The following is a 115,343-nucleotide window of genomic DNA, read 5'->3' as shown; positions in this document are numbered from 1 at the left end:
CAAGTAAAGAGTTTAATGTGGTTTTATCAAAACGTACATTAACTGATAACCTTGACGCTTTAGAAAGCGCGATTCGCGATATTATTACAAAAGTTGATGAAGAAACAGAATTGTTAAAATCGGATAGTTTAGCACGGGGAACCTTGGTGGAGCCTAAGCATGCAAGTGCATCGGTTAGAACAGGGCATAACAATCATCGCTACTGGCAAGTAACATTAGATACTTTAAAGTCTGATTCAACGAAAGTTTCCGAGGTTGAATACTGGGGGATTAGGGGGAATCATGTTACGGACTTTGTGTCCGCAACTCAGCAGTACCCATGGATGCCTTCAAGCATTTCTGATGAAGAGTTACCGTTCTAAAAGTTCCAACAAGTTGCTTTAACGGACAAAAAATAGCTTTTGCTCGTTCCTCGCTATTTTAGCCAACAATTTTGTTGCCGCTTAGCCAGGTGTTAGCTTTTTAATTCAAATTACATACAAGGGAATATAATGGATATAGATAAAATTATAGCTAGGCAGTCTGCCTATTATGAGCGGGACGCAAAGGAGTGGGCAAATTCGAGTTATGCCAGTATGTACCCTGAGATGTCGGATTTGTTGAATTTAGGCTTACCTAAACATAATCGCTATGGCGTTTGTAACTTAAGAGGCGGTATTGGCAAGTCTACCTTGACCTTTAATCTTGCATATGATGCCGAATGTGTACTCGCTGTTGATACTTGCCCTCAAGGAAATTCTACAAGCTTTTTTACCCAGGGCCGACGAGCGACAGGCACAACGATATATGATGCCTTACTCCCATACCTTTTGCCTAGAATGGCATTCCCTTCTAATATCGCTCAAGACGTGGAGTCTAAAAATTCATATTTCCAAGGTAGAGGAGCTTACTTCGTTCCTTCTTCACCCAATCTGTATGAATTTCCATCTATCATGGAATCAGCTTTATCCCAAGCAAGAGGGATTCCTGGTGAAGCTGATCGAGCGGTTTCTCAAATTTTAAACTCATTTCGAGATTTACTAGATAGAGAAACAAAGAAAATTGGCACTGATAGAGTACTTATCGATACATCTCCATTTTTTTCTGGTGCAACTCACTTGTCTTGGCATGCTGTTGATTCACTAATTGTTCCAGTACGAACAGATCAGCAATCAGTAGACTCCCTTTCTCTGCTAATTTCATTGCTCAAAGATACAAGCCGGTCATTTTTAAGAAGTCAGGAAGGTCTTAGCCTCCATAGTCCAAAAATACAAATGGTGGTTGTTACACATTGCGGTTGGTCTACTAGTCCAGGAGCCCGGAATGAACCTAATAATCAGACAAAAATATACTTAGAAAAGGTTAAGCAGGTGATCCAATCAAACATAGATTGCTTCACCACCGAAGACCCAGACAACCACATTGTTCCACTTGATGATTTCTTAGGTTCAGGTCGAATCGCTTCAGCAAAGCAAATTCCAATAAAGTGCCTTAATCCTCAGCAAAGCTTCATGATTGGAGATCAGCGGGTCACAGTTAATAGTTCAATCGAGAAGTGTCAGAAACAGCTTTCATTTATTAGTCAAAACCTGTGGGAGCAGTAGGCGCTGACAATTCAAAGAATAGGATGCTTCACACCTATACTTGAGGCGTTATAGCCATTAGCCTCGTTCACAAATGGAAAGATGATGTTAGGCGAAAAATTACTCATTAAATTATGGGAAACACTAGTAAAAGATGGAGTTGGGTCTTTAGCGTCACCATGGCAAATAAAAAGGGAAGGTAAAGCACATGCTGAGGTTCGCCGTGATGAAATGCTTATGCTAGCGCAGGCTGAAGTGGAAGTTAAGAATATTAAACAAGGAAGAAAGCAACTATTACCCGATGGTAAATTGATAGAAGCTAACCAAGTTACTTCGGAAAATGGTGAAGTGGATTATTTAGGTAGGTTAGAGCCAACGCTCAATCTTGATGGTTTTACAAGTAAGATAGAAAGTCAAAAAAAATCCAACGAAATACAACAAGAAATCAACATCAACAAAACGATATGTTTAGCTGAGGAAGAGATTTTAAGATCTAAACAAGAACCTTTAGAGAAGGAGGTTGATTCCGATTGGCTGCATCGCTGGCGTGAAAACGCCAAAAATACAAGTAACGATGAGTTACGTCAGCTGTGGGCTAGAACGCTCGCAGGTGAAGTAAAATCCCCTGGGACATACTCATTAAGAACACTTGAATTTATTAAAAATCTTTCCCAAGAAGAAGCTACAGCAATCTCTAAGCTTGGCCAATTTGTTATTGGCAGGTCAATATTTAAAGTTCCAACCCTTGAGAAAGAAGGGATAAATTTTAGCTTTCTTCTACAGATGGATGACTTGGGTATTGTCAACGGTGTTCAGGGTGGCCAGGTGAGCGGTTTAGAATTAAGTATACCAAGCAGGGAACAGAATAAATACTCTAACGAATTAATTAATAGGAATCGAATTTTGTTAGTTGAAGCTGACGACGCTAACAAAAAGCTATCTTTAGGTTGCTATCAAATATCTAAAATTGGAGCTGAGGTTCTTTCGTTGGGAGACTTTAGTGCAAGCGAAATTTATATGAGGGAGCTAGGAGAGCAGATTAAAAGAAAAGGCTTTGAGGTGAAAATCGCTCTATGGGTGCAAACTCATGCCGACTATGGGCAGTACTTCAATGCTGAAGAAATATAAAGGCTATAGCAAACGCATGTTGCCGGACTGGTTTTCCTGCGCCCCAAACCAGCCGCAAATGCAGACGTTATAGCTTCCTATGTATCGCGAAACCGAAGAAAGAATCAATGAAGGCCTTAGCCCGCCTTCAAGGATTCTATTGGGTCTTCTTGCCGGCTTAATGGGGAGAATGATGATCCTGACAGCTCCCCCGACTAAAACGCAGATGTTTTTTTACCTATTCGGTGGATTCTGTTTGGCTACTGCACTTACTTGTATATTTAAAGGTAGAGTCCGTCAATTTTTCGGAAGCTTAATCGGCTCCGTACTAATCATTGCATCCGTTTGGTATTTGTCATCACAGATCTTTGGAGATGGCCCCTTGTTTAGTGCTCGGTCAGATCAATCGATTTTTAATGCTATAATGTTTACCGTGTTTTTTGGGATTCCTGGGTTAACGTATGTGGCGAAAGCCAAATTTGGTCTTGGCAAAAGGCTCTAACAAAGCCAAGCACTGGAATAAGCTGCCTGAATTCGCGCTAGAATAACTATGCAAAAACTAGCTATTACAACACTAATTATAGGCCTTGGAGGCTGCTCTACCGCCTCGACAAAGGAACCGGAGTGTTATTCGCAGAATTCACACTGGAAGTATTCGTCCGCTCTGTTCTCTGAAGAAGCTGAGAAATGGCCTGAAGTAGAGCCCTATGTATCTCAAAAGGTATTAGCTAGCGTAGCACGAGGTCTAGAAGAAAAGGCGAATGCTATTCTTACTGAGTATAAAAGCTATAAGCTTGGCAATATGAGTGAGTCAGAACAAGCCGCTGTTTTCCCAGAGTTACTCGAAATTACCAAGAGGTACATCGAAGTAAACGAGAGATTAAAAAAATACGAACACTCATATTTGGTTTCCCGCGATACTGTTATTGTTTCAGCTTTCACAAAGGCGGAAAGAGAAGTGAATTCCTTGGCAAGGTCTGGAAAAACGTGCCTTAATAAGGCTGCATATATTCAAGAGGTTAGAAATCGAGCATTTCAGCATATCCGGGAAAATGCTAACAATCAAAGGCAAGGCGACATAAAAAGCACGCCTGTTTTAAACGTTAGAGGCACAAAAAAGCATGAAACATAAAGAGACATCAGATTCTGAGGGAGAATCATATAAACGCCCCTTACTTTTGATGCTTGTGATAAATTTATATTTTTGGTGGAAGCTCTTCGATTATATAGACTTATATATTTGGTCAATCAGTAATGCTACTTTTCTCCAACTTGCAGCCTTAAGCATAAATATACCTATTTACTTAGCTGGCCTGCTTTATATTTTTAAAATCAAGGTAAACCCCCAAATACTTTGGAAGGCCTGGGTGGTTATAGCCATAGCAGATGAAGCCAGAATGAGCATTTTCAATTTTAGCGGCATTAGTGACTTTCTCAATTTCACTGTACCAGTGATACCTATCTATATAATCGGCGTAATGTATGCGTTTTTTTCTAAGGTAATTTGGGATGATAGGAGCGATGAAGCCACAGAAAACAACTAACAAGTCAATGTCGCCTCTCGGCTGGATCTGGGCAGTACGTGCTCCGGCCCACTATTGGGGTGTCACACACCATGAGATATATCGCACGTATATTAAGATATGCACAACCAATAGCTATGAAAGGACTTCAGGAAAGCAACGCTTTTTTTAGTGCAATATAGGTACCTCTCCAAAACATGACTCGAAATATAGCGATTATTACATTAGCGGCGTTCTTTGCCTTTGCCATTCACAATATGAAGGCGAAGCCTTTTGGCTGGTGGCCTCTTCATGATTTCTCCTCTGACATTCAAATAAGCCTGACCTCTACCTGGAAGTCTGAAGATATATTGGTGGACTCAGAAAACTTGCTAACTTCTGGAATTTTCGCTGGAAACAGTTCGCCGATTGATGCTTGCTTTGTTTTTGCATTACTAAGTACAGGGATATCAGTATTCTATTGGGATATGTATCTTCTTGTGCCTATATAGATTAAATAGATGTGCAACAATTCGCTGTTGGTGGTCTAATCTGCTTAAACAGGTCTTTTTACTGAATCAAGCAAAAACGCTCAGACTGCCGCTTGATCAACCAAAATCAAAACGGCAGCCATACTCAATATCAGCCTTAGTGCCCTACTGAGCCTAAGGATTGATTACCAATCACCCAAGTGATGACCAAGAATATGCTTAGATTTAGCAATGATATGCTCACTATGCCCAACAATCAGCGGATCTGGGCGGCGTACAACATGCTCATCTTTATCTGGGTAAGGCAGGCTGTTCAAGAAGTGCATCATGCAGGCTAGGCGTGCGCGCTTTTTGTCATTGGATTTCACAATAGTCCATGGCGCATCGGCGGTATCTGTGTAGAAGAACATCGCCTCTTTCGCTTCGGCATACTCATCCCATTTACTTAAAGAAGCCTTATCGATTGGCGATAGCTTCCACTGTTTTAGCGGATCATTACCACGGCTTTCAAAACGGCGGCGCTGCTCATCTTGGCCTACAGAGAACCAGTACTTGAATAGGCGAATACCACTGCGCACCATCATGCGCTCTAGCTCAGGAGTCTGACGCATAAATTCCAGGTATTCTTCTGGAGTACAAAATTCCATTACGCGCTCTACACCGGCACGGTTATACCAAGAGCGGTCGAACAGTACCATTTCACCACGCGTTGGTAAGTGCTTTATGTAACGCTGAAAGTACCACTGCCCGGCTTCGTTTTCAGTGGGCTTTTCAAGAGCAACGACTCGCGCACCACGAGGGTTTAGGTGCTCGGTAAAACGCTTAATGGCGCCACCCTTACCCGCAGCATCACGACCTTCAAAAATCATTACGATTTTTTGGCCAGATTCTTTTACCCACTTTTGAACCTTTAACAGCTCTATCTGAAGCTGACGCTTTTTGCGATCGTAATCTTGGCGCTTTAGTTTGGTTTTGTAGGGGTACTCACCACTGAGAAATAGCTTTCGAATCGCTTCAGGGTCTTTGCGTACCTCAGCCAAGTGATGTAAATGATCCACTGAATCCTCACCTTCCACCATGGCGCTGGCCGCTTCGCCAGCTAAGGTTTCCAATGTCTCCTCATTCACAGCGCTAAAATCGACCTCGGCCAATTCGCTGGTATCCGGTAGGCTAGTGTTCACTGTATCGTCTTTCACGGGTTTCTCTCCTAGTTTTAAATGCTTCCACTTGGCTGAGCTGAGTTTTTAGCAGGCCTATTTGCTAGTTTCATTAGAAACCAAGGCCAACAGAAGCTCAATTAGTTTATATGTTCAGTATTACACTTATATACCATAGGAAAGAACGCAATTTGCTGATCTAAAACAAGTAAAGAATGGCCTTGTTATCTGGGCTGATAAAAACGCTCAAAAGTACTATTTTTAGCTTAAAAACTGCCGTTTTGAGTAACAAATCTACACCGGTAATTCATACCCATAATTCATGCCATTATTAGAGATTTGCCATACCTTCGTCCCAGCTAATAACTGGCTGATAGCCAAGCTCAGAGCGTGCCTTATCGTCTTTCAAAGTACAGTTGCGAGACATCACCATGACGGTGTAGTTATTCAGTGGCGGCTCGCCACCTAGATTGAGCCAGCGCCAGCTATTTTCGCAGATTGCCCCCAAAGCACTGGCCAACCAGAGCGGAAGATTTCTATTGCCAAGCTGCAACTGCTTACTGGCCGCCATACCTTCGATTATATCCCGTAAGCTATGATCACCATCATCCAATACAAAGTAGGCCTCACCGCCCTCGCCTTTGTGTAGTGCCAGTTTGACGGCATGAATCAGGTTATCGATATGGGTTGATGAGGTCATCGCTTGGCCGTGGTTTATCCATACCCAAGCATTTTGCTTGGCCATTTTTTCAATGGCAGGCAATAAGGTTTGATCTCCGGGGCCCCAGATAAATCTTGGCCGTAGCACCAAGCAAGGCATCTGGGCGCTATTAGCCGCCATAACTCGCTGCTCGGCTTGAGCCTTGCTAGCACAATAGGGGTATGGCGAATCCGGGGCGAGCGGGTAGCTTTCATCAGCATGATGCAAATCTTGACCATGAACCAAGCCCGCCTCAGTGCCAATATGAATAAAGCGCTTTACTCCGGCTTGCTTGGCCGCCGCGAGCATATTTTCGGTGCCGATTACATTGGCCTTGTGCCAAGCGTCTTTTGGCCCCCACTGCTCTACATAGGCCGCGCTGTGAATCACAGTGTCGCAGCCGGCAATATGCTCGGCATTTATCGATTCCAGATCACAGCGTTTGGAGGTTCCCCCTAGGGATTTTATAAGTTGGTCGCTCTCGGCCCTGCGAGACATGGCGACGACTTCATGGCCTTCTTTTACCAGCATTTGCAAGGCAGCCTTGCCTACAAAGCCAGAAGCTCCAGTAAGGAAAATTTTCATGGTATTGCCTATTCGTTATTGTTGTTTTATTAGGGCCTTTAACACTGATTCGATCGTCACTGCGAACTAATGTTAACAGGCCCTAGCAAACCATACTTTATTCTGAAGCTACTAAGCTGCCATAGTGAACTTACAGTTATTTACAGAGAAATTTGAAGGCCTTGGATTATTCGCTAGCTTCTTACAGAACATCAATATGATTCACTAACAGTTGTAAACTGCGACGGCCACGAAACTCATTGACGTCCAATTTGTACGATAGGTGTAAGCGCTCGGCTCGGTAGTTCGGCCACTTATCGGTATCAACATTAAAAGCGATGGCATCAATAAGCTGCTGACTGCCCTCTTCAAGGCTGACCGTAAATTTCAGATGTCGATCGCCCACTATTCTTTGATTAACCAGATAAAACTCGCCATCGAAACTAGGCTCTGGGAAGTTTTGCCCCCAAGGGCCAGCACTTTGCAGCATCTCTGCCATCGGCATGGAAAGCTCATTGGCCGCTAAGGCACCATCGCTATTAATCTTGGCCTGCAGGTCATCATTGCTGAGCTGCTCGCGCACCACTTCATCAAAGGCGATTTGGAATTCTGCAAAGCGATTTTTCGCTAGGCTCATGCCAGCGGCCATGGCATGACCGCCAAATTTATTCAGTAGGCCTGGGTTGCGCGCCGCTACTGAATCTAGGGCATCTCGTATATGTAAGCCTTGAATGGAACGGGCTGAGCCCTTAATGGTGCCGGCATCACTGTCTTCATCAGCAAAAATGATCACCGGGCGATGGTATTTATCTTTGATGCGCGAGGCCAAAATACCAATAACCCCTTGATGCCAATCGGCTTGGTACAAAGTGAGCCCCCAGGGCATATTGGCTTCATCTAAAGCCAATTGCGATAAGGTCGCCATGGCCTGTTTTTGCATGGATTGCTCGATGCTTTTGCGATCACGATTTAAGTCATCTAGCTGGGTAGCCAGCTCGGCCGCTAAGCCTTCATGGGGTGCCAGCAAACAATCGATACCGAGGCTCATATCATCAAGACGGCCAGCGGCATTTAAGCGCGGCCCCAATACAAAACCTAAATCGACCGAGCTGATTTTATTGGCGGGCCGACCGGCGACATTTAACAACGCTTGGATTCCCGGCCGCGAATGGCCAGCGCGGATACGCGCTAAGCCCTGCTGCACAAGGATTCGATTGGGATGATCTAAAGTCACCACATCGGCAATCGTGCCCAATGCTACCAAATCCAATAAGCTGGCTAAATTGGGCTCTGCTATTGCCAGCTCTGCAAACCAGCCTTGCGATCGTAACCTGGCCCGTAGAGCCAACATGACATAAAAGATCACCCCCACACCCGCCAAGTTTTTACTGGGAAATTCGCAGCCTGGTTGATTCGGGTTCACTATCGCTACCGCATCGGGCAGCTCCTCGCCTGGCAGGTGGTGATCAGTAACCAGCACTTCCATGCCGAGCTCCTGCGCCCGAGCAACGCCTTGCACACTAGAGATACCGTTATCTACCGTCACCAGTAAATCAGGTTTATCGGGTGCATTCGCCGCTACTTCTACAATTTCTGGGGTTAGGCCATAACCGTATTCAAAACGATTGGGCACTAGGAAATCGACCTGTTGTAGCCCCATGGACTGCAAAGCCAATGTGGCCACGCTGGTGCTGGTGGCGCCATCGGCATCGAAATCGCCAACAATCAAAACCTTTTGCTGCTGTCGCAAAGCAAGCTCTAAGCGATCAACCGCTTGGGCCATGCCCTTGAGCAAATCAGGTGAAGGAAGCTTAGCCAGCTGCAGCTCAAGCTCTGCCAGTTGCGCAATCCCCCGGCTGGCGTAGATACGCTGTAATAAAGGGGGTAATTCTGACTGCTGTAATTCAGCACTCGGGTCTGATTGGCGTTGGTGAATAACGGTGTTCATTAATAAAAGATGGCCTTGGATCTGTGCACTTAGCAATGGCTTGCTAAGTACGCTGTTGGAATATCCTGAGTATAACTGCCTTGACCCGCAAACAGCGAACCATTAAATTAGCCCGCATTAACCGAACCATCATTCAACTTTAATAAGTGAGCAAATAATGTCCAAATCCATTCTACGTATGCCTGCCAGTAGCGCCGGCGGCGAAAGCAGCCCCATTGACCCAAGCAAGCTCATTAGCGGTCAGCCCATGCAAGAAACCCATAATATGTTCACTAACCAAGCCGAGAATTTCTTCTGTGGCGTGTGGCGCTCAGATGCAGGGAAATGGAATATTGAATACAGCGAGGATGAGTTTTGCTACATGATCAGCGGTGAGGCCATCATCTGTAGCGAAGATGGGCAAACCGAAACGGTAAAAGCCGGCGATGCCTTTACCATACCCGCTGGCTTTAAGGGCACATGGGAGAGTATTGGGCACGCTTAAAAGTTTTACGCTATTTACGAAGAAAGCGAATAATCAATTTTAGATTGTAAAGTGTTTTGAGCTTCGCCCTATGGATTGGAGTGGGCTCAAAATGACTGCGACAAAATTAATTATCAGAATGAAAAATCGAAGGGGAAATAAAAATGGTGCGACGCTTAGTTTTCCTATCCTAGCCGGTAAACCGGTGTGATCAGCTTCCTGCCCATCTCCTTAGTGCAAATCGACTTTAACACTTCCTTGCTTCGATTTGACCTAAACGCCGCCAGTTTCCTTACAAACTTGTCAACCAAAACCAAATAGTTAATTAACTAATTTACATTTCGATTGTGAACTCAGTATAGATGGCAAAATAAAAATAAACAGTGCTGTTTTTGAAAAATCACTAGAACTGGTTAGCAGTTTCGATTTTTTCGGACTGTATTTATTAGACTGAATTTTTGTCGCCACCCAATATGAAACATAGGTTAACGGATAACGAAATAAAGTCTAGTGAGAGCGCCATGAAATACGTTTATCTTCCGGCAAGAAAAATAAACCTTCACCACCAAAGCGGTAGCTTTTATTTTTTGTTTACCTAATTTAGTTTTATTTTGATCAATAAACCGGCAGGAAAAATCTAAAACAAACACTAAAAACTCGAATTTCAAAAACAAAAAAACCGCTTGCTGTTTTAGCCAAGCGGTTTTTATAAGCGATCTATTTGTTAACTTACCAAATATAAACGCGCTCTTCAGGTGGCAAGTACATACCATCACCCGGTTTCACATCGAAAGCTTCATAGAAAGCATCGATATTAGGCATCACACCGTTTACACGATATAAAGCTGGTGAGTGAGGATCGGTTTTAAGCTGCTTGCTTAAATACTCATCACGCGCCTTGCTACGCCAGGCTTGAGTCCAACCTAGGAACACACGCTGCTCACCCGTAAAGCCGTCGATTACTGGTGAAGGCTTGCCGTTTAGGGTTGCCTTATAAGCTTTATAGGCAATGCTCAAACCACCAAGGTCACCAATGTTCTCACCAATGGTTAGCTCGCCATTTACATGCTCGCCTGGTAAGGGCTCAAACTTATTGTATTGATCGATAAGCTTTTTAGTGCGCTCTTTAAACTTGGCCAGATCTTCATCAGTCCACCAGTTACGCAGATAGCCATCACCATCGTAACGTGAACCCTGATCGTCAAAGCCGTGACCAATTTCGTGGCCAATAACACCACCAATCGCACCGTAGTTAACCGCATCATCCGCTTCTAGATTAAAGAACGGCGGCTGCAAAATGGCAGCAGGGAATACGATTTCGTTAAGAATTGGGTTGAAGTAAGCATTAACCGTTTGTGGGCTCATACCCCAACGCTCGCGGTCAACAGGCTTGCCCAACTGATCGATCATGAAGTCGTGCTCAAACTGACGAGCGCGCTGCATATTACCCACTAGATCATCAGCTTTAAGCTCTAATGCGCTGTAGTCACGCCACTTGTCCGGATAACCAATCTTAGTGCGGAATTTGCTGAGCTTATCTTTTGCAGCAACCTTGGTCTCATCACCCATCCATTCCAGCTTATCGATGGAATCGCCATAAGCTGCGATCAAGTTGTTTACCAGCTTCTTCATGCGAGCTTTGGCTTCTGGCGGGAAGTGACGCGCTACGTATTCCTGACCTAAGAGCTCACCTAGATTGTTGTTAAGGGCGCTTACAGCACGCTTCCAACGAGCACTTGGCTCTTTTACGCCATATAGATGCGCGCTGCGGAAATCGAAACGGGCATCAAATAATGGCTTATGCATTTCTGAGCCGTAGCTGTCCATTAGATGAAGTTTGAAATACAGCTTCCAGGTTTCTAGATCTGTGTCATTAATGATCTTTGGAAGCGCCTGCAAATAACTTGGCTGATAAACGATGTATTCTTTCTGACCAGCAACACCGGCCGCCTTTAAGAAGCCCTGCCAAGCGTCAGCACCAATGTCAGACATCCAGCCATTGATTTCTTCATTGCTTATACGGTTGTAGGTCTTTTCGCTATCGCGGTTTTCAACCTTGGTCCAGTGGTGTTCAGCCATGGCTTTTTCTAAAGCGTACACTTTAGCGGTATCGCCTTTTAAGCCGGCCAAATCAGTTAACGCTTGCAAGTATTCCTGATACTTAGCCTGGGTCTTCTTAGCTTTTTCGGTATCGTCAAAGTAGTAATCGCGGTCCGGTAAGCCTAGACCATCTTGAACGAGATACACCACATTGGTATTTGGATCTTTTTTATCGGCGTATACCCAAAAGGCGGCTGGCGCACGATCGATCATAATGCCAACGCGGGCGAAGTATTCCACCACATCTTTTTTGCTTTGCAGCTTATCGATGGCGGCAAACTCAGCTTCTAAGGGCTTCATGCCCAGCTCGTTCACCAAACTTTCATTCATATAGCTGTTATACAAGTTGCCAATTTGCTGACCTGAGGCCGAGCCGGCTTTTTGCGAGACTTCTTCAATAATCTCACGAATTTGCTTTTTGCTGTTTTCAGCCAATACGTTAAAGGTGCCCCAGCGGGACTTATCATCCGGGATCTGGTGAGTATCTAACCAATGACCATTAGTGTGGCGGAACATATCATCAGCCGCCTTCACACTTTTATCCATACCGGTGGTATCAATACCGGAGTTCATAATGACTTGTTGAGCACTTTGTTCGGCATCAGCCTTGGCTACTTTGTCACCACCCGTTTGGGGGCCGCTACAGGCGCTTACCGCTAGGGCAACAGCGCATACCAGTAATTTTTGTTTCATCTTCCTCTCCTGTTCGGATTTTAACCAATAGTATTGGCACTTATGTTCTTCGGCGCGTGAATTGCGGCGCCTGTATTGCTATAGTGCGGCCTCTCCATTAGACGATAGAAATTGCCAAATGCGTTCAACCATTATTCTGATCAGTGGGCCATCGGGCTCAGGTAAATCCAGCCTTAGCGAAGCCTTAGCCGCCTCACTCAGTGAAAGCCAAGGGCCTGATTGTGTAAATATCATCCACGAAGATAACTATTATCGGGATCAGAACGATAAAGCCTTCGCCGAGCGCTGTGAACAGAATTACGATCACCCGAGCGCCTTTGAGCATGAGTTGCTATTACAGCAATTGCAGCAACTGCAAGCTGGGCATAGCGTTGATATGCCGGTTTATGACTTTAGCCAACATACCCGCAGCGACCAAGTAAAAACCCTTAAGCCCTGCCCCATCATCATTGTGGAAGGCATCTTGTTGCTGTCACAAGAGAAATTACGCAACTTTTCAGATCTTAATATCTACGTCGATACGCCCATGGATATCTGCTTAATAAGACGTTTAGAACGGGATATCCAGCAACGCGGCCGGGATATGGAATCTGTACTGAGCCAATATCAGGCCACCGTGCGCCCTATGGCCGAAGCTTATATTCTGCCCTCCCGTCAGCAAGCGGATGTGGTATTATCTGGCACCGCAGAGCCGGGACGCAGCCTGGCATTACTTCGTGATCACCTATCCCATAATGTGAACACGCAGGCATAGAGCCGCAAGGCTTATACAAATACAACAATACCGCCAAGGAGCGTCCTTTGACTTCTTTGATACCTCTAGTGGGCATGCTGTGTCTGCTGGCCGTTGCTTTTGCATTTTCGAAAAACCGCAGCTCAGTAAGCTGGCGCACGGTTGGTGCCGCCTTTATGCTGCAAGTATCTCTAGGCGCCTTGGTTCTTTATGTGCCTTTTGGCCAAACCATGTTGGCCAGCCTCTCGGAAACTGTTTCCAGCGTTTTAAACTACGCCCAAGATGGCATTAAGTTTTTATTCGGTGACATTGGCCGCATGAAGATGGGCTTTATCTTCGCCTTCCATGTTCTGCCGGTGGTGATTTTCTTCTCTGCTTTGGTTGCCGTTCTTTACCACTGGGGTGTAATGATCTGGGTAATTCGGGTTATCGGTGGCGGCCTACGTAAGCTCTTAGGCACCAGCCGCACAGAATCCATGGTAGCCGCTGCGAATATTTTTATCGGCCAGGCCGAAGCCCCACTTACCATCAAACCTTATATTCCTACCCTTAGCCGCTCACAGTTATTTGCAGTGATGGTAGGTGGTACCGCTACCGTTGCCGGTTCGGTATTGGCCGGCTACGTTGGGCTAGGTGTTGAGCTTAAGTATTTGCTTGCGGCCAGCTTTATGGCAGCGCCAGGCGCCCTACTGATGGCTAAAATTCTAGAGCCTGAAACCGAAGAGCTGGATGCCGCCAGCGAAGAAGGCGAAATCTATAAAGAAGAATACGTCAATGTGATCGACGCCGCCGCAAGCGGTACCTCACAAGGTCTGATACTAGCGGCCAATATTGGCGCTATGTTGATCGCCTTTATCGCTCTGATTGCAATGCTAAACGGTATCCTAGGGGCTGTAGGTGGCTGGATTGGTTTAGAGCATTTATCTCTTGAATGGATTTTGGGTCATGTCTTCCGCATTGTAGCGGTTCTAATGGGCGTGCCTTGGGAAGAATCCATTACCGCTGGCAGCTTAATTGGTCAGAAGCTGGTACTTAATGAGTTTATCGCTTACGCCAACTTTGCCGAGATCAAAGATCAGCTAAGCCCATACAGCCAAGCCGTTATTACCTTTGCACTATGCGGTTTTGCTAACTTCTCTTCGATTGGTATCTTACTAGGTGGCTTTGGCACCATTGCTCCAGAACGTCGCAAAGATGTTGCCAAACTCGGCCTGAAAGCTGTAATCGGTGGCTTTATGGCCAACCTGATGAGTGCTTGTATTGCTGGATTCTTCTTGTCTTTTACCTTAGTTAGCTAAGCGCTAAATTCAGTAGCCAGTCTATTCTGGGGGCTTTAATTGCGAGCCCCCAGAGTTTTATTCTTTTAAACCTTTCTTCCTGCGTCTTCCCAATAAGGATCTTTCAAGCGTTTCTTAAATATCTTGCCGCTATCTTCCCTTGGCAAAGCATCATGAATATCCAGCTTGCGAGGCATTTTGAACCTTGCCAAATTACCCTCTAGCGCCTGCTGTAAATCATTTAGGCTCAATTCACTGTCAGCTTGTAACTGTACAGCAGCGACGATTTTTTCACCGAACTCTTCATCAGGTGCACCAAACACTGCGCAGTCCAATATTTCGGGCAGACGTAAAATTTCAGCTTCAATTTCACTCGGAAAGATATTGGCACCGCCCGAAATAATCATTTCTTTTTTGCGATCGCTGATAAACAAGAAACCCTCTTCGTCTAGGTAGCCCACATCACCAACTGTGGCAAAGCCTCCCAGTTCTTGATCGCTGAGATCGCCTTCGCTATTGGTGTAGCCAAAGCCTGATGCGAGCATGGAGTGGATATAGATGGTGCCGGTTTCACCTGCGGGCAATTCATTGAGCTCATCATCATAAATTTTAATGGCCGTACCTTCGCGGGCACGACCTACCGAGCCAGGTTTTTCTTGGGCTTCAGTCGAGCTGATTAAGGTCATAAAGCCCAGTTCGCTGGCACCATAACTTTCATTAAACACTGGGCCAAACCAATCGATCATCGCTTCCTTCACATCTACCGGGCAGGGCGAGCCGGTGGACACGGAATAACGCAAGCTGCTCACATCGTATTTGCTGCGCATTTCTTGGGGTAGTTTTAATAGGCGCACCATCATCGTGGGGACAATGTAAGCGTGGCTTATCTTGTGTTCTTCAACAGCCTTGAGGAAGGCCTCTGGATCAAACTGAGGCTCTATATAAATATCCACTTCCGGCGTGGCCAGTGCCGATAAACTCAAAGTATTGGGCGCACTGTGATACATGGGTGCTGCCATATAAAACTTATCGCCAGGTTGTAGGAACATAAAGCCCTGCCCCAGCATTTGGTACATCATATAGCGATCGGGGGCATCGGGGCTGGCTGGGCGAGTGATTCCCTTGGGTCGGCCAGTACTGCCGGAGGTATAAGCAAATAAGCCCCTTACTTTTTGAGGCTCCGTAGCGATTTCCTCGCTTTTGTCGATCGCCGATTCTAAAGACTGAGCGGTGGACTGCTTTTCACTACTGTCGAGATTGTATTTATCGGCAATGGATTTTGGCGTGCTGCAGGAAAAAACAGAGATCTTATCGCTTTGCTGATTAAAGACCTCATTGCCAGATAAAGCATCCAATAAATCCTGATGGGCGATTAAAACCTTAGACTGGGAATCTTCCAGGATATGGGCTATCTCGGCCGCAGAGCCGTGCCAGTTTAGCGCCACATAGCGAGCCCCAACATAGCGGCAGGCCTCGATAATCTGCAGATAGACCGGCTCATTGCGCATTAAAATAGCAATCGCATCATCTGGCTCAACGCCACTATCTTTCAGTACCGCTGCAATTTTTCTGGCACCACTGTGAAAACTGCTTTCATCAATTGCCTGATCGGCAAAGTAAATCGTAGATGACATACCGGCTCCTTATTGTTATTTCTCGACGGCCTAAGCCCTATGACTAGGCTCTCACTATTTGATGATATTGGCCATGGTGGAAGACGACATTCAGCTGGGGAATGAGGCTAGCTAAGGATGTACGGTTGCAAGATTTAGGGATCTACTTCTTAAAAGGGGTCAGGTCTGACTCCGGAAACGGTGCTACCAGCCTTAAGCTAAAAGAACTGCTGATAGCCATGGTAAGCAATAATGATCAATACACCGTAGCTCAGCGCATTAAACTGAAGTACATGACGTATCAAGGCAGCACGTTCCTCTAAAACTTCCGCCACCTTTGAGGTTTTTAAGGTTCGATATTCAATATAAATAGTGGCCGCGTAAGCCAAAACGAAATCAAGAATTAGAGAGGACCACCACACAAAGTTCATAGTGGCCTCTGAGGGCTCGTAGAAAATTGCCCATATTACTGGATCGATTCGCAGCAAAAGAAAAACAGCTGGAATTATAAACACACCCGCCAGGGTGGAGTATAAGTTGAATTTAAAAACACATAGGACCAGTTGTTTGAAACCTACCTCAGGGGCCAACCGTTTTAAGTATGCAAGTTCAATCAAAAATACAAGGACAGCCCCAAACAAAAATGCATAGGCGTTCACCATGAAAATAATAGGAAGCCCGCCATTAGCCTCCGCGAGCTGAGGTAAAAATAACGCCGCTATCAAAACAGCAATAGGGGGCATTTTCAAAAATTGATTACCCCCTTGAGCCTTATTAAACACTAAGCCGCATTCCCACGCAGTTCTTTTACAGCTTGCTCCAGCTCAGCGGCTGTAGCTTGCTCTGGCTCGATGGCGTCTGCAGCAACAACTTCAACTTTGGACCAAAAACGTCTTGGTAGGGAAAGCATCGCTTGGCCGTTTTTATGACTGAAAAAGCTTCCCCATAGTCCTTTAAGGGCCATTGGCACTACTGGGACTGGATTGCGTTCTATGATGCGCTCGATGCCCGTTTTGAACTCATTAATCGCGCCGCTTTCGGTAAGCTTGCCTTCTGGGAAGATACACAATAGATCCCCGGCTTCTAGACCTTCAGATATTTCATCAAAAGCGCGCTCATAGGCCTCTTTATCAACATGCTGAGAAATAATAGGAATAGTACGGCCTGTTCTGAAAATAAAGTTTAATACCGGCAAATCATAGATGGGCTTAAACATGATAAAGCGAATCGGGCGACGCACTGCACCAGCCAACAGCAAGGCATCCATATAGCTCACGTGGTTACAAACAATGATCGCGCCATCTTTTTCGGGAATCTTATCCAGATCTTTGTGCTTAACACGGTACATGGTGTGGCTAAGAATCCATACCAAAAATCGCATGGTAAATTCAGGTACCTGATAGAAGATAAACAGTGCAATGCCGATGTTCATTAAAGCGATGGTAAGTAGGAAATACGGGATACTCAAATCAAGTACTGCTAGGAATAGAACTCCCATCAAGGCTGAGCCCACCATAAATAAAGCGTTCATAATATTATTTACGGAGATCATTTGAGCGCGTGTTTTTTCTTCCGAGCGGATTTGAATCACGGCATACAGCGGTACAATATAAAAGCCACCAAAAACACCAATCATCATCAGATCAAAGATAACTGGTAAACTGCCCGGCGCCATTAGAAATTGCCAAAAATCACCATTATCCAAGGCTACAAAGCCGGCTGCTGCAAAATAACTGTGAATACCGAATAGACTGATACCGGCAGCACCAAAAGGCACCAAACCCATTTCTACTTTCTGGCCAGACATTCTTTCGCACAATAAAGAACCCAGCGCAACGCCAACGGTAAACACACACAACAAAAAGGTAACGACGGTAGGGTCACAGCCCAAAACATCTTTGGTGAATACAGGTAACTGAGTTAAATACGCAGCACCTATAAACCAAAACCAAGAAATACCCAAGATCGATAAAAATACCGTGTGATTTGAGCGGGCCATTTTTACAACACGAAGTGTCTGGCTCAGGGGGTTCCAGTTAAACTTTAAGTCTGGGTTGGAAGCCGGCACTTTAGGAATAAACAGGCTGGTCATAAAACCAATGCCAGATACCGTTACCACAGCAATAGACACCCAAAGTGTGGCCTGCTCGCTGTTAGCTAAAACACCACCCAGCACAGTACCTAGTAAAATCGCACTAAAGGTACCCATTTCGATTTGGGCATTAGCACCTACCAGCTCGGTTTCATGCACGGCTTGGGGAAGAATGGCATATTTAACAGGGCCAAACATCGCCGATTGAAAACCCAACAAAAAGAGCACACTCATCATCGCTGGCACACTGTTTTGCCACATCGCCCATGCAGCAAACCCCATAATGACAACCTCAAAGGCCTTGATCCATTTTATTAAAGCGGCTTTATTAAACTTATCGGCCAACTGGCCAGCCGATGATGAAAACAGAAAGAACGGCAGAATAAACAAGCCGGCGGCAAGGTTACTCAAAACCGCCATTTGCTCGCTGTTTTGACCAATACTGAATACTAGTAAAACGATCAGCGCATTTTTAAAAACATTATCATTAAAAGCACCAAAGAACTGTGTCAGAAAGAGGGGCAAAAACCGTCTCTGACCGAGTAACTCAAACTGACTACTATGATGTGACATGCTAATTCCTTTTCAATAAATCTGATGAGCCACTAGGGGCACTCTTATAAGCCACAAGGGGGCTAGGCAGCTGGAAACTGTTTGCCCGTACCCGGACGACGAAGGCGCTGAAAGCTTTGAACTTCCCATGGGCGAATAGCTATCATCAAGCTACTGCCAAAACGCTCTTCGAGTGGTAAGTTTTTATCCTCTTCGGCGAGCTGGTTAAACTCGCGTGCCAAGCTTTCTATTTTGCGCTGCATAATGGCATTGGCGCTTGGGGATAACATAGCATTTTGGAACAACATTAGCTCGCCCGCGCCATCAAAGCTACTGGCGAAATAATCGCTTTGAATTTGCTGACGGAAGTACTGCTGAATTGGACCTTCAGGCAACCAGCGAAAGCCACGATCAACCAATAACTTAATGCGATTATTCGGCAGCAACTCAATTAAACGAAGACGATCTAGTTTGGCTAAGAGTTGCACACACTCTGCGCCACTGAGTTGATAGGTATGCACGATCTCGTGAAACTGCCATCTATTCAATGCACAAACCGCCACCAAAAGTAATTTGGGCTGGTCAACCAATTGCTGCTCCTGCTCTTGGCTTAGCTGGCTGATAGATTGCTGAGCCTGGGCCTTATTGGCCAGCTCGGCAACCGTCATCCCAAGTAGCTCGCAGAGACTATCGAGTCTTTGCAGGGAGATATTGGCTGAGGAAAACAAGCGCTTTACACTAGCTTCGCTCAACTCTAAGGCCTTAGCCACATGGGCATAGGTCTTACCTTGGGCCTTCAATTCTCGTTTCAGGCCGTCAACAATAGCTTGGGTCTGGGACATAAGCACCTCGATCAATAGGCAGATATTTGCTTTCGAACTGGGGCAATACTGGCCTTAAGGATTATATTTCGCAACTATTAAAGCCAAAAGTCTCGCAAATCTCAACACAAAGCATCAAATATTGATACCAAGCCGGATTTTCAAAATAATACAGGGAAATCTCCAAAGCTAGGATTAAGGATGTGCTGGTTATTTTTTAAACGACCCAGAAGTAAGAAGATGGGGCAGCTGAGTAGCTACCCCGAAATACGGTTTAGTGCTGCCAATTGAGAATGCCAATTAACAGTGGCAATTAAGAAGTATAGTTAAGGCTTTCCTGATCGTTAACCACATTGAAGCTACGAACAACTTCAGTTTTGTACTCTGGCTTTAGCACTGTTGAAACCGTCACAAACTCAGTGGCCGCCTTATCGTGATCCAGCACAACGCGCACATATCCGTTATAGCGATTGTCGGTGTAAATCACTTCAGGGTTATGCTCAGCTACCAAATTATCAAGCAGCTCTGCTCCCTCAATACCTAAACGCAGAAAGTCACCTGGCGAACTAATTCCAGTAGTACCAATTTCTACCCCCATGCGCTCACCCTTTTGATTAAAGAGCTGATTTTGCCAATAGGCATGGCTATCACCCGTGAGTACTAAAAGGTCTTTGGCGCCCGCAGCAGCACACAAATCATAAAAACGTTCACGAGCCGCCCCGTAGCCATCCCAAGTATCAAGATAAAACGGCAAGTCCAACTCACCTACGCGCCCCATCACTTTCCATTCTTCTGCAACCGCATCGCTTGGGTCCTTTTTGCTTAAACCTTTGATTAGGTCGTTAAAAAATGGATGTTTTAAACTGGGGACATGCGTACGAGCCATGGGAATTTGATTGGCAATAATGCGCCAGCGGCGTTTTTCAGACACAGAGTTACGCAGAGATTTATCGAGGAAAGACTCCATATCTTTTGAGAGCATGTTTCTCTCTGGGGCCGCAAGCACTTCCTGCATAAAACGATCACGATCTTGCGCCGTTTTAATTTTTGGTAAGTGCTCAGCATAATCAATTTGCAAGGCACGTCCGGTATGACGCGTTTCCAAAGTAATGATATCGGCCAGATCACCATAGCTGAAGTTACGCCAGTACTGGGCCCTACTCATACCGATGGAAGGCTCACGAATTGGCATCCATTCGTAATAAGCCTGTAGGGAAGCGCTGCGACGATTGGACCAATCACCCTCGGTTCCTGGCTGGTGGTTTTGCGCACCATTCATCCACGGGTTATTCGTCGTCTCATGATCATCCCAGATTGGAATTAACGGGTGAGCCGCGTGCATATGCTGTGAACCATGATCAGTTTTATATTGAGCATGCCGCTGACGATAATCTTCTAAGGAAACAATTTCATGCGCAGGCAGATGCACGCGCTCTATTTCTTTACCTACATTACCGCCCCAACCATCTTCAGCATATTCATAGATGTAATCGCCCAAGTGCAATACCAAATCAACTTGCTCATCTTTGGCAATGGCATCATAGGCATTGAAGTAACCAAACGGAAAGTTAGAGCAAGAAGCAACCGCCAAACCTAGCTTGCTAACATGCCCACTAGCCAGCGTTTTTGTACGACCAATCATTGAGCTACCAGCAGCGGTTTTAAAGCGATAGAAATAACGGTTGCCCGGTAGCAATTTATTCACCAGCACTTTAACCGTGAAGTCACGCTCGGCACTCGTCGTTTGATTGCCACTGGCAACAATATCATTGAAATCTATATCTTTGGCGACTTCCCAACTCACGTTTTCAAAATCTTTGTCCGTGCTCACTCGAGTCCAGATAACCAAGCTATTGTGATCCGGATCACCGCTGGCTACACCATGCTGGAAAGAGCTTGCCGCTGAGCGGCTTTTATTTTCAGTAGTACAACCCACTACCGAAAGAGCGGACGCTGCCGTTACACCGGCTAATAATTGGCGACGGGAGAGAGGGAATCGCATAACAAACAACCTAAATCAAATAAAAAAAGAGGCCCGAAGGCCTCATATAAGGGACTCTTAAAAATCCAGAGTAGCTGATAAAGAAATAGTGCGTGGTCCGCCTAACCAAGCAGCGTTCTCAGCGATGGTGCCAAGATATTGCTTGTCGAAAGCGTTGTTAACAAGCAGCTTCACATTAGCGCCTTTGGCGAAGCCTGCAACATTATCCAAGCGCGCACCCACATAAAGATCGGCTGTTGTATAGGCATCGGCCGTCCAGCTATTGCTCTGATTCACAAAGCGATCACCGGTGTATTTAGCTGAGATACCCGCATAAAACATATCGCTAGTCCAATCTACGCTCGCCGCAAATTGGCTTTCAGGAATACCGGCTACATCATTGCCAGGATCAATACCATTGCTAGCATCAACAGCCGCATCGCCAGACCCAAGATAAGTGGCATCGTTGTAGGTATAGGCTACAAACAGATTAAGCTGATCGTTCATCGCGTAATCTACTGATAACTCAAGACCACTCGCTTCAATACCACCGGCATTAAAGAAAGTGCCGTTAGTGCCAATGGCAAAGTCAGGGCCAGCGGTAGTGCTGTTATCCAAAAAGATGATGCGGTTTTCAAAATCGTTTTGGAAGTAAACCGCTGATGCGGTGATATCGCCAGAGCTGTAACGCAAACCAAGCTCCATGTTTTCTGAAGTCTCTGGTTCTAGGCCATCGATATCAGCTGCTGGGCGCTCTAATACTAGGTCGTTCAGCGCTCGGAAGTTTTCAGCGTAACCGGCGAATATTTCTAAACCATCGATATCGGTTTCCCAAACTAAGCCACCTGATAGCAATACATCGGAATCAGAATCTATCTTCGCGTTTAAGCTCGAGTCGAAGTGATCTTCACGTTCAACCTCAACAAAAAATTGCTTCACACCTAGGGTAAAGGTAACAGGACCGGTACTTAAACTATTTTGTAAATACCACTTGGTAGTGGTTTGTGGGTAAGTACGGCTGTACTGCACAAAGTATGGCTGCGGGTTATAAACAAAGCCCACACGGGTATCGACACTATGCCAGTCACGATACTCATCGCGCTCTTGGTCTTCGTACCAAACACCGGCACGAATCTCGTTATCCATTCCAGCAAGCTGCATGTCCCAAGTAAGGTCCACAGCCAGACCACTGCGTGATTTTTTATAATGCGTGTTACGGAATGACATCACAGGGATGGCACCATCGGCATAGCAAGAAGGATCGTATTGTGCAGATGCTGTGGCAGCAGGGACGCCATACCAGTTATTAACCGTGTAACTCGGCGTACAGTTTGGATCTGGGCTCAGTGCATTACCATCAGCATCTACAAAGTAAATACGATCACTGGTGTCTATGCCAGCCTGTGCCGCCGTCGTACCGCCAAGAAATTCAGTATTACCACCTTGATCATCCGTAGCATTGATCAAATAAGGCGGCAACCAATCACCACGACCGGCATTCTTATGATGGTACAAGGACGTTACAATGTTTAAATCTTCGCTGATTTCACTATCGAATTTTACATAGCCCAATAGGTTCTCACGATTCGTTGACCAACCACGGCGATACAACTGATCTTCAAATGGTACGCCTGACCATGGGCCGGTCAAACCATCTTCATAAGGCAATTGATTGAACTGCGCCTCAGAGTAGATACGCTGATAGTTATCTTCATGAATTTCATCATAAGAGATGTATGCACTGATCTCTGTATTAGCAACATTAGAAACCAGTTTGGCGGCAGCGTGCTCACGCTCATTTTCAGCCGTTTCCGTAACCCAGTCCGTCGCCTCTTGCTTAGCAAAGGAAATCCACGCATAGGTATCTTCACCCATTAAACCGGTATCGAAGCGCACCGCTACACGTCGAGCGTCTTGCTCACCTACTGAGCCCTCAATACGGATACGTTGTTCTTCAAGAGGAGCATCGGTAAGGTAATTTAGTGTACCACCCAAGGCTTCGTGAGAGCGTGATGCAATATCAGCCGTACCTTGAGATACTTCAACACCGCTTAAATTCATAGGATCGACAAAACGGTTAGCCTTTGCGCCACCGCCGTAGTTTGAACCACCGTTAGGAATACCATCGATGGTAGTACCTACTTGCTGCTCAGATAAGTTGGTGGTGAAACCACGAATAGTAATAGCTGTTGACCAATCGTCAAAGCCGTACACATCACCTTCGTTTACGGTAACCCCAGGTAGATTATCAATTACTGAGTTAACACTAGTAATGCTGGATTGTTGCTGCTGCATTCCCTCTGAAACCAGGTTATTACTGTAAACCTGCTTTTCTAAAACGATAACTTCTTCGATGCTGTCACTCGCTACGGCGCTGCCTGCGGCTGCTGAAATAGCAGCGGCCAAGGCACAATGTAAAAACATCGGCAAACGCGGCTTGCCCGTGGTAGTAAAACGCATTGCTGAATCCTCTATATTGTCACTTTTAATTGAAATGGGCGCTTCATCCCCCCAAAAATATTTTTATTGAACACCTATTCAATAAAAATCTGAGGAAAATTTAAACCTGGGGGATGACAATTGGATGACAAAAAGATGAAGCTTTTATCGCGCCCAGAGAAAGTGAGCGATAGGGCTAGTTTTGAGTCTACTTACAACTAAAAAAGCTGGAAACATAGCCTCGATGCTCTTAAAAGATGGTTTTCACTTTGGCTAGGGCAAAGCCTTGGCTAGCAGATCTTTAGCGATTGCTGGGCTTGGATCTACCGCGGCCAATACCGAGCGCAGCCAGTAGCCATCGATTAGTACAGCCAAGGTGCTGGCGACCTCAAGGCTCGTTCGACGATCATATAGCTGCGATAAATCATAACGAAGATTGGACAATAAGCGGCGTTCATAAACTTTTTGTAAGCGAAACAAGGCTTCACTGAACGGCACTTGAGCCCAGAACGATAACCAAGCATTTACGACATAAACATCGCTTTGCTCAGCGCTGAAAATAACTTCTACGGTTGCATTGATACGGTCCAGCGCTTGATCGCAACGACTACGGCGAGCCACCATTTGCTGTTGCAGATCACACATCAGATGCCACATGGTGGCTTGAAGGAGTTCATCTTTGCCACCAAAGTAATGGGAAATAATGCCTACCGAAAGCCCAGCTTCGCTGGCAATTTTACTGATGGTGGTGTCAGCATAACCATGCTCACCAACAATTTTAATTGTCGCCTCTATCAATTGCCGGCGACGTAGTTTTTCCATTCCAACTTTGGGCACAATCTATATCCTAGGCCGAACCTATCGATAGGCTACTGAGTTTTTTGCGAGTGGCTACGCCTAAAAAGCACAGCATAAGTAACAAGTGACACAAAAGCAGGCTAACATAAAAGCTATGATGGCCCCAATGCTGCATGCAATAACCCGCCAGTATAGGGCCGATAATGGAACCAAGGCCATTGCATAGCAGCATCAAAGCGCTAGCGGTAATAGGCGAGCTGTGTTGCACTTTATCCTGCGCCAAAGCCACTGCCAAGGAATACACGGGTAGACATGAAGCCCCCAGCATCAGCGAAGGTAGCAGCAAGTTTATAAAATTATTCGTCCCGGTTGCCGTTCTCGTCACCCAAACACAGCTAATAACAGCGAGCACACCAACACAAGATAGCATCAACAGTAAGCGACTAGACTCCCAGTAACGTGCGGCCAAGGTGAGAGCCAACTGCATTAATAAGGCGCCGATGACAAAGGCCAAAATCATTTTGGACGTGGTATAACTGTTCGAAAAGAATTGCTCCCCAAATGCCGGCCCCATGCCAAACAATACCCCAATCATAAGTCCCGAAATAAGCGAAACGAAATAGGGTTTTGGGTCCAAACTAAGCAAACCGACGAAATTTATCTCGGCAGAAGATTCAAATAATTTTTGAGATTTAGATCTATAGGCCTGTACTGGCTTCCAAAAAAACCAAGGAACAAAAGCCAGCACAGCCAAACAAGCAGCAACGTAAAAGAAGTGGCTGTAAAAACCGCTATTAAACAGCAAAGGTAACTGTCCGCAGCCTACGCCAATATACCAAACCGCCATATAGTAAGAGAAATACCGCCCCCGACTATTACTGCAGCTGCGTGAGTTGATATAGCTTTCGACAGTAACATAGATGCTGGCGATACATAGCCCACAAAAAAACTGTAGTAAGGCCACTGCAGTCGCCAAATGTACGGACCCTAACAGGCTGATTGCCAGAGTGAAGAAGAAAGCCGCAACGCCTAAGTAAGCCTGATGGCTAAATTTTTTGAGTAAGGAAGGACCATACCAACTGCCCACTAAAAAGCCGCTGTAATAACAGGCCATAATAATGCCTGTTAACAGTGAAGATTGACTCAAGAGCGAGGTGCGATAGCTAACACTCGTTTCTAACAAGCCGTTTCCCGCGAGCAATAGCAGCGTAGCAAGAAGCAAGATTACGATATCTTTGCGCAGTGAAATCGAAAAGACCGCAGCTGGAAGACTTATCATGGGTAGGCAAAGCCCGTTAGGAAAATACCTACCCTATAATAAGCATTAGTATGTCAGTTTGATGAAAGCTCTAACGCTTCTTATTTGGCCTAGACTTGTTCGGCTTTCTAGTTGAATTCGTAGAGCCCGATGGTTTCTTAGCCGCAGGGCGCTCACCAGAATCTGAACGTTTCTGTCCGCCACTCTTACCTGGCCCTGCAGAACGTTTATCCCACTGACCACCACGAGCTTTTTGATATTGTCCGCGGCCTTGCCCTGCTCGCTGCCCACCGCGACCACGCACTGGCTGATTACGTGAGGGAATCAAGTGCTCTGGCCCATCACCAATAACATCTTCGCGCCCCATTTCTCGGGCCGCCTCGCGCAGTAAATCCCAGTTTTTAGAATCGTGATAACGCAACAAAGCCTTTTGCAATCGACGCTGCTTGTAATCTTTGGGTACGTAAAGCTTGCGTCCTTTGTAGCTGAGCTTTTTCAGCGGATCGCGCTCGGCATAATACATCGCTGTCGCCAAAGCCATTGGCGATGGGTAGAAGGTTTGCACCTGATCGACACGGAACTTGTTACGCTTTAACCAAAGCGACAAGTTCAACATATCTTCATCTTCGCAGCCTGGGTGTGCAGCAATGAAGTAAGGGATTAAATACTGCTTTTTGCCTGCCTCTTTCGAATATTTATCGAACATTTTCTTAAAGGCATCATAGGTACCGATACCAGGCTTCATCATTTGATTGAGCGGCCCGTCTTCGGTGTGTTCTGGCGCAATTTTTAAGTAGCCCCCAACATGATGAGTCACCAGCTCTTTCACGTATTCAGGATCTTCAACCGCCAAGTCATAACGCAACCCCGAGGCAATCGCGACTTTTTTAATACCTGGTATTGCCCGCGCCTTGCGATAAAGCTCGGTGGTCTGCTTATGGGAGGTTTTTAAGTTTTTACAAATGCCGGGGAATACACAAGATAAGCGGCGGCAGCTGGCTTGAATCTCATCACTTTTACAGTTTAAGTGATACATATTGGCGGTTGGGCCACCCAAATCAGAGATTTGTCCGGTAAAGCCTGGCACCTTATCGCGAATATCTTCGAGCTCACGCACTACAGATTCTTGCGATCGGCTTTGAATAACTCGGCCTTCATGCTCGGTAATAGAACAGAAGCTACAGCCGCCAAAGCAGCCACGCATAATATTTACCGAGGTTTTAATCATCTCGTAGGCTGGGATATTGGCATCGCCATAAACTGGATGCGGCCTGCGCTGAAAGAACAAGCCAAATACCGCATCCATTTCTTCTGTACTTAATGGAATCGGCGGCGGGTTTACCCATAACTCTTGCTTGCCGTGACGCTGCACCAGTACCCTTGCATTGTGTGGGTTAGCTTCTTGGTGAAGTACTCTTGAAGCATGGGCGTATAGCGCTGAATCCGATTTTACTTTTTCAAAAGAAGGTAAACGGATATAGGAAGGCTTATCGCTTTCTCGAGCTTCGGCCTGTAAGGGCATAGGGATAATACGAATAGGCTCAGCGGCCGCTTCAGCTTTCTGTTCTGGAGCTGGCTGTTTATCGACAGCACAGCCACTCGGCTCTTCATAATCGTACGGGCTTTTGCCGTAAGCTTCGGCCAAGCTTTCAATATTCTTTGGCCAATCAATTCGAGTGGAATCAATTTCTAGCCAGCCCTGTGGCAGCTGTTTACGCATAACCACCGTGCCACGCACATCATCCAGCTCCGCGACGGGCTCACCCGCAGCTAGGCGGTGTGCCACCTCGGCCAATGCTCGCTCGGCGTTTCCGTACAATAGAATATCGCCCGCGGCATCAAAGATAACCGAACGGCGAACTTCATCACTCCAGTAATCATACTGCGCGATACGACGTAAACTGGCTTCGATACCACCAAGTACCAAAGGCACATCGTTATAGGCTTCTTTGCAGCGCTGGCTATATACAATCACCGCTCGATCTGGGCGCTTATCAGGCTCCGCATCGGCGGTATAAGCATCATCATTGCGAACCTTCAAATCAGCCGTATAACGGTTGATCATAGAGTCCATATTGCCGCCAGTAATACCAAAAAACAGATTGGGCTTACCTAAGGCTTTAAAAGGCTCGGCCGAGGTCCAATCAGGCTGAGAAATGATCCCTACGCGAAAGCCCTGAGCTTCTAAGAAGCGGCCAATAACGGCCATCCCAAAGCTTGGGTGATCGACATAGGCATCACCAGTCACAATGATAATATCGCAGCTGTCCCAGCCCAGTTGGTCCATCTCTTCGCGGGACATAGGCAAATAAGGCGCCGTGCCGTAGCACTCGGCCCAGTACTTGGGATAAGAAAAGAGATCTGGTGCGGCAATAGGACCAGGAGTATTGCTGGAAATAGGTACAGTCATTGTGAGGATATATCAGGCTAGTTGAGGCCTATTGTCCCAAAAAATGGGCTCCGGGCAAAGCCTAGTGGCATAAGCGGCTAGTTTTTGTATGAGTCGAAAAAGGAAGGGGCTCAGATACAGTAGTCTGAGGCCTTATTTTGGCTTGGTTTAAACTGAGATGAGTCACTAACAAGAGAACCCTGACTAGCGCTAAGCTGGATAAGCTGCCCAGCTTGTTTCTGTAATACATCTGGGGACATTGGCCGAGCATAAAAATAGCCTTGGGCCTGGGAGCAACCAGATTCCAGCAACAAATTAAACTGCTCACGAGCCTCTACCCCCTCGGCGACCACGTCGAGATGAAGCTGGCTGGCCATGGCGACTATCGCACTGCATAGCGCCGCATCTGCGGGGTTTTCAGCAACCTCTTGAACAAAGCTCCGATCGATTTTAACCCCATCAACAGAGAAACGACGTAAGTAGCCCAGAGAAGAGTAGCCAGTGCCAAAATCATCGATCCAGACCTTCACTCCCAGTCGGCGAATTGCGGCCAGATCACACCCTACCTTCTCTTCTTGGCTAGCAATGGTCGTTTCTGTGACTTCCATCTGTAACAGTTTAGGGTCTAGCTGATAGCGATTTATGCTATCGCGGAGATCAGCGACAACATCGCGCAGCTGAAACTCGGCCGCTGAAATATTAAGGGCAACTGGCAGATGACCCAAATCACTCCCCTGCCACTCATCAAGCTGACGGCAAACCTCATGGGTTACCCAGCGGCCAATTTGAGCAATCAAGGTGGTTTGCTCGGCAACTTCTAAAAAGTAGTCAGGCCCGATAAGTCCACGTTGTGGATGCTGCCATCTTAGTAAGGCTTCACTGCCCACCATTTGGCGGCGCTGGACATCGAACTTGGGCTGATAAAACAAACGTAGTTCTTGGTTTTCAATAGCTCGCTGAAGCTCTACTTCGACATTCAAGCGCTTGATGGCAGAGATGCTCATAAACTCAGCAAAAAACTGAAAGTTGTTGGGTCCCGAAGACTTCGCTTGGTACATCGCCATTTCAGCATTTTTTAACAGCAGGGCAGGTGTTTTACCATCTTCAGGGCAAAGACAAATGCCAGTACTCGCACCCAGATGCAAAACATGATCACCGTTGTGGAACGGTTCTAACATTACCGCCTGAATTCGCTGGGCTAAAACAATCGCATCATGACCGCCATCGATTTGCGGTAGGATGATACCGAACTCATCACCACTAAAACGCGCCAAATACGCCAGCTCATCTTCGCCACAGTCATGATAAAAACCCGTAATAACTTGCCGAAGACGCCCCGCTACCTCGAGTAAAATTTCATCACCAACCTCATGCCCTAAAGAATCATTAACACGCTTAAATTGGTCCAGGTCGATGAATAACAGAGCAAACGGATGCCCACTTTGTTTATTGCGATCAAGCTGCTCTGCTAACCACTTAAAAAACTGATGTCGATTTGCCAAGCCCGTTAAGCTATCTCGATAACTCAAACGAATTAAGCGGCGCTGTTGCTCATGCAGTTGCTCACCAATGCTTTGCAATGACGCGGCCATGCCCCGCAGAGGATCTTTGCTATTGAGCTTGAGGGTCGAGTAATAATCACCTTCAGCCAAGGTATTGGCATAGCGATTAAGCGTCGCCAAGGAAGCGTTTTCGCTACGGGATAGAACCCAAGAAAAGTACGCTACTGCGGCCAAACATAAAGCAAACATCAATAAGAACACCCACCAATCCATGCCCAGTTCTGGCAACACAATTAACTCTGCGGAATGCTGCTCAAGTTGATTCATTGACAGCAACAAAGCGATAGCTTGGGGCTCAGTGCTAGATTGCTTTAGAGCTTGAAACAATAAGCCCTGATCGCCATCAGTCAGAACTGATTCGCTAAGTGGCCCCGAAAAACCATTCACAAACGCACCATCTAATTGCTCATGCAGCGGCCGTCCAGCAAGGATTTTTGGCAGTACCACCGTGTAGTCATTTGTGACAAGAAATGCTTTACTCACAGCCCTACCGTCCTGCAATTGGATCAGCAGCTCATTCAGACGAGAAGTATCTGTAGCTTGCGAGAGAATATTGTTTTTAAAACGCTCGCTACTTGAATCTAGTAGCGCAGAACTGATCTTAATTAATTGTCGTAGACTCTCAATTTCATTGAGCTGGGTCTGCTGTGCCAAGGCTGCGGCACTACTTAGCTGATGGTTATCACGGTGGGAGTTAAATGCGTTATTGCTTAATAGAGTCAACAGCAAAGCCAGGCATAAAATAACACTGCCTAGGGTAAGCGAAAAAACTGCTGTAGATCGCTTGTGCAATGGCTCAGCCAAAGTAACTCCAATAAACTACGGGTCACCACTTATAATTAACTGTATGCGCCATGGGCGTTTGTGGTGATCGATTAACTTTTTGTTTTTCTATTTTTAAGGGGGCACGATCACAAAGCCGGCCCGCCATTTCATTCATCAAAACTGCGGCCCGTAGAGTAACACATTTAGCGGCATTAACTAGGCCTGCCAAAGCTTGCATTTAGCACTTAAGTGCTTATTGATAAAAGATAACAAGCCGTGAACAATCAGCCTTAAAAATGATCAACTCAAAATTATCGGAATGCCCGCTATGCAAGGTCTCATAGTGCAGGCCATAGCCAAATGCTTTGGGGCAAAGTATCCTAAGCATCTCTATATCGATCAAAGCAATGCTGTACTATGAATGACCCCCGCTACTATGCTGCCATTGACTTAGGCTCCAATAGCTTCCACATGATTATCGCCCAGGAATTAGAAGGTAGCCTGACGGTAATAGATCGTGTGAAGGAGATGGTTCAAATCGCCCGAGGCATCAGCAGTGATGGGGAGTTAGCCGAAGATGCTAAGCAAAGAGCCTTGGACTGTCTAGCCTGCTTTCGTGAACGTTTAGCAGAGTTTCCAGCATCCAGCGTGCGCGCCGTTGGCACCAAAGCATTGCGCAGTGCCGATAACAGTGAGTTTCTGAAAATAGCGCAAGATGCACTAGGTCATCCCATTGAAACTGTCTCAGGCTATGAAGAAGCACGCCTGGTCTACCAAGGTGTTAGTCACTCGATTCCTCAGCAACAGGGCCAAAGCTTAGTCGTTGATATTGGTGGTGGCAGTACTGAATTTATTATTGGTTACCAACAAACCCCGTTATTACTCGAAAGCCTGAGCTTAGGCTGTGTAACCTTTAGTCAAAAACACTTTATAGACGGCTGTAGCCCGCAAGCTATGCGCAATGCCTATCTCGCCGCCTGCTCCGAACTCGAAGTAATCACGAGTAACTACCGACAGTGTGGTTGGGACGTATGTTTCGGCGCCTCAGGCACAGTTAAAGCTGTCGCAAACTATCTTGATGGTAATAACGCCTATATCGATCGCGCTAGTCTCGATCAGCTCTTTATCGATGTAGGCAATGACGGTATTAGCAGTGAAGGAGAGCTTGCCAAACTACGTCGAGAAGTTTTACCAGCTGGTATCGCCATTTTAAAGGCAATTTTTGACCAACTCGACATCGACAGCATGCATGTTTCTGATGCAGCCCTCAAAGAGGGGCTTATTTACGATATCGTTGGCCGACTGAGTGAAAAGGATATTCGTGACCAAACTATTGGCAAAATGAGCAAACAATATCGCGTTGATGTTGCCCAGGCTGAACGAGTGAGTCGCTTTGCCCAGGGCTTACTGCAGGAGCTTGAGCTAGAGGAGGAATACCATAAGCTCATTAAACCACATAAGCTATTGCACTGGGCCGCCATGGTGCATGAAATCGGCTTAACCATTGCACATAACGATTATCATCTTCACGGTCACTATATACTTCGCCATAGCGATATGGCTGGGTTTAGCCGCTTAGAACAACATTGGCTGGCACAGCTGCTACTCCTTCATCGTAAAAAGCTCCCACAGACGCTGGCAAATAATTTACCTAAAAACCTAGGTGCCTGCGTGTTATGCCTTCGACTAGCCATATTGCTTCACAGAAAACGTCAGGATTTAAGTCTTGCGGTCCATTTACAGCAAGATGGCAATACTATTAAGCTGAAAGTCGAAAACTTGGATCAACATCCACTGACGCAAAAAAATCTAAAACAAGAGCAAGAGCAAATTAGGGCACTTGGACTGAATCTGGAACTACTAAGCTAAAACTAGCTGCTAAACAAAGAACCCTGACGCCTTTTGCCTTAGATGCCCTAGCTGTCTTGATTGTGAAATAGCACACACTTTAATCTTGTATCCACAAGCATGACATGACACTATTCGGGCCTGCTCAAATAATCACCATGCCTAAAGGGCCATATACGGATCAATAGCATAATGGTAAGGGATTTATGGCCATTGCTGGTCGCAATACTCATCGCCATTTTGGCTACTATGCAACCGTTTGGCAAAGTACCCTCTACACAAAGCTACCCCATTACAACACCCTTTGAAGAGCTTGATCTGAGCAATTGGGATTATCGCGCTATTAAGTTAGATCAACACTGGCAATGGTATCCGAATCAACTCTTGCAGCCAGGAACTAGGCTCAAGGGAGCCCCCCAAAAACAAGTTCAATTACCACATTATTTCTCTGGGCAGCAGCTTTTACTCGGAAATCGTCAAAACATCGGTAGCTATCGACTGCGTCTGAAACTGCCTGAAAATCACCATCAGCAAAGCCTCAGCCTTAGCCTCGGCAATGTATGCAACAGTGCAAGCGTGTTTTTTTATCCGCTCGGCAGCTCAGCAGATGAAATAAAGCCGTTGTTAAACGTTGGAGAGGTTGCTGCCACAGCCCAGAATCACCGAGCAGAATTGGGGCGTTTTTATACCTTCTTGCCACTGCAAGAAGACAGCAGAAACTATGAACTACTTGTCCATATCGCTGGGCACAACAGCCCAAATCCTGGGCTCTGCCAAGCTCCTATAATTGCACAAAGCAAATCCATTCAGCGGTTAGAGCAGTTACAGCATATTAGCCAGGGCTTTATCGTAGCGATCATTTTAAGCTTTGGCCTCTATGCCATTGGTACTTCAATTGCTGGTAGTCGCAACCGCTCCTATCTTTGGATTGGCAGTGCGGCGGTACTCATTGCCTTGGCGAAAGCGAGCTTGGGTAACTTTTTTTATCTAAACCCAGAAAAGGCTATTGATAGCAATTATCGATTTAGTGTTGGCCTTTTATATAGCGCTATCACACTTGGTGGTGCTTTAGCGCTAGGTTTCATTCACCACAGTTTTAAAGTCCATTTCTTTACACACCGCTTTATTGCCGGCAATTTATTGATCGCAATTGTTTGTAGCCTGCCCTTCTATTTGCTGCCCGCCGAGTATAGCCGTGAGTTGATTATATTTTTGGTGGTATATGCTGCCGTCCAATATTTACTCGTACTGTATTTATTACGACAAGTACTGCGCAGTCGCCTAATGTATGCTCGCCGCGTAACTTTGTACATCAGCCCACTGCTCGTCGCCATTCCGATCGAATTTGCCGAATATCTCGGTTTTATTGAAGAGAGCCGAATGCTAATTGCTGCTCTTGTCTTCCTAGTTGTGGCCCAAGGTTTAAACCAGAGCCAGAAACTTGCCAGAGCCAGTAGACTCGCCTCAAGGCTTTCCCAGGGCCTGAGCGACGCCGTACAAAAGCGTACCGCTGACATGCACCTAAAAAACCAAGAGCTTTTACGCACGCAGCAAGAGCTTACCAAAGTAAATCAGGAATTAAGGGCTTTATCAGTTACTGATGGTTTAACCTCTGTATTTAACCGTATGTATTTTGACCGTCAGTTTATTGCTGAATGGCAACGTTCCCGTCGAGACCAGAAAAACCTGTGTCTGATGCTCATCGATGTCGACCATTTCAAGCAGATCAATGATGAATATGGCCATTCAGCGGGTGACAAAATTTTGCGCCAAATCGCCAGACTTTTACAAGAACACTTCAAGCGAGGCAGCGATATTGTCTGTCGCTACGGTGGCGAAGAGTTTATTGTCATACTCAGTGATAGCAGCACAACACAAGCCGGAGTTTTAGCTGAGCAATTTAGGCAAAAAGTTGAACAAGAGACCATTAATTATCAGGACGCTGAGCTTTCCATAACCATTAGCTTAGGTGTATGCGGACTTACTCCAGGCCCAGACCATCAGCCGCTAGATCTATTGAATGCTACCGACCAAGCTCTCTACAAAGCCAAGCGTGAAGGTCGTAACTGTGTTCGGCTTGCAAGCCCTCCTACTCCCAATAAGAGCTCTAAAGATCAATAAAACCCTACTGCTAAAAAGCTCTTTTGAAAAGAAGCAAAGTAAACAGCGGTACATAATTGAGTCACATGATGCTCCTCAGCTGTGCAATTAGCTAATTAAAACCGACTCCCCTCTTCAGAACCCTAGGGCACCTCTGAATAATACAGATTAGCTCAGGCTTCACGTCAATGTCGTGATCGAGGCGCTTCTTTGAAGGCAGGCCGGTCGCCTGTCGAAAAGGAGCAACGAAGAGTACGAGATTGACGTGAAGCCCCAAAGGGCGGACCCTGAAGCGCTCATCTACGTTGTTGCGCTCCTTGCCAAGGGCTACGGCCATTGCCGGCGAAGCGCGCCTAGTAGCTAAGCGCTTCAGGGCTCCGCTGAGCAAAACCTGCATTATTCAGAGGTGCCCTAGTTTTTAATCCATAGTTAGGGCAAAATTCCAAAATCTGTATTCACTATCAATAGGAAGCTAAAGCCATGGCAAAGCTGATTATTCTCTTAGCCCTTATTTTCTTGGCTTGGTACCTGCGTAACCGTTTTATAAGCACCCCTAAAGCGGATCGAAAAAGGCTGATTACTGGCTGGCTATTATGGCTTACCGTAGCCATAGTCGTCGGCATGGCATTAACGGGCAGGCTGCACTGGATTGGCGGCTTAATGGCATTAAGTGTACCTTTTATACGCCAGTTTGCGCTTTGGTTTATGCAACGCAAACTCAATGAAATGGACGCTAAGAACAGCAGCCAGGAAGTATCCAGTGAAAGTGAGATGGATCGCCAAAAAGCCTTGCAAATTCTCAATCTTGGCGAGCAACCCAGTCGTGAAGAGATCGTTCAGGCGCACCGCAAAATGATGCAAAAAAACCACCCTGATCAAGGTGGCAGCGACTATCTGGCCGCTATGCTAAATCAAGCCAAAGACTTATTAATTCAAGAGCTCAATGATGGTGAATGATGAGCCCTGGTGGGTATACATCATTGAGTGCCAAGACGGCAGTCTCTACACTGGCATTACCAACCATTTGCTGCGCCGCTGGCAACAACATAATAGCGGCAAGGGCGCAAAGTTCTTTCGCAGCCGCAGCCCTTCACAGCTAGCGTGGATAGAGTACCCTCACGACAAGAGCAGTGCTGCGAAGAGAGAGTATGCTATCAAGCAACTGAGCCGGAAGGAGAAGCTCAAGCTAATTGCACAGTAGTTATCAATTTGACCGTAACAGCCTACATTCAACGGGCGGCGCTAAAAAGCCTTAGATCTTTTCATCCTCATCAATGCTAAGCATCGCACTCAAACTACTTGAGCGAAACTCGCGAATGTACAATACAAAGATCACCACCGACACCGACAATACCATTAACCTAGCATCGATAAACCAAGCCATACTAGCCAAGGCAAAGTAGTAGGAACGCAGGCCATAGTTAAAACTATGCCCCGCTTGATCTAAGACCTTGGCGGTGTATTTGGCATAGCGCTTAGAAACATCTTCATTGTCTTCACTATATTGCGGCGCGGCGCCTAACAATACTGATACAAAGCCAAACTGACGCAGCGACCAAGTAAATGTGAAAAAGGCATAGATAAATATACCAATCAATATGACGAACTTAAGCTCTAACTCTTGAGTGGTCGAAGGGGAGGTAAACGGCAATAACTCTAAGGTCAATTGAACTTTATCAGCCGCCGCAAGAGCCGTCACCAAACCCGCCAACACCAGTAAGGTAGTGGACGCAAAAAAGCTCACATTTCGTTCGATATTCGCCAACAGCGCCGCATCTGCCACTCGTTGTTCACGCCTAAGAAAATGTTCCATCCAATCTACGCGATAGCGATGTAATACAGATGCCAAACAATCTGTGGTTTTAGCTTTACGCTTTGCGAAGCGCGTGTAAGCAAACCAGCACCCTAATAACCAAACTAGAGCCAGCGCATCGACGAGCTGAATGAAGGCGAGCATTTCCATAATTTATTCAGTACTTCCGCGTTTCTCATTTAAACTTAGTGGACTAGAGCTATGGTAGCATATAAAGCCGCTTTCTTAAGCTGGGCAACTTCAGTGGTATTAACTAACGCAGCGACAAGATGAATCAGAGCAATAGCACGAAACGAAAAACATGCCAGAGCTGCCACCGCCCTGCTTCTAACTGCATTTGTGATTTGGCCCATAAGATAGACAATCATGTCAAAGTCCATCTACTCCAGCACCCTAAGGAAGCCAAGCACCCCAAGGGTAGTGCCATTTTGTTACAGCTTAGCTTAGAGAATATCGAAACTTGGCAGGGGGAGCGTTTCCCGGACCTGGAAACAGAGTTAAGCAATGAAAGCTATTATGACCTATTGCTCTATCCTGAGCTTGAAAACCCAAGTCAAAAAGGAAGTGGCAAATCGTCGAGTCGAAAACCAGAGCAGACAACACGACTATGGGTTCTCGATGGCACTTGGAAAAAAGCCTACAAGATTCTGCAATTAAACCCTGTGTTGCAAAAACTCCCCAAAGTCAGCCCAAGTGACTTTGAGAAATCACAATATAAGATACGCAAAGCCCCCAAGAAAGGTCAGCTTTCAACCCTCGAAGCTTGCTGTCATACTTTAGCAGAGATGGAAAACACCGAAGAAAAATACAGCTTACTACTGGATTCCTTTGTGGAATTTAATCGACGCTGGCAGAATTTTTCAAACTCCTAGCTATCCGCCTCACGCCAACAAGTGGTGATTGCAGCCGCCATCCAAACGGAATACCTGCTTTGCACTAGCGATAGCCTCACTGCGATGAGCAACCGAAATCACCGTCTGACCAGAAGCACAAAGCGATTCATAAATCCGTTTTTCATTATTGATATCTAAGTGGCTACTGGCCTCATCCAAAAACAGAATATTAGGCTTTCGGTATAAAGCTCTTGCTAGCAGCACTCTTTGCAACTGGCCTCCTGACAAACTGCTTCCCATATCACCTACTAGGGAGTTGTAGCCCATCACCATGGACTGAATATCTTCATCGATGCAAGCCATGGAACAGCAGTTTTGCAAATGTTCAAAATCAATCTGAGCATCGAAGAAAGCCACATTATCAGCTATGGTGCCAGCCATTAAAGTATCGTTTTGCATAACAGCCGCAAGTTGCTGACGATATTGATGTAGGCCTAATTCTCTGATGTCGACACCCTGAAACAGAACTGCGCCTTCTGTGGGTTGTAATAAGCCGAGCATAATTTTTAACAGAGTTGTCTTTCCACTGCCCGATGGTCCGGTAATAGCAAGTGAATCGCCTGGCATGATCTTCAAATTAACATCACTAAAAGTAGCCGAATATTGCCCTGGATAGGTGAACGAAAGGCCTCTTAGCTCTAGTAGGGGTACATTGCTAGCTACCTTTTTAGCCATGCCATGCCCTTCCCTATAAGCCTCTTGCTGCTCCAAGGCTATATCCGAAACCCGATCAAGGTGCAGCCTTAGTAAGCGAAACTGAATGACTTGCTCGGTTAGGCCCATCAAGCGCTCAAGCAATAGACGTTTATACGCTATAAATGAGATTAGCACCCCTATGCTGATAACATTTCCGATTACTGCCATAACCCCAAGGTAAACCACTAGTAGATTACCGATACCAAATAGTAGCTTCTCAAAAGATTCATAGAGTATGCTTAAATGACCGATTGATATTTCGGCATTGATCTTATCGGCGTAACGCCCTTGCCAGTTTTGCAGTCGTTTATTTTCGGCACCAAATAAGCGAATAGCTTGCATACCTCGTACAGTTTCCAAGAAGCAGCTATCTTCTTTTGCCGTACACTCTATCAAGCTTTCATTGGCTTGTTTAAACCGACTATACAAGGCAAAACGAAACAGGAAATACGCTAAGGCAATTGCCAAAACGCAAAATGTTAGTTTTGGGGAATAGATAAACATCAAAGCCAAAACCAGAACTGACATTGCACCATCTACGATGGTTTCTACGACCCCTTGAGTAATTCGTTCTCGAATAAAGCCCAGAGAAGAAAAACGAGAGACGATATCTCCAACATGACGAGCTTCAAAGAAGCTCATTGATAGCCTGCTTAAATGACGAAATAGATTACTCCCCATAAACAAGCTTAAGAGACTGGAAAGCCGCAATAAAAGAAAGGATCGACATATCGATGCGACTGTAGAAAACAAAGTGATCAAACAAAAACCGATAAACACTACCAACATCAGAGATTTATCGGCTAACAGCAAAATCTCATCCATGACAATTTGCATATAATAGGGCATGGCCAGTGCGCAGAGCTGAAGCACCACAGAAAGCAATAGCATTAACACAAGTTGGCTAGGAAGGCCCTGAATACCAGACCATAACTGCTTTAAACGCAATGGGTTGCGAATATCTTTAAGCTCAAACCCTTCGTTGGGGCTAAGTTCTAAAGCGATACCGGTGAAATGCTGGGAAAACTGAGCCAAATCCATCGTGAGCCGCCCCTTAGCGGGGTCGACAATAACCACCTTTTTATTGGAGGAAGAGACGCTCTCTAACACAACAAAGTGATTCATATCCCAGTGTAAGACACAAGGTGTTTGCAATTGGCCAATCTCTTGTAACTCGCATTGCAAAGCACGACTCCCTAGATGTTTTTCTTCTGCGGCGTCCATAAGTTGCTGCAAATTACACCCTTGCAGGCCACCGCTCATACATCCCCTGAGATTTACTACGCTCGACTTATAACCGTAAAAAGACAAAATCATGGCGAGGCAAGCTAAGCCGCATTCAGCGACTTCAGACTGAAGAATAATGGGTACCTTTTTTGAAAATCCGAAATCCAGTAGTTCTGCTGTAGAGCCCATTTCACTATCTCCCTCACTTACAATCTATCAATGGCTTCGCTTAGACTTCCAAATAGCCAGGCCAATATCGATTTTCGCTGTTGAATCACATCTGCACTTAGCAACATCCCCTGTCGCAAACCATACTCCTTGCCTTGATATTGAATTGTCTGCGAATCAATACTTACCCAAGCACGGTAAACAGCCGCCTGCGGGCTAAGCTCCAGCCTTACCTCGCCAGGGTGACTTAAGCTTTGATCAAGCTTGAGCAACTTACCTTTCAAAGTACCAAACTGCTGATAAGGAAATGCTTCCATACGAATATTCACCGCCTGCCCCTCAGCGATCAGTCCAGAACTGTTCGCGGGTAACAGTAAAACCGCCTGCCAACTGGAGTCCTGGGGAAGAATATCAACCACCGAGACCGCCGGATTTGCCAGCTCTCCTTTACGGAGTAGCAAACTAGAAACCCTCCCAGCACCCTTCGCCACAAGATAAGACTGCTTTTCGGAGCTGATATCCTGAAGCTTTAAGCTTAATTGACTCCTTTGCTGCTCTATGGCAAGCAATTTAGATTCGAGATCATGCCCTAAACTCTTTAATGATTTTTCGATCTTAATTTTTTCTCGGCGCTTAAGGGTTGCTTGATAAGCAAGATGTGCCACCTGACTTTTTTCTGAGACAACTTTTTCGTGCACCAAGTCGACATCCTGCGCCCTGATATAAAACTTCTTCGAGAGTAACTTACTTCGAGCCAGTTGTTTTTCAGCTATCACTAACTTAGTTTTTGCAAGCGATTCTTGCTTATTAAGTAGTTCCGACTCATCATTTAGACTTTTGATTTCCAACTGTAAGGCACTAAGCTCTGTCTTTGTGCTTTCTTTATAGAGATTCTCTTCCTCTGACAATCGAGAAAGATCACTTTGAATACTCGATATGGCCGCCTCAACTTTTGACACACCAGAACCGTCGGTAATTCTGTTACGAGTAATACGAGCAAGCTTCTGCCCCTTCTCCACTAGCTGCCCTTCTGAAACAAAAACCTCCTCGATAATCGAGGGCTTATCTACAGTGTGCCGAGTAATCGCCTGAGATGAAACAATATAACCTTGCGCAAAATTCTTTTTTGAATACTCCGCGACCGACAGGAAAACTAATGCGATCAAAAAGAAACTTAGGAAAATAGAAATCCAGAAAAGCAGTCCTTTCGAGTGGGTCAACAGCACTCGGCCTTCAAGCCTATGGGTTTGTTGATTTATGGCTTCTTGTCTGAACACAGCTTAATTCCATGCTAGTTATCGGATAGATGAATGATAGATAGCTGTGTAATGGTGAGAGAATCAGACAAACAGAGTAAATCTATGAGCGGTAATTAAGGCAAACGATGATAAATCGTAGCAAGACAACTTATGGCTTATTTAATAAATCGAGCAAAAAACTAGATTACAAACGTCGCAAGATAGGAATCACCAATGCAAAGGAAGAAGCGGCCATTAACAAAATATAGGTATCAACATGAAAACACTTAGCAATAGCACTCTACATTTAATCTCCGGCGGGTATTTCAAAGATAGAAATTGGAATATAAGGCTAGATAAAGACGCAAACACCGACCCATCACTACCATTCGCTCAGTCGTTAAACAAACTTCAACTACTATAGGAGAGATACCGATGAAAACACTACAAAAATCTAACGTAAACCAGGTTTCGGGTGGACTCATTCCGATTGGAGTTGTAATTGTTGCGCACGTTGCCGCTAGAGTTGCAGCTCGATACGCAGCTAGAAAGATTGCTGCAGCAGCTGTTACCGGCGCTGCGGGTGGTGCTACAACCGCGATTTTGGAAGACTAAGGGGTTAGAAATGAAAGTTCTAAGTAAGAAACAGACACAACAAGCTTCTGGCGGTCTCTTATTTGTACCTGTAATCATTGCTATAGGGAAAGTAGTTACCTATTCAGCGGCTGGGGCAGCGGGTGCCGCTGCGGGGTACTACACTTACAAAGCAACTAAAAAAGCTTTGAAAAAGGCAGACTAGGCGACAGTGGCTGGAAACAGCCACTTTTAATTCGGTAGAAAAATATGAAATGCCCAAAATGTAACTATGATATGTCGTTATCCCAAAGATCCTCCATCCTAGTTGCACTTGCGTGTCAATGCCCGCACTGTGGGGAGTTAGCAAAACCAAAATGGATTGATAATAACAAAAAGTACATGCTATTAAACTTTGTGATATTCGTATCCCTATCGCTATTAGACTTCCATGAGTTAATCGGGAAAAGCGATGACGTTTGGATTTGCGGGTTATTCAGTTTCATAATAATCACGCCCTTGATCTCTCTACTTTCGCCACTTGTAGAAGACGATGATATTTAATACAGAGTTTTATTGGATAAAGTCCCTGCAGGCCATATTGCCTACTAAATTAATCATCATGATATCTGCTAATTAGACTTCTCAGAAATTACATTCAAAACCTAAGAAAAGAGATGAAATATGCAATTTACATAGAAGCACATTAAGCTTAAAGAGTTTTGGTCACACAAAACAAGGAAATATAAAAATGAAAACAGTATGCGCCCTTTCTTTGCTCCTACTCACGGTGGTGCAGCTTGATGCAGGAAAGCATCTAGAAGCGATAGGCTACTTGGGTATCTTCCTGGTTACTATCAGCTTCCCCTACTCATTTGAAGAGCTTCGCAGTACTGTAATTAGCTTTAGCAATCCACTTCCAGCAAAAGAAATTGATTTAAGCCAGACGCTTGTGGCATACGCGGGTACATTTCTGGTTTTAGTGAGTCTTATCGGCGATATCTCTAAAACTATCTAAACGAATAGCCCATACGAAATTTACACTGCACCTCGACAGCCTTGCCCTGATGGTAGGCGGGCTTAAAAGTCCACTCATCGACAGCGGCGGCGGTATGATTGAAAAACGCTGGGTGGGTAGATTTAACATCCTCTACATTCTTCACTCGACCATGAACGTCTACCACTAAGGACACAATGGATTCACCTTGCTGTCTAGCCATTAATCTTTGCGCTGGATAGATCGGAGATTTACCTGAGAGAAATACAGGCTGAGTATCTGTAGCTGGCTGACAGTTTTCGAGCTGCCTGCTCGGGAGATCTTGCTTGTTCTTATAGCCTTTGTTTCGTGGAACCACTTCACAGGCCGCCAAGCTAACAACAAGCGCCGATAAAACAACAGAAAGCGCTGGATAATTTTTAGACAGCATGTAGACATCCTTTTCAATAAACGTTGACTCTTAAAAAAACAGTAGCGGTGGGGCTCGTTCCCTTTAACAAGCTATTTAATCTATCGTCAAGCTTTCACCACTCACCGCCATATCAGCTCACCTTAGCGCATTGGGAGATAGAGTCAACACTAAGATCTTCTGCTTGAATGTTAATCTTTAAGCCGAAGCAAACTATTGCTACTGACTGCAATAACCCTACTAAAATAGATAAATCATACTCTAGGATCTCATTATGCGATTTAGCTCCGCAATACTCATTACCTCCCTCGCGCTTAGCGCCAATAGCTGGGCTGACAGCTTTGATAGCACGAAAAGCAAAATTGAAGCCGCCATGAAGGCCGACATTCGAACTGAAAAAGAAACTGCGCGTGATCGAAACCGTAAGCCCGTAGAGACTTTGGAATTTTTTGGTCTGCGCGACGATATGAAGATCGTTGAATTTATCCCTGGAGGCGGCTGGTACACTAAATTGCTGGTGCCAGTAGTAGCTGAAAAAGGCGAGTACCATGCGGCTCTAGGTACCAGTCGTATTAGTAAATCTCTAGCGGATAAAGCTGGCTTTGAGAAAATGAACATCGCGGAAAACGACGCTAAGTTTAGCCGTCAGCCAGGAGCTCGATTTTCAGATCTAGAGCTTAGTAAAATTGGCGTAAAGAACGCCGATATCGTTTTTACCTTCCGTAACTACCATAATTTGAGCGACGGTGGCCGTGCGGCTATGAACAAAGCCGCTTGGATGGCATTAAAACCGGGGGGCATTTACGCCGTTGTCGATCATACAGCACGCCATATGGAAGCGGGCAATAACAGCAATCGACGCCGTTTCGACCCAGTAAAAGCCATTAAGGAAATTCAGGCCCTAGGCTTTGAGTTCGTAGATTATAGTGACATTCACTACCGCGAAGATGACGAGCTTCGCTATGAGGTTGGCGCTAAATCCGTAACCGGCAATACCGATCGCTGGACACTAAAATTCCGCAAGCCTAAATAACCCCTCGCAATTAAAGTAGCGCCTCTTCTGTGAGGCGCTAACAACCCTATTTATTCTTCAACTACACTGCTTACCCAAATTGGTGAAGAGTAAGCCCTTTCCTGAATTAAAACTGGCTCATCATTCGCTTTATTCAAGCCCAGTGCAATCGCATCATATTGAGAATGACGCATTGTAGGCAACTCTAGCACCCTTATATAATAGAATGCTTTCTCCTTCGGATTAAACTCTGGATCTTTCCACTTGACAAAAAACTGCCGAGCTCCTTGCTCATGATTAAACCGCCCGGTTCTTAGATCAATATCCACCTTTGCTGCTGCGAGTCGGCCTTTCTTATCAAGCGCCCTATCTCCATGCCACGCGATATTAAATACCTTTTCCTGCAAGCTCCCCTGCTCGTCCAACCAGCCCTTTACTATTTGAACCCGATCCAGCCCGATAGATTGCTCATCTCGTTTTACTTGCACCAAAAAGTCCGGAGAACTCGAATCAGAATCGAGGAGGAGGTCTCCTCCCATCGGCACTGCTAAGCGATAGGCTTGTTTTAGCTCTGTCCCGTTAAGGTTTTTAATACTGGATAAATCACCACCTGCAAAAAATCGCAACTGAATACGCGTGCCTGTTGTTGCATAAACTTCTCGGCGTCGAAACGCATCAAAGATTGCTTGCCTACTATTCTCACTTGCCCAGACGGCCGCTAAACCTTGAGCAGACATAGACCATCCACTTACACGACCGTCTATTCGTGTATCGGCTTTATTCTCAGGTATGGAATCCCTTACCATTTTTCCGTGAAAATTATTTTCTTCGGTTGATGACAAGCCTGTATGAGTATCACTAGAACCAATAAAGCCAAACTTGAATGGGTTAGCACCATAACGCTGTTCCAGCTCTAGGCCTCGCTTTAAGGCGGGGCGGGCAAAACTGCCCGCCTTTGCCTTATAACTACTATCGTCGGCCCCCTGCTGAATAATAAAGTTGTAACGCTCGAAATCAGCGAACACATCATCAGGAGAGAGTACCGGATGAGTCTCTGAATCACCCTTGAACTGGGTCATTTCTATAACCGGTTCCCAACGTCGACGTTGATCGATGTAAAGCTTGTCCATTTCACGCCCATCAATGCGACGATCAGGAAACATAAAGCCATTAGATATATTTGGATTATGTGGAATCGCTATAAACTCGGACTCGCTCGCCTTACTTGTTTTATCCAGCCAATTCCAAAGATCTTCTGGATACTGGCTTTGATCTGAACCAAAAGGAAGATAACGTAAGGCTTCGCTGGCGCCATTGGGTGTTATGACGACTCTATGAAGGTTATTGCCACTTGGCGTTGATGACCACTCCCAGCCTATAATCGCACTAAATTTACCGGGCTGATTGTGCTTTTCAGCCGCATCCACGATCTGCTTCCACGCCGTTGTTTCAATGTGCTCAGTATCACCAAAGAAACCACTGGGCGGCTCATTATTCAGATCCGTTACTGGATCACCTTGTGGATTTTTAGGTGGTTTAGGCTGATTGTCTGATTCAATCTCATGGCCAGTTCCGGCAGAAATTTTATAGCGCAAAATACGGGTCAAGAGCCAACGTTTTACACTCGCCCAAAACCCTAATTCTTGATAGTGCTCATCGCTTTTATACGCTGTCTCGATCACACCCATAAACTCGGCATGATCTGCAACTACCATGAAATCTAAGGGGCGATTAATTTGCACCCTCGCCTTACTGTATGGATGAACCAGGGGCTCCCCTTGGGCCCAGCGAAAAGCCTCATCTGGACCAATGCTAAGATTACCACTTAAAAAAGAATCGAAAGATAACTTGGTATGGACATGGGTATCACCCCACAGCAACTGATCGGCTTCTTCAGATGCAAAAGCAGCTGGCATTAAGAAAGCTGCCGCTAAGCAGCAAGCAACACGTATATTCATGGCACAGCACCTCAATGTGGATGCTTAGAATATATACTAGTTATAACTAACTTTTCAAGTGAAGGCCTTTTACTTAAGAGATAACGCAAACAAAAACAAGGAACCCTATATATTCATCCTTGCTATATAGGGCTGGTATCAATCTCTCCTCTATTTACAAACCCATCTCAGCTTCTATCGCAGCCGACTCGGCACCACGCTGATAAATAAGCTCACCATTAAGAATCGTACGCTCTACTTTTGCTTTATGTATTTGCTGTGGTGGCAAGGTGAATAGGTTTTCTTGCATCACGATTAAATCGGCCTTTTTCCCAACTTCAATCGAACCCAACTCCTTCTCACGATTGATTTGGTAGGCCGCATCAATGGTATAGCCCCGTAACATTGCATCTAGGCTGAACGCTGACTCGGCTCGCGGCTGAGCTTGGTTAGGGCTATTACCCGGCAGGCTTCTTGTCATACCTGATTCAATTTGAGCCATTGCAACTAGGCCTGGTAAACCGCCACTTACTGGAAAGTCACTACCAAAGGTTACCTTACCGCCACTGCGATAAATATCAGCAAAGCTATATAAGCGTGAGGATCGATCTTTACCAAGCACCTTGGTGGAATGTGCACGCTCCATACCAAACCATAGTGGCGTCGTTTGTGCGACAACATCCAGTTGAGCAAAGCGCTTATGATCTTCAGGGCGAACCAGCTCTGTATGCGCTGTAGAAAAACGATTGCTACTATTAGGATTGCTTGTGCGAGCAAACTCAAAGGCATCCAATGCCTCCTTAATAGCTCTATCCCCTATGGAGTGAATATGGATATTAAATCCGGCCTTATCTACGGACAGCACCAAATCAGCCAAGCTTTTGCCTTCAAGTATCAAGCCGCCATAGTTACTTGTGTCATTTAGATAAGGTTCAATTTGAGCCGCCGTTTCGGCCTCTGTGGTTCCATCATTGTGGATCTTTAGAGTGTTCGGCCAAACCAAATCAGATTTATATCGCTTATAAAGTGATTGTAGATCAACAACGGCACTGCCTGCCTTGCCTGGATCCAATAAACTTAGCGAGGTCATCATGCGGGTTTTTAGCTGCCCTTCTTGCTCTAAGGACTGCAAAGCTTGATGCCCTGTTTCTGTCATACTGAGCATGCCTGCATCAAAAACCGTGGTATAACCCAGCATTGGAAACATCGGCATTAAGTCACTCAATTGTTTTTTTACATTTTCAGCCTTATAAACGCCAAGGGCTTCTACAAGAGGTTCTACAGCCTGGGTTTCCAATGCGTAACCCGTTGGTTCACCGTTTTCATCGCGCCGATAAAAATGTACGCCGGGTACAGGATCCTTCGAGTGCTTATCTACTCCTGCCAAGGCTAGAGCTTTTGAGTTGGCCCAGGCACTATGACCACCATCATCAAGAAAGACGATGGGCCTTTTATCATCTAGCTTATCCAATATTTCTTTGCGCGGACCTGCTTCTCCGAAACTATCCGCATAAAAGCCAAAGCCAAAAATAACAGGAGCGTCTGCATTTGCCTTTAGATATGCTTTAGTTTGCTCAATGTATGATTCAACGCTGGGTTTCTCTACATTAAAGACTAAGCCCGACGCCAACACAGATCCGAATACCGGGTGCGCATGAGTTTCGATTAATCCCGGTAACATCAGCTTACCGTTTAGATCGACTCGCTGTGCACCTTGATCCAGATAAGCTTTCTCACCTTGAAAATCGCCTACGTAGACAATGCGATCATCTTTAATAACAACAGATTTCGCCCAAGCCTGCTCCGGATTCATTGTGTAGATTTGGCCATTACTGTAAACAGTGGTGGCCGCAAATATTTGTGTACTAAAAAGACCGGCCGCTAGGCCGGTAAGAGCTTTACAACGCAAAACACTGCTCAGAGATTTTTTCAACTTCACCATCAGAATCACCTATTCGGAAACCGCCTTCTCAGAAAGCGGCTTCTTTCTTTGACTTATGTTATTTAATCGAAGGATTTACCAATCGTAAGAAAGCTCTAAGGCCCAAGTTCTAGGCATACCTTGCACCCGATTAAAGCTTCCAAGGTCATCAGAGCTACGGCTTAAGGTATAGGATTCATTAGTCAAATTATTAATCCGTAGAGCCGCCTTCCAATCTGCCGCTAGAGGTACCAGTTCGAAACGCATACCCAATAATGAATAGGCTTCAATGCCAAATAAGGCTCTGTCTAGATCGGTGCCGTAGGCAGCATCAGCATTAACATCATCTCGCCAACTGTAATTCACAGAACTGTTAAGTTCATAGTTTTCACCAAGATTAGTATGATGATCGAGCTGGATTCCTAAACTGTATTTAGGTGCAAAAGTGCGCTGCAAGCCTTGAAGTGGAACTTGCACACCGTCTGGATCTAAGCCTATGGTCGCGCTATCGGAAATGTTTGCATCCAGATAGTTAGCCTGCAAGGAAAGCTGCAAGCCCTCTATAGACTCTGGCAAATAGACAAATTCTAGTTCCACACCTTTATGTTCAGCATCTCCTAGATTGCCCAGTTTAGTGAGCACTTCACCCAATTGATCGCTAAACACTTGCGTAAAGCCTTGCACATCTTGGTAATCGTAGTAATACAAAGCGCCGTTGAAACGTAGGCGACGATCCAATAAATCTGTCTTCCAACCCAGCTCATAGGACCAAATAATTTCCTCATCGTAGGCGCTAAGCTCGGCTTCACTAAAGGCAAAGCCACCAAAGAAGCCGCCAGATTTAAAACCACGGGTCGCCTTAGCGTAAAACAAAAGATTGTCATCCGGCGTCCAATCCAATCCTATATGTCCAGAGAAGTGGCTGTCTAAGTCGGCTTTTTGATTAACATTATTCAACCAGAAGAAAGGAGCCAATACCCCGTCGCCATTGATATCGATACCACTGGCTTCCGATTCAAAGAATCGATAATTAATCAGATCTTTATCTTCCTTGGTGTAACGCAACGAGCCATGCAAATTCAAAGCTTCTGTGAATTGCCATTCCAGCTGGCCATAAGCCGCTAGCGATTGGGTTTCTTGTGTAAAGGCTCGATACCCTATTGCAGGAAAATCAGCTAACTGGCTAAGATCGGTATCACGTCGTGCCTGGATTTCTTCATCGCTGTAGTTTGTTCCGAATAACCAATAGAGCTCTTCAGAAAACTCTCCTTGCCAGCGAAACTCTTGTGACCAACCCTTTAACTCACTTTGGCTTAACTCATGAAACAAGGTGAGGTGGGAAGCGTCAAAGTCGTAATCTTGCTTAAAGTTATAATCCATCACTGTAGTAATGGACGTAAAACTCAGGGACTCACCCTCCCAATTCCAACGCATATTGGCACTACGCCAATCATTATCTAGAGCATTAATTGGATTAGATGTTGTCTTGAAGCCTTGAGAATCTTGCTCACTTGCCAACGGCCCGGTGCCGGAATCGAATACAAAATTCGACAAAACATTCGCTAAAGTAAAACACTGTTCATTAGCTTGACCACCTGCTGCGACACTAGGGCAGCGAGCCGAAGCATCGGCCAATAGGCTTGCCTGACCTTGCGCTAAATAGGTTTCGGATTTATCACGGCCGGCATCAAGCTTTAATAACATTTCGGTGTTTTCGTTTAGCTGCCAAGCTAGTTGAGCTCGAACAGCGCTAAAATCTTGATCGCCATACTCGTCATCAGCTTCTGTTACCAAGCTGTCCTGCCAGCCACCGCCTTGGCTCGTTACCGCCGCCACTCGTAGTGCAACCGAATCGCTTAGGTCAAAACCGCTAGCGGCTTCTATGCGACTTTTGTTCCAACGACCATAGCTTGCTCGTAGATAACCATTGCCTTCTTCGCCCACTTTTGCGGCTCTGGAGTTGACCCTAACAGCACCACCGCTAGTATTACGACCGTACAAGCCACCTTGCGGTCCTTTTAAAACCTCTACCTGCTCTATATCGAATAAACCAATGCCACCTAAGACATTGGAAAACATGTAGGCCTCATCGTAAAAAATGGCCGCTGTTGGTGTGTTGTTGGGGTTGAAGTCTGATAGGCCTACGCCTCGAATCACCCAAGTGGGTTGACCTGATCCTCGATCATCGAAAATTTCTGCGCCGGCTACGTTCTCGGCTAGCTCCTGCAAGCCAGTGTTACCCAATTTGGAAATCTGATCGCCATTAAATGCGCTAACAGCTACAGAAATATCTTGGCTACTCTGATCACGTTTTTGGGCAGTGACTACCACCTCTTCAAGCCCTGCAGAGCTTTGTGCTTTAACAGCGAGTGGTAAACAGGCAAGAGCAAAGCTGGCTAAACCTATTGCTTGGCGATTCATAGTCGACTCCGATGTTATTATATGAATGATTATTCACATTTATATTGCAACAAGGACAACACAGGCGTCAACCAAAGTGAATAATTATTCACCTAACCCTTTTGGGGTAATTGGCTAGGATACTGCTGACAACAGGGCGTAGCTGTGAAATCGGACATGCTGCTATACTGCGCGCTAAGCCATTGATATATAGATTATTATGAGCAATAGCCTGAAAAAGCAGCCCAGCCAAAAAAGGTCTCAAGAGCGGGTACAAAAAATACTAGTAAGCTGCAGCGATTTGCTTCGCAAGGAAGGCCTGCAAAGCCTAACCATGCCCAAATTGGCAAAAGCAGCCAGTGTATCGGTTGGCTCTCTGTATCAATACTTCGAGAATAAACAAGCCGTTTTGCAGGCCCTGTATGAAGACTACCTACTAACACTGCGGCGACTCATCAGTGATTTTTTACCTGAGTTGGAAGGCTATCAAGACTGGAAAGAAGGAATGGGGCAACTCCTGGAAAACCTGTTCGAGGCAGAGCAGGCTTCCGGGACAATGAGCGAGCTTAACCAGGCTATGCAGCTTTACCCCGAAATGGAGGCTTTGGACGAGCGCCACCAAAAAGAGGTGAGCGCCCTTTTAATTCAAGTACTCAAACACTACGACTTTCCTGGTAGTAAATCGCAGCTAGAGCAGCTGATGAACTTCACTTATGCAATTAATATTGGCACTTGGTCTTATCGCACACGCTTTAGTAGCCCCAAGCAACTTAAGCAGGCGAACCACTGGGAGAAAGTGGCCACCATCGCTGTTCTTGAAGACTATCTATTAAGCTTTGAGGGCTAACAATTAACTAGCCTCTTTGTAGTTTTTAAAAAGCCCCATTACCTCTTTGCCTCGGCGCAACCCGAGAATACGCATAGTGCACATCACCCCGCCCATGAGACCGCCGCCAACTCCAGCGGTCATAACATCGGCACCGGTCATATATAGATTATTGATGTCCGTTTCTGGGTGCATACAGGCCTTATCGAATCGCTCTACCCAGTGATCAACACCGTAAATCTCACCGGCGCTATTGTGTTGGTAAAACTGAGTAGAAAGCGGAGTAGATAGCTCGTAGTAATCCAAAGCTTCTCGAAGCTGAGGGCGCTGCTTAAATAGTTTTTCTAATAGCTCTTTAGCAAGCGCTTCTTTTTTAGCTTCATAATCATCACCACGTTGCTGCCACATGGTTCCCTGCCAAGGCTCGTAATCTTCGATATTGGCGATCGTTACAATTTCTACCGTGCTTTTGTCGGGAAAGCGCTCATCCCACTGCGGGTCTTTAGTGCTTGGAAAAGAGATATAAATCAATGGAAAATCGCTGTGCTCGCCTTTTCGAAAAGCGTCAACATTTCCCTCGTGGTCCCCATTAGGGTAAATCCATAGATTGGTAGTATCCAAGCCCAAGGCCTCTTTATTGCCTTTAAAACCTGCGTAAAGGCAGTAACTTGAACTCGAGTGATTTAATTTCTCTTCGCCTAACCATTGTTGCACATTGTGCTGCGCCCTACTGGCTTCTGGGTATAACTTACCGAGTGTTTTATGCAATCCGATATTGCTCACAACCACATCGGCGTAGAGTTCATCACCATTGGCCATCTTAACGCCGTAGGCTTTGTTATCTTTTACCAATACTTCTTCAACTTCGGCATAGGTGAAAACCTCACCCCCGCTGACTTGAATAGTTGGAATAATGGAACGAGCAATTTCACTGGCTCCGCCCACTGGGTAAGCGCCACCGGCAAGATAGTGTTTTGCGATAAGCGCGTGCATTAAAAATGCTGCATCGCGTGGCGTTTGACCGTAATCACCCCACTGACCAGTGAGCACGCTGATCAAGTCCTGATTGCTAGTTAGACCTTCTAAAACCTCACGCGTGGACTGAAAAAACTCCTTACGAACTAACAAGGGGCGAACGCGTTTGTATATGGCCGCCATCCACCGCGGCATGGCTTGGCCTGCAAAAAACTTAGGGGTCGAGCTGGACATATCTCGTATCAAAGCGACGTAATTCTCAATCGCTTCACGTTCTTGGGGAAAGTGCTTTACGAGTTCTTCAACAAAGTTATCGCGACCGGCTACAAAATCATGAGCCTTATCAGCAATGATAATTCGATCATAGACAGGGTCCATCGCTGCCCACTTCAAGCGGCCATTGCTGAGCACATCAAACATGCGCTTCATGGTCGATGGCTTATGTACCTCGCCAATGTAGTGTACTCCCACATCCCATTCATAACCTTCACGTTCATAGGCATGGGTGTAACCACCGGCAGTATAGTGTTGCTCCAACACACAGACTTTTTTACCCAACAAAGACAATAAAGCAGCTGTCGTTAAGCCACCCATTCCTGAACCGACGACAATGACATCGTAATGTTCATCAGCACGCCCTGTGCGGTAACGTTTACCGGTCCGAACATTGACTTTCTTTGCTTTAGCCATAGCAGCTCTCTTCTTATTGTTGGTTTTAATCGCTAAATCAGCTTAATCAGATAACTGTGACAAGCGCTAGCTCCGCCCATCAGCAATATGCAACTTGTTGCATATCATTGTTTACTAGAGTATACGAGCGAGATCCGTTATGCAAACTTTTGCATAAGAGGTTTTCAGGCTACAATAGCGGCGCACTCACCCATTAAGATCACTAGATATTAGGCCCCAATGTCTTTAAAGCACGCCATACTCACCCTTTTGGAAACCGAAGACGGGACGGGATACGACCTACTCAAGCGCTTTGAGGACCACCTAGGATATTTTTGGAATGCGAGCCACCAGCAAATTTATGCTCAGCTTAAAACGATGCATAATGAGGCCCTTATCGACTACCAGCTAGAAGCCCAAGACGATAAGCCCGACAAGAAAATATACACCCTCACCGATTCAGGAAGACAGGCACTCTCAGAGTGGGTTCAACAACCTCTCAAACTAGGCAAAGTAAAAGACGCCCTTTTAGTTAAAATCTACGCGGGCCACCTAGCCGATAAAGAGCAGCTACTAGAAGAAATGTTGCACTACCGAGATAGCCACAAGCGAATGCTACAAACCTTTCTGGCCATTGAAAATGAATACCACAGTAGCAGTAAAAAGAAGCAGCATGAGTTAGCTATGCCCTACTTGACCTTACGCCGAGGCATCCTTGGTGAGAGGGCCTGTATTGAATGGGCTGAAGAGGTTATCAACTACCTACAAAAAACAAACAGCAGGGGCCAATAAATAACCCCCGCCATTGCTTTAGAACTTAGCTTCGTAGCGAAGGCCGAATGCCAACTCTCTCGAAGTAATATTATCGGCAGCGAGCAGTGTCTGATAATCCACAAAGCCAGATAAGCCATATTTGAACTGAGCCGCCAAACCGACACCCAGGTTAAAGTAATTACGATCTGGGATATCCGAGACAATCAGCATTTCACTGGTCGGATTCGCACTGTCGAAACGGAAAGGGTCATGCACAAAACTTGCGCGAATAATGCTGTTTTGATTTTTAAATTCACGATAGTAATTGCCGTTTACATTGGCAATCAATACCCCCCAGTCCAATAGGAATACCCGCGAGCCATGGAAGCCTAATCCAAAGGTGCTGGTAATATTAGCCTGACCACTGTATTGCAGCTCTAAGCCCGACTCACCACGCTCTGCAAAGCCATCAATACTGGTATCGCTGTAGCTGAAGCTACCATTGGGGCCAAATGTCCACGGCCCATCGTTATAGTCCCAACCAAAATCGATAGTGGCCAATAGCTGATCACCGCCGGTATTACCACTGCGTTGTAAATCTACCAAACCGGAAGTATCGCGATACTTAATATGGCGGGTAACATCAAAATCAGAATCTGCGTATGTAATACTGCTGTCGATATAATAATTTTTATCGCTATAGAAAGAGCTGTATGCCGAATAGAAGGTACTATTGCCCTCTAGTACACCACCGTCATTGGCATAGTCTAAATCACTGCGCGAATAACCTACCGCTACACCGGCTATCAATTTATCAGTAATTCGATAATCCATACCAGCCGTAATACCATTGATATCTAACTTAAAGCCGCTGTTATTTTTACTTGGATCTCGCTCACCGTAAGCAACATTACCGTTAATAAACAGGCCTAAACGTGAGTCACTATAAATTTCTGGTTCTTCATCGCCACTGGCTGCACCCCCTAGTAGATCTCGGCCTACCGCTGCAAACATATTCCCGCTCAAGCTGCCGCCATCTAATTGTAGATTTAGGCCACTAACATCAATAATCGCTCTGCCACCACGACGTAACTGTGTAAAGCGGTTACGTAAATTGCTCTGGTGCATGTTAGTGAATCTCGCGGCAGTAATAATAATCGCCTCAGCTTCTTCACCCGCAATTTGATCTAGAGCCAGCACAATATCTTCATCACTAAGATCTGGATCGCGTAGACTTTCGCAACGGTTTCTCAAGTTGGCCTGCCCAGCACTGAGGCCATTTTGCTGGCCCATTTCAGATAATCGCGGACACAACTCATCAAGCGCGCCCGCCACTGTACCTTGCTCAGTGTTTAGCCCACCGGTATCACTTAGCATGCGGGTGGTATCGGCATCCAACTCCTTGACTTCAGCAATGAAATCGACTCCCGCTTGCTTGCCATTACTATCAGTCGCAATGACTCGTAGTGGATGGGTACCTACAGCCAGTTCAGCTTTTGTAACCATTCCTGTTGCTATGACTTCGCCTTCTTGTAACCAACTGACATCATTGATTGGATTATCGGAAACAATCTTACCGGTCGCGTCCAATACCACTTCAACTAGGCCATCGCCATCAAAGTCGGTTACTGAGATATCATCCTTTGAAATATCTGGTGCGCCATCTTCATTAACATTGATAATTTTAATCTGGGAGTTCTCTAGACTACCTAAGGAGCCGCTGCCCGATGGGGAGCTTAGGCTTAAGGCAATATCTTCGGTAGCCTCGTTCAGAATATCTTGGTTAATCGACACAACGAAGATTTTGTCGCTGGTATCGCCCGCCGCCCAACTTAAGGTTCCAGAAGCTGCCGAATAATCACTGCCTGCAGTTGCACTACCATCTGCAGTGGAGTAATTCACGCTCACAGCACCGTTGGCACCACCACTGCGAATTACGGTGATGGTCACACTGCCAGCATCTTCATTAACTTCATACATCGCCTCACTAAAGCTGAATTCGCCTGCCGGCTCAATTTCATTTTCAGCAATGGTAAAGACAAAACTTGGATCAAAACCAAAACTTGCGCCACCGCTTAAATTACTAGCCAACGCAGAGAAGGTTTCATCGCCTTCAAATTCGTTATCATCCAACAGAGGAATACTGATCGACTTGCTACCAGACTCGCCAGCCGCCCAACTCACTGTGGTGTTAACACTCGTATAATCACTGCCTGCGGTTGCCGTGCCCGAGCTAGTAGCTGCTGACTTTATAAGCGGGCTGCTATCTACTGTGGCAAAATCAAAACTCAATGAAGACGATAGATCACCACTTCGGCTAAAACTTAAGCTAATCTCACCAGAATCTTCTGAAAAGCTTCGCTGGGGGCTTACACTAATCTGTGGTGGAGCTGCTACAACTGAATCATCATCAACGATTGTGATATTTTGGAAGCTATCGATACTGCTTAGTATCAAGCCAGCTTCTTGATTGAGAAAAATATCGAAAACTTCATCACTCTCTACGTCTGTATCGTTTACGACTCCGAAATTAACGGTAACCGTCGTAGGGTTCACTACCGTGTAACCTGTTCCGGGCTGAGCGCCTGAAATATCAAAAACAATAAACACCGTTTTTTCTTCAAAATCGTCACTGCTTGCCGGATTGGGTGTGCCTGATGTGGAAACCAGCTCTACCGAAGCAGTACTACTAGGCAAGGAGTCAATAGTTACCGTTGCCGTAACGGGACCTTCGGACTCTAGAACACTATTGTTGGCGTTGACACTAACTTCTGGCGTACTGCCGCCTCCGCCACCACCTAAGGGGGTCGGCGTGACGCCTTCAATATCCGCTCCTGGCCAGCCCGCATTGCCACTAATATAGTTAATAGTTACCAAGCTATTTCCGCTAAAAGCCATGGGAAGCATTACTGGCCTATTTCCATCAAAAGACAGGGTTCCCAGCGCATTATTAGCAAAGGCACTGTTTCCGATAGAGGTGACCGTACTAGGTATGTTTAGTCCAGCAAGATTATTATCCCGAAAAGCATCATCATCAATGGTCATTAAACCAGAGCTTAAAGAAAGAGCCGTCATCCCATTACCGCGAAACGCGCGTGAGAAGATGCCGGTAACACTGCTGGGTATAGCAACCGAAGATATGGAATTATCCCTAAAGGCATCTGAACCAATGGTGGTGACACTTGCAGGAATAGAAACCGAAGTAAGGTTATTACCCAAAAAAGCAGACGGGCTGATATAGGGAATTCCATTTGCTATGGTTACCGAAGTCAGCCCGCAGTTACTGAAGATTCCCTGCCCTAAAATAGACAAGCTGCCTGGTAAGCTAACCGAAGTTAGTGCGGTGTTATTTTGAAAAGCATTGTTGTCTATTCTGGTCAGTGTATTCGGCAGGGACAAAGAGCTAATAGAGTTGTTCGCAAATGCTGATGTTCCAATCCTAGTAACGCCAGATGGAATTGTCAGGCTGCTAATGCTATTGCCAGAAAAAAGCGATTGCGGGATGACGGTTAAAGTCGCTGGAATACTTACTGACGTTATATTGTTGCTGGCAAAGGCACCAATACCAATGGTGGTAGCAGAACTTGGAATATTGATAGCAGTAATACCGCTATTTAAAAAAGCGCTCTGCCCTATATCCGTAATGGTATTTGGAATGGTAACCGTATCGTTAATCCCCAAATTGGCAAAAGCTAAATTGGCAATTCTGGTAACAGGGGTCCCAGCGTTATCCGAAGGAACAACGAGTGGCATATTCGAACAACCACTACAGCCCGTTACTGTATCAGCCGGACCAAAGGTAAAAGTTTGCGCCATCAACTGACTTGAAAGTAAGCACAAAAATAATGCTGAACCAAGAGTGATAATTCGAGAAAACACATCCCCTCCATGAGCCTGTGCCGGCTAAGTTTTTAGTAATAATTTAGTTAATCGTGAAACTAACGACCCATAGCCACCATTACATACCGTTACCATTAACAATATGTTGCTGTGGAATTATTAAAAAACCATTTATACGACAGAAACTAAAACCACATCACAAGGGTAATGTGACAAGGTTCAAGGTGGAATTTTATTAGTATTGGCCGCTTACTTTTCTGGCCTGCTATTTTAAAAAAATAGCAGCTTGCTGGCCTATACCTAGAGTTGGTAGTTTTTAATCCGTAATGGACACTAGGAAAAATCGGAAACCGTTTTTTTACAATTCAGTTACAGCTAAACATCAAGCGTCATGAAGCTGACTGTTCAATGTCGCCAACAACTGATCCCTCTGCTGGCAATCTGTCTCGCCACTTTCAAGACTGTTAATAATCAACTGTAAACTCTGCTCCTGAGCAGCAAGTGTTTTCTGCAACCCCCGCACATCATTTAATTTGTTATGGAGCTGCTGAATCATTTTGTCTTTATCCCACTCGTCATGGTGGTGACACATTAACTTGAGCTCTTGTAGACTTAGGCCCAGCTTTTGCCCTACCTGGATTCTGTACAGAGTATCTAACTCAGTTTCCCCATACTTCCGGTAGCCGTTATCACCTCGGGGAACGTTTTTCAGTAAGCCTTCGGATTCGTAAAAACGAATAGTATGGGCCGCCACCCCCGAGATTTTCGCAAGTTCACCAATCTTCATAACGCAATACCACCTAGCCTCATATCACTTCTTTACTAAGCCAAGCCCAAAAGGGCATTGACCTTAAAGCTCACTTTAACCTTACACTAGCCGCCACTCAAGAGATAACTGAAGCAACTACTTAGCCAGCCAAATGACGCTAAGCACGATAAATTCATAAAGAGGTAAGTTATGCTTAAGCCGCTATTTCAGCCATTAAAACTCGCCAGCGGTGGCGAGCTGCCAAATCGCATTGTTAAGGCTTCCATGGAGGAGAGCTTGGCAACAGAGGATCAACTGCCCAGCGATGCTCTAATAGAGCTATACCGCCAATGGGGGCGAGGTGGTTGCGGGCTTTTGCTTACCGGCAATGTCATGGTCGATCATATGGCCATGACAGGCCCTGGCGGTGTTGCACTGGAAGCCAATACCGAACTGGGGAGATTTCAGGATTGGGCAGAAGCCGCCAAGGCCGGTGGCAGCAAGGTCTGGATGCAAATCAATCACCCTGGCCGCCAAGTATTTGCGGGCATGAAGGGTAAGGCGCTATCCGCCTCCGATATCCCCTTGGATTTGGGTAAAAACTCCAAGCTATTCGCTCAACCCAAGGCCATGAGCGAAGAAGAAATTCAGGATGTGATTCAGCGCTTTGCCGCCACTGCCAAAAATGCCGTCGCTGCGGGCTTTGACGGGGTACAAATTCACGCCGCCCATGGTTATTTAATCACTCAGTTTCTTTCGCCATTAAGCAATAAACGAAGCGATCAATGGGGCGGCTCACTTGAGAATCGAGCACGCTTACTTCTAGAAGTCGTAAAGGCGGTCCGGGCTGAACTACCGGCCGATGCAGCTGTAGGCATTAAGTTGAATTCCGCCGACTTCCAGCGTGGTGGTTTCCAACCTGAGGACGCAAAGCAAGTAGTCGCCATGCTCGACAATATGGGCGTAGATTTAATCGAACTATCTGGCGGCAGTTACGAAACCCCGGCCATGCAAGGTCGCACCTCGGATGAACGCACGCTGGCAAGAGAAGCCTATTTCCTGGAATTCGCCGAAGAAATCGCCCAATCGACAGATATCGCCATTATGACAACGGGTGGCGTTCGTCGCTTAGAAATTGCCGAAAAAGTTGTTAGCTCGGGCGTGGCAGCAGTAGGTATCGCCACTGCATTGGCCTATCATCCTAGCTTGCCCAATCATTGGCAAAACAACAGCATGCTTGATGCGATCGTACCGCCGATTGAAATGAAAAATAAAGATTTGGCTGCTTTTGCCACAATGGCAGTAGTTAAACGACAGATGCGACGTATGGGTAATGGCAAAAAGCCACTAGCAAAGCCTTCTCCATTGTTCTCGCTGATCAAGGAGCAATTTCGATCCAGCAAACTGCAGAAGCGCTACCGCGAACGATTTGCTAGCTAATTAAAGAAGATAGCCTTGAGCAGGTTTATAATAAAAAGCCTTGAGCAGGTCAAAATATGGGCCTGCTTACTAGCCCAGTTTTGCGACTTCCTCTGCGCTCAGAAAACGAAACTGGCCAGGGCTAAGATCTTTTATTAAATCTAAATCAGCAATGGATTCGCGATGCAAGCCAACAACACGATTTTTACTGGCTTTAAACATGCGCTTAATTTGGTGATAGCGCCCTTCAGATATACTCAACAGAACCTCTTTAGGCGCTACTTGTTTTAACTTAGCCGGTAGCGTTATGCTTTGCTCGCCCGGCAATAAAAAGCCTTTCGCAAACTTTTCCACTAGGCCATCGGCGAGCTCTGAATTAAGCTGCACTCGATAGGTTTTCACACAATGATGCTCGGGTGCTGTTAAACGATAATTCCACTCACCATCATCGGTAAGTAATAGTAAACCTGTAGTATCGATATCCAGGCGGCCGACAATTTGCAGTTTGCCTATATTAACTGCCTCAAACTCTGGCAGCTCGCCTACAAAATTGCCCGCCTTAATAAAATCCAAAACCGTAGAATGGGTTTTATCGGCCCTCGCACTTACTACCCCAGCAGGCTTATTTATCACAAAATAGCTAAAAGCTTTCGACTGCAGAGGCTGGCCATCCAAACTCACCGTATCCCCTTCTTCTAACAACTGGGCAACACTCTCGGCCAAGCGTCCAGACACATGGACACGAGCGGCCTTGATCAAGGCCAAGCACTCCTGACTGCTGATATTAGCGTTGTGTATTAGAAAACGGTCTAATCGCACTTAAAACAACCTGTATGTAAAGGGTATTGGTAGAATTGGCTTAACACTGGCGAGGCACAGCAAGCTGGCATTATAATGGCAGCTTGGAAAAATATAAGCTTCTATCGCTATATCATTAGCTATATCACTACTTGTATTACTACCTATATCACTATCAACAAGCACTCAAAGCAAAGCTATGCAATCAGACCCCAAGAAGCTAGTCTCAAAGAACAAGAACCTGGTTCATTCAGAAATGATGAAGGTAGTATCCCACGTCCAGCGAGAGCAAGGTGATTGGATACTGCATACCATAATGGTGGAAGGTCAGGACGTACCCTTTAAGTTTAAGCGTAAAGACAACTATCAAAACTTAAAAGGCGCAAGGGTTAACATGACCTATTACCCCGATCAAGAATCAGTAGCAGGAATGGCTTTTGAGATAATGAAAGTGGTACGGATAAAACGTGCGTAATTGTACTACGGTACAACTGCGATGTATCTCACCAACTCGCACTTCGGGAAACTCGCGAAGCATCCTCAACAGGAAACACGGTCGCCATGCAACCACCGACCTGCATCCATCTTTAACAAAATTCTTGGGATTTGACTTCAGCACCGCCGCTAATTCTTCTACGTTATACGCAAGTAGTCCATTTGTGTCAGCAATGAGGTCAATAATTACCTACCAATCGCCTTGATGTTTAAGGCGTAGTGAAAAACAAAAATAGGCCTCTGGCTCGGTAACCAGACCCCCTTTAGGGCGCTGAATACCGCAGCAATCGATATTCATTGAGCGAGAATTGGAACTGATTCAAGGCCTTAAACCAGAAGAAAACTAAGATGTTCACGGGCGTACTATCACTTCTTTCCTCCACAGTGATATGGTTAATGTCCACCCTGCCATCAACCAATTTATAAAAGGTTAGCCACATTGAACGAGGCATAGTTGCAAGCCAAGGCTATATCCATTAGGACGCATCAGAATTTTTATGGCTTTTATCTCACAGCACTACCAATCAAAGGTATAATCTTTGACTGGTTCGTTCATCAACTTATATTAACTCTAAGCGACTAACCCATGGCCAAACCTAGAAGTAAAACCGAGAAAAAAATCGACAACAATATTCGCCAAGCACTCACTGTTGCTTGCGATCATTTTTTGGAGGACATCCCAGGTTTTCAGTGGCTGACCCATCAAGTTAACTATACCAACTATCCGGCTAGTTTATTAATTACATGTGTGTTCGATACCATGGAGAACAGCAAAAATGCTGACATTGCATCAATCCAAAAACTCGTACTCACAAAACTTTTAAAAATTGGGGTAAAATTGAAATCCCCTGAACGCCAAATTATTTTTGACTCTGAAGAAGCCTGCACAATGGAGAATGCTGGACAATGGGCTGAGCGACTTGAAAAAACCAAAGGTAGGGCTCTACCTAAGAACCGCCCATAAAAAACAAAGCATAAATGCACACAGCTACGGTTTGATAAGTATACTCAACCGTATTTAATTTCACATACACCTTGATTCAATTAATCATAAACAGCATTCAAGGCCGCCGCTTTCAAGTCCATAGATTACCCACCCATAGCATTTAAACCTTCTATTTATGCTCTAACAATAGCGCCTGCCTAACTTGTTATTGCGATTTTTAAGATCGAGACTAGTTTCACCCCCTCTCTCTATGCACCTTGTAATTGAATAAAGTCTACCCCTAGTCAAAAGTAGTTTTTATTTATTATTAGCCAAAATCGATGTATTCATAGCAGACCTAATCAAACCGTCGGTTTTCACCAGCCCCACAATGATATATTGTATCCATAACATTTTTGAGCGAAACTGCCTGTCAATATAAGCCTTGCCAAGAAGGGCTCTGATGATTTTTAAACTCGGCTCAATAACTGAATGCTAGGGGTGATTTTTATGGTATAACATCTAACAGATGCCATTTCTGGGCCGTCTACTTAGCTCACTTTTAGTGCTACCTAAATATGACCAAAACTCTAACAAATAATAAAATTGTTGCCTAAATTATGCGTAAAACCATTCTGATTTTTATACTAATTTTTTCTTCTTCGGCTATTGCCAGTACTTCTACTGAGATTGACTCTGACATTTTCAGCGGTGTTTCGATGAGGAACTTAACCCCTGCTAAAACAGGTGGACGCATCGTGGATGTGGCCTTCCACCCTACGAATAGAAATATTCGATTGGTCGCTGCGGCTTCAGGTGGTATCTGGAAAACCGAAAATGCGGGCACTACCTGGAAATCCGTTTTCGATAATCAGGCCGTCTTTTCTATGGCAACGGTTATCTTTGACCCTAAAAACCCGAATATCGTTTGGGCCGGTTCCGGCGAGAATAATGCACAGCGCTCGGTTGGCATGGGAGATGGTGTTTACAAAAGCCATGATGGTGGAAATAGCTGGCAAAACGTGGGGCTGAAGACTTCAGAACACATTGGCAAGATCGTTATCCACCCAGAGAACAGCGACATCATTTATGTCGCTTCGCAGGGTGGTTTATGGAAAGCGGGTGGCGAAAGGGGTCTTTATAAAACCGTTGACGGCGGTAAAAACTGGCAGCGTATTTTGCACATCAGTGAAAATACGGGCATATCGGATGTCATTGTTGACCCAAGAAACCCAGACATCATTATCGCAACCTCTTATCAACGCCGTAGGCATTTTGGAATTTTAGTAGCGGGAGGCCCTGAGGGCGGTGCCTTTCGCTCTACCGATGGTGGTAATAGCTGGAACAAAATCAAAAGTGGCTTTCCGCAAGGAGATCTGGGCAGAATCGGACTCGCACGATCGCCTCAGCAACCCGATGTACTCTACTCCATCGTTGCTGGAACGGAAAAAACCAAGGGCATTTACCGTTCGAGCAATAATGGCTTGAATTGGAAAAAAATGAATGACTATATGGTTGTCGATGCCCAGTACTATATGGAAATATTTCCAGACCCTCACCAATTCGACAAGATTTACATCGTGGATGTATTTACAAAGGTTTCGGAGGATGGTGGTAAAACTCTAAAGCCTATAAATCAGCAAGCCATGCATGTCGATAACCATGAAGTAGAGTTTGATCCTAATGATCCAAACTACCTTCTCATTGCAGGCGACGGAGGCATTTATGAATCCTGGGATAAGGGTGAGCATTGGCGTTTTATCGATAATTTACCGCTGACGCAATTTTATCGCGTGGGCCTTGATAACGACTTTCCCTTCTACAATGTTTATGGCGGTACGCAAGACAACAATACACTGGGCGGCCCAAGTCAAACCCGCCACCGTAAAGGCATTAGAAACTCTGACTGGTTCATCACTAAAATGGGCGATGGTTTTCAGGTGCGAGTAGACCCAAGCAACCCGGATCTGCTTTACACTATGTCGCAATATGCCGGCATCGTTCGCTACGACAAAAAAAGCGGTGAGCAAAAGGATATCAAACCTATACCCAAAGCCGGTGAAGCCCCCTACCGCTGGGCCTGGGATGCGCCTTTGGTATTAAGCGCCCATGATAATAAAACCCTCTATTTTGCAGCGAATTATTTATTTAAGAGCGAAGACCAAGGTAATACCTGGAGCATTATCAGTGATGATTTGAGCCGTAAACTGGATCGCAATAGCATGAAAGTTATGGGGCAACACTGGGGTATTGATGCTATCTTTAAAAATGTTTGGACTGCCCCCTTTGGAACCGTTGTATCGCTCTCTGAGTCCCCACTGAAACAGGGATTGATCTATGCTGGAACCGATGACGGTCTGATTCAAGTTACCGAAGATGATGGTCAATCGTGGCGAAAAATTGAAAAAATTAAAAACGTCCCTAAACTCGCCTATCTAGCCGATTTAATGGCCTCACCCCATGACGAAAACACAGTATTTGCCGTATTTAACCATCACAAATATGGAGATTATCAACCCTATATTTTCAAAAGTAGCAACAAGGGAAAGAGCTGGACCAATATTGCTTCCAACCTTCCAAAAACCGACTTTGCTTGGACGGTAATTCAAGATCCGAAAGAGGAAAGCTTATTGTTTGCAGGCACCGAATACGGGTTGTATTTCAGTGTTAACGGTGGCAAGCAATGGACGCAAATGCGCTCGGGCTTACCTACCATTGCCATAAGAGATCTGGAAATTCAGCCGCGCGAAGACGACTTAGTTGCCGCCTCCTTCGGGCGAGGTTTTTATATCCTTGATGACATGTCTTTTCTACGATCAATATCTAAAAAGGCTCTTAATAAAGATAGCTTGTTGTTTCCAGTGAAAAACGCATGGACATATATCATCGACAACCCAGACGGTTATGCTTATGGTGCTAACTTTTTTAGCTCGCCCAACCCGGATTTTGGTGCCGCATTCACCTATTATATAAAAGATATTCCGGAAACAATATCTGCCAAAAGACAACAAGCTGAGCAACTAAAAAAGAAACAAGGCGAGGCTATTCCCTACCCAGATTGGCAAGATTTTGCGAGAGAGAAAAGAGAGGAAGCTGCCAAAGTGGTATTCGTTATCAAGGATGAGAACAATAAGCAAATCGCAACCATAAACAAACCTATGACTCGAGGGGTATCGAGAGTGACCTGGGACCTACGCCACGGCAGCAAGGGCGAGCGAGGGCCTTTGGTAGCGCCTGGACGCTACACCGTGTCCATGGCGAAAATCGTCGGAGGGAAGTGGCAAGATTTAGGGCAATCACAGAGCTTTGAAGTAAATAGGCTAAGCAATACCGTACTGCCAGCGAAGCAACCACAAGCTCTCTTGAATTTTCAGCTGCAAGTGATGACCCTGGATAAATCCATTAAGCAAGCTGAGGGCATCCTGTCATCCAATCTAAACACCCTGAAAGCAAATGCAGATCAACTGCTTAATCGCAGCACAAGTGCCGACATTATCAACAGCGCTGAAGATCTACGACAAGCTATGATGGATCTACAGATCCAACTACGAGGTAATCCTTTAATTGTTCAGAAAATGGAGCTGGCAGCACCCTCCATCAAGAGCAGAGTTTCTCGAATAAAATGGGATTTTCGCAATGCAAGCTCTGATGCAAGCAACACCCACAAGGAGAGCTTCGCGATTGCTCAGCGGGAGTTTGCTCAGTGGATCAAAGGCTATAATCACATCGCTCAGCAAATAGACACTTTGAATGTCTCCTTACACGACTTAGGTTTACAAGGCTTGAAAAGCCAGAAGTTGCCGTAAACTCGTAAGTCAAAGACGCTACTTAACCCCAGCTGCCGCTAACTCTGTTGGGCGCAGCTGGGCGATTTTATATAGCGCTTTCAATCTCAAAAGAAACCTGGCTATACATATAGGATCTAGCCGACAAGTTGCCTATTGTCATTGGGCAACTCGCCCAGCCCCCTACAAAACCGTTTTCCATTAAACCGCTAGCTTAAAACGCCGCCCTTCATAACCAACTAGAAACCGCCATTCCTCATACCATTCGCGTTCGATTGAGCAAATCGTGTTGTGGCGAGCGTCTCAAATTCCCACCCAGTAGGTTAGACAAACACCACCAATAAATGATACGTTATATCACCTCTATATTGGTAATGCTTAGCATCGCCAATTGATATATTTATTTAGGAGTAAAACGTGAACACCCCTTCAATGCAGAAAACCCTGTTGTATGTCGCTATCCTTTCAAGCAGTGCATTCGTTTCCCAGCAAAGCACAGCGCAAATCAACACAGTGCAGAATGAAGAAGCCACAACACAGAGCATTGAAAATATCGTCGTTATCGGCACACAAAGAGCCTATCGTGGTGAATTCACAGCGCTAGAAACCCCGCAAGCCGAACTAACCATTGATGCCCAGGTGCTAAGAGATGCCGGTGCGCTTGATCTCAACCAAGCTTTGGATCTTTCCAGCTCCGTTGCTCGCCAGAATAACTTCGGCGGCCTATGGAACAGTTTTGCTGTGCGTGGTTTTGTGGGTGATGAGAACCTGCCAAGCAATTATTTGGTGAATGGTTTCAATGCGGGACGAGGCTTTGGTGGCGCTCGTGATTTATCAGGCATTGAATCTGTCGAGGTACTGAAAGGCCCCCGCGCAGCACTGTTTGGTCGTGGCGAACCTGGCGGAACAGTCAACCTAGTCACCAAGCGCCCTACTTTTGAAAAACAAGGCGAGATAAGAGTTTCAGCCGGTAGCTACAATAGCTATCGCAGCGATATCGATTGGACCTCACCACTTTCGGAAGATCTTGCGGTACGCATTGTTGGCTTTTATGAAGATGCGGAAAGTTTTCGAGATACCATCGAGACCAAAAAGCAGGGCTTAAGCCCGTCGATCATTTATCGTTTCAATGATGCAAGCCAAGTTGTTTATGAGCTTGAATACAGTCACCAGGAGATACCCTTTGATCGCGGCGTTATCGCTATAGATGGCAAGCTTGGGCAGATTCCGGAAAGTCGCTTTCTTGGCGAACCCGGTGACGGGCCAATGGAAGCTGACGTGCTTGGCCATCAAATAGAGTTCCAACATGACTTTAACGATAATTGGAGCGCTTTAGTCGGTTTTAACTATCGCGATACTTCACTGGAAGGATTCGCCACCGAAAACGGCTTCGGGGCGCCCGATGAAAATGGCGATTTCGGTCGCTTCCGCCGCTATCGCGATTATGATGCAACATACCAAGTATTTCGCGCTGAAATCAGCGGCAGCCTACAAACTGGCGGGCTAGAACACCGTATTATCATGGGTGTTGATGCCGATGAATTTGAAAACGACCAGTTCTTCCTGCGTATTCGCAACCGCCAATCTGATCAATCCATCAATGTTTTTAACCCAGTCTATGGCGCCTATGAGCTGCCGCAGCCTCTGCCAAATACTGATCGCGTGGAAACCCAGGAATCTCTAGGTTTTTACATACAAGATCAGATCAGCTTAAGCGATAAACTGGATATTCGCTTAGGGGCACGCTTTGACGACTACGAGCAAACATTACACAATCGTCGATCGAACAGCCGCTCAAGCTACTCGGAAACTCAAGTGAGTCCGCAATTTGGCATTGTGTACAAAGCGACTGAAAACCTATCCCTTTATGCCGCTTATGGCGAGAACTTTCGCCCACTCTCAGGCGCTACAGACGACAATAATTTAGAGCCCAACCAATCAACATCCACTGAAGTAGGTGTAAACTTCACTATAAACAACGGCGCCCTTGAAGGTACTGTTGCGTTTTTTGATGTAGAACAATCTAACATTTCCACCGTAGATGCCGACTTCAATGCTACCGCTATCGGCAAAGCTGGCAGCCAAGGTGTAGAGTTCGATCTACACGGCTATATTAACGATAGTCTAAGCCTGTGGCTCTCTTACGCCTATGTAGATGCCGAAACAGAAAACGCCTTTAACGATCCAAACTTTGGTACCGAGGTGCCTGCAGGCGCTGATTTATTGAACATTCCCGAGCAACAACTAAGTCTACGCTTTGTTCAGAAAACCGAGTTGGCGGGCAAGCCATTGAGCCTAATCGGCGGCCTTCTGTATGTGGGTGAACGCAACGGATTCTTTAGCAAACAAGAATTTAAATTACCCAGTTATAGCACGGTACAAATCTCTGCCAACTATGAAGTTTCAGAGGCAATTGAGCTGCGCGCCGAAATTAATAATTTGTTTGACGAAGAGTATTACACCAACTCTTTTGCTGACGTTTGGGTTCAACCTGGCACACCTCGTAATGTACGTGTTGCCGCAGCATTCCGGTTTTAATCTTATGAAGTTAGAAGCCAACTCACTGTATATTGAACGCTCTGGTAAACAAGTATTGCAGGGCATAAGTTTTGCAGTCGATCAGGGGCAAGTATATGCCTTGCTAGGTGGTAATGGAGCGGGTAAGTCCACCACTCTACTTAGCTTTTTGGGCTTTCTTTTACCAGCAAACGGGCAAGCCCTGATTGACGGTAGCGAGGTCGGCGCCGATATCGGCGCCGCCCGTAAGAATATTGCGTACTTGCCAGAATCTGCATCACTGTATGAACATTTAAATGCCCATGAAAATATCGACTATTTTTTACAACTTGCCGGCAACACGGCCAGCCGAGAACACATTGATAGCGCGCTGGATCAAGTGGCATTAGCCCCAGAAGCCAGACCGAGAAAACTGAAAGATTACTCAAAAGGCATGCGCCAAAAAGTAGCAATCGCACTGGCGATATTGCGCGATACCGATATTTTGCTATTGGACGAGCCCACCTCGGGCCTCGATCCAAATGCGATTGACGAGTTTCACTATTTGGTTCGTCAGCTTGCTGACAAAGGTAAGACAATCCTAATGGTAACGCATGACGTATATGGCGCCTGCCAAGTGGCCGATAAGATTGGCTTGTTACACGGTGGCAGCCTAGTCGGCGAGTTTAGCGCTAACGATGGCGAAAGTATTGATACTGAAATCGTCCACAAGGCCTTCTCATCCAGCGCCACCTTAGCAGCTACTACATCTTCCTCTGTACCGGCGTAGAACCTATGAAACAAATATTACTCATTGCGGCCGGTGAGTGGCGGTATTGGCTTAGGTCAAGACTGGCTCTCGGCAGTGCCGTTATCTTTTTACTGCTGTTTACTGTGACCAGTGTACTCAGTAGCTTACACATTGAAGCCCAAAGCCACGCCCGAGGCGAGCATCAAACTGAGGCCGAAGACACCTTCTTAGCGCAACCTGACCGACATCCACATCGCATGGTGCACTATGGCCATTATCTGTTCCGTACTGCCGCCCCGCTCGCAAGTTTTGATCCGGGGCTAGATATGGTAACGGGCCAATCCATATTTCTTGAAGGGCACCGGCAGAACACGGTGATGTTTGCCGAATCGGCCGCCAGCGCTGATTTTGGTGGCCTCTCTTGGTTAAGCCCAGCCTTAGTTTATCAACTGTTTGCGCCCCTAATTATTATTTTGTTGGGTTATGGTTCTATTGCTCGTGAGCGCGAAGCTTCGGTACTTGCACCGCTAATGGCATTGGGAGTGAGTGGGCAGCAACTTGTTGCAGGTAAAGCACTAGCCCTACTCTCTTTTGTTTTGCTGCTGCTATGTCCGCTACTATTGAGCAGCTCGGTAGCGCTAAGCAAAGGTGAAAGCCTAAATGCTTTGCTGCTACTGACTGGATTCTATTTTATCTACCTAAGTTTATGGCTGGTTTTAACACTGCTTGCCTCTACCATTTTTATAAAACGTGCAAACGTATTACTAACACTTTTTGGGCTCTGGCTAGGTTTGAATTTAGTCTTGCCGTCACTGGCTGTTAACGCTATCAGCGGCACGGCGCCAACGGCTGGAAAGATAGAAAGCGATCTCACCATGCTGGCCGATTTACGCAAATTAGGCGACGGTCACAATGCCAATGATCCAGCCTTCACCAAGCTAAAAGCCGATTTGCTCGCAAAACATGGCGTAGAGAACGTAGCAGATCTACCGGTTAACTTTCGCGGCATAGTGGCCATGTATTCTGAGAAGAAACTAAGTCAAGTGCTGAATGAATATGCCAACAACCGCATGACCGCCGAGTTGCAGCAAGAACAAAACCTACAGCGCTATGGCTGGTTTAGCCCTGCCCTAGCCATCGCAGCGGCTTCAAGAGCCATCGCCGGTACTGATTTAAACCACTATCACCTGTTCCAAACACAAGCCGAAGAGGTGCGCTTTAATTTTGTGCAAGGTTTGAATCGTGCCCATGCCGAAGTGCTTTCATACCAAAATGATATTAATCGCAATGCCGATGCCGCGGCTTGGGCAAAGGCTAGGGTAGATGCCAGCAACTGGCAAGTATTGGAAGCCTATAAGTTTCAAACGGCAGCACTTTTAGAACGCTACAGCAACGCCTACCCAGCACTGCAAATGTTACTAATTTGGCTGATGCTTGTTACAGGCATTTTATTTTGGCGGGGCGGAAGTATAAAACCATGAGTATCGTCAACGCACTACAACGTGAAATTAAATTTATCAGTAAAGACCGTAGCATCTGGTTTTGGATGGCCATCGTAATTGGCCTATCAGCCTTATCGCTGGGCTTTGGTTTGGCTGAAGTCAATCATCAGCAGGCTACTATTGAAAAGCTGCTTATTGTTGATCAGGAAGATCGTAACGCACACCTTGAAAAACAAAAAAGCTGGGGCGGTGCAGCCTACTATAGCTTTCATTTAAGCTATGATGCCCCCTCGAATTTTGCCTATGCCGCGCTAGGTTTAAGGGATGTACAAGCTTGGAAGCATCGTATCAGAATGTTAGCCCTTGAGGGCCAAATCTATGAGCGAGATGTAGGCAACCCCAGTTTTGCACTCGTAGGTCGGTTCGATTTTGCTTTCCTTAGCGCTTTTATTATCCCGCTAATTTTAATCATACTGTTATACGATTTGAGAAGCAGCGAGCGAAGTGCAGGCCGCTATAACTTATTGGAAGCAACCGCAGCCCAAGCCAATAATTTGTGGCTATTGCGAGCAAGCTTACGTGGCGGGATGCTATATTTGTGTTTAGTTACGCCCCTAGTGTGTACGGCGATCATCGCGGGCACATCATTTGGCACACTTATATTCGCTTGCCTATTTCTGTTAGCTTACATTCTATTTTGGATGCTGCTCTGCCTTGTCGTTTCAGCCTGGCAAAAACCCGATGCCGTTCTGTTAACCGCCCTACTTAGCATTTGGATTAGCACCGCCGTTATCATACCGGCCGGTGCCCGCTTAGCCATCGATAAAGCAGTAGCGCTACCGGCAGGCTCAGATATCCTATTGCTACAACGTGAGGCCGTTAACGACGCCTGGGACCTGCCAAGGGAAACCACTATGCAAACCTTTTATGAAAAGTATCCAGAATGGGCTGAGTATCAAGCGGTAGAACAGCCCTTCGAGTGGCAGTGGTACTACGCCTTCCAACAAGTGGGCGATCAAAAGGCCGAAGCGCTTTCCAAAGCCTACCGAGACGGCCGCCTAAAACGCGATAAGCTCGCCAACTGGGCAGCACTACTGGCCCCACCGGCACTACTGGAAAGAGCATTGCAAAAACTGGCCAACACCGATATTAAAGCCAGCATTCGTTATGAAGATAGCGTACGGGATTATCACGCCGAACTAAGGGCTTTTTATTATCCAAAGTTCTTTGAGAATCAGACTTTTGATAAGGCTTTGTTGGAGGGGTTGCCTGAGTATAAGGCGGCTAAATGATAAAAATGCGGCTGACCAATGGAAGGTGAGCCGCTCTTTTTAGCTCTAGTGCAAATAAGCATAGCTAGATAACTGTTCACTTCGAATGACTTCACCTTAGGACCGTTAATTCTAAAATAGCTCGAAACCTCCTTACTTTCCTCCACTGCTCTATTTGTGATGTAATACAACTTAATCAACAAGGAGCGTTAGATGCGACACATAGTTCTTAGCAGCCTCACCCTTTCGACACTTTTTGCTTTATTCACACCTCTCCAAACGAGCGCCCAGGAAATCGCCTCTTACAGGCTTGATAAAGCCGAGATTATCGAGCAAGCCCAACCAAGGTACCCAAAGCTGGAGCTAGGCCGAGGCCTAGAGGGCTGGGTGGTTTATAGCGTGATTGTTGATGAAAAAGGTAACGTTATAGAACCGATTTTGATTGATTCATCTGGGCGCCGTAACTTCGAAAAAAATGGCAAGAGAGCCATTAAGAGGATGAAGTACAAACCAGCAATGCTGAACGGAGAACCTATTCAGAGCAGCGACAACAAAGTTAGGATTGAATTCAATATCCTTAGTAAAACCCTAAGAGCACACAAGGCTTTTATCGATCGCTATCGTGAAATACGCAGCGAAATCATGGAAGGCAAGTTAAACAATACCCTCCAATCTATAGAAAACTTACAGCCTCAAGCTAGAAACCGATATGAAATGGCATGGTTGGATCTATTAAAATCTAGCTACTACCAAAAAATGGACAATAAAATCGAATATCTTAAAGCGCTTAAACGAGCAGTCGGCTATGGCAATAGAAACCTGCCAGCAGATGTTTTCGCTGGGGGCCTAATCAGTTTATACAACGCACAAATCAGCAACAGTCTTATAGCTGATGCGATCGAGACTGCTGACCGGGCAAAGGAATTTTTGGAGGAAATGCCAAGGCTTTCCTCTATTCAAGATCATAGAGCCTCGCTTGAGGCCGCTCTCGCTTCACACCCGCTACTATCCACCAAAGGTCTTATCAAAGATGCTGAAACGCCATGGCGACACAAGCTATACCGTAAGACAATAGCTATTGAAGCAAATAGCGGCAAACTTAATAAAGTTGAATTTCGCTGTGCAAATAAGATTCGTAGCTTTGAGATCAAGCAGGAATACAGTAGCTATAAAATCCCATCTAGCTGGGAAGGCTGTACAGCCTTTGTTTACGGTGAGAATGGAAGTCATCTTACTTTCTTAGAGCAGTCCTAATTTAGGCAGAAATCAACACCTTGGTGCCATCGGCAATACCGGCACTGGTGGCCGTTTTCAAAAGGGTACGTCGATTGTTGTTTTTTTTATGGATTTCTCTATGCCGTTGATAGCTTGTATTTGGCAATCAAGCGGGCCTTTGTTGTTGAGTTCTGGCAGGCTTTGTAAGCGGGCGCGAAAAGAGCTGCCAGCTTTTAAGGTGTCTGGTTGATGGAAATGGAAGATATGGCGTGAACGGGGCTTGGAATCACGGTTATCACAGAAGCGGATTTCGATATTGGTGGTTTCGTATTGGAACGACCTTTACTGACGGTGACTTCTCTTACTGCTACGCCTAGGGCTGCGTGTAGGTTGATGCGTTTGAGATCTTGTACCTACCAACCGGCTGCCTCAAGTTTGGCATCGATTCCTAAGCGGGTTTGAGCTCCGCCTTTACCGGTAAGCGGCGGCGTCATCATTATCCCCTAAAACACTGTTCACGATGATACGCCATGAAATACTGATTACAGTCATTCAGCTTAATACTCATGTCCGAGTGAACACCTAACACTTGTGTATTTTCTAATTGCCTAGAAAGACGAATTCTACCCGACTCCTCAAAAGTGATGTAACCAAGGTCAAAGACTTTATCGAGGTTGGGTAGAAGTAGGACCCCATTGTATCGGTTCAGCCGCTCCTCATTATTGGACTCTCTCCAAGGCTTAATATGCGAGGCAAGCAAAAAACGAACATCACGATAGCCTGTAACGGCACACCCCCGCCATTGATCTATCAACTGACTACGAAATTTACCCTGTCCGACACGAGTATTTACCAAGGTCGCCTTGTCTGTATTCGAGATTCCGTCACTACTTAAGATTTCTTCAATATCTTCTTGAACGGACTGATTGGTCTGGCTATCGAGATATTCAGCGTATTGACGAAGAGCTGCACTGTACATCCCATTCCCTTTGGTGTTCTTTTCTAAGAAAACAGGAAGCTGCTGAATAGGTTCGATAAGAGCATAAAACTGGGCGGGCTCTCTTATCTCACTTAAACTTTCTTTAATAATGTTGCCGTCTAATGCCCAATTACTGATCGAGCTTTGTATGGCTCCCGAATAATTCTTTGCGGTTTTTTCAGATTTACCGATGCTTACCAGCCATTGATGAAAACTTAATGTCTTAGAACTACCCTGCAAAACAACACCACCATCCATATGTACACTAGTGGCTTACCGTAAGCCTATATTTGCAAATTTGAAGCTAACACTGGCTATCAACTAAAAAGCTCTTTTATTTACTGAAGTCAGTAAATGCAATCCCTATGTGTAATACCCATTGCTCACTCAACAATAAACTATAATGCCAATTTGTAACTAAATCACTATTTTTACCGAGGCTGCCGTAAAACGGCTTTAACAACCGCTGCTAATTTTTAGGCACAAAAAAACCCCCGCAAGCTTTCACTTGCGGGGGTTTCAGATTTGGTGGGCCTAGCGGGATCGAACCGCTGACCTCAACACTGCCAGTGTTGCGCTCTCCCAGCTGAGCTATCGCAACCCCCTCGGGGTTTGCGGGCACTTACCAAATTGACACTAAAGCCATCGTGAATAGGTTAATATTGAATAAAGTGTAACATACCTGTGAACCCACATCTCACTGACTTGAAAGAACTTATTTGCACTTTCTCTTGACCAATGTCTTGCCACTTTACAGAAACTCGTCTCTCGCTAGAGTGACATTACAGAAGCTCAATTCGTAGGAATCAACCTTTCTCCTACTCGAACCCAAACACATCTTTGTTGTTAGCTTAGCAATAACTGTATATATAGACAGTTGTTATTGACTTACATCGCCACTCAAGTATCATCGCTGGGAATAAATACGGAAAAAACTTCTAATCGAGCGCCCAGTATGAATAACGTACAAAAATTAGAAAAGTTATATAATCTTGTCGGTGAAGACCAGCTATCAGAACTTCTCGATATAACAAACAAAACTCTTAAGAATTGGCTAAAAGAAGAAGTCATCCCCAAGGAAAGTACCGTATCCGCCAAATTTGATCAAATTTTAAACAGTATTGCCAACCCACCGAAATCAACCTCCTCAGAGTTTACCTTTATTGACTTATTTGCGGGCATTGGAGGTATTCGGCGGGGATTCGAGTCAATTGGCGGGCAGTGCATTTTTACTTCTGAATGGGATAAATATTCACAAAAAACATATCGAGCTAATTATCCTGACCACCACCCTGTAGTTGGTGATATTACAAAAGTAGATTCTGCACTAATACCTGATCACGATGTGTTACTTGCAGGGTTTCCCTGCCAGCCCTTTTCACTTGCGGGGGTATCTAAAAAAAACTCCCTTGGTCGCGCTCATGGGTTTGAGTGCAATACACAAGGAACTCTTTTCTTTGACGTGGAACGAATTATCGAAGCCAAACGTCCAAAAGCATTTTTACTTGAGAATGTAAAAAATCTTGCCAGTCATGATAAGGGAAAAACATTCAAAATAATAACACAGACACTTGAAAAAAAGCTTGGTTACAAAATATTCCACAAAGTTATTGATGCTAATGGCTTTGTACCTCAAAACCGACAGCGAATTTTTATCGTCGGCTTTCGTGATGACGTTCCTTTTACTTGGGATTCTTTCCTGCACCCCGGAAAGGGGGCTGTTACGATGAAGGATATTTTACACCCTGAAAATGGAAGAGAGGGCGAAGAACAACCTTACACTGAAGGAAGTAAGGCTTCAGTTAAAAAGGACTTTATTATTAGCACTAAGCTATGGACTTACTTAAAAAACTATAAGAAAAAACATGAAGAAAAAGGAAATGGGTTTGGTTTTGGTATGGTAACTGGTACTGATACATGTAGGACGCTATCAGCCCGTTATCACAAAGATGGTTCAGAAGTTCTCATTTCGAGAGGTAGGAATAAAAATCCCAGAAGGCTCACTCCACGCGAGTGCGCTCGATTAATGGGGTACCCAGATGCACTTAAGATACCAGTTTCTAACACTCAGGCGTACCGGCAATTTGGGAATTCAGTTGTAGTGCCTGTGATTGATGAAATAGCTCGAATAATGCGCCCCCACATAATAAAACTGGTTGAAGATGACCAAGGGAAAATCATCGAGCAGGAAGATCTATGGAAGATAGCCTAAGTAAATAGAATGCTCAACTAAGGTGTTATCTCAATGCAATAGCTTAGAGCTGATAGCTCTGATGGTCTAAAGTTGAAAAGTTGACACCGATACGTTTATTAAATGGATTGGTAAATACATGTCTGATTTCGGCAAATTAAACGACTACATTATCGGAGCTTCCGTTAAACGATTAAGTGCGGTTGAATGCAACACTAGCCGCTCTAATCAGCACGAGCTCAACGGCACCAAGAAAATGAAAAGTTACCTTGGTGAAAAATCTGAATATATTGCCAATTTTATTCGCCTCGATGATAATCAAGACAAGATTGAATCATTACCGGGAAAGGTTACTTGGTACGATGCGAGAGAGAACCATCCTACAAGATCTGAATACAGACTCTACTACCAAAGTAATCCGGCACTGGAATTAGCGTCAGCGGGCGATCCTTTAGCAGTAATACTAAGAAAAGACCTAACGATAATTTTTGTCTCGGCGCCCAAAGATTCCCAATCAGAGCTGGAGCTATTTGACCTGTTTGGCGAGCAAATATCGACAACGTTTAAAACTTTTGATTTCAGCGATAAACAAGAAGCGATAAGCGTCACAAAACGCTTTATTCTTGAAGAAATCGGAATTGAAGTTAAAGCAAACTTTGGCTCAAACTATCTGGACTTGATAACAGAAAGGTTCGGAGGGCTTGTATTCCCAAAAACAAAAATATTTTCAGCATTAGCACGTGAGATCGCAGGCAGCCTCACTGACTTTGACACAGTTGACAATGCCATTATTGGGTGGTGGGAGACTGAAGAGGCTATGTTTCGTCAACTTGAAGGAGAGATCATTGAGAGAAAACTAATGGAAGGTTTTAGCAATTCAGATGACTTTTTAGCCTTCTCCCAGACAATTCGACAACGTAGAAATTCAAGAGCAGGAAATGCACTTGAAAATCATTTGGCGCACCTATTTAGTGAAAAGGATATACACCACTCATGGGAACCAAAGACCGAAAACAACAAAAAACCAGATTTCCTTTTCCCTTCTATAGATAACTACCTTGATCCAAACTTCCCCGATGATAATTTAACAATGCTTGGGGTAAAAACAACATGCAAAGACCGTTGGCGCCAAGTTTTAACTGAGGCAGATAGAATAACTGAAAAGCACCTTTTCACTTTACAACCCAAGATATCTATCAACCAAACTTACGAAATGATGAGTGCTAAATTACAACTTGTAATCCCCAAATCGATTCATTCAACATACACCGAAGAGCAAAGACGTTGGATTTGGGATTTCGAGAAGTTTGTAGAGCACGTTTCCACTTTACAAACTGGTAGCTAGAGAGCTAAATACTGCGTGCATAGATGTACCATTCGATATTTGATTTAAATGAGATTCACTTATTGTTTCTTGAAAGCGCAGATAACTATCCCGCCCGCTATCAATTCCATCAGTAAAGGAAAAGCCCTTAAGATCCTTAGGTAAGACATACCCTCCCTTAATCAATTGTGGCGTTAGAAATATCCACTTGTCTAAATCCATCATACTGCTTGAGCGGCTCTTTCCACTAAAGTCCCCGAAATCAACTTCATGATCCCAGACTATGAAATAGTAAGGAATAGCATTACGAAAACACCACCTAACAAACAACGAGTGGGGGCGTATATCCAACCCATAAGACGGCATATTGCTTTGCCGGACAGCGCCATATTTTTCCATAATTTCGACGACTTCCTTAAACTCTGGTTTATCAAGAAGTTTCAAATCATTCGAAAACTGCCTTTCTATTTCAATAAGGGTCTCAGGGGTATTTTCTGGACCTATAAAGTTCCCCTTTGAAGGACGCTTCCTTTTATATTCAATGACGACTACTTTTCCACCAATTCTAACTATTGCATCTAAGTCTACAGGAAAACATCGAAACCACTTGTAAAACAGCTCATAAATAAATCTACGCCCCAACAAGAATTCCTGTTTTTCAAACGAATCCAATACACTATATAACAACTCAATGTACTTTTTCGGGCTTTTAGGATTTGTAGGCGGATAAGCCTCCCCTAATTCGCAGACTGGTTCATTTAGTAATGTCAATATTTGGGCAAAAAAGCTATCCGCTTCCTCTGGGTAATTATCATCAAAAACCACCTGACCATCAGAGTCCAAACCACATACTAGCTTTGCTTTCCAAGGTTTATTATGCTCACCCAAAATTAGTACAACACGATTTCGCTTATCTTCAAGCAAGGTTTCAATGAAAATCTTATCTGTTTCGTTAAAGGGAAAAGAAACTCCGCCTAACGCCACCTTAAAAAAAAGATAATTTTCCTTAATTTCTCTAGCTTTCGCCCTTTCTGATACAGCAAAGTTCGTGTAATACCAGTTAAAAGCACATCCAGCTTTAGAAAAAAATCGCTCAACTTCTTTATAAAAGTGATGCTCAGTAAAAAAGGCATCTATTCTCTTGTTCGCCTCGTACCGCTGAATAAACCGACAAAATTCTTCTTCACCAATCATACTACCTTGATCCTTAACTAGCTTTTCTCACTAAAACTGTAAAACCAATTTCATATAAATATCCCACGTTATGGGGGTGCTGTGACAATAGACTTGATTTCCGAACTCAAACTATTAAGAATATTCTCCCTATTTCGATGATGCATTTGATGGTAAAAAGAATTAAATCTAATACAAAATATTGCTGTAATATTCCTGCAAATCCTCACATATATCTCAGCAGAGCTACCAGACTTCTCTTTCTCATAAGCTGGCAAATCAGATAGAGAGGTAAGATGCTCCATATTATGTACCGAGGCTGTATGAGCATCCTCACAAAGGGTTTTGTAATCAGAATGTAGTGATTCATAACATTTTCTAATGTTACCCTCTTTTCTAAAAACCTCTTGTTTCGAGGCGCGCTCAAAGAGTTGATGAACATTCTTCTCCAATAGCTGGCTTTTATCCTCAAATGCACTTATAGCTCTGACAAAATTTTCGATTGAAACTCTAAGCATCACTCTTGAAGCCTTATAGTTTCCATTCATCCAGTTAAATAATGAAGTCCCGGAATCAGAAACAACTTCCGCCAACCTCAGAATAATATCTTCACTGCTAGATGGCTCTAAAGAGGCAAATCCCTCTTTCCTATGCAATAATTCAGCATTCCAAGTTATCAACGAAAAGTAGCACTTGTGCATTCTCTTTAGAGAAGCAATATAGTCACTATTATCTAAATTTTGCTCAATACTGTATTTTCCAACGTATCCCTGAATTCTTTCAAAGTCCTTTTTGCATTCTCTTGTCATATTACTGCGCCAGCTTCCTTATTGTTTCATTCCAAGAAAACCCCGTTGCTTTGCGCTCCGCAGCAAATCGACTAATTTTTTCTGAACTCCCAGTAGCAACAGATAATGCGCTAACCATATCTTCTAACTTAGAATCGTCTAGGTCGTTACACTCACAAACCACCATTCCTATCAGCTCGTATTTAGAGCGTTTTTCAACCCTTTTCATTTCCAAACCTAAAACATCTTTAGCAAATGAAGCTATATCTTCATTTTTTGGAAATAGTTCTTTGTCTTGAAATAGTCTCGGCAAAACACCAATCAAATAATGGATATTCGGATTAGGGGAAGCATATTTATTAGCAACATTTTCTGCTGAACTAGCGGGTGATAACTGCTGCCTTAGTATACTTGGTATGTCGCTTAGCTTTAAATTTCGCTTCGAGTCTAATAGCCATGAAAGCTCTTCAATAAAGTCAATTGCATGCTTAACTTTAGTTTCATCTGACAAGGATTTACTTTTCACTTTCTTTGACTCACTCATCATCTTCAACCCTATTTGTAAACTCTGTTGTAATCGCGGTAATAGCTCTTTTTGCGTCGTTATTATCGCTAGAAAGAATATGGGTTTGCTCCAACTGCCCCTGAGCAATGCCAGTGCGTTTAGGAAGCGAAACCTGATATAAGTATTTACACCAATACTTATCTCTTTCAAGATTCTCTTTCGCACGTCGAAATACTAACGTATTCGATTCTGTAACAGTTAAGATTAAACCGGCACAACATAGATTCAAGTCAAAGTTGTCCTTCTTTTCTTCAATGATACTCCTAAGCAAATCTATTCCTGTCAAAGATATAGGATCTGCCCTTACCGGAATTAGATAGAAATCCGAGGCAATCAAAGCACTTGTCATCCAAACCGAAGGAGTTGGCGGAGTATCGATCACTACATAGTCATAATCATCGCAAACTGTCTGCAAGTAATTCTTTAACCTGTTTTCCCTACCATCTCCGGGAGCCATCTCTAATCTATATAGTTCAAGGTTCCCCGGAAGAAGGTCAAAGTTGTTCTTTATGTTAACAACCTCAATGTCTTCTAGCTTTTTGGGTTTGGACTGAGATGAATCAGCAACAGTACTCGGAATTACTCTTTGAGATCGGTCGAATATCTTCAGAATAGTATCTCCATCGTCCTTTACATGCGATATGTACTGATCCGGTGGCATTAGGCATTGCGTGGCATTGAACTGCGGGTCAACATCTATCAGAAGTACACTTTTCCCATGTCGGGTCGCTAAACAGTCAGCGATATTAATCGCCATTGTCGTTTTCGCAACGCCGCCTTTCATATTTATTAAACTAACAACCTTCAAGTGATTATCTCCATATAGTCTCAGGAACGTATCAATAAGATAGTAATGTATTCTATCCTTAAAATTTTCTGAATCCAGTCGCCGTGGAGCAACTGAAGCCTTCTCGTTAAATAATTAGGAAACTAACCATTTAACGGATTCTTAAACACCACTCTACAAGGGTTCGAGGATCCGTATAGCCGGACGACGATAATAGAAAACAGCACACATAACCATTATTGTATATGCATCAGCCTAATTTAACCCTTATGATAAGTGTTATACTATGCCCTCAACCTTACTAACCCTCGCCCCTCTTCCAGTCAGACACGAGAAATAGGTTTCATCTCAGCCTTAAAAGCTAATTTTTATGTGCCCCTAACGATCACTGGTCACATTATCAGGCTTTCATAAAAGGTGCCATTAACTAAGCTCGCTATAGATTGTAGAGATCTAACTCGCGCTTTGAGCACGTTTAAACTCCTAATACCGGTGGGTATTAGCTCAAAAATAGAATCTAAGGCATCCCCGTAAAAAAGCAACCCATTAAAACAATGATAGGTATCAACTGAACTATGCTACATCCATCCGCCCGCACATCAGTAATACAGCCTTCAGATACTACCCAATACGCTCAATAGTCAGGCAAATCTTTGCCTATTTACCAACAACCTCTAATATAGTATATTGAAATATTGATTCGATTAAGTACCGTATTATTACTCAAAAATGATGAACATTGGATTATTTGAACATTGTTCAAATATATTTTTTATTCTTCATTGCGTAATCAGGGCTCCAGCCCGATACACTTAATCATCTCAATTCTTAATCAAACAATCAGCTAAGCTGGTTTAGAATTTCTCAGAATACGTTTGATTATGTGGGCTTATTCTCCCAATAAAAACAACTATAAAAATAGGATAATATGAATTTTTTCCCTAAGAGCAGTTTGCTCCATATCAATTATTCAAGCCGATTTGATTAACAGATCTAAGCTGAAAACCTACTGATCAGGCTTATCCCAACCTGTGTTTTTTTCAAAGAATGTTATCTCCGGATATGGAGTGGCTGACGGCTACCCCTTTCATTCATTTTGACCGTTTACAGCGAGTAATCGCCGCCCAACGAGAAAACCTGCATGGACCGCAGCCTTGATCTGACAGGAGGCACCCTGATTAAACAAATGCAAACCGCCAATAATAAATAAAAAAGGCTTAAACAATGGCTATTTCAATCCCCAAATTAGGGTCGCCCCCCTATCTTTACCGCAATTCAGATACTGGAACCGGTAAAACAACACAAGCATATATCGATATTAAAAATAACTTGATTCATATTAATCAAGTCATTGTTTGTACAAAAATCTCACTATTACAGCAATGGAAAGAAGGCTTGATCAAAGCTGGAGTCAATGAAGGAATGATCACATTAATTGCCGGTGACGGCAGTAATAAGCCTGTTGTATCCAGAATTGAAAAATGGTTTGAAACTAACGCTAAAAGCTATGAAGGTAGCTTTGGCAACGTGCTATTAGTGACATTCGCTGGCATTACAAGTTTACAAAACCTCGAACGAAACCAAAAATATTGCTGCGATATTCTTTTTGACGAAATTCCTGATGTCATTCGTAGCCATGCTGTAAAAATGAATCCTTACGGAAATCAAATAAAAGACATGTTTCAACTTGGTCCTAAAATTCAGGATGTCATTACGACGGAAACAGTGCGAGATGAAAGCCGAGAGCCAATTTTAGATGCAAGAGGAAGTCCCAAAAGAAGGGAAATTAAAGATTCTGTTCACATCTTAAAACTCAAGAATCCGTCTGAGTTCCGCAGAAATTTCAACAAGTTAAAACATAACTATGAAGATGGTATGAGGGATTTTCTACAGTCCTTTGCCAATCCTTTCTATGTTCACTTTATTAAGCGAAGCGTCTTCGAGCAATCCGGTGAAATGTACGAAAAGTTAGGCGATGACAGCCAAGGGAATACAGTGGTGTTGTCGGCACTTAAAAGAAAGCTATTTGTAGGTTGGCACAGTTGCGCCATCATGAGTGCGGATTGGAACTACTCGATCACAGGAGCTTGGCTAACTAGAGCACTGAAGTTACCGTTTCGTGAAGACAGGTCGGCGAGAAAGAAACTGGAAAATAGAGGGCGTCACAGCTCAGACCTAATAAACCGAATCAAATTTGTTTACGTTAGAGACCCTGAGAAACACCCGGGAGTTAATTCGAAGCGGTATCTGGGTGATTATGGTGAGCGAGTTGATAATGAGCTTATGAAGCTATTGGAGGAAGTGAATAGCCCTGAGTTTCTATTATGTACAAATAACAACCGGAAAAGTAACAGGCAGATAATCGATCTACCAAACTGCGTTCTCGTTAGCCCTCGGGATGAAGGTAGCAATGGCTATATGGGCATCAACACCTTTATTGCCGATGTCGCACTTAATCTACCCCCAGAAATTGCTGCCCTATACAACGCCTTAGGTATACCTGAGGAGCTTCAATATCAAGCAATAACCCTGAACACTCTGTACCAAATAGCAAGTAGAACTAGCTTGAGGGATCGCAGCAACAATGACGAAGTAACTATTGTTGTGATGGATCGGAAAGCTGCAATCTATTTAGCGCAGAGGTTTACTTCTGGGCGTGGAGGTGTAGCCCAAATAAGGCACATAAGTGAAATTTCTTTCAGTGAAATAGAAGTGCCTCCCATTGAATCTCCAGAATCACTTGCTTTGCAAGTGAGTGACGAGTTCCTCGCCACGCGCTCAAGTGGAAATTGCACCGATAAGCCCGCACTAAGTAGCTTATTAGTACAGGGAAATGGTGCAAATATGTATTTCCCCGCCACAGGCGAAGGGAAGGCGAAGCCTGACCTTAATGATATTGCCGCAACAAATTCAGCACTTTCAGGTATTACCCTACAGGCGTCAGTGAGCCAAAGATACCCAAGTTACGAACCTTGTGAGCTGAAGGAACTAGAGGGGTTTCTATCTAACTGTTCAGAAAGAGTTGTGGCAGATAGAGATGCCGAATTAGGAAAGATCTACCCATGCATCTTTGCTAAGTACGCCCCTGAAATAGGTAGAGGCGCTCGGAGTAAGTCCAATTTTATGTGTGCAAACTTGGTCATCTTGGATTTTGATGGGGGCAAGAGTAAAGGCGTTTTGACACCGGAGGCGGCGATTGAAATATTCAACCCTAGCCGACAGAATAAGAAGCGAGGCATAGCGAAACATTCTTTTATTATTCATTCTACATTCAATTGCAGCCATAGCTCCCCCAACCGCTTCCGCATGATATTCTTTCTTAGAAACCCTGCTCGCACGCCAGAGGATTATGAAGCTGTTGTGCGATATCTAACCGCTAAAATAAAAGGCGCTGGATATAGCCTAGGAGGTTGTGGGCTCGATAAGTCGAGCTACAACTGTGTGCAGGCTTATTGGCTTCCGTGCGTCAACAGCCTGTATCCAGATAGCGCTTTCTATAAGGCTGTCAACCTAGGAAAATCTCGCGATGTTTATGAACGTTACGGTATTGATGCGACAAAATGCTTAGATGACTTCCCTCCTGTAATTGAAAATAAGCCCGTACACATTAAAGCATCAACTGTAGCCGTTAGAGCTGATTTTGACTTGGATAATGAGATTGCCACCTATCGAGCCCTGACCGATGGCAGGCGTTTAGGCTTACTTCGCCTCGCTAAAAGCTGCGCATTTCAGGGAAGAATGAGTCCACCTGCTATCGAACATGTGCTCACTTCTGTTGTTGATATCAATTGCGCCGAAATGCAAAAACGCATTTCTGACACCATGCAGCAACTAGAAAATGATGTTGTTAGCTGGGGAAATGAAGCCGCCTAAAAATTGAAAAATACAGGCATTTCTAGTATTATTCAGGGCTGTCTCTTGGGCAGCCCCTGCTCATCGGTGCAGCGCAAATTAAAGAGATATTTAATCAATGCCAGATGACTTAATCAGTTCTTGCTCGCCAGACTCGCTAACTGCATTATTCCATGAAATATATGCATATTTTAATGAATGCATACCCACTGACTGCACCTTTGCAGTTGAAATTGATTACCAGCATTATACTCTGTCAATTAATATCATTAGACACAGTGGCGTCTCCAGAGCAAGGTTAATTCGCGCCTTTGTAAATTGCTGGTTAAACTACCTAGAGCCACCTTTAACATCTCAAAAATTCTTTGTTTTTCATCCCTATCAGGGTGAGAAATTAGTAGCCCTATTCTTTCGACTTTCAAACTGTAGTAATCGCTACACTTTAATCTTAAAAGTGTAGCTGCGTACTGGATGACCTAGAGCCTAAAAAGGTGATGGGATTAAGCTGATTTATAAAATCCACCAGCAAGAGGCGTGAAACATGTCAGATAACGATGGTTTTGAATATAGCTTGGTTGCTATAGATTCATATAACTGGTGCGATAGCGAACCTGAGCACCTTCCGGGGTATCACGACTCATATGAGAAAGCGGAAAAAGCTTCTGTAAACTATTCAGATCACTTTACGAGCATTAAAATTGTTAAGTCAGATAAAGTAAACCCTTCATTAGTACATGCAAAGGTTGAAGAGGTTTACGAACAACTACTATCTTCAAAGAATTCAATATTGATTATCGGGGGGTTCCATAAAGGGGAATCAAGATCTCAAAGCTATAATCGCTGCGAAATTGCACTGAACCATCTTTTCGCAAATTACAACTTTGAACTTCGTTATCTATCGGGAATCAAAACTAGTCACACATCAGGGTGCGACACTAGTCATGATCAATTCGCAGTATTGATTATCTACGGTGGAATCAATAGCAACCCACTTAACGAACTTCTGAGGTCGCCTAACGAAGACGGGATACATACCGAAGCTGACATATGCATCTGGGAGGGAGGAGTTTTTAATGTTCTTGGAACAGGAGGGAAGCCAACAGGATTGGTTTCTGAGGCGGTTCTGTCAGATAGCATTTTGACTTTAAATTTTGGAAAATTCAGCCTCACAATTGACACCGCTTACACCAATAATTAGCTACAAATGGCTCCCGGGGATTTGGAATAGGCATGCCAGCGCGTATTGATAGCGCACTTGATCACATGCACCCATTAATTCTAATGAGCAGGTAGCCGAGTGCGAGTATTCACATCCTTCCCTTTTGCTGATTACTTCAACACCGTCATTCCCAATCAAGAGTCAACTGATCACTCAGACAGAATCGACTCAGATACACCAAATCCGTATAAATTAAGTCACATTAGTATTTTAAATGGCGGATGTGATGAACTAACAGCTTGCCAGCATCTGTTTCAATCAATATATGGCTATCAATACCGAATAGATTCGCGCCATCTTATTTGTGATGACATGAGCTCTAGGCTTGCCTCAGGTGTCGCTGTGCTGTTTCTGAAAGGAGCTGACTCTATTGCAAGTGGGATACTTGAGGAGTTTACTGCGTACAACAGATATCCATATGTAATGATCGAACCGAGCATGCTTGATGTATTGCACTTTGCGGATTCTGTTACACTTGATTTCGGTCTTGAATCTACAGCGATCGCTGATGCAAAGGTGCTGTTCACCACAAATGGCAGTACTTATGTTGGTTTAGAGTTCGGAAATATTGGGGACTGAAGGCACAGATATAGGGCGCTTAGAACAATGCGCCCAACCGCTTAAGTTGATTAAAATTGCTGTAAGTATTGCTGGTAAGCACTGAGTACAAACCAAGAGATACCCAGAATACCGATTAGAGTGGCTTTCAACCCCCTCTTGGAAACCGCAACAGGGTGGTCTTTAGCATTTTTAATAAGCTTGCTACGGAAAATCAGGTAAAGCGGGAAGGCGACTACCCAAAGCCCAAGGGAACACACCCCCCATGCGCCAGCAGATATATTTAAGAACCCACCTTCAGGGGTTTTGCCGATCTTATTTTTGGTCGCGTCTAGGTAAACCCAAACTGCGCACATAGTAGTTACTAATACCAAAAGCATTCCCCACCTCCTCTATTGACAAGCTTCAAAGGCTGAAAGTAGAGGAGCAAGTATTTTCATAGTTTGCTCTTCACTCAACTCAGGGTTTGGCTCGGTAAGGTTGCCTGTTCCATTGGTCAACGTTAGAAAATCAGCATGGTGCTGTTCAGACCAGTTTTGAATGTAAAGGTAAGAGGCTATACATGCTTGCCTAGCTTGTGTTTCTGGTTGTTGAATCATCAGTTCAGCTAAATCTTCTCCACCTTCGCTAAGCGCCAAGGCTTCAATCAGCAGCTTAGCGGTTTTGCCACTAGCTTCAGCTCCACGGTCAGCTGCACACCCCGTTGCAGAAATTGCAGTAATTAGCATGCAAACTTTTGTACATTGTTTAAGCAATCGCACAGAAAAACTCCCTATCTCAATAAAGTAACGAATAGTATTCGAAAATAGCAGACTATTAATTACATGTACAGAGTAGTCTGTGGATATAGTAGTCTACATTTGGGGAAATGGTCGGATTCTCATGTTAAGAGGTATTTCGACTTGCCAGATCAAGATTCTCAAGCCAAATACAAGCCTTGCAGCCCTGAACTTCTGGCTATCCTCGGCGATAATGTAAAGCGAATCCGAAAGGAAAGAGGGATGTCACAAGAAGCGCTGGCAGATGCAGCGGGGATGCATAGAACTTTTATTAGCTTGATCGAGCGACGCGGGCGGAATGTTACTTTAGGTGTTGTGGAGGCTTTGGCGAATGCACTAAAAGTTGAAGTGCCTGATTTGCTGTCATAGCTGCATTTCAACAAGCGTACTTTCAATTAAACGAGTAATATTGAAAGTATTAGAATTGAGTTATCATAGAGTCTCCCCATGCAATGCATAGGGAGCTCCATTCATTTAAATCAAGCTACTTCTTTTTGCAGACTTAGTTGCGAAAAGTATCTGTTCTCACAATAGAAGTCCGTCATGCTGGTTCTTGATAGACGGGTGTTTCTTCCAAATAACCTAAATCAAAGTAGCTTTCGGCTTCTTCCAAGGTAACGTCTGGTACGATCTCTTCTTGGAGTAACATGTCATCGTCTATGCACGACCACATAGCTTCTATTTCTTCGTCATTGTAGTTTTGTTCAATATTCATAATAGGGATTTTCTTGATTGTGTTTTAAAATTCTGCAATCTGCAGCAGTCCTAAAATTTAGTGCTTAAGGACAATGGTTTATCAAAAAATCCCTAGTTCTTTCCTTCCAGTACATGTAGTGCGGATGCCCCATTTGATTTTGCATATAAAGATTCCCTGCAAAAAAATCAATCATCAAACAAGAAAAACCTGCACTTCGATCAACGTGGGAGTATTCACAAAGACTATCAAATACATCTAAGGTCTTTGCCGACGTTTCTAGCATAAACCTCTTAGGCTTAATTATTTCCATGATTACTCTCCCCCCGCGGATACTTGCCTTTTGAAAGAAGGCAAAGCAAAAAACGGAAATGGTAAAAATTCCATTATCCTAATAGAGTTTAATAGCTTGTGATTTGACCCTACGGTCAGAACAGGTCCGCGCTCCGTTTCCACACAGTGAGTGCAAGAAGTTAGGAACTGAATCTGAAAAAGAATTGCATCTAGCGCGAGCGCTTTTGAACTTTCAATATTCGCCATTGGAAATACTCCTTTTTATAATTTTTATATGGCTTATGGTATTTAAATGCCTCTATATGACATCTAAGTTTCGAATAATACACATAGCGACATTCAAGTCAACAAAGTTCTCTTTTTAAATCAAAAACTTAGTAGTTGAGTTATGTTCAACTACTATTTTCGTTCAAAATATATACTGACAGTACTGAACTCTACCTGCATCTTAGTATCTACAAAAACCTCCGTATAGCATCAAAATCTACTGAGCTGTATTCAATCAACTCGATAATTTTATATCGTGCTTTGATCTCTGTTAACTTCGTATATCGCTGTGTTGTTTCACTCCCGTCATTTGGGCGATGCCCAACAATATGAGCAATTTTGTGCTGAGGAATGTCGTATTCATTCATCATTTTGGTAATAAACGTATGTCGAAAAGAGTGAAAGTTTTTGCTCTCTCCTATCCCCTGCCCTACATTACAGTTATTTGAGTTACGGTAAGTTTCATTGAACCACCTTGAAAAACTCTGACCATATCCATCCCTCTTAAACTTCAGATCCGTAAATAGTCGCTCAGTAGTTGTGCTTTCCACAAAATTAATAAAACCTAGCTCAATTAATTGTGGATGGATTGGCACCATCCGGGCATGTGAAGGCTTCTTGAGGTGCTTCTCGTCACCATTTTCATTAATATCCAATACCCAAATACCGGTTTCCTGTTCCCGATAAACATCAGTCTTGTATAGCTGGCACAGTTCGTTTTGCCTCGCCCCTGTAAATAAAGCAAGCAGAGGAACAAAAAAGTGGCTTGGCTGTTTATGGTTGCCATTCAAATATTGGTCAGAGTTGAATAACTTCTTTAGATCGTCAGGGCTAAATGCGTCCCGCTGACTGATTGCGCGCTTCGGCTTTTTGATAACTCGCTGAAGGGGAAGCTTAAGATCAGCCTTCATCAATCCATTACGATAGCCCCAATCCAAAAAGGCAGACACCTTGTTTAAGTGCCCTGATAGAGTCTCAGCACTCAGCAGATGACTTTCAGGGATTTCCATGTCGAGCACTTCAGCCAAAGACAAAGAGCGGTATTCCTTTCGCTTTGTTCGATTGGCAGGCAGTTGGAGCAACTTGCCTTTGTAATCCAGCACATGCGAAGTATTCAAAGTGGCACAATCCCTATCACCCACTATTTGAATAAAGGTCTCTATCTTCAAGCCTAAGTTCCGCTCATTTGCATCAATGGCTTTGGGGTTCCAAGTTTTGCGTTTTTCTGCCAGATACTTCTTCAGGGCACTCGATAGGCAAAAGGAAGATTTTGTATTTAGTTGGATAGGCGTTTGGGCTACTGGCTTGCCCACCACAATCTCTTTGATTTGTGCCAACCCAATAGGAACTTGCTTTGAATGCTGTACCAGCGCCCGCACAGCATTTGAATAGTCTTCTGGCTGATTGCCATAGGCTTGGGAAATATCCTCCAACACTACAGCCCATCGTCGAGCCAATATCAACGCAGTGTTCCTATCCCTTGTAGCCAAGGATTTACGAACCAACGATGGGACTGTCGAGCAGACCTTGAATTGGCGAGGAACCCGGTATTGGAACTGGAAGATACCCAGTCTATTGTTCGTGAGGTAAGAAGGATTTCGAACTTTTGAATTTGCCATGTGTAACACACTTTGTATCACACTCTGGTCTTTAGAAACGAAAAAGCCCGCATATAGCGGGCTTTTTCGTTAATTTGGTGGAGCCTAGCGGGATCGAACCGCTGACCTCAACACTGCCAGTGTTGCGCTCTCCCAGCTGAGCTAAGGCCCCATACAGGTTTCTCATCTAGGCTAATCACGCCAATTAGAGAGGGATGGCTTTCGTTGAAAGCGGGGCGCATTCTATCACTGTGGCCGGTGCTGTCAACAACAATTGGTAAGTTTTTCAAGGATTTACTTGGGCTTGGCTTGGGCCTGTTAATGGTCAATATTGCGTGCGCCAGAAACTAAAAGACCCAACGGCTATCGGCTCGCTGGGTCTGTATTTGGCGCTTATCTATGCCTTTAAGGCTGGGGCTCAGCTTTTGGCATACGAGCTACTAGGCCTTGCTCTGCTTTTCGTCTTCTTCGTCGTCTAGATCTAGCTTAAAGCCTTGATCTAGGCCTTCATCGAGATCGATATCCAGATCATCGATGGAGATGGTGTTCATTAGGCCGAAGTCGTCGAAGTGTAGGCTATCGTCTGTGTTGCTATTGTCTTCATTAGGCAGCTCGCCCAACTCGGATTCTTCTACTTGCAACATTGGGATATCTTTGCGATTCCAGCGTGCAACACCGGATATTAATGGCTCGATATCACTATCCGCATCGGCTACTGGCTCTTCTTCTACCGGCGCTAGTGGCACTTGAACAATCGGCTCTTCTGGCTCTTCAGCTTCTAGCTCTTCGCGCTTACGCACTCTCACCACAGGCTCTGCTGGAGCCGCTGGCTTATTGCTATCTATAGATGGCTCTTGCTTGTCTTCAGCAGTCTTATTGAAGCGATTTAAGAAACCACCAGGGCGACGGAAATCTAACCAAGCCAGGCCTGCCAAAACAGCCGCCAGAATTAAGCCCAACCACAAGAAGCGTGAATCGCTATCGCCTTTTGCACTGCTATCGTTAGCTGCTGGCTGCGCTGCAGCCGTTGCTTCGTTTTCGCTGGCTCTATCAGCTAATTGCGCACCAACACCTTGGCCTTCGTATATATCTTTGGCTTGGTCGTTGTTTGTATTGGCGGGAGCTTCAGCTACTTCCTTGTTGTTATCGCTGGCAGCACTTGGTTCTACTGGGGCAGTTTCACCCGCTAGTGATTCGGTGTTTTGTACCTCAGCTTCGTTAACGTTTTCTGCTGTTAGCAATTCATTGCTTGCGCTCTCATCGCTTACACTGTCATTGGATGCAGAGCTTTCAGTGTTGTCGTTTTGGCCAGCCTGCTCACTGGCGGCACCATTTAAGCCGGCTAGGCTAGCATCCAAGCTACCATTGCCCTTTTGCTTTTCCAGCATGCTTAGGGTTTGTTGCAGCTGCTGCTGAAAATGTTCAATCTGTTTTGATTGCAGCAGCACCAGCTCTTGCAATAAGGCAACACTGTCATCACCTTCTACTGCATCGATGCGCTGGCGTAAGTCACGGTTCTCAAGGTTTAGCTTATCAGTAAGCTCCGAGACCATTTGAATCTGTTGGTTGACCGGCAGCTTATCGCCAGTGGGTAAATCACCATTTAGGATTTGTTCTTCGCTCAGCGGTGCATCGCTTAAACGTAGACGTCCACTAACTTCGCTGTCACTAGCTTGCTGTGCGGCGTTGTTAAAATCTTCGGCGCTCGGCAATTCTGGGCTTACATCGGATACATCTACCGAGTTCATGCTTAATGCGCGGCTAGGTACGGCAGCCTCGCCACGTAACTCTAGTTTGGCACCCACTCGTAATTGGTTCATACCACCTGCAAAGGCATCGGGGTTTTGCTGGTAGATATCGTCAATCACCTTCTGCAAAGAGATATTAGGATCTTGGCGCATCTTTTGAGCTACCTGAGATAAGGTGTCTCCAGGTTGTACGGTGTAATCTACCTTAGCATTCGAGTTATCAACTCTTTGTGGCGCAGCTTGCCGTGGCGCTGGCTCTATACCTTGCAGAGCCGCAACTGGCTCATCTCTCCAGCGTGGCATTTGAGCGTATTCAATTTTACCCGGCAGACGTAGACGCGCGCCAACTTGTAGCTGGTCTATACCACCTTCGAAAGCTTGCGGGTTACTGCGGTATAAATGATTGGTTACCGCCTGCAATTGGATATTGCTATCGATACGCACTTTTTGCGCAATCTGGGAAAGTGTTTGGCCTGGGCGAACGCGCCAATATTCAGCATTCTCACCACTACTCACCGGCACTATAGGTGCGGCTTGTGCAATTACTCTGGATGAACTGGCGGCCGGTCGATTAGCCTGCCCTTCATTAATAAGGACTGGGCGAGCACCACCGCTATTTGTAGCGGCTTGCGCGGGCTGTTGCACAACGGGCGCAGCGATTATTTGCTGACCTTTTGGATCTAGCAGCAAACTGTATTCGCGGTAACTTTTACCTTTTGGCCACTCTAGGGCCAACATAAAGTTTAGGAAGGGCTCGCTAACCGGACGGTTGGTTGAAAGCTGAATAACTAGCTTATCGCCCACTCTTTCAATTTTGGTCCGCAGGGGCAAGCGGATAGCGACAACATCCACTCCCAGCTCAGCGGCTTCTTCTGGGTAGATTTGACGTAAACGAAGATCTTCAGGATTGTATTCGCGCTTGGGATCAAGCACTTCAATTTGGGCGCGCAGAGGGTCGCCGAGCCAACTATCGTGCTCGATATTTCCGAGACCCAAGGCTGCAACCAGCGTAGGGCTTAGCAATAAACAACTCGCTAAGCCGCTGCGGAGAAAATTGCTGGCTCGCTTCAACTTAACTTCCATGTTTTTGCTCAAGGAAAAACCGTAAGTTAGCAATTGTCTTTTTAATAGTGTTACCCCTTTCAACCATCCTAGTCGCCTATTTTGTTGGCGTTTATTAGGTTCCAACCTAATTACTTCTTATATTACTTATCGAATTTTAGTCAAATGTGAGCTATTTCACAACAACTCACCCCTAGAGTGATGGTTTATCACGCTAGGTTTGGAATTTAGGCGGAAAATTCCGCCATAAATTCAAATAACTAGATAAGTATAGCGCCTAATTCCTTTTCTGCCTCCATGCCACACTTCTGATTTGTGCTTGGGGCTACCCTAAACTTTGGTAGGATTTTTCCAGCTTTTTCATAGCTTTTTTGCCATATTCGCCAAATCGAGCATTTAAGGCATGACGAATTCTGGCTCGGCTCATGTCTGGGCCTAATAAGGCCATGGAATCCATAACCGAAAAAGATGCCGTGGTGCCCGCAATGGCGATAAATAATGGCGCCAAGAAATCCTTCAATTTGATGTCCATCTGGGTAGATAGCTCTTTCAAACAATTAAAGATTTCATCGCGCTCCCAGCTTCGCAGAGCTTCTAAGCGCCATAAAGCAAATTGCAGCACATGCTTTAACTGCTCTTCTTCCAGCTTAACTTGAGCAAAGCTGTCTTCATTGATTGGCAGTTGCCCGGCCGCTAAAAAGCTGGCCAGTGGAGCAAAGTCGCTTAAGGTGTTCATTCGGCTTTGCGCCAATGGTAATACCTTCACTAGGTTTTCGCGGTTTAAAGCCCACTCTTGTAGGCGATCGGCCAATTGCTCAACCGAGAAATCTTCACGAATCCACAAGCCGTTTAACCAAGATAGTTTTTCTACGTCAAAGATTGGGCCACCCAAACTCACACGCTGGATATCAAAGTTGGCCATCATTTGATCAAGACTGAACTTCTCGCTCTCATCGGGCATGGACCAACCCATGCGCCCTAAATAATTCAGCAATGCCTCAGGCAAAAAGCCCATGCGCTGATAATATAAAATACTAGTTGGGTTTTTACGCTTACTCAATTTTGATTTGTCAGGGTTGCGCAGCAGCGGCAAATGACACAACTGAGGCATATCCCAGCCGAAGTATTCATACAGCAACTTGTGCTTAGGCGCCGAGTTAATCCACTCTTCACCACGCAACACATGGGTAATCTCCATTAGGTGATCATCCACAACATTCGCTAGGTGGTAGGTAGGCATACCGTCAGATTTCAATAGGATCTGGGCATCCACTTGGCCCCAATCTAACTCGATGGTGCCACGTAACATATCCTCTACCGGACAAGGGCCCTCACCTTCTGGCACCACCATGCGAACCACGTAAGGCATACCTTCAGCTTCACGCTTGGCCGCTTCTTCATCACTCAGCTTTAGCTCGCTTGGCTTAAGTGCTGCAAAACCACCTGCCTCGCGGCGTGCGGTGCGCAACTCGTCTAGCTCTTCTGGGGTGCGGTAGCACTTAAAGGCATGCCCACTATCAAGCAGTTGCTGAGCATATTGCGCGTAGATATCTTTACGCTCACTCTGGCGATAAGGACCAAAATCGCCACCCTTATCTGGACCCTCGGCCCAATCTAAACCTAACCAGCGCAAGCTGTCGTAAATAGCTTGCTCAGATTCGCGAGTGGAGCGCTGCTGGTCGGTATCTTCGATACGCAATATAAACTCACCACCGTGCTGCTTAGCAAAACACAGGTTAAATAAAGCAATATAAGCAGTACCTACGTGGGGATCTCCGGTAGGTGAAGGGGCAATACGCGTGCGTACAGTCATGTTGTATGGTTCCAAAATACGCCATTAAGGCATGGCAAATCTATCAGAGCAGCTGTCGCTGCATATTCAAAGGCCGCAATTATACTGCATGCACTAGCAAGTCCACTAGAGCCGCGCCTCCTTCGTGATACTATTAGCCGTCTAAGTCGCTAACGAGCTGTAAGCAAAGGAACATTGGCCATTAATACCACCCGCCCTGCTACTAAAAAAATACTGTTAATTTGCAATCCAATTTCTGGCTACAGCGATAAATACTGGCTGGATGCTCTGTGTGAACAAATCAATCAAGACGGTTACTCTTGGCAGCGCTACGATACCCAGTCTAGTGGCGATGCTACCCGTTATCTGATCGAAGAAAGTTGGCAGGCCGATCTTATTATCGTTGCAGGCGGCGATGGCACTATTAATGAAGTGGCCGCAGGCTTACTTGCCTGTGAGAATTTTGAAGTTCCAATACTGGCACTTTCTACAGGCACCGCCAATGTTCTAGCAAGAGAGCTCGGCATCAATGGCTTAGCAAAGCGTCATAAAATCCCCCAGATCATGGCTCTGATCAAGCAATGCCCTATACGCGAGGTTCGACTGCCGACGATTAATCAAAAGGCTATGTTGTTAATGGCAGGGGTTGGCTTTGACGCTTGGGTTGTGCACAAGCTGGATTCCAATTTGAAAAAGCGCTTTGGCAAGCTCGCTTATGTTGTTTCAATGTTCAAGGAGCTAGCGCATGCGAGCCAGCGACACTATGAACTTACTATTGAGGGTAAAACCTATAAGGTTAATGCCGCCATCGTCAGTAATGGTCGATACTATGCGGGCTCCTACACACTGTGCCCAAACGGAAAACTAGAAGACAAGCTTCTCACAGTGACCACGATTACAGGCAATACAGCACAATTCATATTGGCGCTACTGGCATTACCCTTTGGCTTAATGCATAAATGCCCCGGGGTCGACCAGCATCAAGTTACAGATATTGATATTAAATCCTCGCAGGAAAATGAGCCGATTCAGTTAGATGGCGATGATTTTGGTGTGCTGCCTTGCAGGATTAGCAGCAGTGACAACTGCCTAAAATTTATCCACAAAGCTCATTAATATTGCGGTAAAAAGCGCCACAGTAAGCGCAATCGCACAGTTCGTCGGCATAACACTTAGATCAATAAACCATAAAAACCCACCCGCCACTCTAGCTTTAATTCTTAAAGTGAGTATTTATTCACCAGCCCCCGAATTAATGTTAGTGTTCACTTCGGCAGAGTATATTTTAACTAGGCGAGTTCCCCTATTTTTGAAAAAAACCTGAATTAGTGGCTAATTTTTAAGCCGCCTAGACAAGCGCTTGGGGACAAAACCATTTAGCAAAATAAGCTTCTAAACTGTAAAGAAAGATCGCACAATGATCTTGCAAGACAATCGCCATGGGGTATGGCGAGGGAGGTTTACTATGCTTAAACAACTTATCAAGTACTGGCTAACACCATCTTTATGCCTTTGCTTTGCCTCAACGGTTATCGCGGAAAAGTACGCAGAGACATGGCAGGATGAGAGCCTTCATAGCATGAGCAATGAAGAGCTGCTTGAAGCGGCAAAAAGCAAACGCGATTCACAGATGAGTCACACCCAGCAAGCGCTTAACTATCAGTGGATGGCACAGCATGCCAATGAAACTGGCCCAAAGCGCAGCAATAAGGCCCTTAAAAAAGCCCTCAAGAAACATTTCAAGCAATATTGGGTTGAGAGTGGCGCAAAGAAAAAACGCTACAATGGTCTTAAAGACGACAGCAAACTCGGTAAAACCAATTACGGTTTAAAAATGTCAGGCGATACAGTAAAACTGGCCTTCGAGCATCGATTCTTCTAGCCCCAGGGTTGAACAAGAGTTGAATAGTGGACATCAACACTCCCCATTAAACTCTCATCGTTAATGTCCTTTTGGGTCTAGCCACATTTAAGCGGCTAGACCTCTTAATTTAGTACTCCATATTTTGCTACACTGCGCCTTTTTCTTTGGCGTTAAATCTATGTCTGATAGCAACAACACAGCCCTGCCCCCAGCCGCCTTATGGAAGCGCATATTTGCCATCATCTACGACAGCTTAATCTACATGGCCTTGGCAATGGCCTACTCAGCCTTAGTGTTGTTTATTCAGGTTCAAATCAATGGTGAGCCCGCAGCTGGTGAAAGAGCTTCTATGGGCACCATTGGCTTTATCGGACTGGTATTATTTTTAAGCAGCTTTTGCAGCTTTTGCTGGCGCCAAAAAGGTGGGCAAACTTTAGGAATGAAAGCTTGGCGCTTAATACTGGTTAACGAAGAAGGTAAGCGCCCAAGTTGGGTGCAATGCTATTTGCGTTGTTTACTGGCCCCACTGATGCTGGCAGCTGCAGGCATCGGTTATCTATACGCCTTAATCGATAAAGACTCACGTTGCCTGCACGATATCATCAGTAAAACTTATATGCTGCAGTTGCCTAAAAGTAAATAAACACTAAAGCAAATACCGCATAGCGAGATATTCCATCTCATTAAAAAGGGCGTTAAACAACGCCCTTTTTAATGTGTGCTCATTCTTTAATCGGCAATGATTAGTTAGCTTTACGTAGCAGCAAAAAGCCAATCAACGCACATATAACAATAGGGATGCCAACAGCAATTACCGGCGGGAAACCGAACACCAAGCTAGACGGCCCTAAAAGATCTTGTGATGTACGAAACACAATGCCAACCAAGACACCGGTAAAAATACGGTAGCCCATTGTGGTTTCACGCAGCGGGCCAAAGATAAAGCTTACTGCAATCAAAACTAAGCTGGCCGTGGCAAATGGTTGTAAAATCTTCTGCCAAAACGCCAAACGATATTGGCTGGTATCTAAGCCCTGCTGATCCAGATAATCGGTGTAACGATACAAATCATTGATCGACAAACCTTCAGGGCTTAGCACTAACAAAGACAGAAGCGCTGGCGTTAAATCTGTTTGCCATCGGCGAGTTTGAAAATATTTTTGCTCAATGTTTTTGCCGCTGGCCGAAAAACTAGAAACATTGGCTTTCTCTTCCAACCAGTGATCCCCTTGAAAGGTAGCGCGATCTGAAAAGCTGGAAGAGAGCATTTTACCTTCGGAGTCGAACTGGTAGCGGGTCACCCCCATTAAGACACCACCAGGCAATACCGTGTTGGCATGCACATATTCATCGCCATCGCGATTCCACATACCCTTATCATCAAGCGCTAAACCTCGCCCTAAAGCCACCGAACGACGACTCTCGGCGGCTTGCTCGGTAAATGGTGTTACATACTCACCAAGTAATAAGCCTAAGGCAATAAACAATAAAACCGGCTTTAGTACGGCAACGGTGATTCGAGCAACCGTTACACCGGCCGCACGCATTACCACAAGCTCACTAGAACTTGCCAAGATACCCAAGCCAATTAAGCAGCCTACTAAAGCGGAAAAAGGAATGTATTCGATAATACGGCGAGGAATGGTTAAAGCGACGTAGATCAATACCTCAGTAAAGTTGTAACCACCGCGCATATCACTGAGCTGATCCACCAAAGCGGAGATAACATCTAAGGACAAGATGACCAACAACACCATTGCCACGGCGCCGATCACTGACTTAGCAATATACCAACTAAGCTGCAGCATTAGGTGCCTCCTGTGCGTCAGGCTTGTAACTTATCTTTCTTATCCAATCTGGCCAAAGCATTAGCAATATAGAGATTGCCAAAAAGATTCCGTGAATTCCCCAGATACCCAACCAAACCGAAACCTTGCCATCTTCCGCGGCGCCACGGGCAGCATTTAAAGAAACCAGATAAATAATATAGAGCAAGATCGCCGGAATCATTTTGAAATATCGACCTTGGCGAGGATTGGTTTTGCTTAAAGGTACGGCCAATAAGCTCACGATCAATACCAAAACCGGAAGAGAAAATCGCCAATGCAAAGTGGCATTATCGGATATCGCCTCGGACTGCCACAATTCAGTGGTAGATTTACGGTCTGTCTTGCGAGGGATAACCGCGCCGGGGTCATCGACATGTAGGTACTGCCCTTGCTCAGCAAACTTCGTGACACTATAAGATTGGTGGCCCGGCTTGCCTTCGTAACGATAGCCATCGTTAAGTACTAGGTAGCGCTGCCCATATTCTTGGTTATCAACCTGCCGCCCTTGCTTGGCTTTCACAACACCAACATCACCTTGACTGCTGGCTTGACCGGCCATAAAAACTTGCTGCATTTCCTTGCGGTCTTCACTCAAACTTTCGGTATAGCTAACTGCTCCTGCTCGACTCAATGGCATAAATCGGCCTGGGTTTAGGCCATCAAACTCACTGCGTTTTTTCTGTTCGTTTAGAATCAACTCGGCCTTATCGACCCCCATTGGGGTAATTGCCAAAGATAGCAAAGCAACAAAGGCTGCAACCACAAGCGCTGGTATCAAGGTAAAGCGAGTTAGTCGAGCCTGACTAAAGCCACAGGCTGAAAGCACAGTCATCTCGCTTTCCATATATAAGCGGCCATAGGCCAGCAAAATACCGATAAATAAACCAAGGGGTAAGACCAGCTCTAAAAAGCCAGGCAAACGAAACACCATAATTGATAACAATACATCTGCATCAAGCTGGCCGGCAGCAGCTTGGGCAAGATACTTCACAAAGCGCCCACTCATAGTAATCAGCAGCAATACGCTGCTTACCGCCAACATGGTAAACATGACCTCACGGGCCAAGTAACGAAAAATAATCACTCGCTGTCCTTTCTCTTTGCTAAATCAGCAACCTTCTTTTTTATCGCACTAGCATTTTGCTAGCTTACCCTTATCACTTACAGGGTTAAGCCCTTGGGCAATGAATCCATATAAGACCCATAAAAACAATCTTAGATCCCAAGCTATGCCAATAATGGGGATCTTGCTGTCTCATGCGTCTTGGTAGACATAGCGCGAAAATGCTAAAGTGTTGGTTTGAGTATTGCTGGTTTAACTATGGCCAGTGCCGAAGCCGACATGGCTTAAACTCTAATTTTGTCTATTATCCAGCAAACAGGATACTTTGTCTCGGAATTCACTATGATCAATTTTCAAACAAAAACAGCTAAAGCCAACGAGTTAAGCACCGATTGCGCCATTGTGGCGATCTATGAAAAAGCCAAACTGAGTACAGCGGCCAAAGCTTTAGATGACAACGGCGCAATCTCTGCCGTTTGCGCCCTAGGCGATTTCACTGGTAAGCCCGGCCAAACACAAGTAATTGCTGGTAACGCAAAAGCCAAGCGCATCGTTCTATTAGGCCTAGGTAAAGCGAAAGACTTAACCGCAAAGAGCTTTGGCGATGCTTGTCAAAAGGCCTATGCAGCGATTGCTGGCAGTGCCTGCAAAGACGCCAGCTTGTTTTTGGATTCCGATAATGGCGTAGATCTAGAGACCCAAGCGCGCTTCGCCGCAGAACGTATCAATGCTAAGGCCTATCGTTTTGAAGAACTTAAAAGCGATAAGAAAAGCCCAACTAAACTGAAGAAAGTCACGCTCGTCATCGACAATAAAAAAACGCAAAACGGCGCTAAAAAAGCTGCCGCCGTTGGCGCTGCTATCGCCAAAGGCGTTAGCCTAGCGAAAGACTTGGCAAACCGCCCAGGTAATGTATGTACCCCTACCCACCTTACCGACAACGCCAAACGTCTAGCCAAAGAATATAAAAACATGACTGCCAAAGCGCTTTCAGCCAAGCAGGCAGAGAAGCTAGGTATGGGCTCTTATCTATCTGTTGCCGCAGGTTCCGATGAACCTTCGCAATTCATCATCATGGAATACAAAGGTGGCGCTAAATCCGCCAAGCCTATCGTGCTTGTGGGTAAAGGTATTACCTTTGATACCGGTGGCATCAGCCTAAAACCAGGCGCTGGCATGGATGAAATGAAGTTTGATATGGGTGGTGCTGCCGCCGTATTTGGCGCCATGCAATCTTTGCTTGAGCTAGCCCTACCCATCAATGTTGTAGCTTTGGTACCTGCCACTGAGAATATGCCAAACGGCCACGCCACCAAGCCAGGTGATATTGTCACTTCAATGTCTGGGCAAACCATCGAGGTGCTAAACACTGATGCCGAAGGTCGCCTAGTTTTGTGTGATGCTCTTACCTACGCCGAGCGCTACAAGCCTAAAGCCGTTGTTGATGTTGCCACCTTAACCGGTGCATGTGTTGTGGCCCTAGGTAAGCACGCCACCGCCGTTTACTCAAACAAAGATGCACTGGCTGAAAAGCTTTTGAATGCCGGTAAGCAAGCCGAAGATAAAGCTTGGCATATGCCATTATGGGATGAGTACCAGCCTCAGCTAGACAGCAATTTCGCGGATATGGCGAATATCGGCGGCATGCCTGGTGGTAGTATTACCGCGGCTTGTTTCTTGTCACGTTTTGCTAAAAAGTATGATTGGGCACACTTGGATATTGCCGGTACCGCTTGGCACTCTGGCGCTGCCAAAGGTGCAACTGGCCGCCCTGTTAGCATGTTGGTGCAGTACTTAATCAATGAAGCTGGTAGCAAATAAGCCACTTAGTAAAGAGTGTAGTTGCTGAGTAGGAAGCACGCGTGACCCGAGTAGATTTTTATATATTGCCAGAAGCCGGGCTTGATGCCCGGCATAACTTCGCCTGCCGTCTGGTGGAAAAAATGTATCGCCTAAGCCAGGACGTCTGCGTGCTTACCCCTAATGCCCAACAGTGCAGTGACTTCGGTCAGCGCCTGTGGGCATACAACCCCACCAGTTTTATCCCCCATCGCTGCCGTACGGACGAACAAAGCGAAAGCCACGAGCAAACCGATAAGGTCTGGGTTACCCACGGTGATGAGCTATTGCAGCATCATAATGTTTTGGTAAACCTCTCCTGCGAGCAGCCTGTTCATTTTTCTCGATTTGAACGCTTATTGGAGGTAGTGGTGCCAGATAAAGATGTCGTGCAAGCCAGCCGACAACGCTACCGCTTTTACCAAGAGCGCGGTTATCCAATTGCTAATCATGACATGCGCCGATAAATAGCAGGCTTTTGAAAATCGGTGTAAACTCGGCGAGCCTTTACGCGATAGCTTCAAGGCAAGGAATCAGGACAGCCAAACGCTTGGGACCAAAAGCATGACAGATCAGCCAACCAAAACAAAACAACAATTATTGGCCGAATTGGAATCCATCATGTCCATGCTGGACGATGATGCGGTAATCCCTACACTGGATACTGTGGTAGAGCCTTCAGCGGGTAAAGAGCCTTCAGCGAATGGGCAAGAGCCTTCAGCGGGTAAACAGCCCTCAGCGGATGGGCAAGAGCCTTCAGCGGGTGGACAAAAGCCTTCAGCGGATAAAGAGCCCTCGGCTGTTGAAGAAACACTTTCAGAAGAAATTACAACCCCAGCATCTATTTCCGAGCAGCCAATCGACGAAACTCAAGCGGCTCAAACAACCGCAGAAGCTCTGGAAGATCGCCAGCAGCTTACCTCCGAGCTTGATGATGAGTTGCGCCAGGCGATGGAAATCGACATTAAGATCCCAGAAGTAAAAGTGCCGAATAGCCAGACACTTTTTGGAATCGAAGGTAGCGATACAAGCTCGTCAGATAACGATATTGAAGCCACCCTTGAGCCAGAGAAAGCGGCGTATATAGATACAAAAAATAGCGAATTAGAAAATACAGATTTAGAGACGAAATACGAAGAAGAAGTACAGCCTTACAGCAACCCCAAAGAAGACAGCGCAGAACCGTTCGCCGTAGAAGAATCTCATGATATCTACACCCCCGAAGAAGGGCTAATCAGCGATAAGCTGATAGCCGCCGCGAACGCCCAATTACAATCTCAGAAAGATAGCGACACCACATTGCCACAACAAAACCCATTCCCGGCACCAAACCGTAAACTGCACTTGTTAAACGGCGAGACACAGGCCGAAGCTCCATTGCCTGGACAACAGCATTTGTTCGATCTTGACAGTGAGAACAAGACAAACTCAGATCAAGCGACAACTCATCAAGTCACTGCACATCAAGTCACTACGGAAAAAGAAAGCACTGAAACCGTTACCGAAGAGCCTCTAGCAAAGCCTCAAAATCCGTTTAAGAACAGCAATACAGGCGGTTCTGCTTACCCTCCTGCCAGCCTGCTCAACTCCATGCGCAGGCCTAAGCCGCAACAGGCTATCGAGCCCGGTAACCCGGTAAATGAGGAGGCAAAACTCGCCACAAGATCTAAAGTAAGCCCTTTCGAACAGCAAGAAAGCTTATCGCTATCGCAAGCTGACGAGCCTGAAACTATCGTCACAGGGCAAATCTCAAGCCCTGACGATAAAGAGAGCAACTCTCAAGAGGCTGTCGAGGCGATTGATATCGACGCAATGGTGGATAAACTCATCCAAGAGCAACTCCCCAAGCTTGAAGCTGAGCTTCGTAAACGTCTTACTCAAGCCCTCTCAGCCGAGCTAGAGCTCTAAGCCAGTCAAATCAGGCCTAAACCGCTCAATTTAATACCTTCGAATTTGTTCAACGGCCTTAAATCTGGACGCCCAGCCCTGTATAATGGGCGGTTTGCTAAGCCGCCCAAGAACCCAGCTAAGAAGCGGGTGCCTAGGGCTTAATTTCACGCAGTCGGATTTAGATCGTAGTCATGAGCGATAACACCCCATCGAACGAGTTGGATAAAACCTACAACCCACAGGCCATTGAGCAGTCCTGGTATAAAACCTGGGAAGAAGCCGGCTATTTTGCGCCCAAAAGTGAAGTCGATGATGGCAGTGACAGCTATTGCATCATGATTCCGCCACCAAATGTGACAGGTAGCCTGCACATGGGCCATGGCTTCCAAGAAAGCATTATGGATGCCTTGATTCGCCACCAACGTATGTTGGGCAAAAATACTCTTTGGCAAGTCGGTACCGACCATGCCGGTATTGCCACTCAAATGGTTGTTGAGCGTTTGCTCGACGCTGAGGGTACCAACCGCCATGAGCTAGGCCGTGAAAAATTCACTGAGCGCGTATGGGATTGGAAAGAGCAATCTGGTGGCACCATCACCCAGCAGCTTCGCCGCCTAGGCGCCAGCCCTGACTGGGGCACCGAGCGCTTCACCATGGACGAAGGTTTTTACAAAGCGGTACAGGAAGTCTTTATCCAGCTGCACAAAGATGGATTGATTTATCGCGGCAAGCGCCTTGTTAACTGGGACCCTAAACTGCACACGGCCATTTCTGATTTGGAAGTTGTCAGTGAAGAAGAAAACGGTTTCCTTTGGCATTTTGACTATCCACTGGCCGATGGCAGTGGCCACTTAACGGTTGCTACTACGCGCCCTGAAACCATGCTTGGCGATACCGCTGTAGCTGTTCACCCTGAAGATGAGCGCTATCAGCAATTGATTGGCAAAATGATTAAATTGCCACTAACAGATCGCGAAATCCCCATCATTGCTGATGATTATGTCGATAAAGATTTTGGTACTGGCTGCGTAAAAATTACTCCAGCTCATGATTTCAATGACTATGAAATGGGTCAGCGTCACAACCTACCAATGATCAACATTTTGGATGACGATGCCAACCTAAACAGCATCGTGCCAGAGAAGTATCGTGGCATGGAGCGCTTTGCCGCTCGTAAAGAAATCGTTGCCGATTTCGAAGCACTAGGTCTATTGAATAAAATCGATGACCACAAATTGAAGGTGCCTCGCGGCGATCGTACCGGTGTGGTAATCGAGCCTTACCTGACCAATCAATGGTATGTAAAAACCCAACCATTAGCCGACAAAGCGATTAAAGCTGTTGAAGATGGTGATATCAATTTTGTGCCACAAAACTACGAGAATATGTACTTCTCTTGGATGCGTGACATTCAAGACTGGTGTATTTCTCGCCAACTTTGGTGGGGCCACCGAATCCCGGCTTGGTATGACGATGCTGGTAATGTATACGTGGGCCGCAGCGAAGAAGCCGTTCGCGCAGAAAATAATATTGCCGACGACATCAAGCTTAAGCAAGACGATGATGTACTGGACACCTGGTTCTCATCGGGCCTATGGACCTTCGGCACCTTAGGTTGGCCAAATGAAACCGAGCGCTTGAAGATCTTTAACCCTACCGATGTTTTGGTAACCGGCTTCGACATTATCTTCTTCTGGGTTGCTCGCATGATCATGCTAACCCTGCACTTCCGTGAAGAGATTCCTTTCCACACGGTATATGTGCATGGTTTAGTACGTGATGGCCAAGGTCAGAAGATGTCTAAATCAAAGGGTAATGTTCTGGATCCTATCGATTTGATTGACGGTATCGACCTTGAGTCCTTGGTGAAAAAGCGCACCACTGGCATGATGAATCCAAAAGCGGCCAGCAAGATTGAAAAGCAAACCCGTAAGGAATTCCCAGAAGGTTTAGCGGCCTACGGTACCGATGCACTGCGCTATACCTATTATTCACTGGCCTCTACCGGTCGTGATATTAAATTTGATGTGGGTCGCATTGAAGGCTTCCGTAATTTCTGTAACAAGATTTGGAACGCCTCACGTTATGTACTCATGAATACCGAAGGCCATGATTTGACCGGCGAAGTTGAGCTTTCACTGGCCGATCGCTGGATCATTGCCAAGCTACAACAAACTGAAAAAGCCGTACAAGAAGGCATTGAAGCCTACCGCTTCGATTTGGCCTCACAGGCCCTGTATGACTTTATTTGGAATGAATACTGCGATTGGTACTTAGAGCTTTCTAAACCCGTTTTGTGGAACGAAGAAGCCAGCGCCGAGCTACAGCGTGGTACTCGTCGCACCCTAGTACGTGTGCTAGAAACGACCCTACGCTTAGCACACCCACTGATGCCATTTATCACTGAAGAGATTTGGCAACGTATTAAAGATATTCCAGGCGCGATTACGGGTGATAAGGCCGAGACTATTATGCTAGCCGAATACCCAATTGCTGATGAAAGCAAGATCGACGAGCAAGCGCTTGCTGATATCGAATGGGTAAAAGGTGTTGTTGTAGGCATTCGTAATATTCGCGGCGAAATGAACATCTCACCGGCGAAAAACTTACCTCTCTACTTTGCCAATGGCAGCAGTGAAGATCAGCGCCGCTTAGAAGAAAACCGTCAGTTCTTATTAAAGCTTGCCAGCCTAGAAGAAATCACTTGGTTGAACTCTGGCGATGAAGCACCTATGTCCGCAACTGCATTAGTTGGTGACATGGACATTCTAGTACCTATGGCCGGTCTTATCGACAAAGACGCTGAAACCGCTCGCTTAAATAAAGAGATTGAAAAGCTCGAGAAAGAAGTGAGCCGCACCCAAGGCAAACTAAATAATGAAAAGTTTGTTGGCAAGGCCCCAGCGGATGTTGTTCAGAAGGAAAAAGACAAGCTTGCGGATTATGAGGCGGCTTTAACGAAGCTTAAAGATCAAGTTCAGAAGATCGCTGAGCTTTAAGCTACCTAAGGTTAAATTCCTAAATATACCCGGGGTCAGATCCCTAAAACCAAAACGCCAGTGCTTTTAAGCACTGGCGTTTTGGTTTTAGGGATCTGACCCCATTTCTTTCTATGTCTTTCTAAACACCCGAAACACAAAGAACAAAACAATAAGCACAAAGCCAATCCCAAACGGCAACACAGCACTGCCCAGTGCGGTCTCAAAAGCCAAGAAATCTGGCATTCCACTTTGCCAAAGCGTCCACTCATAGGCCATGTTATAGGCTAGCTTTTTATTACCCGTGGCTAGGATAACAAAGGCGCTTTTGTTCTCGGGGTTGATGCGAATGCTGGTATTGATAGCAGGGTCATTGGAGCCACCATGGCCATAGATAAAATCGTCATTGGCGACGGGTACATAGAGCATTGTACCAGCCCCCCAAATCGGAGCACCCGACTGAAAACCGATTGGCTTGCGTAATTGTTTAATAGAAGCTTGGCTTAAAATTGCTGAAGAATCTTCGTTCAACAAGGCCAATGCCAGCAAGCTCATGTCATGGCTTGAAGAGGACAGAGCCGTTGCTGCCTTTGAGGCGTATTGGCTTAAAGCGACTTGTTTTCCGCTGTCATCGTAGGAATTGGAAATATTGTCAAATTTGCCCAGGTAGTCAAAACTACTACGCTGCATGGCCAGCGGCTTGAGAAGATTTTCTTGTACATACTGAGCATAAGATTGGCCGGAGATTTCTTCGATAATGTGCTCAACAATTAAGTAGCCACCACCTGAGTAGCTCCAATCGCTACCCGGTTCACGTACCACAGAGATCTCTATATTCGCTTTTGATCCACGAGGCTTATTGAGAGACTCTACTGTACTGGGCAGAGTCTCTTCAGCGCTATAATCACCAAAACCAAGCCGATCGCCCAAGCCTGCTGTATGTGACAGTAAAGCTCTCACCGTTACTTTGTCATTATCAAAATTACTTTCAGCTAACTGCCACTGTTTAAGATAGCTAGAGACTGGCGCATCCAAGTCTAAACGCCCTTGCTCGGACAGTTTTACAGCAGCAAGACCCGCGACCATTTTGCTCATGGAAGCCAATGGAAAAAGGGTGTCCTTATCTAGGGAATCACCCACCGCTGAATGTTGGCCGTAATAACTTTTGCCATCGTGATATAAAAACCAACTCACATTACCTTTGTTTTGCTCAGCAATAAGCGCTTGTTGAGCATTCATAAAAGCATCCACATCACCTTTTGGAGCAACAGCACTCAACCACCAACCGTAAAGGCCGCCGTAAATACTCAGCGCCGCCCAAGCGGCCACGGCAACAACAAACAGTAAGATCCTCTTAAAGATTTGCACAGCGTGCTCCTATCAATTAATAACTAAAACTATACAAACTCGAAATTATAGTGTGTATACACATATTACACAAAACTACGATTCCGTAAAAGCCAAAAAATACGACTTAGCTGGCGGCATTTATTCATCAATGAAAAACTACCAGCTGTGGCTGTAAACCAAGCCACCCCAGACGACATTTCTATCAGCCACACCATTGCGCACCTCAGAAGTATGGGCCCGTAGCATAAAACTAACTTTATGGTGTTCACTCAAGCTATGGCTATAACCCAACCAGCCTTCGATTAGCGCATGATTAAGCTCGCTAGAGCTAAATTTGATCTCACTGTCTCGAAACTGTCCTTGTAAAAAGGCGTTATAGGCTCGTAGTTTTAACGCCGCACCCCAGAACCAAAAGCTCTCTGCCCCTTTCGCACTGCTAGTTGCTGCAGATTCACCATAGCTATTTAACTGAGCTTGATGTTGCCACCAAGGTGAAACCAAAGAACCATATCGGCCAGAAACAAATAGTGAGGCCTCAGTAATATAGCCAAGCGAAGCACTCTTACCCCAGCTTAGATCGTATTTCCCCAAACTTTCTCGTAACAGTGATTGTTGAGATAATTCATAGCGCGCCGTTATTTCTCCGCCATCAGACACTTGACGATCCCAGCCACGTAAGTCACGACTGCCTGTTAAACTGTGCACCCCATCCTGCAAATCGGCAAATATATCGAGCCCTAACACACCTACAGTTAATCGGCTGTCGATGGATTGGCGCCCATTGCTATCTAACCAACGCTCTGAAGATGATAAATAAAACAAACTAGCAAAGGGGCGATCATTAGGGTTTAAACCCTCGCCTTCACGCTGCTCTGGGGTAAAGCCATAAAGCCCGGCTTCGATACTGTAATGATTATCGGAGCTGTACCCTTCAGCAATAAAGCCAGCCGCGACATCATGAAGCCTTGAATAAATCGGAAGACGTGCCTCGCGATGGTTATTGCTGTAGCGCAAACTTAGACCCGCTGTGTAATCTTGGTCCCGGCTGCTAGGGACTAACAAATCATTGTCATGCTGAATGGTAAAAGAGGCCGATTGCAATAAGGGACTTGCTGACAACAAAATCGCAGTGCTGATTACCCTCAGCCATAAGGGCTGTTTCATATGGTTTACTCCTAAGCTCTATAAGAGCGCCGAAAGACAAAATAGATTTGTTTGGCGCAGAGCTAAAAGCGTGCCAACAGCACTTAATCAATAAAAACAGGCACTTAGAGTAAAAACGCTCCCAATAGGTATTCGTCAGTTTTAATTTTCTGAGGGCCCGCAACAAGAAGCTGAGATAAGGAAGGTAAAAAACTGAAAATTTATGCTCTCAGTAATTTGCGAATAAGCTTATAAGATAGGGCGAGTTAGAATATGTATCTTCGCCTTGACCCGTCTATAGGTGCAGAGCTGAGACTCAAGTTTCGGTCGATATAGGTGTAAATATGCTAAGCATTTCGCAACTGGCTAAACACGCCGGCATAGCCCGGTCCAGTATTATGTATTACGAGAGAATTGGTCTACTGCTGCCAAGCACAAGAAGCGACAATGGTTATCGCTGGTATGGGCCTACAGAAGTGGCTCGCTTGGATAGCATCATGGCTTACCGCTCTTATGGAATCGCCATCGAAGATATCGGCAAACTGCTCGACCGAAACTGCCAATCTCAAGCGACAATATTGAAAGATCACTTTCAAAAACTGGAGCTTGAAATTAAACAACTACGACAACAGCAATCAGCTATTGTTGAATTGCTGAATATCGAACATAAGATAGAGGAAGATACTGTGAATAAAGAACGTTGGGTAGCAATTATGGTAGCGTCCGGTTTCAGCGAAGATGACATGACCCGCTGGCATCAAAACTTTGAAAGAATGGAGCCGGAGGAGCACCAGAAATTTTTGGAGTCTTTGGGAATCAATGCCGCTGAAATTGAGCAGATCAGAAAACTATAAAGCCTCAATAAAAGCCATGCCAAACAGAAAACTAAGAGTTTTTCTGTTTGGCCAGCTCAACATCGCCTCGGCTGCGCAATTTAGGTTTGTCACGCAGGCTAGCAAATGGATCTTCTGCAGTCTTATAAGCTTCATCACCAGGTTTAGGAGCAGGCGGAACTTCGGGCTCGCCGTTTAAGTCAGCAACCTTTTCCTTCGCCTTTGCTTTCACTTTTTCAAACTGGCTAGGCTCTGGTTCTGGGGACTGCTCAGGCTCACTGGCTTTTGATAGCCAGCCCAAATGAAACAAGACAAACAACGACAGCGCTCCTATTCCCAACCCCCATTTAATGAAGAAGGAAATCGCCAAATGTTGGCGCTCGCCCGTCGCTTCTGCGTAGCTGATATATTCGCCGTGAAAAAAGCTCACCGCAAACCAAAAAAGCAAGAGGGCCAGTACACTCAGAATGCTGCCTTTGTAACGACGCCATACCGTTGCCACGATGGCAAGACGCACAAACTGTTTGATCACAACCACCACCCAAGGCCCAAGGAGGCAATCACAAATAATAAGCCTTTTTCTTTGATCTGGTTTTTGATTTGATCTTCCTCTTCACGAACGACAATTTCGAGTGTCTCTAGAGGCAGGTTTTCAGGTTGTTGACCCGCAATTAAAATACGGGTGCGCGCTTTCTCAATCGCCTTATTACGTATATTTGTACGCAGTTTACTTTTCACATTGCGAAATGGGCGGGTAATTTTATCACCCAGTTTTTTAACGAAGCCCGGCTGCTCAACCTCAGCCTCTAAAATCGCTTCTAATTCTGGGTCATCTTGATGACTCGGCAAATTCATCGCCGCATCAAAATACTGCTTATCTCGCTCAAAACTAACGTTCACCGCTTCGGCTTCTAATACCTCACCTTTGGGAGCCTCAGTTTTGCTTTTATCTCGTTTCTTAAACAAATCACATCTTCCTATTCACAAACAGGGGAAAACCATGGGCCATTTACTACAGACTAGGACAACAGCCATTGCCCCATATAATAAATCGCCATCGCTAACAGCATCCCCCCCATAATACGCTTAAACCATACATCGCTGATATGATTCAGCAGCCGCAGGCCAATGGCACTGCCAATAATAGTGCCTACACAGCAGATCACGATTGGCCATAAAAGGCCCGGTAACAAGGCCTCTTGTCGCCACAGCTCTTCAACCCTGACTAGGCTTCCGACCAGCAACAGCAGTTGCAAGCTGGCCACTTTTTCAAGCCTTTCGAGCCCCTGCGACTGCACATACACCACCAGCGGGGGGCCACCAGTATTGTAGGCTCCGGCAAATAGCCCAGAAACCAGCCCCATCGGAATACCCACAAGGGCATTATTTGGCTGAGTCTCGGCCTGTGATGGAAAAAACTGCTGTTTTAAGGCCCATATTATCAATAAGCCTAGAAACAGATTAAACCAATCACTACTAATTCTTTGTAAAAACAACACCCCAAATGGAGTCGCTATAATCACCGATAATAAGATGGGCCTTAATCGCAACCAGTTAATATGACGATGTAAATTCAGTAATAGTTTCCCATTGAGAACCACCGACACAAAGGCCGAGACCATACTGGCCATTTTTACGTCAACCAGTAGCCCTGCCAGTGCTAAAAACACTATCCCAAAGCCAAAGCCTACCGTACTTTGAATCACACCCGCCAATAGGGCTACCGTCGCTAGCCAAGCAATGGCCTCAATTGCCATGTAATTTCCTTAATTTTTGCCCATTTAGACCAAAATATCGACACTTTTGCACTTTTTATACAAGCTGCAGCTTGCCTATAGTAACAGGCCCGCTGCGGAAGCCTAAGGCGCCATTGCGGGAATGCCAAGCCAAATAAAAAAACAAATGGCGAAGTTAGCACAGCTAGATCCTCCCTACTGTGCTTATAGAGCATCACTGTATTAGCAATTAGATATAGAGGGGAAAAGATGATCCAGGCCAAGCCATTAGCCGCTGCACTAGGTGCTGAGATTTCCGGTATCAATTTACGCCAGGCACTCAATGCTGAAACCATCAGCAGCTTAAAACAGCTCTTAGCACAATATCAGGTGATCTTTTTTCGCGATCAAGACATCGACTCAGCCCAGCACAAGGCGCTTGCCGAAGCCTTTGGTCCATTACAAAGCCACCCTGCTTACGGAACCGTAGAAGGTTACCCTGAAATCACTATTCTGGAGAGCACCCCAAACAAGCCGACTAAGATCGAAGAATGGCATACGGATATGACCTTTATGCCTAAACCTCCTTTAGGCTCTATTTTGCGATCCCGAATTAGCCCCGAGGTCGGCGGTGACACCTCTTGGGCGAGCTTAGGGGCTGCTTACGATGGTTTGTCGGATAAGATGCAAAGCTTCCTTTCAAGCCTACGTGCCGTTCATGATTTTGCGCATGGCTTTCGCCACAGCTTAGCTGAGCCTGGTGGGCGCGAGCGCTTAGCTAGAGCCCTAGAAGAAAACCCACCGGTGGAACACCCTGTGATTCGTACTCATCCTGAAACCGGGCGTAAAATGATTTTTGTAAACAGTCTATTTACGACTCACATTGTGGGTATGAATGAGTGTGAAAGCGAAGCTTTGTTAGGCTTTTTATTTAAACACTGCATTAAAGATGAGTTCACTTGCCGATTTCGTTGGGAAGAAAACTCTATCGCCTTTTGGGATAATCGCAGTACTTTACATAAACCGATTAATGATTATTTTCCTGCGCATCGGCGTATGGAGAGGATTACCATTGATGGTGGGAAGCCTTTTTAGATTCACACTCAAAAACGAGTTGAAAAGGATCAGAGCTCCATCAGCCTGAACCTTTTCAACCTCATGAATTTAAGATCTAAAAAACTTAATCATCCAATTTGTCACTTTGTTAAAGCTCACTTGATCATCTAAGCTCGCCAGCGCTTTTTCCACATTGTCATCACCAAATACTTCACGGCGCAGTTTCAGCAAAGACTCAGAATAATCCTTGGTAAATTCTGGGTGAGCTTGGAAGCTCAATATGTGACCTTCAACTTTAATCATAGCATTTGGGCAAAAGTCACTACTGGCCAGTACTTCAGCGCCTGGAATATTTTCGACCACTTGATCCTGGTGAGATACCAGCATAGAGAAATCATCCCCAACTTGACCATAATCGGCCGCGGCTTCGCTTAGTTGATAGTGATGCACACCCAAGCCCCAACCTTGCTCAGCTTTTACGGTTTTACCACCTAAAGCTTGTGCCAATAATTGATGCCCGAAACAAACACCCAGCATTTTCTTTTTAGCCGCATGGGCCTGACGAAGAAACTCTTCGGTTTCAGCGATCCATTGTAGCGGCTCATAGACAGAAGTTTTACTGCCGGTAATCAAGTAAGCATCCACCTCATCAACATCGGCGGGTAATTCACCTCGTTGAACCTCATAGGTTTTAAATTCCAAATTGCCATCACACTCTGACAATAAGCGTGCGAACATCTCTGGATACTCACCAAACTCGTCGACTAACTGAGGACGTACATCGTCGGTTTTTAAAATACCAATGGTTAAAGTTGTGTTTGCCATATTGCTACCAATCAATTCATCTTAAAAGACTTAGCCCAAGCGCAGATGAAAAGATTTCGCTTGGGTAAGTTGGGCATAGCCTAGTGTACTTAAGCTTATGCCACGACCTGTTTGTTTTACGCCTGTCCAGGCGAGTGCTGGGTCTAAATAATCACAGCGATTTAAAAACACCGTTCCAGTTTCAATCTGCTTGCCAATGAGTTTGGCGGCGGCTACGTCTTTGGTCCAAATCGAGGCCGTTAATCCATAGTCGCTATCGTTCATTAATTCGATGGCCTGCTGATCAGAATCAACAGGCATAATACCCACGACAGGCCCAAAGCTTTCCTCGCTCATCACCGACATATTGTGATTAACATTGGTCAGCACTTGTGGCGCTAAATAAACGCCTTCGCCATCGTCCAGAGGGTAATCGCTAGTGCTTATCCACGCTTTCGCGCCCTGAGCCACCGCCTCTTCAATCTGTTTTCTTACCCAGTTGGCGGCCGAGGCTTTTACCACTGGCCCAAGCGTTGCTTCACTGAGCGTTGGAACCCCTAAGTTTAAGGATTTAACCTCCGCAACAAAATGCTCACAAAAGACCTCAAATTGCGAATTCGCGACATAAATTCGTTCAATTCCACAACAAGACTGACCAGAATTAAAAAAGGCGCCACCCGCTAAGGCCACGGCCGCTTCTTTTAATTGTTCGGGATTCAAATCGTCCCGCACATAGGCTGGATCTTTTCCGCCCAGCTCAAGCCCTAAGCCAATAAACTGGCCAGCGGCCGACTTCTCAAATTCAGCACCAGCAGCGACAGAACCCGTAAAGCAAGCAAAATCAACCTTAGCCTCACTCAGCAGCTTATTGGTTTGCTCATGCCGCAGGTGCACACACTGCAACAAACCACTTGGCAAACCTGCCTGGGCGCAAGCACGCTGAAAATGCTCGCCTGTTAAAGGGGTTTGGGCTGATGGTTTAAGTATTACCGCATTGCCAGCTGCTAACGCTGGAATAACCGAGTTCACCGTCGTTAGTAAAGGATAGTTCCAAGGGGCTACAGTAAGCACTAACCCAACTGGGGTAAGCTCAATATAATGTTCTGTATCAGGCGTGCTAGGTGGTTGAATATCAGCCAAAGATTGCTCGGCAATTGATAGCATATAACGGCCGCGCTCTAGCAGGCCATTTATTTCACCATCCGCGTATCGACATGGACGACCCATTTGCCAGCTTATCTGCTCAGCGATGAGGTCTCGGTGTTCATCAAAGTACCCTAACACCCCTTCTAGGAGCTTTAATCGCTCGGCGAGGGGCATCAATTGCCATACCTGCTGAGCCTCTCTAGCAAGCTCTAGACTCGTATTTAGCTCTTCTTCACTGCAGTAGCTGCGTTGTACATACTGCTTCCCATCTACCGGGGAGTAACAGCGCAATTGATCTGGCATAACTCATCCTTTCGTAAAAACGCCCTCTCAGGCAGAAATACTGGGCCAACCATAAGGCTGATGAATGTCCTGCTATACGTCTTTTTACTTAGCCAATAATTTTGACTTCAGTTATAGTAACAACAAAATAGCAATAAAAAATGACAGGCTATGGCAACTTCAACTTTAAAATCTCCACGTTTTATTTTCGTATCATTATTAGCTATCGCTCTTACCGCCTGGTGGCTATGGCAACCTACTGATGAAGGCTTACGTATCATTAGCGCAAAAAGCATTATCACGATGGACAGCAAGCAACCTCGTGCTGAAGCCGTTGCGGTAGAGAATGGCAAAATTATCGCGCTTGGCTCTTTAGCTAACTTACAAGAGCGCTGGCCCAATGCTGAGCAATTAAAACTCGAAGATAAAGTTCTTACCCCTGGCTTTATTGAAAATCACCTACACCCCGCCATGGCAGCTCTACTTCTGCCTTTTCATTGGATAACACCTTTTGAATGGGAGCTGCCTGGAAAACAAGTACCAGCCACCCAAGGAAAAGAGCAATACCGCGAACGTTTAAAGGCAGCTGCCGATGAGCAAGCCGAAGGTGAGTGGTTTATCACTTGGGGCTTTCATCATTATTTTCATGGCGATATGTCCAGAGAGGTTTTGGATGAGCTGATTCCAGATCGCCCGGCTTTGGTTTGGCACCGTTCATTCCATGAGATCTGGGTGAATTCCAAAGCGATGGAGCTGGTAACCATTAGCGAAGAAGAGCTAAAAGATCAGCATCATGTCAACATTGACGAGGGCCACTTTTATGAATCTGGCTTGCTGCTCGGCTTAGAAAAGTTTCGAGAATATATTATTCAAACTGGCCGCTTTATGAGTGGCTTAGAGCAAGTAGTGGATGTGGTTCATGCCGGCGGCATCACTACTATTGCCGATATGGCCAATGGCATGTTTGATCTTGATATGGAATGGCAGGCCTTTAAGTGGGTTCTCGACGACAAAGACGTAGGCTTTCGCACGCGCTTAATCCCGATGGCCGATCGAGTTGGCGAAAACCCAGGCTCAGCTGAAGCAATTCTTGAAAACGATGCCTTACTTGAAAAGGGCAATGAGAAACTTAAATTTGTAAAACAAATTAAGCTCCTAGCCGACGGTGCCTTTTATTCTCAACTTATGCAAATGCGTGACCCAGGCTATCTTGATGGTCACCACGGCGAGTGGATTACCAAGCCTGAAAAACTTGAAGAGTTGGCGACCGCCTATTGGCAAGCAGGCTATCAATTACATATTCACAGCAACGGCGATCTAGGCACTGAAGTTGTCTTAGATATGATTGAGCGCATTAACTATAAGCATCCAAAGAAAGATCACCGAACTACCTTACATCACTTAGGTTATATCGGCCCAGATCAGGCTGAGCGGATTGCGGAGCTTGGCGTCATCGTATCGGCCAACCCCTACTATTTGCACACTTTGGGTGAAACCTATTCAGAGATGGGCTTGGGTCCAGATAGAGCCCATTATATTTTCCGCGCACGAGATCTTCTAAATGAAGGCGTGAAGGTGTCTTTGCATTCTGATTTCAGTATGGCCCCTGCTCAACCTCTCAGGCTCGCCTGGGTGGCTGTAAACCGCCAAGGTGCTGGCGGACTACAAATGGCT

90 protein-coding genes and 2 tRNA genes (2 of these 92 running past the window's edge) are annotated in these 115,343 nt (G+C 45.3%); 45 read left to right on the top strand and 47 right to left on the bottom strand.

Annotated features, from left to right (window positions below; genetic code table 11):
* The 6 genes from Q1A08_RS11870 to Q1A08_RS11845 form a co-directional block, all read left to right on the top strand.
* Window positions 1–362, top strand: the final stretch of a protein-coding gene (locus Q1A08_RS11870) for a Swt1 family HEPN domain-containing protein (RefSeq protein ID WP_299773122.1). It extends 814 nt beyond the left edge of the window; only the last 362 of its 1,176 coding nucleotides appear in the window; its start codon lies off the left edge, out of view; the stop codon is at window positions 360–362.
* A gap of 129 nt (window positions 363–491) precedes the next feature.
* On the top strand, window positions 492–1,583 hold the full coding sequence (locus Q1A08_RS11865) for a ParA family protein (RefSeq protein ID WP_299773120.1): 1,092 nt from the start codon (window positions 492–494) through the stop codon (window positions 1,581–1,583).
* A gap of 84 nt (window positions 1,584–1,667) precedes the next feature.
* The gene (locus Q1A08_RS11860; protein WP_299773118.1) at window positions 1,668–2,690 is read left to right on the top strand and encodes a DUF2806 domain-containing protein; all 1,023 of its coding nucleotides are present in this window, start codon (window positions 1,668–1,670) and stop codon (window positions 2,688–2,690) included.
* A 529-nt stretch (window positions 2,691–3,219) separates the two neighbouring features.
* Complete coding sequence (locus Q1A08_RS11855; protein ID WP_299773116.1) at window positions 3,220–3,801, top strand: hypothetical protein; 582 nt, start codon at window positions 3,220–3,222, stop codon at window positions 3,799–3,801.
* On the top strand, window positions 3,791–4,213 hold the full coding sequence (locus Q1A08_RS11850; protein WP_299773114.1) for a hypothetical protein: 423 nt from the start codon (window positions 3,791–3,793) through the stop codon (window positions 4,211–4,213). Before Q1A08_RS11855 ends, Q1A08_RS11850 begins: the two co-directional genes overlap by 11 nt.
* A 176-nt stretch (window positions 4,214–4,389) precedes the next feature.
* A complete protein-coding gene (locus Q1A08_RS11845) occupies window positions 4,390–4,683 on the top strand; it encodes a hypothetical protein (protein WP_299773112.1) in 294 nt (97 codons plus the stop codon).
* Window positions 4,684–4,847: 164 nt separating this feature from the next.
* Here Q1A08_RS11845 and ppk2 read toward each other — a convergent pair whose 3' ends face one another.
* From ppk2 to recJ, 3 genes are all read right to left on the bottom strand, one after another.
* The gene (gene ppk2 / locus Q1A08_RS11840; RefSeq protein WP_299773110.1) at window positions 4,848–5,858 is read right to left on the bottom strand and encodes a polyphosphate kinase 2; all 1,011 of its coding nucleotides are present in this window, start codon (window positions 5,856–5,858) and stop codon (window positions 4,848–4,850) included.
* Window positions 5,859–6,150: 292 nt separating this feature from the next.
* The gene (locus Q1A08_RS11835; RefSeq protein ID WP_299773108.1) at window positions 6,151–7,104 is read right to left on the bottom strand and encodes an NAD-dependent epimerase/dehydratase family protein; all 954 of its coding nucleotides are present in this window, start codon (window positions 7,102–7,104) and stop codon (window positions 6,151–6,153) included.
* A gap of 181 nt (window positions 7,105–7,285) precedes the next feature.
* Complete coding sequence (gene recJ, locus Q1A08_RS11830; RefSeq protein ID WP_299773106.1) at window positions 7,286–9,031, bottom strand: single-stranded-DNA-specific exonuclease RecJ; 1,746 nt, start codon at window positions 9,029–9,031, stop codon at window positions 7,286–7,288.
* A gap of 157 nt (window positions 9,032–9,188) precedes the next feature.
* Here recJ and Q1A08_RS11825 point away from each other — a divergent pair, with 157 nt between their 5' ends.
* On the top strand, window positions 9,189–9,515 hold the full coding sequence (locus Q1A08_RS11825; RefSeq protein ID WP_299773105.1) for a cupin domain-containing protein: 327 nt from the start codon (window positions 9,189–9,191) through the stop codon (window positions 9,513–9,515).
* A 708-nt stretch (window positions 9,516–10,223) separates the two neighbouring features.
* Here Q1A08_RS11825 and Q1A08_RS11820 read toward each other — a convergent pair.
* On the bottom strand, window positions 10,224–12,287 hold the full coding sequence (locus tag Q1A08_RS11820) for a M13 family metallopeptidase (RefSeq protein ID WP_299773103.1): 2,064 nt from the start codon (window positions 12,285–12,287) through the stop codon (window positions 10,224–10,226).
* A gap of 118 nt (window positions 12,288–12,405) precedes the next feature.
* Between Q1A08_RS11820 and udk the strand changes: the two genes are divergently transcribed.
* Together udk and Q1A08_RS11810 are read left to right on the top strand one after the other, a co-directional pair.
* Window positions 12,406–13,041, top strand: coding sequence for a uridine kinase (gene udk / locus Q1A08_RS11815; RefSeq protein ID WP_299773101.1), 636 nt, complete (start codon window positions 12,406–12,408; stop codon window positions 13,039–13,041).
* A gap of 47 nt (window positions 13,042–13,088) precedes the next feature.
* Window positions 13,089–14,318, top strand: coding sequence for a NupC/NupG family nucleoside CNT transporter (locus Q1A08_RS11810; RefSeq protein ID WP_363323528.1), 1,230 nt, complete (start codon window positions 13,089–13,091; stop codon window positions 14,316–14,318).
* A gap of 65 nt (window positions 14,319–14,383) precedes the next feature.
* Here Q1A08_RS11810 and Q1A08_RS11805 read toward each other — a convergent pair whose 3' ends face one another.
* The 10 genes from Q1A08_RS11805 to Q1A08_RS11760 all read right to left on the bottom strand — a co-directional run bounded on the left by Q1A08_RS11805 (window position 14,384) and on the right by Q1A08_RS11760 (window position 30,606).
* The gene (locus Q1A08_RS11805) at window positions 14,384–15,931 is read right to left on the bottom strand and encodes an AMP-binding protein (protein ID WP_299773099.1); all 1,548 of its coding nucleotides are present in this window, start codon (window positions 15,929–15,931) and stop codon (window positions 14,384–14,386) included.
* Window positions 15,932–16,128: 197 nt separating this feature from the next.
* Window positions 16,129–16,692, bottom strand: a complete 564-nt coding sequence (locus Q1A08_RS11800; RefSeq protein WP_299773097.1) for a hypothetical protein — start codon at window positions 16,690–16,692, stop codon at window positions 16,129–16,131.
* Window positions 16,692–18,575 carry an MFS transporter gene (locus Q1A08_RS11795; protein WP_299773095.1) on the bottom strand — a complete coding sequence of 628 codons (1,884 nt, stop codon included), beginning with the start codon at window positions 18,573–18,575 and terminating at the stop codon, window positions 16,692–16,694. The genes Q1A08_RS11800 and Q1A08_RS11795 overlap by 1 nt, the downstream gene beginning before the upstream one ends.
* 62 nt (window positions 18,576–18,637) lie before the next feature.
* Window positions 18,638–19,396 (bottom strand): helix-turn-helix transcriptional regulator, encoded by a 759-nt coding sequence (locus Q1A08_RS11790; RefSeq protein WP_299773093.1) that lies wholly within the window; start codon window positions 19,394–19,396, stop codon window positions 18,638–18,640.
* A gap of 292 nt (window positions 19,397–19,688) precedes the next feature.
* Window positions 19,689–21,377 (bottom strand): alkaline phosphatase D family protein, encoded by a 1,689-nt coding sequence (locus Q1A08_RS11785; RefSeq protein ID WP_299773091.1) that lies wholly within the window; start codon window positions 21,375–21,377, stop codon window positions 19,689–19,691.
* A 57-nt stretch (window positions 21,378–21,434) separates the two neighbouring features.
* Window positions 21,435–23,816, bottom strand: a complete 2,382-nt coding sequence (locus Q1A08_RS11780; protein WP_299773089.1) for a TonB-dependent receptor — start codon at window positions 23,814–23,816, stop codon at window positions 21,435–21,437.
* Between the two features lie 252 nt (window positions 23,817–24,068).
* Window positions 24,069–24,632, bottom strand: a complete 564-nt coding sequence (betI, locus tag Q1A08_RS11775) for a transcriptional regulator BetI (RefSeq protein WP_299773087.1) — start codon at window positions 24,630–24,632, stop codon at window positions 24,069–24,071.
* 10 nt (window positions 24,633–24,642) lie between these two features.
* The gene (locus Q1A08_RS11770) at window positions 24,643–25,872 is read right to left on the bottom strand and encodes an MFS transporter (protein WP_299773085.1); all 1,230 of its coding nucleotides are present in this window, start codon (window positions 25,870–25,872) and stop codon (window positions 24,643–24,645) included.
* 70 nt (window positions 25,873–25,942) lie between these two features.
* Entirely contained in the window at window positions 25,943–28,261 is a 2,319-nt protein-coding gene (locus Q1A08_RS11765; RefSeq protein WP_299773083.1) for a YgiQ family radical SAM protein, read from the bottom strand.
* 110 nt (window positions 28,262–28,371) lie between these two features.
* Entirely contained in the window at window positions 28,372–30,606 is a 2,235-nt protein-coding gene (locus Q1A08_RS11760; RefSeq protein WP_299773081.1) for a bifunctional diguanylate cyclase/phosphodiesterase, read from the bottom strand.
* Between the two features lie 378 nt (window positions 30,607–30,984).
* Here Q1A08_RS11760 and Q1A08_RS11755 point away from each other — a divergent pair, with 378 nt between their 5' ends.
* From Q1A08_RS11755 to Q1A08_RS11740, 4 genes are all read left to right on the top strand, one after another.
* A complete protein-coding gene (locus Q1A08_RS11755; RefSeq protein WP_299773079.1) occupies window positions 30,985–32,436 on the top strand; it encodes a Ppx/GppA phosphatase family protein in 1,452 nt (483 codons plus the stop codon).
* 171 nt (window positions 32,437–32,607) lie between these two features.
* Complete coding sequence (locus tag Q1A08_RS11750; protein ID WP_299773077.1) at window positions 32,608–34,536, top strand: GGDEF domain-containing protein; 1,929 nt, start codon at window positions 32,608–32,610, stop codon at window positions 34,534–34,536.
* 459 nt (window positions 34,537–34,995) lie between these two features.
* Entirely contained in the window at window positions 34,996–35,472 is a 477-nt protein-coding gene (locus Q1A08_RS11745; RefSeq protein ID WP_299773075.1) for a hypothetical protein, read from the top strand.
* Entirely contained in the window at window positions 35,459–35,716 is a 258-nt protein-coding gene (locus Q1A08_RS11740; RefSeq protein ID WP_299773073.1) for a GIY-YIG nuclease family protein, read from the top strand. The genes Q1A08_RS11745 and Q1A08_RS11740 overlap by 14 nt, the downstream gene beginning before the upstream one ends.
* Window positions 35,717–35,767: 51 nt before the next feature.
* Here the strand turns inward: Q1A08_RS11740 and Q1A08_RS11735 are convergent, their stop codons facing one another.
* Window positions 35,768–36,478: a DUF599 domain-containing protein gene (locus Q1A08_RS11735; protein ID WP_299773072.1), complete on the bottom strand. Its 711-nt coding sequence runs from the start codon at window positions 36,476–36,478 to the stop codon at window positions 35,768–35,770.
* Window positions 36,479–36,597: 119 nt separating this feature from the next.
* On the opposite strand from Q1A08_RS11735, the gene Q1A08_RS11730 reads away from it, so the two are divergent.
* Window positions 36,598–37,200, top strand: coding sequence for a tRNA-uridine aminocarboxypropyltransferase (locus Q1A08_RS11730; protein ID WP_299773070.1), 603 nt, complete (start codon window positions 36,598–36,600; stop codon window positions 37,198–37,200).
* Between the two features lie 9 nt (window positions 37,201–37,209).
* On the opposite strand, the gene Q1A08_RS11725 is transcribed toward Q1A08_RS11730, so the two are convergent.
* Window positions 37,210–39,333 (bottom strand): peptidase domain-containing ABC transporter, encoded by a 2,124-nt coding sequence (locus tag Q1A08_RS11725; RefSeq protein WP_299773068.1) that lies wholly within the window; start codon window positions 39,331–39,333, stop codon window positions 37,210–37,212.
* 17 nt (window positions 39,334–39,350) lie between these two features.
* Window positions 39,351–40,589, bottom strand: a complete 1,239-nt coding sequence (locus tag Q1A08_RS11720; protein WP_299773066.1) for an HlyD family efflux transporter periplasmic adaptor subunit — start codon at window positions 40,587–40,589, stop codon at window positions 39,351–39,353.
* Between the two features lie 396 nt (window positions 40,590–40,985).
* Here Q1A08_RS11720 and Q1A08_RS11715 point away from each other — a divergent pair, with 396 nt between their 5' ends.
* The 3 genes from Q1A08_RS11715 to Q1A08_RS11705 all read left to right on the top strand — a co-directional run bounded on the left by Q1A08_RS11715 (window position 40,986) and on the right by Q1A08_RS11705 (window position 42,141).
* A complete protein-coding gene (locus tag Q1A08_RS11715) occupies window positions 40,986–41,165 on the top strand; it encodes a hypothetical protein (protein ID WP_299773064.1) in 180 nt (59 codons plus the stop codon).
* A 10-nt stretch (window positions 41,166–41,175) separates the two neighbouring features.
* Window positions 41,176–41,349: a hypothetical protein gene (locus tag Q1A08_RS11710; RefSeq protein ID WP_299773062.1), complete on the top strand. Its 174-nt coding sequence runs from the start codon at window positions 41,176–41,178 to the stop codon at window positions 41,347–41,349.
* A gap of 525 nt (window positions 41,350–41,874) precedes the next feature.
* Window positions 41,875–42,141, top strand: coding sequence for a hypothetical protein (locus tag Q1A08_RS11705; RefSeq protein ID WP_299773060.1), 267 nt, complete (start codon window positions 41,875–41,877; stop codon window positions 42,139–42,141).
* On the opposite strand, the gene Q1A08_RS11700 is transcribed toward Q1A08_RS11705, so the two are convergent.
* Window positions 42,134–42,550, bottom strand: a complete 417-nt coding sequence (locus Q1A08_RS11700) for an energy transducer TonB (RefSeq protein ID WP_299773059.1) — start codon at window positions 42,548–42,550, stop codon at window positions 42,134–42,136. The genes Q1A08_RS11705 and Q1A08_RS11700 overlap by 8 nt on opposite strands.
* 253 nt (window positions 42,551–42,803) lie before the next feature.
* Here Q1A08_RS11700 and Q1A08_RS11695 point away from each other — a divergent pair, with 253 nt between their 5' ends.
* Window positions 42,804–43,562 carry a methyltransferase gene (locus Q1A08_RS11695; RefSeq protein WP_299773058.1) on the top strand — a complete coding sequence of 253 codons (759 nt, stop codon included), beginning with the start codon at window positions 42,804–42,806 and terminating at the stop codon, window positions 43,560–43,562.
* Between the two features lie 50 nt (window positions 43,563–43,612).
* On the opposite strand, the gene Q1A08_RS11690 is transcribed toward Q1A08_RS11695, so the two are convergent.
* From Q1A08_RS11690 to Q1A08_RS11680, 3 genes are all read right to left on the bottom strand, one after another.
* Window positions 43,613–45,499 carry a DUF3604 domain-containing protein gene (locus Q1A08_RS11690; protein ID WP_299773057.1) on the bottom strand — a complete coding sequence of 629 codons (1,887 nt, stop codon included), beginning with the start codon at window positions 45,497–45,499 and terminating at the stop codon, window positions 43,613–43,615.
* 154 nt (window positions 45,500–45,653) lie between these two features.
* Window positions 45,654–47,420 carry an amidohydrolase gene (locus tag Q1A08_RS11685; protein WP_299773056.1) on the bottom strand — a complete coding sequence of 589 codons (1,767 nt, stop codon included), beginning with the start codon at window positions 47,418–47,420 and terminating at the stop codon, window positions 45,654–45,656.
* A gap of 75 nt (window positions 47,421–47,495) precedes the next feature.
* Complete coding sequence (locus tag Q1A08_RS11680; RefSeq protein WP_299773055.1) at window positions 47,496–49,820, bottom strand: TonB-dependent receptor; 2,325 nt, start codon at window positions 49,818–49,820, stop codon at window positions 47,496–47,498.
* A 199-nt stretch (window positions 49,821–50,019) separates the two neighbouring features.
* On the opposite strand from Q1A08_RS11680, the gene Q1A08_RS11675 reads away from it, so the two are divergent.
* Window positions 50,020–50,646, top strand: coding sequence for a TetR/AcrR family transcriptional regulator (locus Q1A08_RS11675; protein ID WP_299773054.1), 627 nt, complete (start codon window positions 50,020–50,022; stop codon window positions 50,644–50,646).
* 3 nt (window positions 50,647–50,649) lie between these two features.
* Here the strand turns inward: Q1A08_RS11675 and Q1A08_RS11670 are convergent, their stop codons facing one another.
* The gene (locus tag Q1A08_RS11670) at window positions 50,650–52,290 is read right to left on the bottom strand and encodes an NAD(P)/FAD-dependent oxidoreductase (protein WP_299773053.1); all 1,641 of its coding nucleotides are present in this window, start codon (window positions 52,288–52,290) and stop codon (window positions 50,650–50,652) included.
* 219 nt (window positions 52,291–52,509) lie between these two features.
* Between Q1A08_RS11670 and Q1A08_RS11665 the strand changes: the two genes are divergently transcribed.
* Window positions 52,510–53,061, top strand: coding sequence for a PadR family transcriptional regulator (locus tag Q1A08_RS11665; protein ID WP_299773052.1), 552 nt, complete (start codon window positions 52,510–52,512; stop codon window positions 53,059–53,061).
* A gap of 18 nt (window positions 53,062–53,079) precedes the next feature.
* On the opposite strand, the gene Q1A08_RS11660 is transcribed toward Q1A08_RS11665, so the two are convergent.
* Together Q1A08_RS11660 and Q1A08_RS11655 are read right to left on the bottom strand one after the other, a co-directional pair.
* A complete protein-coding gene (locus Q1A08_RS11660) occupies window positions 53,080–56,901 on the bottom strand; it encodes a leucine-rich repeat protein (RefSeq protein ID WP_299773050.1) in 3,822 nt (1,273 codons plus the stop codon).
* Between the two features lie 343 nt (window positions 56,902–57,244).
* Window positions 57,245–57,649 carry a MerR family transcriptional regulator gene (locus Q1A08_RS11655; RefSeq protein WP_299773048.1) on the bottom strand — a complete coding sequence of 135 codons (405 nt, stop codon included), beginning with the start codon at window positions 57,647–57,649 and terminating at the stop codon, window positions 57,245–57,247.
* A gap of 171 nt (window positions 57,650–57,820) precedes the next feature.
* Here Q1A08_RS11655 and Q1A08_RS11650 point away from each other — a divergent pair, with 171 nt between their 5' ends.
* Entirely contained in the window at window positions 57,821–59,050 is a 1,230-nt protein-coding gene (locus Q1A08_RS11650) for an NADH:flavin oxidoreductase/NADH oxidase family protein (protein ID WP_299773046.1), read from the top strand.
* A gap of 69 nt (window positions 59,051–59,119) precedes the next feature.
* Here Q1A08_RS11650 and Q1A08_RS11645 read toward each other — a convergent pair whose 3' ends face one another.
* A complete protein-coding gene (locus tag Q1A08_RS11645) occupies window positions 59,120–59,848 on the bottom strand; it encodes a pseudouridine synthase (protein WP_299773044.1) in 729 nt (242 codons plus the stop codon).
* Window positions 59,849–60,026: 178 nt separating this feature from the next.
* Between Q1A08_RS11645 and Q1A08_RS11640 the strand changes: the two genes are divergently transcribed.
* The 8 genes from Q1A08_RS11640 (at window position 60,027) to Q1A08_RS11605 (ending at window position 72,246) form a co-directional block, all read left to right on the top strand.
* Complete coding sequence (locus Q1A08_RS11640; RefSeq protein WP_299773042.1) at window positions 60,027–60,302, top strand: hypothetical protein; 276 nt, start codon at window positions 60,027–60,029, stop codon at window positions 60,300–60,302.
* A 606-nt stretch (window positions 60,303–60,908) separates the two neighbouring features.
* The gene (locus Q1A08_RS11635; RefSeq protein ID WP_299773040.1) at window positions 60,909–61,286 is read left to right on the top strand and encodes a Fis family transcriptional regulator; all 378 of its coding nucleotides are present in this window, start codon (window positions 60,909–60,911) and stop codon (window positions 61,284–61,286) included.
* 680 nt (window positions 61,287–61,966) lie between these two features.
* Window positions 61,967–65,053 carry a hypothetical protein gene (locus Q1A08_RS11630; protein WP_299773038.1) on the top strand — a complete coding sequence of 1,029 codons (3,087 nt, stop codon included), beginning with the start codon at window positions 61,967–61,969 and terminating at the stop codon, window positions 65,051–65,053.
* A 396-nt stretch (window positions 65,054–65,449) separates the two neighbouring features.
* On the top strand, window positions 65,450–67,570 hold the full coding sequence (locus tag Q1A08_RS11625) for a TonB-dependent siderophore receptor (RefSeq protein ID WP_299773036.1): 2,121 nt from the start codon (window positions 65,450–65,452) through the stop codon (window positions 67,568–67,570).
* A 4-nt stretch (window positions 67,571–67,574) separates the two neighbouring features.
* Window positions 67,575–68,318: an ABC transporter ATP-binding protein gene (locus tag Q1A08_RS11620; protein WP_299773034.1), complete on the top strand. Its 744-nt coding sequence runs from the start codon at window positions 67,575–67,577 to the stop codon at window positions 68,316–68,318.
* Between the two features lie 5 nt (window positions 68,319–68,323).
* Window positions 68,324–69,760, top strand: coding sequence for a DUF3526 domain-containing protein (locus Q1A08_RS11615; RefSeq protein ID WP_299773032.1), 1,437 nt, complete (start codon window positions 68,324–68,326; stop codon window positions 69,758–69,760).
* On the top strand, window positions 69,757–71,013 hold the full coding sequence (locus Q1A08_RS11610; RefSeq protein WP_299773030.1) for a DUF3526 domain-containing protein: 1,257 nt from the start codon (window positions 69,757–69,759) through the stop codon (window positions 71,011–71,013). The genes Q1A08_RS11615 and Q1A08_RS11610 overlap by 4 nt, the downstream gene beginning before the upstream one ends.
* Window positions 71,014–71,205: 192 nt before the next feature.
* Complete coding sequence (locus Q1A08_RS11605) at window positions 71,206–72,246, top strand: energy transducer TonB (RefSeq protein ID WP_299773028.1); 1,041 nt, start codon at window positions 71,206–71,208, stop codon at window positions 72,244–72,246.
* A 457-nt stretch (window positions 72,247–72,703) separates the two neighbouring features.
* On the opposite strand, the gene Q1A08_RS11600 is transcribed toward Q1A08_RS11605, so the two are convergent.
* Together Q1A08_RS11600 and Q1A08_RS11595 are read right to left on the bottom strand one after the other, a co-directional pair.
* Window positions 72,704–73,444: an HNH endonuclease gene (locus Q1A08_RS11600; RefSeq protein WP_299773026.1), complete on the bottom strand. Its 741-nt coding sequence runs from the start codon at window positions 73,442–73,444 to the stop codon at window positions 72,704–72,706.
* A 268-nt stretch (window positions 73,445–73,712) separates the two neighbouring features.
* Window positions 73,713–73,789: transfer RNA gene (locus tag Q1A08_RS11595), tRNA-Ala, on the bottom strand.
* A 352-nt stretch (window positions 73,790–74,141) separates the two neighbouring features.
* Between Q1A08_RS11595 and dcm the strand changes: the two genes are divergently transcribed.
* Together dcm and Q1A08_RS11585 are read left to right on the top strand one after the other, a co-directional pair.
* Complete coding sequence (gene dcm / locus Q1A08_RS11590) at window positions 74,142–75,398, top strand: DNA (cytosine-5-)-methyltransferase (protein WP_299773024.1); 1,257 nt, start codon at window positions 74,142–74,144, stop codon at window positions 75,396–75,398.
* 118 nt (window positions 75,399–75,516) lie between these two features.
* On the top strand, window positions 75,517–76,722 hold the full coding sequence (locus tag Q1A08_RS11585) for a type II restriction endonuclease (protein ID WP_299773023.1): 1,206 nt from the start codon (window positions 75,517–75,519) through the stop codon (window positions 76,720–76,722).
* Here the strand turns inward: Q1A08_RS11585 and Q1A08_RS11580 are convergent.
* The 4 genes from Q1A08_RS11580 to Q1A08_RS11565 form a co-directional block, all read right to left on the bottom strand.
* Entirely contained in the window at window positions 76,705–77,895 is a 1,191-nt protein-coding gene (locus Q1A08_RS11580) for a hypothetical protein (protein WP_299773021.1), read from the bottom strand. The genes Q1A08_RS11585 and Q1A08_RS11580 overlap by 18 nt on opposite strands.
* A 68-nt stretch (window positions 77,896–77,963) precedes the next feature.
* Window positions 77,964–78,683 (bottom strand): hypothetical protein, encoded by a 720-nt coding sequence (locus tag Q1A08_RS11575; RefSeq protein ID WP_299773019.1) that lies wholly within the window; start codon window positions 78,681–78,683, stop codon window positions 77,964–77,966.
* A 1-nt stretch (window position 78,684) separates the two neighbouring features.
* Entirely contained in the window at window positions 78,685–79,209 is a 525-nt protein-coding gene (locus tag Q1A08_RS11570) for a hypothetical protein (RefSeq protein WP_299773017.1), read from the bottom strand.
* Window positions 79,199–80,035 (bottom strand): ParA family protein, encoded by an 837-nt coding sequence (locus Q1A08_RS11565; RefSeq protein ID WP_299773015.1) that lies wholly within the window; start codon window positions 80,033–80,035, stop codon window positions 79,199–79,201. Before Q1A08_RS11565 ends, Q1A08_RS11570 begins: the two co-directional genes overlap by 11 nt.
* Before the next feature lie 1,203 nt (window positions 80,036–81,238).
* On the opposite strand from Q1A08_RS11565, the gene Q1A08_RS11560 reads away from it, so the two are divergent.
* From Q1A08_RS11560 to Q1A08_RS11550, 3 genes are all read left to right on the top strand, one after another.
* Window positions 81,239–83,887, top strand: a complete 2,649-nt coding sequence (locus Q1A08_RS11560) for a DEAD/DEAH box helicase family protein (protein WP_299773013.1) — start codon at window positions 81,239–81,241, stop codon at window positions 83,885–83,887.
* Between the two features lie 520 nt (window positions 83,888–84,407).
* Entirely contained in the window at window positions 84,408–85,064 is a 657-nt protein-coding gene (locus tag Q1A08_RS11555; RefSeq protein ID WP_299773011.1) for a hypothetical protein, read from the top strand.
* A 99-nt stretch (window positions 85,065–85,163) separates the two neighbouring features.
* Entirely contained in the window at window positions 85,164–85,664 is a 501-nt protein-coding gene (locus Q1A08_RS11550) for a hypothetical protein (protein ID WP_299773009.1), read from the top strand.
* Between the two features lie 50 nt (window positions 85,665–85,714).
* On the opposite strand, the gene Q1A08_RS11545 is transcribed toward Q1A08_RS11550, so the two are convergent.
* Both Q1A08_RS11545 and Q1A08_RS11540 read right to left on the bottom strand, forming a co-directional pair.
* A complete protein-coding gene (locus Q1A08_RS11545; RefSeq protein WP_299773007.1) occupies window positions 85,715–86,023 on the bottom strand; it encodes a hypothetical protein in 309 nt (102 codons plus the stop codon).
* A gap of 12 nt (window positions 86,024–86,035) precedes the next feature.
* A complete protein-coding gene (locus Q1A08_RS11540; protein ID WP_299773005.1) occupies window positions 86,036–86,371 on the bottom strand; it encodes a hypothetical protein in 336 nt (111 codons plus the stop codon).
* A 96-nt stretch (window positions 86,372–86,467) separates the two neighbouring features.
* Here Q1A08_RS11540 and Q1A08_RS11535 point away from each other — a divergent pair, with 96 nt between their 5' ends.
* Window positions 86,468–86,791 (top strand): helix-turn-helix transcriptional regulator, encoded by a 324-nt coding sequence (locus Q1A08_RS11535; RefSeq protein ID WP_299773003.1) that lies wholly within the window; start codon window positions 86,468–86,470, stop codon window positions 86,789–86,791.
* A 172-nt stretch (window positions 86,792–86,963) separates the two neighbouring features.
* Here Q1A08_RS11535 and Q1A08_RS11530 read toward each other — a convergent pair whose 3' ends face one another.
* The 5 genes from Q1A08_RS11530 to gltX form a co-directional block, all read right to left on the bottom strand.
* Complete coding sequence (locus Q1A08_RS11530) at window positions 86,964–87,137, bottom strand: hypothetical protein (protein ID WP_299773001.1); 174 nt, start codon at window positions 87,135–87,137, stop codon at window positions 86,964–86,966.
* A 728-nt stretch (window positions 87,138–87,865) separates the two neighbouring features.
* Window positions 87,866–89,134 (bottom strand): site-specific integrase, encoded by a 1,269-nt coding sequence (locus Q1A08_RS11525; protein WP_299772999.1) that lies wholly within the window; start codon window positions 89,132–89,134, stop codon window positions 87,866–87,868.
* A 237-nt stretch (window positions 89,135–89,371) separates the two neighbouring features.
* A tRNA-Ala gene (locus tag Q1A08_RS11520) sits at window positions 89,372–89,447 on the bottom strand.
* Between the two features lie 268 nt (window positions 89,448–89,715).
* On the bottom strand, window positions 89,716–92,106 hold the full coding sequence (locus Q1A08_RS11515) for a LysM peptidoglycan-binding domain-containing protein (RefSeq protein WP_299772997.1): 2,391 nt from the start codon (window positions 92,104–92,106) through the stop codon (window positions 89,716–89,718).
* A gap of 304 nt (window positions 92,107–92,410) precedes the next feature.
* The gene (gene gltX, locus Q1A08_RS11510; protein WP_299772995.1) at window positions 92,411–93,898 is read right to left on the bottom strand and encodes a glutamate--tRNA ligase; all 1,488 of its coding nucleotides are present in this window, start codon (window positions 93,896–93,898) and stop codon (window positions 92,411–92,413) included.
* A gap of 174 nt (window positions 93,899–94,072) precedes the next feature.
* Here gltX and Q1A08_RS11505 point away from each other — a divergent pair, with 174 nt between their 5' ends.
* The 3 genes from Q1A08_RS11505 (at window position 94,073) to Q1A08_RS11495 (ending at window position 96,384) form a co-directional block, all read left to right on the top strand.
* Window positions 94,073–94,993, top strand: a complete 921-nt coding sequence (locus Q1A08_RS11505) for a YegS/Rv2252/BmrU family lipid kinase (protein WP_299772993.1) — start codon at window positions 94,073–94,075, stop codon at window positions 94,991–94,993.
* 349 nt (window positions 94,994–95,342) lie between these two features.
* Entirely contained in the window at window positions 95,343–95,759 is a 417-nt protein-coding gene (locus Q1A08_RS11500; protein ID WP_299772991.1) for a hypothetical protein, read from the top strand.
* A gap of 160 nt (window positions 95,760–95,919) precedes the next feature.
* Window positions 95,920–96,384 carry an RDD family protein gene (locus Q1A08_RS11495; RefSeq protein WP_299772989.1) on the top strand — a complete coding sequence of 155 codons (465 nt, stop codon included), beginning with the start codon at window positions 95,920–95,922 and terminating at the stop codon, window positions 96,382–96,384.
* Window positions 96,385–96,484: 100 nt separating this feature from the next.
* Here Q1A08_RS11495 and lptG read toward each other — a convergent pair whose 3' ends face one another.
* On the bottom strand, window positions 96,485–97,549 hold the full coding sequence (gene lptG / locus Q1A08_RS11490) for an LPS export ABC transporter permease LptG (protein ID WP_299772965.1): 1,065 nt from the start codon (window positions 97,547–97,549) through the stop codon (window positions 96,485–96,487).
* Window positions 97,536–98,654 carry an LPS export ABC transporter permease LptF gene (gene lptF / locus Q1A08_RS11485; protein WP_299772951.1) on the bottom strand — a complete coding sequence of 373 codons (1,119 nt, stop codon included), beginning with the start codon at window positions 98,652–98,654 and terminating at the stop codon, window positions 97,536–97,538. The genes lptG and lptF overlap by 14 nt, the downstream gene beginning before the upstream one ends.
* A 321-nt stretch (window positions 98,655–98,975) precedes the next feature.
* Here lptF and Q1A08_RS11480 point away from each other — a divergent pair, with 321 nt between their 5' ends.
* From Q1A08_RS11480 to Q1A08_RS11465, 4 genes are all read left to right on the top strand, one after another.
* A complete protein-coding gene (locus Q1A08_RS11480) occupies window positions 98,976–100,454 on the top strand; it encodes a leucyl aminopeptidase (protein ID WP_299772949.1) in 1,479 nt (492 codons plus the stop codon).
* A 41-nt stretch (window positions 100,455–100,495) separates the two neighbouring features.
* Window positions 100,496–100,939, top strand: coding sequence for a DNA polymerase III subunit chi (locus Q1A08_RS11475; protein WP_299772947.1), 444 nt, complete (start codon window positions 100,496–100,498; stop codon window positions 100,937–100,939).
* Between the two features lie 97 nt (window positions 100,940–101,036).
* Window positions 101,037–102,380 carry a hypothetical protein gene (locus tag Q1A08_RS11470; RefSeq protein WP_299772945.1) on the top strand — a complete coding sequence of 448 codons (1,344 nt, stop codon included), beginning with the start codon at window positions 101,037–101,039 and terminating at the stop codon, window positions 102,378–102,380.
* A 200-nt stretch (window positions 102,381–102,580) separates the two neighbouring features.
* Window positions 102,581–105,361, top strand: a complete 2,781-nt coding sequence (locus Q1A08_RS11465) for a valine--tRNA ligase (protein WP_299773174.1) — start codon at window positions 102,581–102,583, stop codon at window positions 105,359–105,361.
* A 111-nt stretch (window positions 105,362–105,472) separates the two neighbouring features.
* On the opposite strand, the gene Q1A08_RS11460 is transcribed toward Q1A08_RS11465, so the two are convergent.
* A complete protein-coding gene (locus tag Q1A08_RS11460; protein ID WP_299772943.1) occupies window positions 105,473–106,708 on the bottom strand; it encodes a serine hydrolase domain-containing protein in 1,236 nt (411 codons plus the stop codon).
* Between the two features lie 138 nt (window positions 106,709–106,846).
* Complete coding sequence (locus tag Q1A08_RS11455; RefSeq protein ID WP_299772941.1) at window positions 106,847–107,854, bottom strand: lipid A-modifier LpxR family protein; 1,008 nt, start codon at window positions 107,852–107,854, stop codon at window positions 106,847–106,849.
* A 323-nt stretch (window positions 107,855–108,177) separates the two neighbouring features.
* Between Q1A08_RS11455 and Q1A08_RS11450 the strand changes: the two genes are divergently transcribed.
* Window positions 108,178–108,687: a MerR family transcriptional regulator gene (locus Q1A08_RS11450; RefSeq protein ID WP_299772939.1), complete on the top strand. Its 510-nt coding sequence runs from the start codon at window positions 108,178–108,180 to the stop codon at window positions 108,685–108,687.
* 31 nt (window positions 108,688–108,718) lie between these two features.
* Here the strand turns inward: Q1A08_RS11450 and Q1A08_RS11445 are convergent, their stop codons facing one another.
* From Q1A08_RS11445 to Q1A08_RS11435, 3 genes are read right to left on the bottom strand one after another with little or no spacing between them, the layout of a single operon-like run.
* Entirely contained in the window at window positions 108,719–109,198 is a 480-nt protein-coding gene (locus Q1A08_RS11445) for a hypothetical protein (RefSeq protein ID WP_299772937.1), read from the bottom strand.
* The gene (locus Q1A08_RS11440; RefSeq protein WP_299772936.1) at window positions 109,195–109,632 is read right to left on the bottom strand and encodes a hypothetical protein; all 438 of its coding nucleotides are present in this window, start codon (window positions 109,630–109,632) and stop codon (window positions 109,195–109,197) included. The genes Q1A08_RS11445 and Q1A08_RS11440 overlap by 4 nt, the downstream gene beginning before the upstream one ends.
* Window positions 109,633–109,685: 53 nt before the next feature.
* Window positions 109,686–110,423, bottom strand: a complete 738-nt coding sequence (locus Q1A08_RS11435; protein WP_299772934.1) for a sulfite exporter TauE/SafE family protein — start codon at window positions 110,421–110,423, stop codon at window positions 109,686–109,688.
* A gap of 228 nt (window positions 110,424–110,651) precedes the next feature.
* On the opposite strand from Q1A08_RS11435, the gene tauD reads away from it, so the two are divergent.
* Window positions 110,652–111,476: a taurine dioxygenase gene (gene tauD / locus Q1A08_RS11430; RefSeq protein ID WP_299772932.1), complete on the top strand. Its 825-nt coding sequence runs from the start codon at window positions 110,652–110,654 to the stop codon at window positions 111,474–111,476.
* Window positions 111,477–111,545: 69 nt separating this feature from the next.
* On the opposite strand, the gene Q1A08_RS11425 is transcribed toward tauD, so the two are convergent.
* A complete protein-coding gene (locus tag Q1A08_RS11425; RefSeq protein WP_299772930.1) occupies window positions 111,546–112,262 on the bottom strand; it encodes a GMP synthase in 717 nt (238 codons plus the stop codon).
* Between the two features lie 30 nt (window positions 112,263–112,292).
* A complete protein-coding gene (locus Q1A08_RS11420; protein ID WP_299772928.1) occupies window positions 112,293–113,690 on the bottom strand; it encodes an aldehyde dehydrogenase family protein in 1,398 nt (465 codons plus the stop codon).
* Window positions 113,691–113,840: 150 nt separating this feature from the next.
* Between Q1A08_RS11420 and Q1A08_RS11415 the strand changes: the two genes are divergently transcribed.
* A protein-coding gene (locus Q1A08_RS11415; RefSeq protein ID WP_299772926.1) for an amidohydrolase crosses the window boundary here: on the top strand, window positions 113,841–115,343 show its 5' portion. The gene runs 219 nt beyond the window's last position; only the first 1,503 of its 1,722 coding nucleotides appear in the window; its start codon is at window positions 113,841–113,843; its stop codon lies beyond the right edge, outside the window.

The organism is uncultured Pseudoteredinibacter sp. (genome assembly GCF_947500695.1).
GTDB lineage: Bacteria > Pseudomonadota > Gammaproteobacteria > Pseudomonadales > Cellvibrionaceae > Pseudoteredinibacter.
This window is presented reverse-complemented; position numbering and strand designations above follow the sequence as displayed.

What these genes read in the sequence shown, in the direction of transcription:
- Q1A08_RS11710 (WP_299773062.1), top strand. Translation starts at nt 41,176, where the DNA reads ATGAAAGTTCTAAGTAAGAAACAGACACAACAAGCTTCTGGCGGTCTC.
- Q1A08_RS11820 (WP_299773103.1), bottom strand. Translation starts at nt 12,287, where the DNA reads ATGAAACAAAAATTACTGGTATGCGCTGTTGCCCTAGCGGTAAGCGCC.
- Q1A08_RS11690 (WP_299773057.1), bottom strand. Translation starts at nt 45,499, where the DNA reads ATGAATATACGTGTTGCTTGCTGCTTAGCGGCAGCTTTCTTAATGCCA.
- Q1A08_RS11605 (WP_299773028.1), top strand. Translation starts at nt 71,206, where the DNA reads ATGCGACACATAGTTCTTAGCAGCCTCACCCTTTCGACACTTTTTGCT.
- Q1A08_RS11420 (WP_299772928.1), bottom strand. Translation starts at nt 113,690, where the DNA reads ATGCCAGATCAATTGCGCTGTTACTCCCCGGTAGATGGGAAGCAGTAT.
- Q1A08_RS11640 (WP_299773042.1), top strand. Translation starts at nt 60,027, where the DNA reads ATGCAATCAGACCCCAAGAAGCTAGTCTCAAAGAACAAGAACCTGGTT.
- Q1A08_RS11615 (WP_299773032.1), top strand. Translation starts at nt 68,324, where the DNA reads ATGAAACAAATATTACTCATTGCGGCCGGTGAGTGGCGGTATTGGCTT.
- Q1A08_RS11780 (WP_299773089.1), bottom strand. Translation starts at nt 23,816, where the DNA reads ATGCGTTTTACTACCACGGGCAAGCCGCGTTTGCCGATGTTTTTACAT.
- Q1A08_RS11795 (WP_299773095.1), bottom strand. Translation starts at nt 18,575, where the DNA reads ATGTCACATCATAGTAGTCAGTTTGAGTTACTCGGTCAGAGACGGTTT.
- Q1A08_RS11425 (WP_299772930.1), bottom strand. Translation starts at nt 112,262, where the DNA reads ATGGCAAACACAACTTTAACCATTGGTATTTTAAAAACCGACGATGTA.
- Q1A08_RS11725 (WP_299773068.1), bottom strand. Translation starts at nt 39,333, where the DNA reads ATGGGCTCTACAGCAGAACTACTGGATTTCGGATTTTCAAAAAAGGTA.
- Q1A08_RS11685 (WP_299773056.1), bottom strand. Translation starts at nt 47,420, where the DNA reads ATGGTGAAGTTGAAAAAATCTCTGAGCAGTGTTTTGCGTTGTAAAGCT.
- Q1A08_RS11675 (WP_299773054.1), top strand. Translation starts at nt 50,020, where the DNA reads ATGAGCAATAGCCTGAAAAAGCAGCCCAGCCAAAAAAGGTCTCAAGAG.
- Q1A08_RS11455 (WP_299772941.1), bottom strand. Translation starts at nt 107,854, where the DNA reads ATGAAACAGCCCTTATGGCTGAGGGTAATCAGCACTGCGATTTTGTTG.
- recJ (WP_299773106.1), bottom strand. Translation starts at nt 9,031, where the DNA reads ATGAACACCGTTATTCACCAACGCCAATCAGACCCGAGTGCTGAATTA.
- Q1A08_RS11665 (WP_299773052.1), top strand. Translation starts at nt 52,510, where the DNA reads ATGTCTTTAAAGCACGCCATACTCACCCTTTTGGAAACCGAAGACGGG.
- Q1A08_RS11740 (WP_299773073.1), top strand. Translation starts at nt 35,459, where the DNA reads ATGATGGTGAATGATGAGCCCTGGTGGGTATACATCATTGAGTGCCAA.
- gltX (WP_299772995.1), bottom strand. Translation starts at nt 93,898, where the DNA reads ATGACTGTACGCACGCGTATTGCCCCTTCACCTACCGGAGATCCCCAC.
- udk (WP_299773101.1), top strand. Translation starts at nt 12,406, where the DNA reads ATGCGTTCAACCATTATTCTGATCAGTGGGCCATCGGGCTCAGGTAAA.
- dcm (WP_299773024.1), top strand. Translation starts at nt 74,142, where the DNA reads ATGAATAACGTACAAAAATTAGAAAAGTTATATAATCTTGTCGGTGAA.
- Q1A08_RS11540 (WP_299773005.1), bottom strand. Translation starts at nt 86,371, where the DNA reads ATGCTAATTACTGCAATTTCTGCAACGGGGTGTGCAGCTGACCGTGGA.
- Q1A08_RS11570 (WP_299773017.1), bottom strand. Translation starts at nt 79,209, where the DNA reads ATGATGAGTGAGTCAAAGAAAGTGAAAAGTAAATCCTTGTCAGATGAA.
- Q1A08_RS11785 (WP_299773091.1), bottom strand. Translation starts at nt 21,377, where the DNA reads ATGCGATTCCCTCTCTCCCGTCGCCAATTATTAGCCGGTGTAACGGCA.
- Q1A08_RS11655 (WP_299773048.1), bottom strand. Translation starts at nt 57,649, where the DNA reads ATGAAGATTGGTGAACTTGCGAAAATCTCGGGGGTGGCGGCCCATACT.
- Q1A08_RS11805 (WP_299773099.1), bottom strand. Translation starts at nt 15,931, where the DNA reads ATGTCATCTACGATTTACTTTGCCGATCAGGCAATTGATGAAAGCAGT.
- Q1A08_RS11715 (WP_299773064.1), top strand. Translation starts at nt 40,986, where the DNA reads ATGAAAACACTACAAAAATCTAACGTAAACCAGGTTTCGGGTGGACTC.
- Q1A08_RS11745 (WP_299773075.1), top strand. Translation starts at nt 34,996, where the DNA reads ATGGCAAAGCTGATTATTCTCTTAGCCCTTATTTTCTTGGCTTGGTAC.
- Q1A08_RS11545 (WP_299773007.1), bottom strand. Translation starts at nt 86,023, where the DNA reads ATGCTTTTGGTATTAGTAACTACTATGTGCGCAGTTTGGGTTTACCTA.
- Q1A08_RS11635 (WP_299773040.1), top strand. Translation starts at nt 60,909, where the DNA reads ATGGCCAAACCTAGAAGTAAAACCGAGAAAAAAATCGACAACAATATT.
- Q1A08_RS11705 (WP_299773060.1), top strand. Translation starts at nt 41,875, where the DNA reads ATGAAAACAGTATGCGCCCTTTCTTTGCTCCTACTCACGGTGGTGCAG.
- Q1A08_RS11700 (WP_299773059.1), bottom strand. Translation starts at nt 42,550, where the DNA reads ATGCTGTCTAAAAATTATCCAGCGCTTTCTGTTGTTTTATCGGCGCTT.
- Q1A08_RS11825 (WP_299773105.1), top strand. Translation starts at nt 9,189, where the DNA reads ATGTCCAAATCCATTCTACGTATGCCTGCCAGTAGCGCCGGCGGCGAA.
- Q1A08_RS11555 (WP_299773011.1), top strand. Translation starts at nt 84,408, where the DNA reads ATGTCAGATAACGATGGTTTTGAATATAGCTTGGTTGCTATAGATTCA.
- Q1A08_RS11850 (WP_299773114.1), top strand. Translation starts at nt 3,791, where the DNA reads ATGAAACATAAAGAGACATCAGATTCTGAGGGAGAATCATATAAACGC.
- Q1A08_RS11435 (WP_299772934.1), bottom strand. Translation starts at nt 110,423, where the DNA reads ATGGCAATTGAGGCCATTGCTTGGCTAGCGACGGTAGCCCTATTGGCG.
- tauD (WP_299772932.1), top strand. Translation starts at nt 110,652, where the DNA reads ATGATCCAGGCCAAGCCATTAGCCGCTGCACTAGGTGCTGAGATTTCC.
- Q1A08_RS11750 (WP_299773077.1), top strand. Translation starts at nt 32,608, where the DNA reads ATGGTAAGGGATTTATGGCCATTGCTGGTCGCAATACTCATCGCCATT.
- Q1A08_RS11575 (WP_299773019.1), bottom strand. Translation starts at nt 78,683, where the DNA reads ATGACAAGAGAATGCAAAAAGGACTTTGAAAGAATTCAGGGATACGTT.
- Q1A08_RS11585 (WP_299773023.1), top strand. Translation starts at nt 75,517, where the DNA reads ATGTCTGATTTCGGCAAATTAAACGACTACATTATCGGAGCTTCCGTT.
- Q1A08_RS11770 (WP_299773085.1), bottom strand. Translation starts at nt 25,872, where the DNA reads ATGATAAGTCTTCCAGCTGCGGTCTTTTCGATTTCACTGCGCAAAGAT.
- Q1A08_RS11450 (WP_299772939.1), top strand. Translation starts at nt 108,178, where the DNA reads ATGCTAAGCATTTCGCAACTGGCTAAACACGCCGGCATAGCCCGGTCC.
- Q1A08_RS11855 (WP_299773116.1), top strand. Translation starts at nt 3,220, where the DNA reads ATGCAAAAACTAGCTATTACAACACTAATTATAGGCCTTGGAGGCTGC.
- Q1A08_RS11630 (WP_299773038.1), top strand. Translation starts at nt 61,967, where the DNA reads ATGAGGAACTTAACCCCTGCTAAAACAGGTGGACGCATCGTGGATGTG.
- Q1A08_RS11670 (WP_299773053.1), bottom strand. Translation starts at nt 52,290, where the DNA reads ATGGCTAAAGCAAAGAAAGTCAATGTTCGGACCGGTAAACGTTACCGC.
- Q1A08_RS11680 (WP_299773055.1), bottom strand. Translation starts at nt 49,820, where the DNA reads ATGAATCGCCAAGCAATAGGTTTAGCCAGCTTTGCTCTTGCCTGTTTA.
- Q1A08_RS11765 (WP_299773083.1), bottom strand. Translation starts at nt 28,261, where the DNA reads ATGACTGTACCTATTTCCAGCAATACTCCTGGTCCTATTGCCGCACCA.
- Q1A08_RS11580 (WP_299773021.1), bottom strand. Translation starts at nt 77,895, where the DNA reads ATGATTGGTGAAGAAGAATTTTGTCGGTTTATTCAGCGGTACGAGGCG.
- Q1A08_RS11835 (WP_299773108.1), bottom strand. Translation starts at nt 7,104, where the DNA reads ATGAAAATTTTCCTTACTGGAGCTTCTGGCTTTGTAGGCAAGGCTGCC.
- Q1A08_RS11560 (WP_299773013.1), top strand. Translation starts at nt 81,239, where the DNA reads ATGGCTATTTCAATCCCCAAATTAGGGTCGCCCCCCTATCTTTACCGC.
- lptG (WP_299772965.1), bottom strand. Translation starts at nt 97,549, where the DNA reads ATGCTGCAGCTTAGTTGGTATATTGCTAAGTCAGTGATCGGCGCCGTG.
- Q1A08_RS11845 (WP_299773112.1), top strand. Translation starts at nt 4,390, where the DNA reads ATGACTCGAAATATAGCGATTATTACATTAGCGGCGTTCTTTGCCTTT.
- Q1A08_RS11650 (WP_299773046.1), top strand. Translation starts at nt 57,821, where the DNA reads ATGCTTAAGCCGCTATTTCAGCCATTAAAACTCGCCAGCGGTGGCGAG.
- Q1A08_RS11730 (WP_299773070.1), top strand. Translation starts at nt 36,598, where the DNA reads ATGAATCAGAGCAATAGCACGAAACGAAAAACATGCCAGAGCTGCCAC.
- Q1A08_RS11790 (WP_299773093.1), bottom strand. Translation starts at nt 19,396, where the DNA reads ATGTCCCAGACCCAAGCTATTGTTGACGGCCTGAAACGAGAATTGAAG.
- Q1A08_RS11735 (WP_299773072.1), bottom strand. Translation starts at nt 36,478, where the DNA reads ATGGAAATGCTCGCCTTCATTCAGCTCGTCGATGCGCTGGCTCTAGTT.
- Q1A08_RS11480 (WP_299772949.1), top strand. Translation starts at nt 98,976, where the DNA reads ATGATCAATTTTCAAACAAAAACAGCTAAAGCCAACGAGTTAAGCACC.
- Q1A08_RS11695 (WP_299773058.1), top strand. Translation starts at nt 42,804, where the DNA reads ATGCGATTTAGCTCCGCAATACTCATTACCTCCCTCGCGCTTAGCGCC.
- Q1A08_RS11495 (WP_299772989.1), top strand. Translation starts at nt 95,920, where the DNA reads ATGTCTGATAGCAACAACACAGCCCTGCCCCCAGCCGCCTTATGGAAG.
- Q1A08_RS11500 (WP_299772991.1), top strand. Translation starts at nt 95,343, where the DNA reads ATGCTTAAACAACTTATCAAGTACTGGCTAACACCATCTTTATGCCTT.
- Q1A08_RS11755 (WP_299773079.1), top strand. Translation starts at nt 30,985, where the DNA reads ATGAATGACCCCCGCTACTATGCTGCCATTGACTTAGGCTCCAATAGC.
- Q1A08_RS11530 (WP_299773001.1), bottom strand. Translation starts at nt 87,137, where the DNA reads ATGAATATTGAACAAAACTACAATGACGAAGAAATAGAAGCTATGTGG.
- Q1A08_RS11515 (WP_299772997.1), bottom strand. Translation starts at nt 92,106, where the DNA reads ATGGAAGTTAAGTTGAAGCGAGCCAGCAATTTTCTCCGCAGCGGCTTA.
- Q1A08_RS11860 (WP_299773118.1), top strand. Translation starts at nt 1,668, where the DNA reads ATGTTAGGCGAAAAATTACTCATTAAATTATGGGAAACACTAGTAAAA.
- Q1A08_RS11620 (WP_299773034.1), top strand. Translation starts at nt 67,575, where the DNA reads ATGAAGTTAGAAGCCAACTCACTGTATATTGAACGCTCTGGTAAACAA.
- Q1A08_RS11600 (WP_299773026.1), bottom strand. Translation starts at nt 73,444, where the DNA reads ATGGATGGTGGTGTTGTTTTGCAGGGTAGTTCTAAGACATTAAGTTTT.
- Q1A08_RS11865 (WP_299773120.1), top strand. Translation starts at nt 492, where the DNA reads ATGGATATAGATAAAATTATAGCTAGGCAGTCTGCCTATTATGAGCGG.
- Q1A08_RS11610 (WP_299773030.1), top strand. Translation starts at nt 69,757, where the DNA reads ATGAGTATCGTCAACGCACTACAACGTGAAATTAAATTTATCAGTAAA.
- Q1A08_RS11535 (WP_299773003.1), top strand. Translation starts at nt 86,468, where the DNA reads ATGTACAGAGTAGTCTGTGGATATAGTAGTCTACATTTGGGGAAATGG.
- Q1A08_RS11470 (WP_299772945.1), top strand. Translation starts at nt 101,037, where the DNA reads ATGACAGATCAGCCAACCAAAACAAAACAACAATTATTGGCCGAATTG.